The sequence below is a fragment of the Lentzea terrae genome, assembly GCF_003265345.1.
Lineage (GTDB): Bacteria > Actinomycetota > Actinomycetes > Mycobacteriales > Pseudonocardiaceae > Lentzea > Lentzea terrae.
Genome location: NZ_QFWW01000008.1, coordinates 88,570 through 203,912, shown reverse-complemented (window position 1 = coordinate 203,912; position 115,343 = coordinate 88,570). Strand labels below are relative to the sequence as shown.

Here is a 115,343-nt window from a genome sequence, read left to right as displayed (position 1 = left end):
AAGGATGCCGTCCATGGACGGTCTCCTGGACGAACCGGTGACGCTGCAGATGTCCGCACGAATCTGGGCGGGCATCGACGCCGGCGTCGACAACGTCGTGGCTCTTGCCGCTCAGAACGGTGACGAACAGGTCATGCACATCGGGCAGACCATCCGGCAGGCGGGCTGGGACCAGGTTCCGTGGGTGAACGGGGATTGGCCGCCCATGAACCAGATCATCGCCATCCGATTGACCCGCGCTCAATGGCGGTTCGCAGCCGATGAAGCCCGCAAGAGCATTGCCGTGTGCGAAGCACTCCACGACGACGAGTCGGCCCAGTTGAACCGAGACGCGCTCGCCGTCATCGAAGCTGCTGCTTTGTGACGAGTGCGCCAAGGCCGTCTACGGCACCACTGCGGCTGCCACGAGCCCCACGCCGATCGCACCGTGTCCGCTCGTGCCGATGAGTGAACACGGTCAGCCGGGAAAACCCGTTGTGAGTCGTTGGTGCGGCGTGCCAGGTTGATCGGCCACCGATCACCGGAGAGAACATGACGCCCGTGCCGCTGCCCACCCCGACGCTGCACACCACCCGCCTTCGCTTGCGTCCCTTCACCGACGCGGACGGGGACGCTCTCTTCGCCCTGCACAGCAACGCCCACGTGCTGCGCTACTGGGACTCGCCGCCCTGGAGCGAACGTGCACGCGCCGAGCGCTTCATCGCGGCGTGCCGGCAGATGGCGGACGAGGGCACCGGGGCGCGGCTGGCCATCGACCGTGCGACCGACGGAACGTTCATCGGCTGGTGCGGTCTGACCAGCTGGAACCCGGACTACCGCAGCGCATCGCTGGGTTACGTCCTCGACGACGCGGCGTGGGGCCACGGCTATGCGACGGAGGCCGCAGGCGCCGTGCTGCGGTGGGCGTATGACGCGCTGGACCTGAACCGCGTCCAGGCCGAGGCCGACACGCGCAACGCGGCATCTGCCCGCGTGCTGGAGAAGCTCGGGTTCGTACGTGAAGGGACGTTGCGGGAAGACTGCGTCGTGAACGGCGACGTATCGGATTCGTGGGTGTACGGGCTGATCAGGCGCGAGTGGCGGCCCTCAGCCGGAACGCTTGAGTTCAACCTGCACTGAAATTACTGTGAACGCAGGCAACGAAGACCACGCGAAGCGGCCGGTTCACAGGGTCGGCGGCAGGGCCAGCCACGGTTTGTCGCCGGCGTCGAACCCGGTTAGCTCGGCGATCTTCCCGTCGACGACGCGCAGGACCGCGATGGCGAACAGCCGGTGCTCCTGGTCGTCGGGGGCGCGGAGGTACAGCGCGGCGGCAGGCATGCGGTTGACCGTCGTGGCGACACCGCGCCAGTCGTCGTGGCCGCGTTGGAAGAGCCCACCGGAGACCCAGCCGTCCACCGCTTCCTGAGCCGTCATGTTCGCGGCGCCCAGCTCGGGCAGCATCGCGAAGCGCAGGTCGTCGCGCAGCAGGGACGTCAGCCCGGCGAGGTCGTTGCGCTCATGGGCCTCGATGTACGACTTCACCACGTCGCGCTCGTCGCTCGACAGCTCGTGGGTGGCGGGGCTCCGCCAGTCGAGGCGACGGTCGGGCAGCTGCTCGCGCATCGTCACGCGCGCCCGCTGCAGCGCGCTGGTCACCGATGCGACGGTCAGCTCCAGGGCGTCAGCGACCTTCGACGCCGGCCAGCCGTGGACGTCGCGCAGGATGAACACCGCCCGCTGCCGTGGCGGCAGGTGCTGGATGGCGACGATGAACGCCAGCTCGATCGTCTCCCGCGCCACCACCGACTCCTGCGGGTCCTCGGGGAGCATGCGGTCGGGGTACGGCTGCAGGTGCAGCACTTCGGACGCCACGGGGGTGGGCTTCTCCAGGAAGTCGAGGCAGACGTTCGTCGCGATCCGGTACAGCCAGGTCCGCAGTGCCGCGTGGCCCTTGAACGACTCCCGCTTGTGCCACGCTCGCAGGAACGTCTCCTGCGTCATGTCCTGGGCGTCCTCGTAGTTCGCGAGCATCCGGTAGCAGTGCACCTGCAGCTCACGCCGGTGGCGCTCCGTGATGAGCGCGAACTGCGCCGCATTGCCTGAGCGGGCCACCGCGATGAAGGCGGCCTCGTCGGCGCCGAGCGGTCTGGCGTCGGTCATGGTCGGCAATCCTTTCACCGGTGTGAGGGGGCTGCCAGAACTGACGACGTGGCGGAGGATTTCTGATCGGTTGCCCGCGAGGTTGATGTCCACGGGCTGTGGGAACACCTGAGGCACCTGATCGCCGACGGAAAGGCTGCTATGTCCGCACGGGACACCCGAAGGTCGTTCTCCGGGCGGGCGGTCCGTTGAGTGCCGCGCAGCTCGACATCAGCGTGTTGACGTGGGCGTTGACCGTCGGCTTCGTCGTGGTGCTGCTGGTCGCGGACCTGGTGGTGGCGGCCGCGCGCCCGCACCGCGTCGGTTTCGGCGAGGCGGCCGCGTGGTCGGTGTTCTACGTCGCGATCGCGGCCGGCTTCGGGGTCTGGTTCACGCTGCGCTACGGCACCCAGCCCGGCACCGAGTACTTCGTCGGCTACCTGGTCGAGAAGAGCCTGTCGGTCGACAACCTGTTCGTGTTCGTGATCATCATGACCACCTTCGCGGTACCGGAAGAACACCAGCACAAGGTGCTGACCTTCGGCATCGTGCTGGCACTGGTCATGCGCGCGATCTTCATCGCGCTCGGCGCCACGCTGCTGTCGCTGTTCTCCTTCGTGTTCCTGCTCTTCGGGCTGCTGCTGATCTACACGGCCGTGCAGCTGTACCGGCACCGCGACGAAGATCCCGACATCGAGGACAACGTCGTCGTCAAGACGTCGCGCCGCGTCCTGCCCGTCACGGACAACTACAGCGAGGGCGAGCTCGTCACCCACGCCGGCAACCGCCGCAAGGTGACGCCACTGTTCATCGTGCTCATCGCCATCGGCACGATCGACCTGCTGTTCGCGCTCGACTCCATTCCCGCGGTCTTCGGCATCACCGCGCAGCCCTACGTCGTCTTCGCCGCCAACGCCTTCGCCCTGCTCGGCCTGCGCGCCTTGTTCTTCCTGGTGCAGGGCCTGCTGGACCGGTTGGTGTACCTGTCCACCGGACTCGCGATCATCCTCGCCTTCATCGGCGTCAAGCTGATCCTGCACTGGGCCCACGAAGACCTCGACCAGCGCGTCCCCGAGGTCCCGACGCTGCTCAGCCTCGCGGTGATCGCCGTCGTGCTGCTGATCGTGACGGTGGCCAGCCTCGTCAAGACGAAACGCGATCCCACGGCCAAAGCGCACCCCGGTTCCCTGCGCGCCCGCCGAGCGAGGGCGGAGGAAGCCCGTGAGCACCGATGATTCCACCTCACGCACGCCGGGTAGCCGGTGACGTGCGAAGGAGGTAGCCCCCATGGCTCAGCTCGTTCGAGAACTGATGACCCCTGATCCGGTCGTGTTCTCCCCTGACACGCCAGTCCGCCGAGCAGCACAGGCGATGCGCGAACACGACATCGGCGACGTCCTCGTGGTGGACGGCGACCGGCTGTGCGGCATCGTCACCGACCGTGATCTGGTCGTCCGCGGACTGGCCGAACGCGACGACCTGTCCGACTGCTGCCTGCGCGACGTGTGCACCGACGACGTCGTCACCACGGCCCTCACCGACACGCTCGACACCGCGGTGGCGCGCATGCGCGAGCACGCCGTGCGCCGCATTCCCGTGGTGGACAAGGACAAGCTCGTCGGTGTGCTGTCGCTCGGCGACGCGGCCGTGGAGCAGGACCCGAACTCCGCACTCGGGCAGATCAGCGCCGCACCCGAGAACAGCTGAGGCGGTCGTGATGCCCGGCGACCGTGCGGTCGTGGTCGGGTTCGACGGCTCCGAGCAGGCGCGGCAGGCCACCCGGTGGGCAGCCCACGAGGCGTCGAGCCGAGGCTGCGGTCTGGTCATCGTGCACGCACTGCGCGGACCGGTGCCCGAGCTGGTGTACACGCCCATGTCCATGCCACTGCCCGAGGCCGTGAGCGACCAGGCGGTGCGCTCCCGCACCGAAAGCCGGCTGGCCGACCTGGCCGCCGAATGCGAGCGGCAGTGGTCCGATGTGGACGTTCGGACGTGCCTCGAGCACGGAAACCCCGCAGAGGTGCTGAGGCACGCCGGTCGCGACGCCGACCTGATCGTGGTCGGCTCGTCCGGACACTCCGGACTGGCTCGAGCCCTGCTCGGATCCGTCCCGGCAGATCTGGCCCGTTCCTGCGAACGTCCAGTCGTCGTCGTCCGCGACGATGCGACGCGCGACGGCCGCGTGGTGGTGGGAGTGGACGGATCGGAGACCGGCGCGAAGGCCATCGACTTCGCCTTCGAGTACGCCGCACGGCACCAACGCGACCTGCTCGCCGTGCACGCGTGGGCCGATCTGCCCGTTGACGCCCTCGCCCCGCTGCGGGAGTGGGACTACAACTGGAACCAGGTGCGCGGGGAGTCCGACGCGCTGATCGCCCGCTGCCTGGCCGGCCACCACGAGCGTCACCCGGACGTCCACGTCGAACGAGTCGTGTCCTTCGACGGACCGGCACACGCGTTGCTCGACGCGGCCAAGGATGCCGCATTGCTGGTGGTCGGCAGTCACGGCCGTGGCCTCCTCCGCCGGGCGCTGCTCGGCTCGGTCAGCCACGCCGTGCTCTACCAGGCGCCGTGCTCAGTCGCGGTGGTGCACCACGACGACTCTCAACAGCGATAGGTCAGCTCGGCCAGTCAGAATCGGATCAGCCGCCACTGCGTGCAGTCCACAGAGGACGGAGCGAACCTCGCCGGGCTCTGGCCACCCGCCGCCCACTCCTCACCGGTGAAGATGCCGAGGTTGGAGCGGTTGAACATGCCGAACCGCAGGTTGACCAGATTGGACAGATCTGCCTGAGGATCGGCGGCGCGAGCCAGCGGCGAGAGCCCGGTCAGCCCCGGCGGGACAGGCCTGATGTCGTCCCCGATGTCGCCGTTGACACTCCAGTCTGGTCAGGATCAGTTCACGGGGCGGGAGGTCCACCGCTGGTTCGTGCTGCCGGTGCAGGTCCACTGGATCAGCTTGGTCCCGCTGGCAGTGCTGGACGAGGGGACGTCAAGGCACTTGCCGCTGGCGCGGTTGACCAGTGACACGGTGGTCGCGTCAACAGTGCGCACGGTCCACTGCTGGTTGACGCCTCCGTGGCAGCGCCACTGCAGCACGCTCGCGCCGTTCGCGGCCGAACCGCCGGACACGTCCAGGCACGAGCCGGTGGCCCGGTTGATGACCTCGACGTGGCCACCCGGCTTCGCACGGAGCTGCCACTGCTGGGACTCCGCGGCCGACGGGGTCGCCTGCTGGACCGCTGATCCCGCCGTGTCCAGCCGCAAACCGCTGTGTTGTGCGGTGAACGTGGCGAACGGCCCCACACCGCCCGCGGTCTGCGTCACCGTGCGGATCGTGCCGTCGGGGTTGTGGAAGAGCCGGTCCATCACAACCGACCTCTTGTGGTTGCCGCCGCCCTCAAGGGCGTTCTTGTGGTACGCGACGTACCACTGGCCCTGGTACTGGAACAGCCCGGAGATTTGACGGCTCACAGCTCGCGTCAGCGGCAAGACTGTTAACGCTAACATCCCGCCGAACGCCGAATCCTCCACTGTGGACAGAAGGACTACCGGATCGTCCAGGTCACGGACACTCGTGCGCACAGCCGGCAACGGCAGGCCGTCCGGGTGAACTGATCGGATGGCATCATGGCCGCCATGTGCGCCTACGTCCTGGTAGCCGAAGACGAGCCGAGACAGGCCGAGCTGATCGGGCGCTTCCTCACTCGGGAGAACCACACGTTTCTGCTCGTCGGCGACGGACGCACGGCGCTCGACGAGATCAGGGGCCGGCGCCCGGACCTGCTGGTGCTGGACCTGATGCTGCCGGGTGTGGACGGGTGGGACGTCTGCCGGGCGGTCCGGGCCGAGGACGCCGACCTGCCGGTGCTGGTGATCAGCGCACGGGCGGAGGCCGACGACAAGCTGCTCGGGTTCGATCTCGGCGCGGACGACTACCTCGCCAAGCCGTACGACCCCCGTGAGCTGATGGCACGAGTACGGGCGTTGTTGCGCCGTTCCGGTGCGAAGAGCGCAGCAGCACGGCGAACGCTACGAGTCGGCGACCTGGAACTGGAGCCGATGCGGCACGAGGTGCGGGTCGCCGGTCGGCCGGTCGCCTGCACGCCGGCCGAGTTCCGCATCCTCGCGGTGCTGACCGCCGAGCCGGGGCGGGTGTTCAGCCGGGCCCAGCTGCTCGAGGACGGTTACGGGCTGGACGGGTTCATCACCGAGCGCACGATCGACGTGCACGTGCGCAACCTGCGGCGCAAGATCGAGGCCGACCCGGCTGCCCCGGCGTATCTGCTGACGGTCTACGGGGTCGGGTACAAGATCGCGGACCAGGGCGATCGTGACCAGTAGACCTCGCCGGCTGCGGTTGCTGTTGCTGGCGGGCACGGTGCTGGTGTCGGCGTGTTCGATCGCGGCGACGGCGTGGCTGTCGGTGCAGAGCACGACGCGGACGTTGCGGGCCGAGCAAGGTCGCGAGCAGGCAGGACTGGCCCGCGTCTACGACGCCGTGCTCGGACACGGGGCCACCCATCCGGACTGGTCGGGCAGCAAGCCGCTGATCGAGGACCTCAGTCGCGAGACCGGGTTGCACATCCGGCTCACCACGACGGAACGGACCCTCATCGGTGGCACGGCCGGCGCGGACGACCTGCAGGACGCCGGCCAGCCGGCCGCGGTGGTCGATCCGCTCAACGTCGACCTCGAGCTGAGACCGGACACTCCGCAGGACCGCATCGACCCGCGCGCCGTGGGTCCGTTCCTGCTCACCACCGAGCAACAGCAGGCGTCCCGAGCAGCAGCCGACGCGGACGCCGCCTGCGCACGTCGTCAGGGAGTCGCGGCCGAGGTCAGGACGAGCGCGAGCGGACGCTCGTACTCCGTGCCCGCAACGGACGGGTGCGTGTCGCTGGCGTTGCACAGGGCCGTTGACCAAAGTGCTCTCCGGCAGATCAACGAGCACGTGCGGGAGTGCCAGGCCGGCAACGGCGTGCCGTACAGCCCTGCGTATCTCGGCGCGGACGGTGTGCTGAAACTGGTGGCAGGCCCGAACACGCTGCCGGCGCACGAGAAGTGCCTGGACTCTGCGCGGCGCGCGGTGCTCGCGTCCCACGTGGCTCCCGCCGCGTTCCTGTTCGTCGGGCAACCGGCGGTCCGGCAGACCGTGGTGGGCCTGCCCGCCGCCGGGGTCGCGCAGATCGCACTGGCAGCGGCGCTGGTGCTGGTGTTCGCGATCGCCGTGAGCTTTCTGTTGGCAGGGCGGGTGTTGCGGCCGCTGACCGTGCTCACCGAGGCGGCCAGGCGGATGCGCGCGGGCGACCTGTCGGCGCGGGCGGAGGTCACGGCGCGCTGGGAGGTCGCCGAGGTCGCGGCGGCGTTCAACGACATGTCCGAGCACCTCGCGCGAGCGGAGACGTTGCGCAAGAACATGGTCAACGACCTGTCGCACGAGCTGCGCACGCCGTTGGGCACGATGCGCGGGTGGGTGGTCGCCGCGCAGGAGGGTGTCGCGGAGCTGGACGCCGACCTGCTGGACCTGTTGCTGCAGGAGACGCTGGTGTTGCAGCAGTTGGTCGAGGATTTGCAGGAGCTCGCAGCTGCCGACGCGGGTGCGCTGAACCTGCGTCCGGAACCGGTGGACGCCGCTGAACTGCTGGCCGGAGTCGCCGCCGCGCACCAGGTCGTCCTCGACGTGCCCGCCGGGGAGGAACTGCGGCTGACCGCGGACCCGGTGCGGCTGCGGCAGGTGGTGCGCAACCTCGTGGTCAACGCCGTGCAGCACACCCCCGCGGACGGGCGGGTCGTGGTCAGCGGCCGCATCCAGGGCGACGAGGTCGTGCTGACCGTCTCCGACACGGGGCACGGCATCGCGGCGGAGGACCTGCCGCACGTGTTCGACCGGTTCTGGCGGGCCGACCGGTCCCGTGCTCGCGTCACCGGCGGACGTGGCCTCGGCCTGGCGATCGCGAAGCACCACGTCCTCGCGCACCGAGGAACGATCAGCGCGACGAGTGAGGTGGGAGAAGGCACGACGTTCACCGTTCGGCTGCCCCGCGAAGGAACCTGAACATCATCTACCCGAGTTCTTAACACGGTGCCGCGATCTTGGCGGCCATGCGAACCCAGCGGCTCCCCCCGCCACCATCGGCGCTGCGCGGACGCATCGTCGTCGCAGCGGTCGCAATGGGCGCGTTCTCCACGGCGTTCGCGGGCCAGACCCTGCAGGCCGCCCAGCTCACGAACCGTGCGGACGGCGCAGCCACGTTCGACGGCGCAGGTGGCGACGGCGCCTCGGCCCCGCAGGTCCTCACGGTCTCCAGGAGAACGGCATCGGAAGGTGCCGCGGAAGCCGCCAAGCTCCTGCGCAGCCAGCAGCTCACGACGCGGCGCGAGGCCGCGGACGCCGAGCACAAGCGCCCGAAGTTCGCCCGCCCCACCGTCGGCGACTTCACCTCCACCTACGGCGCCCGCTGGGGCAAGGCGCACCTCGGCATCGACATCGCCGGCCCCGTCGGCACCCCGATCCTCGCCGCCGCCGACGGCGTCGTGAAGGACGCGGGCCCGATCTCCGGCTTCGGCCAATGGGTCCAGCTGACCCACGCCGACGGCACCATCACCGTCTACGGCCACGTGGACAGCTACAGCGTCCGCGCGGGCCAGCGGGTCCAGGCCGGTCAGCAGATCGCCCGCATGGGCAACCGCGGCCAGTCCACCGGCCCCCACCTCCACTTCGAGGTCTGGAGCCCTGGTGGCCAGAAAATCAACCCGCTCACCTGGCTCAACGACCGAGGCATCACCGTCTGAGTGCGCCAGGCACACGAAAAGGAGGACCGCGACGTGGTGTCGCACCCCTCACGCCGCGCCGTGCGCGGAGCGTTCGTCACAACGGCGGCAGTCGTCGCGGCCGTGCTCCCCACGACGCCGGGCAACGCACAGCCTTCCGCCGCCGACGCGCTCGCGAAGTACAACGAGCTGTCCGCGAAGGCCGCCCAGGTCAACCAGGACAAGCTGAAGGCGCAGGGCGACCTTGCCGCCAAGCAGAGCGAACTGGACAGGGCCAAGGGCGACCTGGCCACCGCGCAGCAGGCCGCGGAGTCCCTGCGGGGCCGGGTGGACCTCCTCACCGAGGTCACCTACTCGGGCGCGCGCTTCAACCAGATCTCCGCGCTGCTGGTGAGCGACTCGCAACAGGACTTCCTCAACCGCCTGTCGGCCATCAACATTCTCGCGGCCGACAACGCCGAGGCACTGCAGAAGCTCACCAACGCCGTCAACACCGCGGACGCCGCCGCCAAAACGGCAGACGAGGCGACCTCGGCGTCTCAGACGCTGCTCGCCGAGATCGACCAGAAGAGCGCCGACCTGCAGAAGCAGCTGGCCGAGGCCCGCACTCAGTACAACTCGCTGAGCGCCTCGACCAGGAACGCCCTCAAGAACGCCGGCGACATGTCGACGATCCAGGCCCCGCCGGGCACCGCCGGCAAGGCACTGCAGTTCGCACTCGACCAGCGTGGCGACCGGTACGTCCACGGCGCCAACGGCCCGGACGCCTGGGACTGCTCCTCGCTCATCCAGGCCGCCTACCGCTCCGCGAACGTGTCCATCGGCCGCACCAGCTACGACCAGGCCAAGGCGGGGCGCGCGGTCAGCCGCGGCGAGGTCAGGCCCGGCGACATCATCGTCTACTACTCCGGCCAGTCCCACGTGGCCATGGCGGTGGACAGCGTGCGCGCCGTGCACGCGTCGACCGAGGGGGTGCCGGTGAAGATCGCCGACATCGACTCGATCGGCCCGATCAGCGTGATCCGCCGCATCGCCGACTGAGTTGCGAACGGTCATGGCCACGGCAAGGGGAAGGCCACCGGTCGAGGCCCGGTGGCCTTCCCCTCGGCACTGCGGTCGCGGGTGGGCTAGTGGCGTGGCTCGCAATGTTGCCGGGGGAATTTGCGGTCAGACGGGCGCATCGTGGTGCCGCCCCCGCTTCCTCATCCTGGTTGGCTGTGGGAGTGGGGGCGGTGCCGCGAGGCGTCCTGCTGAGCGTGAATTACCTCGCCAACGTTGCGGGACACGCCACTAGCTCGTCACCTGAACCAGCGACCACTGCTGCTCGAGCCGGTTCTGGTCCGGCCACTGGATGACCTGCGCGCCGTCGGCGGTCGACCCGCCCGCGACGCTGAGCAGCTTGCCGCTGTGGCGGGCGCGGATCTTGTAGTAGGCGCCGACCGGTTCGAGCGTGAAGGCCTGGTCGGCCGCGGTGTTCTGCACCCACTGCGCGGCTCGTGCGCCGTCGTCGAGGCTCGCGCCGAAGATGGACACGGCCCGGCCGCTGTTGCGGTTGAGGAGCGTCCGGTGGCCGTAGCCGGTGTCCGTGACGTGCCAGTGCTGGTTGAAGCCGCCGTTGTCCGCCCACTGCACCAGGTTCGTGCCGTCGGCCAGGCTGTTCTGGAACGCGTCGAGCACCTTGCCGCTCTGCCGGTTGACCAGCTTGTAGTACGGCCCGGCGGAACGTCCGAAGTCGATGTCGGCGTGCCGGATGGTGCCGGCACCGGACAGGATCAGCACGCGGCCGGTGCGGGGGACGTAGGTCAGGTTGCGGAAGTAGCCGGACTGGATGGTGGTGAGCTGGCGCGTCCACGCACCGGTGCTGCTGCCGCTCGGGTTGACCCAGACGTCACCGCTGCCCGCCGCGTTGAACATCAGCCGGCCCTCGGGAAGCCGGACTACGACAGGGCTTCCTCCCCTGGAGAGCGTGGGAGATCCGGCGGTGACCGGAAGGGCGCTGATGTTGGTCCCGGCCGCGCCGCCGACGGAGAAGAAGTTCAGCGGGTTCGACGAGATCTTGTAGCGCACGTTGTCGCCGCCGCCGAAGTACTCGTAGGTCATCATCCACTGGCCGTCGGTGGTCTGCACGACGTTCGGCATGCCCGGACGTCCGCCGCCGATCTGGTTGACGCCGCCGACGCTCTGGTTGAGGCCGGCGACGTCCAGCACCGGAGCGCTCCACGGGCTGGAGGTGTTGCCGTTCCACGTCCGGTGCGCGATGACCTGCCCGTGGGAGTCACCCGCGGTGGCGTTGTCGGCGCGCATGGTCAGGACACCCGTTGAGGTGTCGTAGCCGGTGTAGTCGTTCTCGTCGGAGTAGTACGCCACGAGCTGGTTGTTGTACACCATCAGGTACGTCTCCCACACGGGATCGACCTGCCGGTACGTGTTGGCGTTCGCGATGCGCTGCCCGATGGCGCCCGCGCTGCCGCCCTGCCACCCGCCCGCCGTGACGATGTTGAGGAAGTTCCAGGACGCGCCCTGGTCCGTGCTGGAGTAGAGCGCGAGCGCCACGTCGCGACGGTCGCCGTCGTTGGTCGGCACCCAGTTGGGGTCCAAGGCTTTCTGTTCGGTGAAGTAGTGGTCCTCGCCCGTGACCAAAGTGGACAGGAGCAACGTGCCCGCGGTCAGGCTGCCCACGTTCTGCGGAAGAACGTAGAAGTACGGGGCACCCCAGTTGCTCGTGTACTTCGCGTACGCGGGGTTGCTCGACAGGTAGGCCGGCGCGCGCACGTCGGACAGCCACTGCCACGTCGTGCCGTCGTCGTCGCTGCGGTACACCGGGATCACCTGCCCGACCGCTGTTCCGGTCGGGCCGACGATCGCCCTCTCGAACCCGGCGACCAGGCGCCCGCTCGGCAGTGCGGCAGCCTTGGAGTAGATCACGCAGTTGCCCAGACCCTTGGTGCACTGGGCGTTGGCCCGAAGCTGGTACAGCGTCTGGGGTGTCGGGCTGACGGCCTGGACGGAGGTGGCCGGGAACGTCAGCAGCGCCGCGCCCATCACAGCGGTCACGGCCCTGGCGAGCCACTTCTTCAAGTTCACGGACTGTCCTATCGGGAGAGTGGGCGACTGTGCCGGGGAGTGAGTCGGATCAGCGTCACCGACTCGCGCAGCGCGTGGATCGCCCCGATGGCGACTCGCACCACACCATGTTCACGTGAACATCGCCTATGTTCACGTGAACATGGCGCCGGTTCTCGCGGCTGCAGCCGCAGTTGCCAGGAGTCATGTTAACGTGAACATGCACGATGCTCACATCACGTCGTAGAGGCGTCAAGACCCGGTTACGTCAGAACGTCCAGTCGGAAGGCGGTACGGCGTTGGCAGCTCGAGACACCTCGCCACGAACACCGGAGCTCTCCGGGCGCAAGAAGCGCGGAGTCTCCATCGCCGACGTCGCACGGCTGGCCGGCGTTTCGTCGCAGACGGTGTCCCGGGTCTCCACCGGCCACCCCAGGGTGATCGCGTCCACCCGTGAGCGCGTCCTCGCCGCCATGGAAGAACTGGGCTACCGCCCCAACAACGCCGCGCGGGCGCTGAGACTCGGCGAGTTCCGCACCATCGGCGTCGTCCTGTTCACGTTGTCCACCACCGGAAACAGCCGCACGGTGGAAGCGATCGCCGACCACGCCGCCGCCGAGGGCTACGCGATCACCCTGATCCCCGTCGCGTCACCGACCCAGGACGACGTCCTCGGGGCGTTCACCCGGCTCGAAGAACTGGCCGTGGACGGCGTCATCGTGATCATGGAAGTGCACCTGCTGGACGCCGCCACGGTGACGTTGCCGCCCGGAGTGCAGGTGGTCGTGGTGGACTCCGACGCGGGCGACCGCTACGCGGTGGTCGACAGCGACCAGTTCGACGGGGCCGGGCAAGCAGTTCGCCACCTGCTGGACCTGGGACACCGCACGGTCTGGCACGTCGCCGGCCCCACCGGATCATTCGCCGCCGAACGCCGCGCCAACGCCTGGCGCACAACGCTGCAGGAGGCCGGCCGGCGCGTTCCCGCCGTCGAGCGCGGCGACTGGTCAGCCGAGTCGGGCTACCTCGCCGGCGTGCGACTGGCCGAACGAGCCCGATGCACCGCCGTGTTCGCCGCGAACGACCAGATGGCCCTGGGCGTGCTGCGAGCCTTCCACGAGCACGGTCGCGCCGTGCCCGGCGACGTGAGCGTGGTCGGGTTCGACGACATCCCGGACGCGGGTTGCTTCTACCCACCGTTGACCACCGTCCGCCAGGACTTCGCCGAGGTGGGCCGACGCTGCGTGGAACGCCTGCTCCGGCAGATCCGCCGCGAAGCGGTCGAACCCGGCATGGCCCTGGTGCCCACCCGGCTGGTCGTTCGGCACAGCACCGCACGACCTCGGTGACCTTCATCGTCGTGCGTCGGAGTACGACCGCAACGCGCGCAGGAAGTCGAGGTACCGGAACCCGGGCCAGTGCACGTCGCAGAAGTGCAGCTCCGCGAATGCCGCCTGCCACAACAGGAAACCGGACAGGCGCACCTCGCCGCTGGTGCGGATCACCAGGTCGGGATCGGGTTGCCCGGCCGTGTAGAGGTGCCGGGCGATGTCGTCCGGCGTGATGCTCGCCGCCAGTTCTTCCAGTCCTGGTCCGCTTTCCAGCAGCGAGCGCACCGCGTCCACGAGCTCGAACCGGCCGTCGTAACCCACGGCGATGGTCAGGTGGAACTCGGCGTCGCGGTCGCGGGTGTCCTCCACCGCGAGCTTCAAGGCGTGCCTGGTGGTGTCGGGCAGCAGGTCCACCCGGCCGGCGACGTGTGTCCGCCAGCGTTCGGACGCGACCGCTTGTGGCACCACGATTCGCTCGACGACCTCTTCCATCAGGAAGCACATCTCGGCGTTGGCGCGCTTCTTCAGGTTGTCCGCGGACGCGAGGTACACCGTCAGGCGAGGAATGCCGATGTCCTCGCACCAGCCCATGACGTTCTTCAGGTGCTCGCCGCCGCGCTGGTGCCCTGAACTCGCGTTCTCCAGCCCCACCTGCCTGGCCCAGCGCCGGTTGCCGTCCATGATCACGGCGAGGTGCCTGGGCAGTGTCGCGTTCTTCAGCTTGGCGCGGAGGCGGCGGGCGTAGATATCCTGCAGAGCCGCACGCATGATCTTCACGAAGCCGACGCTAACACCGGCAACGGTCTCCCCCGGCGGAGAACGGGGCACGTTCACAGCTTCTCCACATCTCGCGGGCGACGCTGTTAGCGTGCGTCCGTTCACTCGAGAACTGGAGCGCTCCGCCATGAAGTACACCGTCTCGATGGAGATCGCCCTGCCGCGGGAGAGGGTGGCTCAGTTGCTCGCCGACCCGGAACACCTGCCGAAGTGGTTGCGGGGCCTGGTGCTGCACGAGCCGCTGAGCGGGGAGCACGGGCAGGTCGGCACGAAGTCGCGAGTCGTGCTGCAGATGGGGCAGCAGAAGTTCGAGGGCATCGAGACCATCACGCGCCGGGAACCGGTGGAGCTGCACGGGATCCCGAGTGAGAGCGTCGTCCTCTTCGAACGCGAGATCGTCGGCGAAGGCATGCGGAGCACCGCGCGCGAACGCCTGACCGAAGCCGGCCCCGAGACGACGCTCTGGGTGAGCGAGAACGAGTACCGGTTCAGCGGCTTGCTGATGCGGCTGGTGGGGCTCTTGATGCCCGGCGCGTTTCGCAAGCAGTCGCTGCAGCACATGCAGGATTTCAAGGCGTTCGCCGAGCACGGAACGGACGTCCGCGAGGCGAAGGGCTGAACCGCGACTACGCTCGGAACTCCGGTCAGCACAGGGATCCGAGGGAGCTACCGACGTGGTCGAGACGCACGACATCGTTCGCCCGCCTGCTGAGCTCAGTGCAGCCCTTGCGGCTATTGGCAGCGCAACGGCCAGCGCCGAGCTCAGCCGCATGGGCATCCGCAGCGCGTTCATCCGCGGCCCGGTTTCGGTGACCCCCGGCGTGCGCGTGGCCGGCCCGGCGCTGACGCTGCAGTTCTTGCCCAAGCGGGAGGATCTGTACCCCGTCGACGAGTACGCCGAGCCGGAGAAGCAGTTGCACCGGCACGTCATGTACCACGCTCAGCCCGGCGACATGATCGTCGTGGATGCGCGTGGGGACATGAGCAGCGGCGTGTTCGGCGAGATGATGCTGACCTACTTCAAGGGTCGCGGTGGTGCCGGTGTGGTGATCGACGGGTGTTTGCGCGACATCGGTGAGGCCAAGAAGCTCGGGCTCGGGTTGTGGATTCGTGGTGCCACGCCGAACTTCCACGCCCAGACCGACATCGTGCCGGTTGCCGTCAACGTGCCGGTGGCGTGCGGTGGCACGCTGGTCGAGCCGGGCGACATCGTGGTGGCGGACGACGACGGGGCGGTCGTGGTGCCGGCCAAGCTCGCGCCCGCGCTCATCGCGGTCGCTCAGGAGCACGCGGAGTGGGAGGAGTTCTCCCGGATCCGGCTGGCCGAGGGTGGCGACCTGCGGTTGTACTACCCGCTGTCGGAACAGGCGCGGCCCGAGTACGAGAAGTGGCGCGCCGAACAGGGACGCGCCTGATCAGCTCCACAGGCGGTCGTGGCTCGACTCGCCGTCCCAGTGCGTCGTCTCGGCGAAGAACACCGGGTCGCGCGGGTCGAGCAGACGGCTGATCAGATCCTCGTCGAGCGAGCCGAAACCCAGCCCTGGCGTGTCCGGCACCTTGATGTGGCCGTTCTGGATCAACGGGCGGGGCAGGTCGGTGACGAGGTCGCTCCAGAACTCCACGTCGGCTGCGTGGTGTTCTAGTGCGAGGAAGTTCTCGGTGGCTGCGGCCAGGTGCACGCACGCCATTGTCGCGATGGGCGACGCCGCCAGGTGCAGCGCCATCGGGATGCCGCGGTCCTGCGCGTAGTCGCCGAGCCGCTTGGTCTCCGCGATCCCGCCCGCCGTCGCCGGGTCGGGGTGCACGACGCGGATGGCGCCCGCGTCGAGCAGCGGCCGGAAACCGTCGAGCAGGTAGATGTCCTCCCCCGTGCACGTCGGGACGGCGACGGCCTCGGTGAGCTGGCGCCACTGGTCGGTCAGCTGCCACGGGATGAGGTCTTCGATCCAGGCCAGGGTGAACGGTTCCAGCGCGCGGCCGATCCGGATGCAGGAGTCGAGCGCGATGTGACCGAAGTGGTCGGCGGCGAGCGCGATGTCGTAGCCGACCACGGACCGGACGGTGTCCACATAGGACGCCAGGTGGTCCACGCCCTTCGCGGTGACCTGGATGCCGGTGAACGGGTGCATCGTCGTCAGGTTCGCGCGGGCACCGGGCGGCGCGATCAGCGCGCTCGGCACGTCCCACAGCAGGTCGATGCCCACGTCCATCTTCAGCATCGTGTACCCGCGCTGCTTGCGGTCCAGCAAGCGGGCGCCCATCGCGTGCGGGTCCGGCAGTGACGGGGTGTCCGCGTAGCAACGGACCTCGTCGCGGAACCGGCCCCCGATCAGCGCGTACGCCGGTACTCCGTAGGCCTTGCCGGCGAGGTCCATCAGCGCCATCTCCACGCCGGAGACCCCGCCGCCCTGACGGCCGTGGTGCCCGAACTGCTTGATCTTGCGGAAGATCTTGTCGACGTTGCAGGGGTTCTCCCCCACCAGGCGGCTCTTGAGCATCAGCGCGTAGGTGGCACTGGCCTGGTCGCGCACCTCCCCGTACCCGGCCAGGCCCTGGTTCGTGTCGATCCTGATGATCGACGAGCGGAACGGCACACCGTCCACATTGGCCACCCGCAGGTCGGTGATGCGCAGGTCGCCGGGCCGGGACGCCGTCGGGACGTGTTCCTCCGTGACCACGGGGATCATCCCTTCACGGCCCCCGCGGTGAGGCCCTCGGTCAGGAACCGCTGCCCGAACGCGTACATGACCACGACCGGGATGCTGATCAGCAGCGACGCCGCGGCCAGCTGCCCCTGCGGCACGACGTCACCGAAGATCATCGACTGCATGCCGACGGGCAGCGTCTTGTAGTCGTCCTTGGTGATGAACACGAAGGCGAACAAGAACTCGTTCCACGCGTTGGTGAGCGTGAACAGCGCCACCGCGAGCAGGCCCGGTTTCGCCAGCGGGAGCACGATCCGCAGGAACGCCCCGAACCGCGTGCAGCCGTCGACCAGCGCGGCCTCCTCGAGGTCGGCCGGGATCGACTTGAAGTAGCCGACGAGCAGCCACGTCGCGAACGGCAGCGTGAACGTGGGGTAAGCGAGCACGAGCGACCACAAGGAGTCGTTGAGCCCGATCCCGCTCATCATCTGGTACAGCGGGATGAACAGCAGCGCGCCCGGCATCACGTAGGTGAGCAGGATCGTCACCGTGAAGCTCTCCGAACCCCGGAACTTCAACCGTGCCAACGCGTAGCCGGCCAGTGCCGCGCAGACCAGTGCGATCACGGTGGACGCCAGCGACACCAGGATCGTGTTGACGTACCAGGTGCCGAACGTGCCGGTGAACAGGTTGGTGAACTGCTCGGTGGTCCACGGGGTCGGCCAGAGGTCGTCGGTGCGCGACACGATCTGGGCGTCGGACTTGAAGGCCGTGACCGTCATCCAGTACAGCGGGGCGAGCACGAAGCCCAGCAGGCCCACGAGCGCGATCCCGGTGCCGCCGCCACTGACCAGGCGCGCGGCCAGCCGGTTGCCCCGTGCGGCGAGCACGGAGACCAACCGTCCCACTGCAGCCGCAAGCAGCACGAACACGCCCAGCACGAACGCGGCCTTCCACACGATGTGCGGCGACGCCCAGACCAGCACGAGGATCGAGGCCACGACGATCACCCACGGCAGGGCCCTGCGCTGCGCGGGAGTGAGTCGCCTGCGCCCCAGATCGCTCGCGCCCGGCTGGTCGCCGCGGCGCATCATCCGCACGAGGATCACCACGAGGACGCCGATGATCGGCATCATCACCAGCGTGACCGCGGCACCCGCGCCCAGCTGCAGCTGCAGGATGGCCTTCGAGTAGGCCACCATCACGTACGGGGCGGTGGCGTCCCCCGGTCCGCCCTGGGTCATCAGCCAGATCAGGTCGAAGTTGTTGAACGTCCAGATCGACGACAGCAGCACCGTCACGATCATGATGTTGCGCAGGCCCGGCAGCGTGATGTGCACGAAGCGCTGCCACGGCGACGCACCGTCCACAATGGCCGCTTCGTAGAGACTGCCGTCGATGGCCTTGAGCCCGGCGAGGAACGTCACGGTGAAGAACGGGATGCCCTTCCAGACGTTGACCAGGATGACCGCCGGCATCGCGAGCGCGGGATCGGACAGCCACTCCGCGGGCCATCTGTCGACGAGCCCGATCGTGGCGAGAAAAGGGCCGATCCCGGAATCGGTGAGCAGAACGTTGACGCTGCCGAAGATCGGGTCGAACAACGACCGCCAGGTGAAGGCCGTGACGACCGTCGGCACCACCCACGGCAGCAGGATCACCCCGGCGATGATCGCCCGGCCGCGGCGCATGTGGTGCAGCATCAACGCCGCGATGAGGCCGAGGGTCACCTTGAAGATCTCGGCGTACGCGGTGAAGACGAACGAGTTGAGCACACCCTTGTGGAACACGCCGTCGTCGAGGAGGGCGGTGTAGTTGTCCAGCCCGACGAAGACCGTCTCCGCACCGTGGCGTTCCGTGGCGCTGGTGAGGACCGAGCTGACGATCGGGATCAGGATCAGGCCCGCGACCAGCACCAGCGTCGGCCCGATGAACACCGCTGCGAGACGCCAGTCGCGCCCGAGCAGCCGCTGCGACGTGGAGAGCGAGGAGGACGAGCTCGGCGCCGGACGAGCCGGCGCCGGTCGCGTGCGCAGGTCGGTCACTGCTTGTAGCCCTGCTGCTCGAAGACCTGGACCATCCGGGCGTGGGTCGAGGCGACGGCCTCGGCCGGTTTGGTGCCCTGGATGACCGACTGCATCATGTCGGTCAGCAGATAGGCGGCGGTGGCGGCCTGGTCGCCGGGGCTCGGGGCCTGGGGGAACGAGTAGCCGGTCTTCGTGGTCAGCGGAAGCCGCGTGCGGGTCTGCTCCCGCAGCGCGGGGAAGGCCGGGTCACCGCTGGTGTAGTACGGGTCGGAGTCCCACACCTTGTCCCATGAGGGGTTGACCAGGCACGGTGCTTCCTTCGCGACACCGAGCAGCGCGCTCCCGCCGGCCATGAACTTCGCCACCAGCTTGGCGAGGTCGGGGTTCTTCGCCCCCTTGAACACGACGAACGAGTTGGACTCGCCGAACGCGAGCGGCTTGTCGATCGCCGGTCCGGTGGCGCCGTTGAACGGGTGCGTGTTGGCGTAGACCGGGTTCTTCTTCGTCTTCGAGTCGGCGTACACGCTGAACTGGTTGAGCGTGAGCCCCAGGATCTGAGCCAGCCAGTTCTCGTTGTTGCTCGAGTCGGTCCAGCTGCCGATCCCAGGGGGCAGCATCGGCGCGTACTTCGGGTTCGTGTAGATGTCGCCGATGAACGTGACGGCGGCGACCGTCTCCGGCGAGTTGAACACCACCTTTGTGCCGGTGTTGTCCGCGATCGCCCCGCCGTAGGTGTTGATGACGTTCCCGATGAAGCCGTTGGCGTCGCCGGAGCGGTTCACCGTGAGGCCCCAGCCGAAGCGCCGCTTCGCCGGGTCGGAGACCTCCAACGCGTTGTCCCGCAGCTCCTCCCACGTGTAGTGGGGCTTGAGCGGGAGACCCTTCTCCGTGTACCAGTCCTTGCGCAGGTACATCGCGGACGCGATGAAGTGGTAGGGGATCGCGAACCAGCGCCCGCCGAACACGCAGTAGGTGCTCGCCTCCGTCGCCGGTTCCCCGTAGAGCTTGCGCATCTCGTCGACCACGTCGGTGACGTCGGTGAGGGCGCCGAGGTTGTGGAGCTGGCCGACGAACCGCCGATCGCTCACGAAGGCGAGATCGCGGTTGGTGCCCGCCTTCACCTCGGCGTCCATCTTCGCGACCATGTCGCCCGCGTCGCCGGACACCAGGTCGTTGCGGATCGTGGTGCCGGTGGCCTGGGCGAACACCTGCAGCGACCGGTCCAGCGCCTTGTTGGCGGCCTCCGAGTACAGCTTCTGCGAGAGCATCCCCGCCGACCCACCGCGCAGTGCGGCCGCCTGGTCGAGCAGTGCCTGGGGCACCTGGACGTCGACCTGCGGCGCGGGTGCTGGACCACCCCCGCACCCGGCGAGACCGAGCACGCCCAGCGCGCTCACGCCGAGGAACGTGCGCCTTGATAAGTCCGTTTTCTCTTCCATGAGCACTCCTCTCGCGTCCGGCCGAGCGGACGCTTGCCGACGGGCGACGTTGCAACCGGCGGGACAGCGGGGCTCGCTGCCGGGTCGTGCATGCGGAGAAGGACGTCGTGCGCTAGCGACGCCGAGCGGCCCGCTTGGTCTGCTTCCCCTTCTCAGCGACGAGCGTGGAGTAGTTGTTGCTCAGGTGCCTGCGCATTGCCGCGCGGGCGCCTGCCGGGTCGCGCGCCACAAGCGCGTCGTAGATCTCCGTGTGCTCGGCGGTGGCGCGGCACAGCCCGGCCGGCGCCTCGTTGGTGATGCGTCTGCTGGCCGTGCCGAGCCAGCGGGCGGAGTACATGATCCGGTCGAGGATGCGGTTGTCGGCCGCCCGGCAGATCTCCATGTGGAACTCGTGGTCGACCTCGAGGTAGGCGTTGGGATCCCCTTCCAACGCCGACATGCGGTCGATCTCGTCTCTGAGCCGGTGCAGCGTCTCGTCGGTCATGCCGGCGGCGGCCATCGCGGCGAGCTCGGGCTCGAGCAGCACGCGCATCTGGTGCAGCTCTTGCAGCAGCTCGCCGACGATCTCCGCGGGCAGCCACTCGATCAGCAAGGGGCTCAGGTAGTCCCACTCGGCGCGGGGGCGCACCACCACCCGGCGGCCCTGTGCGACGTCGACGATGTCGAGCGAGGCGAGGATCTTGAGCGTCTCCCGCGCCACCACCCGGGACACCCCGAACTCGCGCGAGATCTCGAGCTCCGACGGAGCCCGGCCGTCCTCGATCTCGCCACTGACGATGCGCCGGGTCAGGTGTGCCGCCACCTGAACCGGAAGGGTCCGGACCTTGACAGCGTCCGGAGACTCTTGTCCCCTTTGCATGTCATCAGCTTATAGGACAAGTTGGACCTCGCGACAGTCTCTCAGGTGCACATCCCAGCGGCGGGAGAGCAAATGCGGATTGTGAACGTCACGACGGCAGTGGTGGCCTACCACGGTGAGGCCACCCTGGTGCGGATCGACACGGACGAGGGCCTCAGCGGGTTCGGCGAGGCCAACCCCGACGCCGGCGCGGGCGCCGTCGTCGGAATGATCGAGTTCCTGACTCCCCTGTTGCTCGGCGAGGACCCGCGCAACGTCGAGCGGTGCTGGGAGAAGCTGCGGCGCAACAAGGTTTTCGCGGGCCCGCAGGGCGGAGTGTTCGTGATCGCCCTGTCCGGGATCGAGCTCGCGCTGTGGGACCTCGCGGGCAAGGCCGCCGGCCAGCCGGTCCACCGGTTGCTCGGTGGCAAGTTCCGCGACCGGATCCGCCTCTACGCCGACTGCGGCGACGGCGACGACCCGGCCGGGTCGATCTCCGGGTGCGTCGACCGGGCCCAGCGGATGGTCGCCGAAGGCTTCACCGCCATCAAGTTCGACGTCGACAACCTCAACCACCCGGCCAAGTTCGACGCCTTCAACCACACGGTCAACGCCGCCGAGCTGCGGTCGATGATCGAGCGCGTGGCGGCCGTCCGGGAGGCGATCGGACCGGACGTCGACCTGGCCATCGACCTGCACGCCCGCTACGACGTGCCGAGCGCCTGCCGGATCGCGTGGGAGCTCGAGCCGTTCCACCTGATGTGGCTCGAGGAACCGCTGCCGGCGGAGAACGTCGACGCGCTGGTGCGGGTGCGCGAACAGACCCGCACACCGATCTGCGCGGGCGAGAACCTCTACCTGCGCTGGGGATTCCGCGAACTGCTCGAACGCGGCGCCGTGGACGTCATCGAGCCGGACGTGCCGAAGTGCGGCGGGCTCGCCGAGGCCAAGAAGATCGCCAACCTCGCCGAGCTGCACTACATCCCCTTCGCACCGCACCTGGTGTCCACGCCACTGGGCACGATGGCCACGTCGCACCAGTGCGCGGCGATCCCCAACTTCTTCGTCCAGGAATGGCATGCCCTGGAGGAACGCGCCGTGTGGGACAGCTACGTCCACGCGCCTGACGGAAGCGGCTCGATCGTGAAGGACGGCTACATCACGCTGCCCGACACTCCCGGCATCGGCGTGGAGCTCGACATGGACGGCGTGCGGGCGCACGCCGTCGCGGGATACGGAGTTTTCGAGTAGTCGTCACCGGGTGGCGTAGGGGTCCTGGCCGAGCAGGTGGACCTTGAACCCCTCGCCGACGCCGGGCTCCGGCGTGCCGTTCCAGTCCTTGATGAGCACGGCTCCGGTGCTGCAGCCCCACGGGTTCCAGGTCCACGCGAGGTAGCTCAGGTGGTGCGCGTCGGCCCAGTTCACCAAGCGCTGCATGTAGTCGAAGCCGCAGTTGTCCTGGCCGAACTCGCCGAGCACGACCGGGACCTGCTGCGCCAGTGGGGCGATCTGGCTGTCCCAGCAGGTTTCACTGGCGCAGGCGTTGAAGCTGTAGGCGTGCCAGGACGCCGCGATGTTGTTCAACGGGTCGGATGGCTTGTGCGCCAGCCATTCCCGCATGTCGTTGGCCCACTCCAGGCCGCCCAGCATGAGGATGTTGGTCGCACCGGTGGCCCGCACCGCGTCGACCAGGTCCTGCATGCCGGCGGTCTCGTAGGGCAGGCCGGTGCAGGTGCCCCCGTCCCGCCAGCACTGCCAGCCCAGGGTCTTGTTCCAGTCGCTGGCGATCTCCGGGTACGGCTCGTTGAACAGGTCGAAGACGACGGCGTCGTTGCCCTTGAACGCGGTGGCGACGCCGGCCCAGAACTGCGGCGCGTACCGCGCGTCCGGCATCGGCTTCTGGCACACCGCGTGCTCGTCCTTGCAGTGCCAGTCCGGCCCGTTCGAGTAGGCGCCCCAGGTCCAGTGCAGGTCGAGGATCACGTTGATGCCGTTGCCCACCAACAGATCCACGTAGTCCTTGACGGCCTGCTGGTAGGTGGCGCCACCTGGTGAGCCGTGGACGCCCAGCCAGCACTCCTCGTTCAACGGGATCCGCACCGCGTGGATGTTCCAGGTCTTCATCGCGTTCACCGACGCCTGGTCCACGGGACCGCCGTCCCACATGCCCTTGCCCTGCACGCAGGCGAACTCGCCGCTGGAACGACTCACCCCCAGCAACCGGTACGGCTCGCCCTGCGCCGTGACGATCCTGTTGCCGGAGACGCGCAACGCCGGTGCGGGACCGTCGCCCGGGGCGGTGCCGGTGCACTCGGCACCGTTGACGGCGAAGTCCGCAGGCTTGGCGTTGCTGCCGCTGTAGGAGAAGTTCGCCCCGGTGCTGACGCTGCCACCCGCCGGGACGGAGCTGTTCCAGCTCATGCTGGTGACGGTGATCTGCTTGCCCGACTGGGACCAGTTGCCGCTCCAGCCGTGTTGCAAGGTCTGGTCGCCGGCGTAGCTGTAGGTCAGCGTCCAGCCGTCGACCGCAGCCGAACCGACGTTCGAGATGGTCACGCCGGCGCCGAACCCGCTGCCCCAGTCGTTGGTCGTGTAGTCGACCCGGCACGCGAACGGGGCGTTCGACTCACTCGCCGCTGCCGTCAGGACCGTGCAGGCGACGGACGCCGCGGCAGCCAAGGCGGCGAGCGCGGTGCGGCGTTTCCTGGTTCCTCGCAACATCAGCACTCCTTTGTGCAGGCGATGTTCAGCCGCCGGCGCGCCTCCGGAGGTGGTCACGGTGCGCCCGCCTGGGAGCGCTCCCAGGCCGACCGTAGCGAAGATGGCGCGACACGTGAAGACTCCACGACTCACTTCGCCTGGAAGCCGCCGTCGATGTTCAGGATCGCGCCGGCGACGAACGACGACTGGTCGGACAGCAGCCAGTGGATGCCCGCGGCGATCTCCCGCGGCTGCCTCATGCGGGCAATCGGGTGCATGTCGACGATGGTCTCCTCGTCGTACTGACCGAGCGAGATGGCGCGGGCGATGATGTCGGTCTTGATCGCGCCGGGGGCCACCGCGTTCACCCGGACGCCACGCGAGGAGTACTCGAGTCCGGCGGTCTTGGTCAGGCCGACCACGGCGTGCTTGGTGGCCGCGTACGGGCCGCTGTGCGGAATGCCGTTCAGCCCGGCGATGGAGGCGAGGTTGACGATGGCGCCACCGCGTCCGCTCGCGAGCATCTCCCTGATCTCCCGCTGCAGACACAGGAACAGGCCCCCATCACGTTCGTCGAGAGCATCTCCTGGAACTTCACCGGATCCGCGTCGACGATCGAGGCGGTCTCGTGGGCGAGGCCGGCGTTGTTGACCGCGTAGTCCAGGCGGCCGTACTCGCGCTGCCACCGTTCGCGGTGAGCTCCGTGACCGCGTCCCCGCCGGCGCGCAGCAGTTCGCCGCGACCGTGCTGATGATGCCGGGAACCGTCTGGACGCACGCAGTTCCCTCCGAGGCGACGCGCTTGCCTGTGCGCGTGATCCGGAGCTGGCGCCCCTCCTCAGCGGCCTGCTGATGTCAGCGGCCGGCCACGCCCCGGCCTGACAGACAGCCGGCGCCCTCACCCGATGACGGTGAGGGCGCCGGCCGGTGTCACGCGATCAGCGTTGCAGCGTCAGCACTCCCGGCCGGTACGGCAGCAGGCCGTACTCGACGCCGTCGGAGCTGGGGCTGCGACCCTGGTACAGCAGCTGCAGGTTGCACGGGTCGATCGTCTTGGTCTGATCGGGGTTGCTGCGGATCAGGTCGCCGTGGCTGATGTCGTTGGTCCACGTGGCGCCGCTGTTCGCCTTGCCGGCGAACGGGTTGCTCTCGGTCGCCGCCTGCGGGGTCCACGACCCGTTCAGGCTGCTGGACGTGAACGAGCGGAAGAAGCGCCCGTTGCGCCCCATCGCCTCGACGATCATGAGGTACTGGTTCTGGCCCTGGACCTTGTAGACCTCGACGCCCTCGAACAGGTTCGCCTGCGTGTCGCTCATGATCTCGGTCCAGGCCGAGCCGAAGCTGCCGGGGAAGTTCCCGATCGGCATGCTGGCGCGGTAGATCTTGCCGTTGTCGCCGGCGAAGAAGAGGTACATGTTCGTACCGTCACCGATGATCGTCTGGTCGATCGGGCCCGTGCCGGAGTTCGGGATGCGTCCGGTGAAGAGCGTCTGGACCGCGGACCACCCGTTCGCGTTGGTGGGGTCGGTCGACGTCCGGTAGCTGAAGGTGGTCGGGCCCCACTGGTAGGTCAGCACCCAGATGTTCTTCGGGGCGAAGTAGAACAGCGTGGGAGCGACGGTGCCGGAGTTCATCTTGTTCTGACTGGCCGAACCCATGTCGGACCAGTTCGTGAACGTCCCGAAGTTCATCGAGCCCCAGCTCGTGCCCGTGTCGTGCGTCGTCGCGTAGACCAGGTGCTTGCCGTTGTACATGACGTGGGTGAAGTCCTTGAGCGAGACCCATCCCTGCCTCGGCTGCGCCAGCGGGCCGGTCGACGACCAGCGGTAGGTCGACGGAAGGCTGCACGTGCCCGGCGGGTTGCTCGTCGTGGTGGTGGGACCTGTCCCGCCGCCGACTCGGACGAGCTGCCACTGCTGGTTCGCGCCGCCCCAGTCGCTGTACTGGACGACGTTGCCGCCGTCCGCGGTCGAGGCGCCCTGGACCTCGACGGCCTTGTTGCTGTTGCGGTTGATCAGACGCACGTGGCCGCCGTCGGAGTCGGCGAGGCGGAACTGCTGGTTGGTGCCGTTGGCGTCGGACCACTGGACGATGTTGCCGCCGTCCGCCGTCGAGAAGTTGTAGACGTCGAGGACCTTGCCCGACAGCCGGGACTTCAGCCGGTAGTAGCCGCCGCCGGAGTCGACGAACTGCCACTGCTGCTGGTTGCCGTCGTTGCGCGTCCACTGGGTGATGCGTGCGCCATCGTTCGTGGCGAGGTTGTAGACGTCCAGCGCCTTGCCGCTGTTGCGGTTGACCAACACGTACCAGGCGGTGGTGTCGACGGTCGCGGCCGACACGGGCGCCGCGTTGAACGCCGCCACCAGCCCGCCGAGCAGGACGGCGACGGCGGCGGTGACAGCGGCCAGGCGACGCCTTCGGGCTCCGGAAACGGGGGTGGGCGGATGGTGGCCTGATCCGGCCATTGGCCTACTCCTCTTCGTCGAGGTGGGACAAACCGCGGCACGGGCAACGTCCGAATGACCGCTTGCGCCGAGTGGTCCATCGCGCGCCCTCTGGACGAACAGCGTTTATGTCAGCCATTCGCACATAGCAAAACTGTGGAGGACGATCTCGGTTCGGTCAAGACGCGTGAAGACCGCACTGGACTGCTAAAAGAAAAGAGAATTCTTTAGCTCGTGCACTGCGGTCAGACGCCGCGTGACCAGGTCCGACCTTGCGCCGCACGCGCAGTCCCCGAGCACCTGTTCGCGATTCGACGCGCCTCCCGGGTTTTGTTCGACGACCTTTTCCCGCATTCGACCAGCAAGCGACCGGTGTCAGCGAAAAGGGAATCGAACGGAGACGTGATCCAGACCACAACCGCGTCGCGCAGTAGCGGACATCCACCGTCCTAGAAGGACGGAAAAGTAGCGCTTGCCCACCGGAAATCCGCTTCTGACCAGGAGAAACATCATGTCCGTCAGCACCGCGCCGCACCTCAACTTCCGCGGCGACGCCCGCCAGGCGCTCGAGTTCTACCAGAAGGCCTCCGGCGGAGACCTGGCCGTCATCACCTACCGGGACATGGGCGACGTCGAGAACCCGGACGAGGCCGACCAGGTCGTGTGGGGCCAGGTCCGCGGCGCCAACGGCTTCCACGTCATGGCCTACGACGTTCCCTCCGCCAGGCCCTTCAGCCGCGGCGACGACCCGTTCTTCGTGTCGCTGCGGGGCGACTCCGCCGACGAGATCTCCGCGCTGTGGGAGAAGCTGGCCGACGACGCCACCGTCATCGTCCCGCTGGCCCCCTCTCCCTGGGCGCCGCTGTACGGCATGCTCAAGGACCGCTTCGGCATCACGTGGGTGCTCGACATCGCGGCCGAGTACAACCCCGCCTGACCGGAAAAGCCCGTTCGTCGTGCCTGGCGCGACGAACGGGCTTCTCAGGTCGCGGACTCGCGGTAGCGGCGCGCGAGCCGCAGAGCGGCGTTGCGCAGCTCCACCGGGCCGACGATGTGGACGGCGGCGTCGAACCGGCCCAGCGAGGCCGCGAGGCCGATCCACGACCAGGACCCGGCGACGATCCGGCACCGGTCGTCACCGAGGGGCTCGACGACGCCGTCCCCCGCGAACGGCGCCACCTCGGCGGCCGGCAGGTCGATCACGGCCTCCCCCTGGCACGGCCAGGCGTCCCGGCCGCCCGCGGCTCCTTTGAACTTGGCGTTGACGAACGCGGCGACGTCACCACCGGGGAGTTCGCGCGGGGTGAACCGGGGGCCGGTGGGCGTTTTCGGCGTCATGCGGTCGGCTCGGAAGATCCGCCAGTCGTCGTGGTCGAGGTCCCAGCAGACCAGGTACCAGCGCCCGGCACGGTTGATCAGGTGATGCGGTTCGACGCGGCGGGGTGGTCTGAAGCCGGTTCCTCGCACGTCGTTCTCGTAGTCGAACCGCAGCACCTCGCGGGCCCGCACGGCGGCGCTGAGTGCCAGCAACACCGCGCTGTCGACCTTCTCCGCCGGACGTTGGGCGCTGCGTTCGACGACGGTCACCTGCACCGCGTCGATGCGGTGCCGCAACCGGGCAGGCATCACCTGGCGCATCGTGGCCAGCGCACGGGTGGCGGCGTCGCCGATGTCCGCGCCGGAGCCCGCCGCGAGCTGCAACGCCACCGTGACCGCCACCGCCTGGTCGTCGTCGAACAGCAGCGGTGGCACCTCGGTGCCGGCTTCGAGCCGGTAGCCGCCGTCCGGTCCTTTCACGGCCACCACGGGATAACCGAGCTCGCGCAACCGGTCGATGTCGCGGCGCACCGTGCGGGGCGTGACCTTGAGCCGTTCGGCGAGCAGCTGGCCCGGCCAGTCCCGGCGCGCCTGCAGCAAGGACAGCAGGGACAGCAACCGGCCCGATGCCTGAGTCATGGCAGTCACCTTCTCACCGACGCGCGACCGCGAAACGGTTGCACGACAACGGTGTCGCCGTCGGCGATCCAGTTGATCGAGCCCAATGCGCTGAGAACAGTCATGTCCGCTCTTCCTTCGACGACAACGGCCCGGTGCCGTGTCCTACTTTCGCGACCGAAGAGGACACGGCCGGTCCGCTACTTCACGACGATCCGGTGGCCTGGGTCACACCGCGCGCGCTGAGATTTGGCCACTTGGGCGACCACCCGGCGCCGCAAGAGACTGCTGGGTATGAGCAACTGTCGAAGATCAGTGGTGCCCGCTCTCCTCGCGACGGCGGGTTTGACGCTCTGGCCGATCGGCACCGCCTCCGCGCAGCCACCGCAGACGTGCAACGGGCTGTCCGCGACGCAGGTCGGGACGAACGGCAACGACGTGCTGTTCGGCACCAATGGTCCGGACGTGTTCGTCACGCTCGGCGGCGACGACGTCGTGTTCGGTCTCAACGGGAACGACACGGCCTGCCTGGGGGCCGGTGCCGACGAGTTCTTCGGTGGCAACGGAAACGACTGGGCCAGCGGAGAAACCGGTGCCGACACCCTCAACGGCGAAGCGGGCAACGACGTGCTGCTCGGCGGCGAGGGGCCGGATCGCCTCGACGGCGCGGCCGGCAACGACACCCTCAACGGTGGCGCGGCCGCTGACACCATCGAGGCCGGGGCCGGCGACGACGTGGTCAACGCGGGTGCGGGTGCGGACTCGGTGAGTGGTGGTGAAGGCGCCGACACGCTCAACGGGCAGAACGGCGCGGACCGGATCAACGGCGACAACGGCAACGACCGCCTCAACGGTGGTGCGGGCGTCGACGACCTCGATGGCGGCGCCGGCAACGACATCGTCAACGGTGACGCGGGCAACGACACCCTCACCGACCCGTCCGGGCTGGACGTCGGCGACGGTGGTGCCGGGCCGGCCGACCGGTGCGACTCGCGCTTCGAGTCGCTGTCCAACTGCGAGATCATCTTCTGACGGGTCCACTGTGGACGCAGGATTCAGACCAGACCGTTCGACTGGGCGTAGAGAGCGGCCTGGGTGCGGTCGCGGAGCCCGAGCCTGGTGAGGATGCGGGAGATGTGGTTCTTCACCGTGCCCTCGGACAGGTACAGGCGCTCGGCGATCTCCCGGTTGGTGGCACCGGCCGCGACCAGCCGCAGCACCTCGACCTCGCGCACGGTCAGCGGTTCGGGGTGGCGGTCGGACCGGGAGAGCACCGCGGTCAGGCGAGCCGCGGCGGCGGGGTCGAACTGGGCCACGCCGACCGCGGCGAGCTTGACCGCCGCCGCGAGTTCCTGCGACGGCAGGTCCTTGAGCAGGTAGCCGGTGGCGCCCGCGCGCAGCGAGCGCACCACGTAGTCCTCGTCGTCGAAGGTGGTCAGCATGACCACGCGGCACGTCGGCGCGTGCCTGCGCAGCAACGCCACGGCCTCCACGCCGTCGATGCCCGGCATCCGGACGTCCATCAGCACCACGTCCGGGGTCAGCGCCACCGCCTGCTCCACCGCTTCGCGACCGTCGGCCGCGGTGCCGACGACCTCGATGCCGGGCTGCAGGCCCAGCAACGACGCGATGCCCTCGCGGATCAGCCGCTGGTCGTCGACGACCAGCACGCGGGTCACACCGTCCTCGCCGCGGGGATCGTCACGGTCAGCCTCGTGCCGGACGAGGAGCTGGCGAGGTCGACCCGACCGCCGGACAGCGCCACCCGCTCGCGCATGCCGAGCAGCCCGAACCCCTCGGCCGCCGCTCCCATGCCACGTCCGTCGTCGGCCACGGTCAGCCGTGCGTTTTCGCTGTCGAGGTCGACCGCGACGGCGATGTGCGTGGCGCCGGCGTGTCGGCGCGAGTTGGTGATGCCCTCCTGCGCCGCCCGGTACAGCGCGTGCAGGGCGCCGGTGCCGTGGCCGTCGGGCGAGCCGCTGACCGTCAGGGTGACGTCGTTCTTGCCCGCCACCAGTTCGTCGAGGGCGGCGAGCAGGTGGAACGAGCGCAGCGACCGCACCGACTCGCGCACCTCGCCGAGCGCACGTCGCGCGGACCGTTCGGCGTCGAGGACGGCGGCCTTCGCGGTGGCGGGTTCACGGTCGTGGAAAGAGGAGGCCTTCTCCAGCTGCACCACGATCGCCGTCAGGTGATGGCCGAGGTCGTCGTGCAGGTCCCTCGCCACCCTCGCCCGTTCCGCCGCCGCCGACAGCTCCGCCACGGTGCGATGCGACTCCTGCAGTCGGATCCGCCCGTCGCGTTCGCGCACCGCCACCGCGGCCATCGTGATCGTGAGCACCAACCCCACGGTGAGCATCACCAGGTCCGACACCCGCTCCACGTGCGCGTACCAGTCCGGGACGCTCACCGCGGCCGCCGCCAGGCACACCGCGGCCAGTCCGATGGCAACGGCCTGCCCGAACGCGAAGTACGCGGTGAACGGCACGAGCACCAGCAAGATCCGCGCGAGCCCGGAACCTTCCACATAGGCCAGTCCCACGTACAGGGCGGCCCGCAGTGCCAGCAGTCCAGCCGCCACCGGCTTCGGCGTGCGCACCGGGTAGCGGCGGAACTCGGCGAGGTCCACCGCCACGAGCACCACCAGCCCGCCGATCAGCAGCGGCAGCCTGGTGGTGCCGAGCCCGGAGATCGCGGCGTAGATCCCCGCGACGAGCACCGCGACGCACAACACCGGTGAGACCCAGAACGCCGGCCGCGAGGTGTGCATGCCGCTCAGGCTACGGAACGCGCCGGCCACACCGATGCGGACAGCCACACCAGCACCGCCGCGCAGACGACGTGCAGCAGCGCGGACCAGGGCGTGTCCGGCAGCGCCGCGAACACCGCGAGCAGCGTGAAGCTGATCCCGTACCCCCACGCCGGCACCGCGGGGAACACCTTCGCGCGCACCATCGACGCCCCGAACACCGCCGTGCCGAGCACGAACACCAGCGACACCACCTTCAGCACCACCTTCGTCAGCGGCGCCACCTGGTCCGGCTGCTGGAAGAAGATCACCACGTTCAACGCGAACGCCACGCCGGTGAACAACCCCAGCCCGATCAGGTTCGCCGCGAACGCGAACGCCCCGAACCGGCCGGACGCATGCGCCTGATGCCCGTGGAAGGCCAGCACCGCCGGCGCCCCGAACGCCGTCCCCAGCCCGATCACGAGGCTCGTCAGCGCGGTCTCACCGGTGAACGCCTCGACGGCGCCCGGCACCCCGATCGACAGGGCGAGGACGACTCCGCACACCGCACCGAACCTCGGCAAGAAGATCTTGTTGTCCGTCACGCCGCCGACGGTATTTTCGCGCTCGTCGTGCTCCGAAGTACCGACCGGCCACTTCGGCGGCCAGAGGTCATGGTGGTGGGGGTGCCCATCGGCACATGACCACGACCTTCCGATCACGACTTCCGGGACCAAGGTCCTGACCGGGAAGCGACGTTCCTACCTGAGCTCACCCGCAGCTGATCACGCAAGCTCGAGATGCGACGCCCGATTCCCCGCCCATCACAAGGAGTTCTTGTGCTTTCCGCTGCTTCAGCTGCCGTAGTGCGCGCGACCCTGCCCGTTGTCCGCGACCACGCCGCCGAGATCACCGCCGAGTTCTACCCGTCGATGTTCGCCGCGCACCCGGAGCTGCTGAACCTGTTCAACCAGGGCAACCAGGCCAGCGGCAAGCAGCAGGTCGCACTGGCCGCGGCGGTCGTCGCCTACGCCCAGCACCTGCTCGACGGCATCCCGTTCGGCCCGATCGCCGAACGCATCGCCCACAAGCACGTCTCGCTCGGCGTGCGTCCCGACCAGTACCCGATCGTCGGCAGGCACCTCATCGCTGCCGTCGCCACCGTCCTCGGAGACGCCGTCACACCCGAGATCGCCGCCGCCTGGGAGGAGGTCTACTGGCTGTTCGCGGTCTCCCTGATCGCCGCGGAAGCCCGCCTGTTCCAGCAGGCGGGTGTCACGCCCGACACGATCTGGCGGCCTTGGCGGGTGGCCAAGCGCGACGACGAGGCGGTCGACACGGTGTCCTTCACCCTGCTGCCCGACGACGGTGGACCGGTTCCAGTGTTCGCGCCCGGTCAGTACGTCTCCGTCGCGGTCGACCTCCCCGGCGGACATCGGCAGCCGCGCCAGTACTCGCTGTCGCACGGGCCCGGCCGCGGCGAGCTGCGCATCACCGTGCGGCGAGTGCGCGGGTTGGACGGCGCGCCGGACGGTGCGGTGTCGAACTTCCTGCACGACCACGTGCACGCCGACGACACCTTGCTCGTCGGTCCGCCGGCCGGCGAGGTCACGCTGGTGCCCGACGACCGGCCGGTGGTGCTGATCAGTGCGGGCATCGGCATCACGCCGATGTTGTCGATGCTCGACCACCTCGCCGCCGCACAGCCGGAACGCCAGGTCGTCGCCGTGCACGCCGAGCTCTCGGCGGACCGGCACGCACACCGCGCGGAGTGCGACCGCCTCGCCGGCTGCCGGCAGCTGACCTGGTACGAGAACGGCGACGAAGGCGGGCAGGCCGGTCGCGTCGACGTGGACGCGATCCCGGTGCCCGCCAACGCGATCGCGTACCTCTGCGGCCCGATCGCCTTCATGCGCGACGTGCGTGCCGGACTTCTGCGTCGTGGGATGCACGCCGACGACATCCGGTACGAGGTGTTCGGCCCCGGCATGCTCGGGCGGTGAGCTCAGCGGTCGGTCGTGGACTCGCGCAGGAACGCCAGCACCGCCGCCACCCTGCGGTGCACCGGTTCGTCCGAGAGACCGAGCTTGCTGAAGATCGCGTTGACGTGCTTCTCCACGGTCGAGCAGGACAGGCGCAGCGCCTGCTCGATGCCGGCGTTCGTCTTGCCCTGCGCCATTTCCCTGAGCACGTCGAGCTCACGGGTGGTGAGCACGGCGAGCGGTGAACTGGTGGTCCTCGTGCGCCGGCTGACGAGTGCCTCCACCACGACGGGGTCGATGACGGATCCGCCGTTCGCGACCTCGCGCAGGGCCCGGACGAGGTCCTCGAGGTCGCCCAGGCGGTCCTTCAGCAGGTAGGCCAGGCCCGTCGTGCCGTTGCGGAGCAGCGCCAGGGCGTAGCTCTCGTCGGTGTGTTGCGACAGCACGGCGACGCCGATGTGGGGGTGCTCCGCGCGGATGGCGTGCGCGGCCTCGATGCCCTCCATGTGGTGGCCGGGTGGCATGCGGATGTCGGTCAGCACCGCCTGGGGACTGAGCCTGCGGACCGCGTCGCGCAGCTCGTCGGCGTTGCCCACGGCGGCGAGCACGGCGACCTCGCCGGAGTCCTCCAGCAGGCGCCGAGTTCCTTCGCGGACCAGGTAGTTGTCCTCGGCGATCACCACGCGCAGCCGGTCAGCCATGGGCCGCTCCCAGCGGTAGGTCCGCGTGCACCCTCGCACCGGCGCCCGGCGCACCCGACACCGTCAGGTTGCCGCCCAGTGCCTCGACTCGGTCGCGGAGGTTGGTCAGGCCCTGGCCGGTGCCGCTGCCCAGGCCGACCCCCTCGTCCCGCACGTCGACCTCCAGGTGGCCGTTCGAGACGGACAGCCCGACCAGTGCGTTCGTGGCCGCCGAGTGCTTGACGACGTTGGTCAGCGCCTCGCAGACGACGAAGTACGCGGCGCCTTCGACGTCGGCGCCCAGGCGGCGTTCGCGCAGGCCGGGTGATGCCTGCACGGTCACGTCCAGCGGCAGCCGGTCGGTCCTCGCCTCCACCGCGGCGACCAGGCCGCGGTCGCTGAGCACCGGCGGGTGGATGCCGTGGGCCAGTTCGCGCAGGTCTGCCAGGAGCTCCCTGGCGTCGTTCTGCAGCTCGTCCAGCACGGCGTCCGCGGTGCGCTCGCCCCGGCCGAGCTGGTTGCGGGCCAGGCGCATCTTCATGATCAGCGCGACGATCTGCTGCTGTGCGCCGTCGTGGAGGTCCTGCTCGATGCGGCGGCGCTCGGTGTCCTGCGCGGTGATGATCCTGGTGCGCGACCGGGCCAGTTCGTCGACCTGTTCGGCGAGCCTGGCGGTGAGCTGGACGTTGGCGATCGCCGTGGCGGCCTGGCCGGCGAGGGTCGCGAGGAGCTCGCGGTCGGCCGCCGGGTACCCGCCCTCCTTCTGGCCGCACTCGATCCGGCCGATCGTCTCGCCGGCGCGTTCCAACGGCACCGTCAGCGCGGGTTCACCGGCCGGTCGTCCCGCGACCGCGTGCGCGCTGGGCAGCGTCACCCGCACCCAGTCCGCCGCCAGTCCTTCGTGGACGGTGTCGGCGAGGCGCGGCAACAGGTCCGCGAGCTCGACGGTCTGCTCCAGGCCGGCGCCGAACCTGGCGACCAGCTCGTAGCGGTTCACCCGCTCGCCGAACACCAGCCGGTCGGCCAGCTTCTCCAGCCGTCTGCGCACCGGCTGGAACGCCGCCGCCGCGGCGATCGTCAGCACGACCGCCACCTCGACCGGGATCTGGTCGCCGAGCGCGAGTCCCGGCGCCGCGCTCAGTCCCATGTAGACGGCCGCGATGCCGAGCGACAGCAGACCGAACGTCACCGAGCGGCGAATGGCGAGGTCGATGTCGTACAGCCGGTGCCGGACCACCCCGATGACGACGCTCACCGGCACCATCGCCAGCAGCACGACCGACGCGCCGCGCAGCAGCTGCAGCCAGACCGGGTTCTGCGGAAAGCGGTCCTGCACCGTCGCAAGCACCCCGAACGCGACGATCAGCCCGACGGTCACGTACAACATCAGCCGCATCCGCGCGCGCAGCTCGGCGTCCGCCTGGACGAACCGCACGAACAGCAGGCTGACCAGCGCGGCGGCGCCGAAGTAGCCGACGTACAGGCTCTCCACCGGGCCGCCGAGCGGGGTCAGCCAGGACACCGCGAACGGGCTGGGCACCAGCGGCGGCGGGTTGATCAGGAACACGTCGATCACGAGATGCGGCCTGGTCAGCAGCAACAGCACGGGCACCGCGAGGTGCAGCCACACCGCGCCGAGCACGCGGCGTTGCCACGGCCGCTCGACCACGCCGTCCGGGAACGACGCGAGCAGCAACACGCCCGCGATCAGCGCCAGCACGCCCGAGTACTGGTAGACGAGGTTGGCCGGCCAGAACCAGCCGCCGGGACCGTACGCCTCGAACGCCTGCCGGATCGGGATCTCGATGCCCGCGTTGACCGCCAGCGCCGTGCTCATCAGCAGCATCCGGCGGGCCTGCGGGTGATCCGGACGCCGCCGCGTCAGCCAGACCGCCACCCCGTACATCGGCGCGACACCCAGCAGCACCCACCCCAGCCCGCCGAGCGCGCCGTGCGCGCCGGTCGCCAGGAACAGCCGGGTGCCCACGGCAGCCGCCAGCCCGGCACCGCCGACGACGGTGCCGGTGATCCACGCGATCCGGGGCCAGGTGGGCACATCGGAATTGTGTGCGCGGCCCGATCCGGGCGCCACGGGGAAAACCGCACAGTCACCCTGCGGAAAACCCCACCCCGATTGTGCGGGTTACCGCGATCCGCCCGCCGCGCCAGGTGCCGAAGATCGGTGTGGCACGAAAGGAGCCGTCACCTTGAACCCCCTGCCCTGCAACCTCACCGGGCAACCGCACATCGGGATCCAGATCGGAGTGCTGTGATGACCACGACCACAACCAATACCACCCGGAACTGGGCACTCGCGGCCGGTCTCGCCGGCCTGGCAGCCGACGTCCTGCTGGTGCTCTTCTTCGCGATCGACCAACCGTGGCGGCCGGGGCCGCACGGCACGGGGTGGCTCGGCCCCGCGAACGACGTGGTGTTCGCCGCGCAGTGCGCCGCGCTGATACCGGTGGCACTCGCATTGCGGCGCGGCGCCGTGCTCGGTGTGCCGGCGATGGCCGCCATCGTGGTGCTGCAGCTGTTGTTGCTCACCGGCGTGCTGCCGTTCGCGGTGCAGGTGTACTTCGTGACGGCCGGCATCGCGATCGTCATGGGCTGGCTGCTCGTGGTCAGCACACGGGTCGGTCTGCCGCGCCCGGCCGCCCGGCTGGGCACCGTCCTGGCCGTCACCTGGTTCGCGGGCCTGGTCCTGGTGCTGGCGTCGTTGCCGATGTCCGGCGCGGCGCGATGGGTCCTGCTCGGACCGGGTCTCGTCGTGGGCCTCGTCGGCTTCCTCGGCTTCGGGGCGTGGCCGCTGTGCCTGGTCAAGCCGTCCGAGGAGGAGAGATGATCGTCGAGGACGCCCCCGCGGTGGCACCCGTCGGACCGCGCAAGACGCTGAGCTGGTTGCGGGTCATCGCCGTGCTGCACTCGCTGTGCGCGGTCGCTCAGCCCGCGCTGGCCGGTCTGTACCTCAGCGGCGTGGTCGACGCGCGGTTCATCCACGGCCGCAACGGCGACGCGGTCATCGCGTTCGGGTTGTTCCAGCTGATCGCCGCGATCGTCTACGTGTGGCGCGGCAGGGGCCACCGGTGGCCGTTGTGGACGGCGATCGCGCTCTTCCTCGCGGAGAACGTGCAGATGCCGCTCGGCATCGAAGGCGTGGTGGCGCTGCACATCCCGCTCGGCGTGTCCATCATCGCCGCGCAAGTTCTGTTCACCGTGTGGTTGTTCCGTGCGACGGCGTACCGGCGGCGGCCATGAACATCAGCAGACGCGGATTCCTCGGAGCGCTGGGCATCACCGCGCTCGGCGCGACGAGCTTCGCCAACGCACTGCTGCCGGCCGGCCACACCGCTGAGTTGCTGCGCAGCCGGGTGCGCCTGCCGCAGCCGTTCACCGTGCCGCTGCCGGTGCCGCCGCTCGCCAGACAGGTGGCGCCGGACCACTACGAGATCGTGCAGCGGCACGCGTCCGTGGAGATCCTGCCGGGGCTGCGCACGCAGGTGCTGTCCTACGACGGCACGTACCCCGGCCCGACCGTGGTGAGCCGCCGCGGACGCACGACCACCGTGACGCACCGCAACGAGCTCGACGTGCCGACCGTCGTGCACCTGCACGGCGGGCACACGCCGGCGGACAGCGACGGCTACCCGACCGACCTGCTGCTCCCCGTGTCGGGCTGGACGCCGACCGGCCACGCCATGCACGGCGCGCTGGCCCACGGCAGCCGCGACCACGTCTTCCCGTGCGACCAGCCGGCCGCGACGCTGTGGTACCACGACCACCGGATGGACTTCACCGGGCCGCAGGTCTACCGCGGTCTCGCCGGCTTCCACCTCGTGCACGACGACGAGGAGGACGCGTTGCCGCTGCCCAAGGGCGACCGGGACATCCCGCTGATGATCGCCGACCGCGCGTTCGACGAGGACGGCTCGCTGCTCTACCCGTCGCGCGGGCCGGAGGTTCCCGGTGTCACCGACGACTACATGGAGGGCGTCCTGGGTGACGTGATCCTGGTCAACGGCAAGCCGTGGCCGGTGCTGGAGGTCGACGCCGCGCGCTACCGGCTGCGGATCCTCAACGCCTCCAACGCCCGCCGCTACCGCCTCACCGGGTTGCCGGTCACGCAGATCGGCTCGGACGGCGGCCTGCTCGAACGACCGGTCCCCCACACCGAGCTCCTGATCGCTCCCGGCGAGAGGTTCGACGTAGTCGCCGACTTCTCCGACCTGGCACCCGGCGCCGAGGTGATCGTCCACAACGGACTCGGCAGCGGCCCCACCGCCGTGGTCATGAAGTTCCGGGTGACCAGGCGGGTGCGCGACGACAGCAGGGTGCCGCAGGTGCTCACCAGGTTCGAGACACCGGATCCCGCGCGTGCGGTGCGCACTCGCGACTGGCGGTTCAGCCGGGGCCGGTTGGGCGAGGGGCACGGCTGGCTGATCAACGGCAAAGCGTTCGACCCGCATCGCGCCGACGCCGCGATCCGCCTGGGAGAGCTGGAGATCTGGCGGTTCAGCAGCGACCTGCACCACCCGGTGCACGTGCACCTCGACCCCTTCCAGGTGGTGTCGCGCGACGGCGCCGCACCGGGCCCCTACGACGCGGGCCGGAAGGACACGGTGCAGCTCGGTTCGGTGGACTACGTCGAGGTCGCCGTCCGGTTCACCGACTACGCCGGCAGGTTCATGCTGCACTGCCACGCGCTGGAGCACGAGGACATGGCGATGATGGCCGCGTTCGACACCCGCTAGCGGAGTCGCCCGTCACGCGACGCGGCGCCCGGTGCCGATCAAGGTGGTGGCGTCGAGCTCTGTCAGACCCGCATCTCGCAGTGACGTCAGGTAGGTGGTCCGCACGGCCTCCACCGCGTCCGCGGGCACCTTCGTCAACGCCCCGCGGAAACCGGACCCGACGATCACCAGCCACGCCACTTCCGGTGTCATCGTCAACGTCATCTCGTGCACGGTCACGTCGACGTCCGCCAGACCGCGCTCGGTCAACCACTCCGCGTAGGTGTCCGCCTGGTTGATGCGGTCGATCAGGTGCTCCGGACGTGGTGCCGGCACCGGCGTGTTCGTGACCTCGGCGATGGCGAGGCCGAGGTGGCGGCCGGCCGCGACCATCGACTCGCCGCGCCAGATGGTGAACACCACTCGCCCACCGGGCCGGGCCAGGCTGATCAGGTGGTCGGTGCCCGCGGTCATGTCGGGGAAGAAGAAGATCCCGAGGGCCGACTGCACCACGTCATAGCTCTCCGCCTGCCAGGTGGTCACGTCCGCGTGGTGGGTGTGCAGCTGAGGCAGGTCCGACAGCCGCCGCAACCCGTCGACCATCGGGCCGGACATGTCGACGGCGTCGACATGTCCGTTCGGGCCGACGAGCTCGGCCGCCGGAATCGCCGAGGCACCGGTGCCGCAGCAGGCGTCGAGAACGCGCTCGCCAGGCTTCGGATCGGCGACAGCGACCGCCCTCGTGGCGATCGGGCCCCACAGATGACGGCCCAGCGCGGTGAAGTCCGCTGCCGCCGCGTCGAACGCGCCGCGGATCTCGGTCTGCCGGTCCTCAGCCATGAACTCCTCGTTTCGTTCCCGTGCGACGATCACTGCACGCTCCAGGGTGCACGCTCCTCGACGTCTGCCGCACGGATTCGCGACACTGCCCGGTCAGAGGGCTCCGGCCGGTCGGCGCCCGTCGGTCAGCGCCTCGACCTGCTCGGCGGTGAACGGCGGGTGCAGCAGGTCGAGGCGCAACCCGTGGCAGCGGAACATGTCCGCGATGTAGTGCATCCGGTCCGGCAGGTCGGCCCAGTCGCGGGCGGCCGTGTCGAGCAGGCTGTCCGGGGTCGGGTCGACGATCTCGAGCAACGCGAGCAGTTCCGGGTCGACCAGCTCCACGAGCTCCGGCGGGAAGGTCGCGGGCAGGTCGTCGCTCAGGTCCAGCACCTCACCGCCGGGCAGCGCCAAGGTCATCAGGTGCTTGGTGACCGCCCTCCGGACCAGCGTCCGTGCCTGGTCGGCCAGCTGCTGGGCGGCGACGCGGACAGCGGACCGCCTGCCGAGCACGGTCAGCCAGGCCAGGCGCAGCCACCTGACCACCCGGTTGCCCGGCAGGAACAGGTCGAACAGGCGGCGTTCGAGTGCGCCGGGATCCACCACGGGTGCCTGCAGCGCGGCGGCGATCTCCGGTTGCAACCGCGTCTGCTCGTGCAGGCCGACCTCGATGTTGGCCAGCAGCAGGAGCTCGGCCCGCTGCTTCGGGTCGCTCGTGGTCATCGCGCGGTGATACCGGGTGAAGGCCTGCCGGAGGTAGCGCTGCCCCTCCGGCGGTTCACCGGATCTCAGCCCGTCGCAGAACTCCGCGATGCGCCGCTCGTCGCCGGAGCCCGCGTCGTGGGCGAACACGGCGAGAAAGCGCGCGAACTCTCGCGCGATCTCCTCGAAGACCTTGAGATTGCCTCGTGCCGACGCTGCGCTCACGTCGTCGAGACGTGCGGTCGTCACCACCGCTCGACGCACCATCTCGTGCACCCGGTCCACCTCGTGCTGCGGAACGGCCCGCCGCAGGCTGCGGACCACCAGGCCGATCCCGGTGGCCGCTTCGGGCGAGGACTTCAGCAGGCGCTCCACGGTGCGCGACAGGTCCTCCTGCCGAATGGTCTGCCCGACCTGTTTGGACGCCCACACCGCGAAGGTGCACCAGTTCGCGGCGCCTCCGGTGCGGGCGGCCAGCGCGCGCGACAGCTGGTGGTAGCAGTGGGTGATCTGCAGGTTGCGGACGACGGGGTCGGGGTGTGCCGCGATCCGGTCGACGTCGGCGACGACCGGCGGGATGCCGTCGCTCAGGTCGTGCACGTCCGCACTGGTCCGACTCATGAGGCCGACCTCTCTCTTCCAGAGCTCACACCTCTTGGTCGTCCCTGGCACGATGAACGTGACGTGCGTCGAGCGTCACACTCCGACGTCTAGGGACGCAGGCTGTCCTCGGCCCGCTCCGCCGCGGCGATCACGGCCTGACGGTCCGCTGCGGTGAACCGGCCGTGTGCCTGCCACTGTGCCGCCACGGTTCGCACTTGCCGGACGAAGCGGCTGTGGCTGGAGAACGGGGCTGCCTGCCAGACGCGGTCGAGGAACGACAGACCCTCCTCGTCCACCTTCTCGTTCGACACCCCGGAGTCGGCCGATCCGAAGACCACAGCCGGCTCCGACCTCCGGAAGTACACGTGGTGCGCGTCGTCGATGCCGATGTAGAGCGGGCGCAACGTGTGGCCGTGCGTGCTGAAGAAGTTCGGCTGTGCCAGTGGGCGGACGACCGCGCCGAGGTCGCCGTCGAGTTTGAGGTGCCGGTAGAACGAGAACGTCCGCCACGTCCGGGAGCCGTGCAAGGCCGGCAGCACCAGCGGTCCGTAGCAGAGGCTCTGCACCGACGGATCGTCGAGCGCGCGCTCGATCCGCAGGCTGAACGGCAGCGAGACCTCGATCCGGTCTCCTGACGACCAGACCCGTTTCAGGCTGAGATACGTGCCGGGGCGGGCCTGCACGTCCTGGCGAACGCCGTTGATCCTGACCGCGAAGCCTTTCGTCGCCCAGCCCGGCACCCGGAGCTTGATCTCCAGCCGGCCGCGTCCGGTCACGGTCAGCGTGCTGCGCTGCTCGCGGGGGAAGTCGGTGTGCTGGGTGACGGTGAAACCGTTCCACCGCAAGGTCGACGCGAGGTAGAGGTTGACGTGGAGGGTGTCGCCTGCGGCCGACCGGAAGTAGATCGAGTCCTGGTACTTGGTGTGGTTCTCCAACCCGGTGCCGCCGCAGCAGGTGCCGAGGTTGCCGAACCCTCTGGTGGCACCGGGATGTGCCGGCAGGAAGTAGGTCACCAACGGCTCGGCGGCGCTGTCCGCGTCCTGCCGGGAGCCCAGGACGTGGTTCAGCAGACCGCGTTCGTAGTAGTCCACGTAGGCCGGGTCCGGGTCGTGGCAGAACAGGTTCCTGGTCAGCTTCAGGAGGTTGTAGGTGGAGCAGGTCTCGCCGCCACCGCTGTCCGGCTCGGTCTCGGGTCGCGTCTGGTACGTCAGCGAACCCGCTATGTCGCCGCGCGGCTGGAACAGCTCGGCGTTGGTGTTCTGCGGGTAGCCCTCGCCCGCCGCGTACTGGCCGCCGGCCGAGCCGTGGCTGAACATCCGGTGCGGCACGACCATGTGCCAGAAGTTCTCCGCCGCCGTGAAGTACTCGCGGGCGCCGGGGTCCTGTTCGAAGATGCGCAGGTAGCCGATGAACTGCGGCACGTGCTGGTTGACGTGGATGCCGCGCAGCACGTCGCGGTTCTCCACGACAGCCGGGAACACCGTGCGGCGGTTGTCGAAGCACTTGGCGGTCGCCAGGTAGCGGGCCTTGCGGGCCGGGTCCGGTTCGAGGGCCGCCAGGTCGGCCATGACCTCGTTCATCCCGCCGTACTCGCCGGCGATGTGCAGCGACCACATCCGGTTCAGCCGCTCACGCTCTACTGTGGACAGTCGGCTGTGCACCCAGTCGCCCACCTTTCGGGCGATCCGCAGTGCCCGTTCGCTGCCGGCCAGGTGGTAGGCGTCGAGCAGGCCGCGAGCGATCTTGTGCAGGGTGTAGTACGGCGCCCAGATGCCGGCGCCGCTGTAGTTCGTGAACTCCTCCAGCCGGATGAACTGGGCCTCGGTGTACGCCGAGAGGAATCCGGGATGACGCCGCCCGTCGGTGGCGCCGAAGAACTCGGCGTGGTTGCCGCGCCCGGAGGAGTCCTCCAGGCGCGGACCGGGAGCTTCGTCGAACCGGTACCACGCCACCAGGTCGTCGGTGCCCACCGCTGCGGCGTTCTGGGCCACGGCGGCCATCTCCGCGCCGGTGAGCGCGCGGCGGAAGAGCTGGAACTCGTCGATCGTGGCGTTCAGGAACTTGATGTTGGCCTGCGGGAACTGCGCCCGGCCGAGCCAGTTGGCGGTGGTGTCGCCCAGATCCGCCGGCCCCAGCGTGAGCGTGCCCGTACCGGCGGGCGCTCCGTCGACGTAGAGGGTGCCGACGTTGCCCGCTTTGGTGATCGCGAGGTGCGTCCACCGGCCGGCGACCAGTTGCGTGGAGGTGTCGATGCGCTGCTCGCCCGCAGCGCCGCTGGTAGTGATCGCGAAGCGCGGGCCGCCGTTCGAGGTGTGCGCGGTGAGGTACATCCGGACCTGCGCGTCGGCTGCGCTGTCGCCGGGCCGGCCGAAGTCGAAGATCCGCGCGTCGGCGTCGCGGACCGCGAGGTTGATCCAGGTGGCGACGGTGAAGTCGGTGAGCCCCTTGGTGATTCCGGCAGGCAGCGCGACGTGGTCCGCGTCGCCGGTGACGTGTCCGTTCGGGGTGCCGGTCAACCGCACGGCGGTGCCCGTCCGGCCGGACACCCTGGGAGTCGGCCTGCGCGCGGCCGCGGCCAGCGCGTCCTGGCACTCCCCCAACGCGGTGACGAGGTAGTCGAGCTTGTCCCGGTAGATCCGCTCTCCGGTCGACGCATAAGCCTGCGCCAACAACGTGAGGAAGTGGCCGGTGTAATGGCCGCGCAGGTTGCCGTCCGGGGTCTCCCAGCTGCCGATCGGTTCGGCGCCCTTGTGGTCGAGCCCCGCGTTCACCCGAAAACTGCGCAGCATCCGGTCCGGGCCCCGGCGGTCGTCGCGCACACCGTCGACGACGCTCGGCCCGTACTCGCGCGCGAAGTGCAGCAGCCGGTCGCGCTTCTCCCGGAACACGCTGTGGCCGAGAGTCACCTGATCCAGCTCGAACGGCCGCACGACCCAGCTTCGCGGAACGGGGAGACCCTGCGGTGCCACCGGATCAGCATGCGCCGTGCCGGGGATCGCGGGAAGTGCCGCGGCCAGAGCGCCCAGCTGCAGGGCCTTGCGCCGCGAGAAGTCCTTGTGCATCAAGCGCACCACCATTCACATGTGCCGGATGACGGGCAGTGATTGCGACGTTACTGACCGAAAGGGTTTCGTGAGGTTGCGTTGCGGGCCTGCCCCACCGATGCGCCGGCCCGTGATCGCCTGCATGATCTGCGTCATGCGCAGCTCACTGTTCAACCACCAGGAACGGTCCGTCGAGCCGGGAAGCTTCCAACTGCAGAACGACCGCATGCTGAAGGTGGACCTCACCGGCAGCGGCGGCTTCTTCTTCGCGAAGCAGGGATCGATGGTCGCCTACCAGGGCGACGTCGACTTCGCCTACGAAGGCGCAGGCGGCCTCGGCAAGCTGTTCAAGAAGGCCTTCACCGGTGAAGGCATGTCGCTGATGAAGGTGTCGGGCACCGGAGACGTCTTCCTCGCCCAGGACGCGGACGAGATCTTCGTGCTGTACCTGGAGAACGAGGGCGTCACCGTGAACGGCAAGAACGTCCTCGCCTTCGACAGCACGCTCAAGTGGGACATCAACCGCACCGAAGGCGCGTCGATGCTCAGCGGCGGCCTGTTCAACACCACGTTCACCGGCACCGGAGCGCTGGCCGTCACCGCCTACGGCACGCCGGTCGTGCTGAACGTGGACGTGCCTACGTTCGTCGACATGCAGTCCGCCGTGCTGTGGTCCACCTCGCTGCACTCCTCGATCCGCAAGACGGCCAAGCTCGGTGCGGTCATCGGACGTGGCTCCGGTGAGGCGTACCAGCTCGCGCTCTCGGGTCAGGGCATCGTCGTCGTGCAGGCGTCGGAAGGTCACCCCGTGCCGACTGCGCAGTGATCCTCGGGCTCGGCGTCCTGCTGGTCCGGCACGGTGCGGACCAGCAGGGCCTCGGCTGTTCGCGGGCAGCGCGTTCCGCCGGTCAGGTGCACCATGGTGCAGTGAACGAGGTCGACCAGTGGTTCCTCGACAAGGCGCACCCGCTCGACGAGCTGATGCGTCAGGTTCGCGCCGTCATTCTGGACGCGGACAGTCGCGTTGCCGAGTCCATCAAGTGGCAGACGCCGACGTTCTCCTTCCACGGCAACATCGTGAGCTTCAACCCGGCCAAGAACTTCGTCAGCCTCCTGTTCCACCGCGGCGCCGAGATCCCCGGCGACCACCCGCGCCTCGAAGGCGACGGAAAGCTGACCCGCACGATGCGCTTCCGCTCCTCCGCCGAACTGGAGGCCGGGCGGGCCGAACTGGCAGCCGTCATCCGGGCCTGGTGCGACTGGAAAGCCTGACCTAGCGGTACTCGGGGTTCTCGAAGTCGTATCGGCAACCAGCGTCCCAGCCCGAGCGCTGGTTGCCGTGCGCGGGAATCCCGCCCGCGTCCTTGAGCATCCTGGCCAGGTGCAGCAGGTTCCACGTCATGAACGTGGTGTTGCGGTTGGTGAAGTCGTTCTCCGGCCCGCCCGATCCCGGGTCCAGATAGGACGGTCCCGGCCCGGCCTCGCCGATCCAGCCCGCGTCGGCCTGCGGCGGGATGGTGTAGCCGAGGTGCTGCAGGCTGTAGAGGACGTTCATGGCGCAGTGCTTGACGCCGTCCTCGTTTCCGGTGATCAGGCACCCGCCGACCCGGCCGTAGTAGGCGTACTGCCCGGCGTCGTTGAGCAGGTGCGAACACGCGTAGAGGCGCTCGATCACCTGCTTGGTGACGGAACTGTTGTCTCCCAGCCAGATCGGGCCGGCGATCACCAGGATGTCGGACGCCATGACGCGGTCGTAGATGGCCGGCCAGGCGTCGGTCGCCCAGCCGTGCTCTCTCATGTCCGGCCACACGCCGATCGCGATGTCGTGGTCGATCGCGCGCACCACCTCGACCCGCACGCCCTGCTTTTCCATGATCGCGCGGCTGAGGTCCACCAGGCCCTCGGTGTTGCTGCGTTCGGGCGAACGCTTCAGCGTGCAGTTGACGAACATCGCCTTGAGATCGCTGTAGCCGGTCATGTGAAACGCTCCTTCACCGCGGGTCCCTTCGACCAAGGACATGGTGGGAGACGCCGGCGTGACGCGCAGGGCGAGCGCCTGAGCAGCGGGTTCGCGCAACCTGAACACTTTCGGCGCGCGTTGGCAAAGACGGGGTGCAAGGGCGAAGCGACAACCGAGGAGCTTCATGTCGTCAGACGCGGAACTGATCGGCAGATCGCTGCGCGGAGACACCAATGCCTTCGTGGAAGTGATCAGCCGGCACGAGACGGCGATCGGGAACTACCTCGCACGCAGAGTGGGACGTCAGGCCGCCGAGGACGTGCTCGGCGACGTGTGGGTGGCGGCCTACGAGTCCCGGGCGACGTACGACCGCTCGTATCCCGAAGCCAGGCCATGGCTGTACGGAGTCGCGCTGAACAGGTTGCGGCGGCACTGGCGGTCCGAACCGGCCGAGGAGCCGGCGCCGGACCTGTCCGGGGTGGCGAGCGACTGGGACCCCTGGCCGGCGGTGGACGCCCGCGTGGACACGCAGGCGTTGCTGCGCAGGGCCCTGGCCCGGCTGAAACCGGAGGAGCGGGAGGTCCTGGGCCTGGTGGCCTGGGAGGACCTGACCGTCGCGGAGGCCGGGCGGGTGCTCGACATCCCCGCCGGCACGGCTCGCCGCCTGTTGCACCAGGCGCGCAAGGCGTTGCGAGAGGCCCCGGAAGTGGCCGCGCTGCTGCAAGTCCCGACGACGTGAGAAGACGACTCATGGATGAAATGGATCTGATGAAGAAGCTGAGTGATGTGCCGTCCCCGAGTCCTGAGGCCTACGACCGGGCTCGCACGGCGTTGCAGACGGCGATGGCGGAGCCCGTGAACGAAGTCGTGCGGCCGAAGCAGTGGTTTTCCTGGCCCAGGGCGGGTTTCGCCGCCGCGGGTGCGGCGGCGGTCGCCGTGGCCGTGGTGATGGGCATGACGGGCGGCAGCGGGCCGAGCGCCCCCTCCCCGCAGGCGGCCCCGCCGGTGGCCGAGTCGCCCCAGGTGGTCGACTCACCGCTGGTGAAGCTCGCCTCCCAGGTCAAGGCGGGCGGCGCGCAGCCAGGAGACGCGTCGCTGATCATCAACACGAAGTTCGACAAGAACAACACGCCGCACCAGTACTACACGATCTACACCGACCAGGGCCGGATCTTCACCGGCGACTCGGTGCAGAACCTGGCGGCCACGGTGGCCAAGGGCAACGCCGAGCCCGCTTCGCCGTACCACGCGAACGTGATGGCGGCGGCCCGCGAAGCCGCGAACGGCGACGTGGAGAAGGCCAGGATCGCGATGATCACCGCGGCCCACAACGTCACGGGACTCGGCCTGAGCGACGCCGAGGCGGACAAGGCCTGGGCCGACGCCCAGGCGCGGATCGCGGAGGACTTCCGCAAGATGGGCAAGCCGGTGCCCCCTGCCAAGCCGCGTCCGACGGGCAAGGACCTGGAGAACTTCCGCAACAACCACCTGTGGAGCAACGCCACGTCCGCGCTGTTCGTCGGTGCCGCCAACGCTGAGGTCCGCGCGGGTGTGCTGAAGCTGATCGCGACCATCAAGGAGGCGGCCGTCGGCGAGACCCAGATCGACGGTCAGCGCGCGCTGACCATCTCCGCCGGCCCCGAGATCCAGGGCGGCAGCTCGTCCTCGGTGCTCGCCATCAACGCCGACAACGGCCTGCCCATGCGCGATGAGATCACCCCGGTCGGCGAACAGCGTCCGAAGTGGGTGGTGAACTACAAGTCGTCCCGCGTGACCCTCGCCGACGTGGCGGCGGGCAAGATCTGATCCTTCCCCCGCTGAACCGCCTGTGGTCCTGCCGCAGGCGGTTCACGCTTTACACGGTGTCGGCGACGTCGTCCGTGACGCCGAGGCCGAGGTGCTCGATGTGGTAGACCGCCTCGTCGAGCAGCATCGCGACGTGGTTGTCGTACAGGCTGTAGACGATGCTGCGGCCCTGGCGCGTGCCGGTCACCAGGCCGAGCGCCCGCAGCAGCCGGAGCTGGTGCGACACCGCGGACTGCTCCATCTCCACGGCCTCCGCGAGCTCGCCCACCGAGCACGAGCCGTGCCGGAGCCGGGTCAGAATCCGCAGGCGGCTCGGCGTCGCGAGCGCCTGGAGGGTGGCCGCCACCGTCGCCGCCGACTCGGCGTCCAGCTGCGCGGGCGGCGTGCTCCGCCCCTCTACCCCGTGACCCATGGACACATCCTACTCAGTGAACACATGAAGACCTCTTCAGATGTCCATGTATGGTGCACCCGTGACTTCGACGCTCCTCATCGACGCCCCGCACCGCCCGACCACGCCCCGACGACCATCACCGTTCGCCCTCACCGAGGTCCGCTGGGCAGCCGCGGCCACCGTCCTGTTCGCACTCGGCCTCGCCGCCAAGTTCGCGGGCACGCCACCGTGGACGTGGTGGACGTTGCTGCTGGCCTGCTACGTCGCGGGCGGCTGGGAACCCGCGCTCGCCGGCTTCCAGGCGCTGCGCGAGCGCACGCTCGACGTCGATCTCCTGATGATCGTCGCCGCGATCGGCGCGGCCGCGATCGGTCAGGTCGTGGACGGCGGACTGCTGATCGTCATCTTCGCGACGTCCGGGGCCCTGGAAGCCGTGCTCACCCAACGGACGGCGGACTCGGTCCGAGGCCTGCTCGATCTCACCCCGCAGCGCGCCACGTTGCTGTTGGCGGACGGCGGCGAACGGGAGGTCGACGCGGCCGCGCTGCAGGTCGGTGACGAGATCCTGGTGCGGCCGGGCGAACGGATCAGCGCGGACGGCGAGGTGGCCGACGGGCGCAGCGAGGCCGACCAGGCCTCGATCACCGGTGAGTCGATGCCGGCGCCCAAGGCACCTGGTTCCGAGGTCTTCGCCGGTTCGCTCAACGGCACCGGCGTGCTGCGCGTGCGGGTCACCCGCGCGGCGCACGAGACCGTGATCGCCCGCATCGTCAAAATGGTCGAACAGGCGTCCGCCACCAAGGCGAAGACACAGCTGTTCATCGAGAAGATCGAACAGCGCTACTCGGTCGGAGTCGTGGCCGTGACGCTCGCCTTGTTCGCGGTGCCGCTGTTGTTCGGTGCGGCGCTGGAGCCGACGTTGCTGCGCGCCATGACGTTCATGATCGTCGCTTCACCGTGCGCGCTCGTGCTGGCCACCATGCCGCCACTGCTGGCGGCGATCGCCAACGCCGGCAAGCGCGGTGTGCTGGTGAAGTCCGCGGTGGCGATGGAACAGCTCGGCACCGTCAGCACGGTGGCGTTCGACAAGACCGGCACCCTCACCGAGGGCACGCCGCAGGTCGTCCGCGTCACCACCGGCGAGCGCGAAGACGACGTGCTCGTGCTGGCCGCGTCGGCCGAGCAGTTCAGCGAGCACCCGCTCGGCCGCGCCATCGTCGCGGAGGCCAGGACCCGCGGGCTCGCACTGCAGCCGGCCACCGACTTCGCCGCCACGCCGGGCGTCGGCGTGACCGCACTCGTCGGCAGCCAACGAATTTCGGTGCGCAGGCACGACTCCGGCCAGCACGACGACACCGCCGTCCTCGTCACGGCCGGCGAACGCGAGATCGGCGTCATCGAGCTGACCGACCAGCTGCGCCCGTCCAGTGCGGCCGCCGTCCAGCGCCTGACCGAGCTCACCGGACGGAGTCCCGCACTGCTGACCGGCGACAACCACGCTGCGGGACAACGCGTCGCCGACTCGGTCGGCATCATCGACGTGCGCGCGGAACTGCTGCCCCAGGACAAGGTCCAAGCGGTTCAGGAGCTGCCCGGCCAGGTGCTCTTCGTCGGCGACGGCGTGAACGACGCTCCCGCACTCGCCACGGCGCACGCGGGAATCGCGTTGGGACGCAAGGGATCCGCCCTCACCGTGGACACCGCCGACGCCGTCGTGGTCGGCGACGACCTGACCGTGGTGCCGGCCGTCGTGGCCCTGGCCCGGCGCGCTCGCCGGGTCGTGCTCGCCAACCTCACGATCGCGGGCACCGTCATCGTGGTGCTCTCCGCGTGGGACCTGTTCGGCACGCTGCCGCTGCCCCTCGGCGTCGCGGGCCACGAGGGATCCACGGTCCTGGTCGCGCTCAACGGGATGCGGCTGCTGAGCAGGCGGGCTTGGGAGGCCTAGGGCCCGTCCTCAAAGCCAGAGGGTGAGGGTGGCCAGGTCGATCATGGCTTGGTAGGACAGGGCGGTCTTGTCGTAGCGGGTGGCGATCGCGCGGAACTGCTTGAGCCGGTTGGAGCAGCGTTCGACGACGTTGCGGTGCTTGTAGATCACCGGGTCGAAGGCGGGTGGACGGCCGCCCGCCTGGCCGCGGCGAGCCCGGTTGTCGCGCTGGTCGCGGCGTTCGGGGATGGTGGCTCGAATACCGCGCCGACGCAGATGGACGCGAATGGCGCGAGTGGAATAACCCTTGTCCGCGATCACCCGGTCCGGCCGCGTCGCGGGCCTGCTTTGTCCGGGTCGTTGGAATCGGACACGGGACAGCACAGTCTCGAACATGGTGCAGTCGTTGACGTTGCCACCCGTCAGGGCGACCGCCAGCGGACGACCATGACCGTCACACGCGAGATGAATCTTGGTCGAAGGTCCTCCGCGTGACCGGCCGATAGCATGATCATCTGGTTCGGTCTGCCCGCCACACGACCCGCTCGCCCCCTGTGTGGGAACTCCGGCGGCGGGCACCAGCCGCGTGCTGATGGGCACGCACGATGCTGGAATCGACCGACACCTCACGGTCCAGCTCGTCGATCGCTTCCGCGATTACCCGCACCTTCGTCACCAACATGGTCAGGGTGCCGTTGCGTGACCAGCGCCAGAACCGGTTGTAAACCGTCTTCCACGGCCCGTACCGCTCCGGCAGGTCCCGCCACGACACCCCGGTCTTGGCCTTGAACAACATCCCGTTGATCACACGCCGGTCGTCCACCCGAGGACGACCATTCGCCCCCGACGGCGGCAACAACGGCTCCACCACACGCCACTGCTCGTCAGTCAGCTCATGCCTGCGCACCACGACCCAAGATCAAAGCAGATCAGCCACGCTGCCTTTGAGGACAGGGCCTAGCGCGGCCAGCGTTCGTGGTGGTCGTCGATGCGGAACTCGTGGGCGTGCCGGTAGACGCCGCCCGCGAGCACCGCGTCGTGCAGGTGGTCGTGTCCGGCCTGGAGGTCGCAGTGCTCGTGCTCGACCACCGCCGGGTCGTGCCGCGGCCACAACCGGACCGCGGTCAGCGCGCCCGCGGCCGTGATCACGCCGAGCACGAGGAACGCCGTCGTCGGCCCGGCCGCGGTCGCGACCCAGCCGGCCAGCGGGTAGCAGAGCAGCCAGCAGGCGTGCGACAGCGCGAAGTCGGCGGCGAACAACGCGGGCCGGTCGGCGGACTGCGCGGACCGGCGCAGCAGCCGGGCGCCGGGGGTCAACGCGAAGGAGCATCCGGCGCCGATCACCGCCCACAGCACCAGGAGCGCCGGCCAGTGGTCTCCGCCGAACGTGGCACCGATGAGCAGTGCCGCGAGCAAGGCGAGCACCGCGCGCAGCACCACGTCCCGGTCGGAGACGCGGTCGAGGAGCCTGGGCAGCAGCAACGCGGCGGCCAGGGAGCCGACACCGTTGAACGCCAGCGCGACAGCGACGTCGGTGGCGCTGCGGTCGAGCACGTCGCGGACGAGCACAACGGTGTTCACGAGCACCATCGAGCCGGCCGCGGCAGCCGCGAGGTGCACGGCGAGCAGACCGCGCAGCCGTGGCGTGGCGAGGTAGATCCGGATGCCTCTGGTCGTTGCGGCGTAACGACTTTCCCGGCGGGTCACCAGTTCGGGTCGCGGCACGACGGCTGAGCCGACGAGCAGTGCGGAACCGACGAACCCGATCGCCGTGCCCAGGAACAGGTTGCTGGAGCTCGTGAGCACCAGCAAAGCAGCGGCCAGCGCCGGACTCAGCAGGCCCTCGATGTCGTAGGCCATCCTCGAGAGCGTGACGGCGCGGGTGTACTCGCGTTCGTCCGGCAGCACGTCCGGGATCGCCGCCTGGAAGATCGGCGTGAACGCCGCCGACGCCGCCTGCAGCACGAAGATCAGGACGTAGACCTGCCAGACCTGGTCCACCCACGGCAGCGCGACCGCCACCCCTGCGCGCACGAGATCGAGCATGATCAGGACCGCGCGCCGCGGCAACGCACCGAGCAGGGCCGCCGCGACCGGCGCGACGCTGACGTAGGCGACCATCTTGATCGCCAGCGCCGTACCGAGCACGGCGCCCGCGTGCGCACCGGCGATGTCGTAGGCCAGCAGTCCCAGCGCGACGGTCGCCAGACCGGTACCCGTGAGGGCTACGACGTGTGCGCCGAACAGGTGGCGGTACGTGCGATTGCGCAGGACGGCGAGCATGCGTGGCACTATATGTGCTCATGTACGCACGCGACGACGTTGCAACAACGGATCACTGGCAACAGCTACCTTCTGGCACGCACGTCGAGGCGGCCGTCGACGGGTTCCGGATGCTGGCCGACCCGACGCGTTTTCGCATGTTGTGGCTGCTGTGCGGCGGCGAGTACGACGTGACGACGCTGGCCGCGGAGGTCGGCATCGCGCGTCCGGCGGTCTCGCAACATTTGGCGAAACTGCGTCTGACCGGACTGGTCACGGTGCGCCGGGACGGCCGGCGCGCGCTCTACGAGGCACGGGGCGGGCACGTCCGGCGACTGCTGTTCGAGGCCGTGAACGCCGCCGACCACCACCTCACCGGCAAGCCCGACCACGACTGACGGGGAGCTGACAGCGATGGACCAGCGAGGGCGCAACTTCACCCGGATCGTGGCGGCCGTGGCCGTCGCGGCGATCGTGCTGACGCTGCTTTACACGGCGGTGGCGAGCTTCTGATCGACCGTCCCCGGGAGGCGGTAGATCTTTGAAAACGGTAATGATTACCATGTTCCTCAGTCGGCCGCGGGAGTCGCGGCCGAGGAGGGGGACATGTGGCTCACCTGTTGATGATCGAGAGCTGGGTCGGCGCAATGAGCTCGTTGCTGCCCAGGGCGATCAACGAGTCAGGGCACCGCTTCACCTTCATCACCCGCGACCTGCACCACTACCTGCGCGCGGCCCCCGCGCACCCGCATCCGTTGCTGGCCGCGGAGAACGTGCTCACCGCCGAGACCAACGACGTGCCCGCCCTGCTCGACCACGTCGAGCGCCTGCACGCGGTGCTGCGCTTCGACGGCGTGATCTCGTCGTGCGACTACTACCTCCCGACCGCCGCACGACTGGCCGCGCACCTCGGCCTGCCCGGTCCCGATCCGGACGCGGTGGAACGGGCCTGCCGCAAGGACCTCACCCGCACCACGCTCGGCGAGGCCGGTGTGCCCGGTCCGCGCTTCGCCCTCGCCGACGACTGGCCGGCGCTCGCCAAGGCGGCCGCTGACCTGGGTTACCCGCTGGTGGTGAAGCCGGTCGACCTGTGCGCGGGCATGTACGTGCGCAAGGTGGCCGACGAGGCGGGGCTGCGCGAGGCGTTCGGCGCGATCGAGGCGTTCCCGGTCAACGCCCGCAACCAGCCCAGGGTGCGAACGGTGCTGGTGGAGGAGCTGCTGACCGGGCCGGAGGTGAGCGTCGAGACCGTCACCGTGGACGGCACCACGCACGTCGTCGGCGTGACCGACAAGAGCATCGCGGGCGATCCGTGGTTCGTGGAGAGCGGGCACATGTTCCCCGCCGACCTGCCCACCGCCGCGGCGGAAGCGGTCGCCGTCGCCGCGATCGAGGCGCTGGGCCTGGACCGCGGCGTCGCGCACACCGAGGTCAAGCTGACCCCGGACGGCCCGAAGCTCGTCGAGGTCAACCCGCGTCCCGCCGGCAACCAGATCACCGAGCTGGTCCGCCGCGTCACCGGCGTCGACCTGCCCGCCGCGTACGCACAGCTGGCCGCAGGGGAACGACCGGAGCTCCGCCCGGCGGACACCGGTGTCCGCAGCGCCGCGATCTCGTTCCTGCTGCCGCCGCGCTCCGGCCAGGTGTCCGCTGTGCGCGGCGCCGAGACGCTCTCCTCCGCACCTGACGTCGTCGACTGGACGGTCAAGCAGCCCGGCCACCGCGCGGGTGAGCCGACCAGCAACAACAGCTACCTCGGCCACGTCGTGGTGACCGACTCGGCCGGTCTCGGTGCTCGTGCGCGGGCCGAGCAGCTCGTGGGCGGTCTGTCCGTCGAGTACGCCGAGGAGTCCGCGTGACCCTCGCCGATCTCGTCGCACAAGTTCGCAGCAGTGCGTTGGGGCCCGATCCGGCGACGTGCTCGGTGAGCGTCGGGTTCACCACCAGGCAGGGCGCCCGGCACGCCACGCGCGGGCAGTCCTACCGCAACACCGTGGTCAGCCTCCGCGTGGAGGAGGCCGTCGGCTCGTGCGCGGTCGAGGACATCACCGACGGCGAGGTGCACGACTGCGTCGGCGCGTCGGTGCTCGAGCTGCTCGACCACCCGTCCCCCGCCATCCGCACCGCCGCGCTGGACGCCTACCTGGCGCACGTCCGGCCGCACCACCTGTCCGCCACCAAGTCGATCACCGTCGGGCCCGGCAGCTCGCTGGCCAAGTCGATGGCCCGCGCACAGGCCGTGGTGGACCTGCTAGACCCGGCGCCGGGCGACCACGTGCTGGTGGTCGGCGTGGTCAACTCGCTGCTGCACCACCTGCGCTCGCGCGGTGCGACCTATGTGGCGTGCGACCTCAAGGGCGGCCGGACCGAGTGGGACGAGCCGATCGTGACCGAGGCGGCTCTGGACGACTGCGACCTCGTCCTCGCATCGGGGATGACGGTCGGCAACGGCACGTTCGAGCCACTGCTGTCGCGCGCGGTCGCGGCAGGCGCTCCGATGGTGCTGTTCGCGCAAACCGCCGCCGCGATCCTGCCGTGGTTCATCGGGAGCGGCGTGCGAGCCGTGTCCGCTGAGCCCTACCCGTTCTTCTGGCTCGACGGCGGCCCCACGACGATCCACCACCACACGGAGCGTCCGTCGTGATGATCCCGCGACAGAACCGGCACCTGCTCGGGCTGCTCGGCCAGAGCCCGGTCGCCCGCATCGACACGCCACTCCCCCACCGGCACAACGGGTTCTGGGCCAAGCTCGAATGCCTGAGCGCCGGTGGCATGAAGGCCAGGCCGGCCGTGTCCATGCTGCGCGCCGCACGCGACCGCGGCGAGCTGCGTCCCGGCGCGGTCGTCGTGGAGTCGACCAGCGGCACCCTCGGTCTCGGGCTCGCGTTCGCCGGCCAGGTCTTCGGCCACCCGGTGGTCCTGGTGGTGGACAGCGAACTCGAGCCGTCGATGCGCACCATGCTGCGCGCGCACGGGGCCCGGCTGGAGGTGGTCGACCGGCCGCATCCGGTGGGCGGCTGGCAACAGGCACGCCTGGACCGGCTGCAGGCCGTGCTGCGCTCGTACCCCGACGCCTACTGGCCTGATCAGTACAACAACCCCGACAATCCGCGCGGCTACGTCGGACTCGCGCGGGAGCTCGTCGAGCAGCTCGACCAGGTCGACGTGCTGGTCTGCAGCGTGGGCACCGGCGGGCACAGCGCCGGTGTCGTCCAGGAGCTGCGCCGGTACTGGCCCGGCGTGCGGCTGATCGGCGTGGACACCGTCGGCTCCACGATCTTCGGCCAGCCCGCGCGTGTTCGGGTGATGCGCGGGCTGGGCAGCAGCATCCACCCCCGCAACGTCGACTACCCGTCGTTCGACGAGGTGCACTGGCTCGGCCCGGTCGAGGTGGTGGACGCCTGCCGCCGGCTCGCCCGCGACACCTTCGTCACCGGCGGCTGGAGCAGCGGCGCCGTCGCTCTGGTCGCCGCGTGGGCAGCCAGGATCGAGCCGGGCGCGGTGGTGGCGACGATCTTCCCGGACGGCCCGCACCGCTACCTCGGCACGATCTTCGACGACGACTTCTGCACCGCGCGCGGCCTGCTCGGCCGGGCCGCCGACCGCCCGGTGGAGATCGGCGACCCGCTCCGCGTCGAGGCGACGGGCTGGTCGCGCTGCCGCACGGTCGTTGCGCCGCTGGTGCTCGCATGAAGGTTTCCTGGGAGGTCTACGGCCTCGAACTCGGCACACCGCTGCGCATCTCCCGGTCGGTGATGTCGCGGCGCGACGCGGTGCGGGTCGTCGTGGAGCACGACGGGCTGCGTGGGCATGGGGAGGTGGTGACCAGCACCTACTACGGGCTCGACGTTTCGGCGATCACGTCGTGGCTTTCGCGGCTGCTCCCCGTCCTCGTCGGCTCCCCGTCGGTCGCGCTCGACGCGCTGCACGCTGAAGGTGGTGTGCCGTCAGGGGTACGGGCTGCGGTCGACGCTGCGTTGCACGACCTGCTCGCCCTTTCACGCGACGCACCGGTGCACGCCCTCACCGGAATCCCGGTGTGGCAGGACGTTCCGACCGCTTACACCATCGGCATCACCTCGCCGGAGGACGCTGCGGCTCAAGCCGGGGTGTTGGCCGGGCGCGGGTTCTCCGTGCTCAAGGTGAAGGCGGGGGCCGATCCGGACCGGGACGTCGCCGCCGCGGTCGCAGTCCGTGCCGCGGCGCCGGACGCCCGGCTGGTGCTCGACCCCAACGGCGGCTGGAGCCCGGACTCGACGGTGCGCGTGGTGGACCGGCTCACCGCCGCCGGTGTCGTGCTGGACGCGGTGGAGCAGCCGATCCCACCGGGCTCCCCGGACGCGCTGGGGTGGGTTCGCTCGCGCTGTCCCGCGCCGCTGATCGCCGACGAGGACGCCGCCACCGTCGCCGACGTGCGAAAACTCGCGGGTGCGGTGGACGGGGTCAACATCAAGCTCGCCAAGTGCGGAGGGCTGCGGCCGGCGATGGAGATCGTGTCGGCTGCGCGCGAGTGCGGGCTGGACGTGATGCTCGGTTGTCTGGTGGCCAGTTCGCTCGGGATCGCGCCCGCCGTTCACCTCGCCGGGCACGCGCGGTGGGTGGACCTGGACGGGCATCTGCTGCTGGCGCACGACCCGTGGGTGGGCATCGGCGGGGAGGACGGCACGCTGCGGCTGTCCGGGGAGCCGGGGCTGGGGGTGGTGCGGCGATGACCCGGTTCGCGCTGCCCGTGCGGTTGCTGCTGGTCAACCAGTTCGCCGTCAACACCGGCTTCTACCTGCTCATCCCCTACCTGGCCACCCACCTCGGCGGCCTGGGCATGTCCGCGGCCGTCATCGGCGTGGTGCTCGGCGTGCGGACGTTGAGCCAGCAGGGCCTGTTCCTGTTGGGCGGCACCGCGTCCGACCGGCTGGGTCCGCGGGCCACCATCCTCGCCGGCTGCGCGTTGCGGGCGGTGGGGTTCGGGTTGTTCGCGATCGGCGAGTCGTTCGCGGTCGTGCTGGCCGCGTCGGTCCTCAGTGGACTGGCGGGGGCGCTGTTCAACCCGGCGGTGCGCGCGTACATCGCGTTGGAGGCGGGCGAAGGGCGCGCGGAGGCGTTCGCGCGGTTCAACGTGTACGCCCAGGCTGGTGCGTTGTGCGGGCCGGTGCTCGGCAGCGTGTTGCTGTTGTGGGACTTCCGGGTTGCCGCGGTGGTGGCGGCTGGGATCTTCGCGGTGTTGACCATCGCGCAGGCCGTCGTGCTGCCCGCGCGGCCGGCCGCGCGCAAGGGCGGGTCGATCCTCGGGGATTGGCGCGAGTGCCTCACGAACCGGCGGTTCGTCGCGTTCACGTGTGTGCTCAGCGGGATTTTCGTGCTGCAGAACCAGCTTTACCTGTTGCTGCCGATCCAGGCGCAGCAGGCCACCGGGGCGAACGCGGTGGTCGCCGCGCTGTTCATCGTGTCCACGGTCGCGACGCTGCTGTTCCAGGTCCGCATCACGCGCTTGGTGGCGAACAGGAAACGCGGACCGGTGATTGCCGTGGGCATGGCCGTCATGGGTGCGGGCTTCGCGGCGCCGGCGTTGTGGTCCGGGCTCGTGCCGGTGCTCATCGCCACGCTCGCGCTCGCCACCGGCGTGATGATCGCGCATCCGCTGGTCTACGACCTGATTCCCTCGTTCGGCCCGGACAGCTTGGCGGGCACGCACTTCGGCGTGTTCTACCTGGGCTCCGGGTTGGCCGCCGCGCTCGGCAACACCGCGATCGGATGGGTGATCGGGTTCGGTGACCGGCTCGCGTCACTGATGTGTGTCGCGATCGGACTCACCAGCGCCGCGGGTGTGGCGTGGCTGCACTGCCGTGGGGCGCTCACGCCACGACAGCCGGAGGTCGCCCGATGAACCTGCTCACCGACAACCCTGAGCTGTACGAGCACCAGTTCCCCGACCCCGAGCACGGAGCCGCGCGATTCGTGCACGACATCATCACGAGGTTCGACACCACGGGACGGGATCTGCTCGACATCGGCTGCGGCACCGGCCGGGACGCGGGATGGTTGGCCCGCAACGGTTATCGCGTCGCCGGGGTGGACAGCTCCGCGAACATGCTGAAGCACGTGCGCGAGCACCACCCGGAAGTCGACGTGACACAGGCCGACATGCGGGAGTTCGACCTCGGCCGCAGCTTCGACGTCATCACGTGTCTGGACAGCGCGATGCTGTACTGCCACACCAACGCCGACCTCGAAGCGTTCCTGGGTCGCTGCCGCGCACACCTCCAGCCGGGCGGTCTGCTCATAGCCGAGATGCGCAACGGCGCGTTCTTCCTCGGCAACACCGAACTCCTCGACGGCGTGCGCACCCGTTCGGTCACGTGGCGAGGCACCGAGTACACGTCGCACACCGAACTGTGGATCGACCACGCCGCACAACTCCTGCGCCGCAAGCGAACCTGGGAGTGGGCAGGAATCGAGAAACCGCTCGTGCAACGGTCGGCGTGGCGACTGCTGTTCCCCCAGGAACTGCGCCACCTGCTCGACCGAGCCGGGTTCGAGGTGCTCGCGCTGTTCGACGCACCCGGCCCGCGCACCGACCAGCCCTGGACCGCCGACGCCCCGCTGAGCGGCGCGCTGTCCGGCGACCGCCTCCACCTCGTGGCCCGCCGAAGCGGGCACCCCCGAAAGGAACCAGCATGCCCCTGAACCGCCGCGGTTTCCTCGGCCTCACCACCGGCCTCACGGTCGTCACCCTCGCCGGCTGCGGCAGCGGGGCCGCGCCGGCGTCTGCCCCGCGCACCGGCGGCAGGCTCAGAGCCGCGTTCGCCGGTGGTGGCGCCAAGGAGGTCCTCGACCCGCACCTGGCCAACCTGTTCGTCGAAGCCGCCCGGTCCAAGGCGATGTTCGACAAGCTCGCGGACCTCGGCACAGACGTCTCCCCGCAGCCGCGGCTGGCCGAGAAGTGGGAGCCGAACGCGGACCTGACGAGGTGGCGGATCACCTTGCGCCAGGCCAAGTTCCACGACGGCAAGCCCGTCAGAGCCCAGGACGTGCTCGCCAGCTACGCGCGCATCCTCGACCCGAACCGCGCGTTCCGGGCCAAGTCGAGCCTCGCGCTGATCGACCTGCCGAACAGCCGCGCGGTCGACGACCGCACCGTGGAGTTCGCCCTGAAGCGGCCCTTCGGCGAGTTCCCCAACGCCCTCGCCGCGTTCGGCGCCTACATCGTGCCCGAGGGCGCGGAGGACTTCACCAAGCCGGTCGGGTCCGGGGCGTTCAGCTTCGTGTCGTTCGAGCCGGGCAGGTCCGTGCTGCTCAAGCGCAACCCGGACTACTGGGAGGGTGCGCCGCTGCTGGACGAGCTGGAGTTCGTGATCGCCAACGAGGAGTCCGCGCGCACCAACGCGTTGCTGGGCGGTCAGGTCGAGTACGCGCACGACCTGACGCCCACCACCGCGCGCAGCCACGCCGCCGGCGACCGGATGACGATCCACCGCTCCCCCAACAGCGCCGTCCAGGCGTTCGCCATGAAGGTGGACCGGGCGCCGTTCGACAACCGCGACCTGCGCGAGGCGATGTTCCTGCTCGCCGACCGGCCCCAGCTGGTGGAGTCGGTGCTCGCGGGCAGCGGCCAGGTCGGCAACGACCTGTTCGGCAAGGACTACCAGCACTACGCGAGCGACCTTCCCCAACGACAGCGCGACCTGGACAAGGCCAAGTTCCTGATCCGCAAGGCCGGCGCCGAGGGCCTGACGGTCAAGCTCGACACCTCCACGGCGGCGGCCGGCATGGTCGAGGCCGCCACCGTGTTCGCCGACCAGGCCAAGGGTTCCGGCCTGACGATCGAGGTCGTGCAGGGCAACAAGGACAGCTACTGGGCGGACACGCTCAAGAACGGCTCCCTGTCGAGCTTCCGCTCCGGCGCCATGCCCATCGAGACCCACATCGCGCAACGCCTGCTCAAGGGGTCGGGCACCAACGTCACCAAGTGGGCCCGGCCGGAGTTCGACGCGCTGTACGAGAAGGCGGTGTCCACTTCGGACCAAAGCGCGCGAAATGATGCCTACCGCGAGATGCAGCGGGTGCTGCACGCCGAGGGCGGCTACCTGATGTGGGGCTTCGCCGACTGGATCGTGGGTGCGAAGCCGAACGTCGGCGGCATCTCCACCGCACCGGCCAACACGCTGGACTGGGCCCGCTTCGACAAGGTGTGGCTGGGGTGACGCTGGCGTCCTACACGGTCCGGCGAGCCGCGCTCGGGCTGGTGCAGGTGCTCGCCGTGGTCACCCTCGTGTTCTTCCTCGTCGAAGCACTGCCGGGGGACGCGGCGGTGGCCTTGGCCGGCGACAACCCCGACCCCGCGCGGATCGCCCAGATCCGCGCGGCCATGGGCCTCGACCGGCCGACGCTGGAGCGGTACGCGGAGTGGCTCCTCGGTTTGCCGCAGCTGGACTTCGGCGTGTCGCTGGTGTCGGGCCGGCCGGTCGCCGACTTCCTGTTCGGTGGAATCGGACCGACCGTCGCACTGGCGGCGCTGACCCTGGCGCTGCTGGTCCCGATCTCGGTGCTGGTCGGCGTCCTGGCCGCGGTGCGCGAGGGCAGCCTGCTGGACCGGGCGCTGACGTCGGTCAGCGTGGCGCTGCACTCGATCCCCGAGTTCGCGCTCGCCGTGGTGCTGATCGCGGTGTTCGGCGTGCAGCTGGCCTGGCTGCCGCCGACCGCGGTCGGCGCGGACCTGTTCGCCCAGCCCGCGGTGCTGGTGCTGCCGCTGGTGGTGCTGCTCGCCCGGCCGATCTGCTCGATCAGCCGGCTGGTGCGCGCGGGCATGGTGGACGCGCTGGCGTCGGACTACGTGCGGCACGCCCGCCGGCTGGGGATCGGTGAGACGCGGGTGCGGTTCGCCCACGCCCTGCCGAACGCGCTGGCGCCGGCGGTGCAGCAGGTCGCGCGGACCACGGACTGGTTGCTGGGCGGCGTGATCGTCGTCGAGGCCGTGTTCGTGATCCCCGGCCTCGGCACCGTCCTGGTCGACTCCGTGGCTGCCCGCGACCTTCCGGTGGTGCAGGGCCTGGCCGTGGTCTTCGCCGTCACCACGGTGGCCGTGAACCTGCTGGCGGACCTGGTGGCGTTCCGGCTCGCACCGCGCGCGGAGGTGGTCGCGTGAAGCGCGCGGGCATCGGCGGGCTGCTGATCGCGGTGCCGCTGGCGTTGGCACTGCTGGGACCGCTGTTCGTGCCGGACGAACAGAAGCGTGGCGCTCCGTTCATGCCGCAGGGCTTGTTGGGCACCGACTTCGTGGGACGCGACGCCTGGTACCAGGTGCTCGCGGGCGGCCAGACGGTGGTGCTCGTGGCGTTGCTCGCCACCGTGCTGTCCTATCTGGCCGGTGTCCCGTACGGCGTCCTCGCGGCCACGACCCGGCTGCGGCTGGTCGACGAGGTGCTGATGCGGCCGCTGGACGTGCTGTTGGCGGTGCCGTCGTTGCTGGTGCTGATCCTCGTGGCCGCCATCGCAGGGCCAGGCCTCGCGGTGCTCGTCGGCGTGGTCACGCTCGTCAACTTCCCCGACGTCGCCCGCCTCTCGCGGGCGACGGCACTCGAGATCTCCGGACGGCCCGCGTTGGAGGCGATGCGCATGCAGGGCGAGTCGTGGTGGCAGACTTCGATCGTCTACACAGGACGGTCGATGCTGCGCACACTCGCCGCCGACGTGGGCGTCCGGCTCACGTCGGCGCTGTACCTGGTGGCATCGGCCAGTTTCCTCGGTGTCGGTGTACGGCCCGACGCCGCCGACTGGGCCGTGATGGTGGACCGCAACCGAGGAGGGTTGTTCCTGCAACCGTTGACCGTAGTGGTGCCGGCACTGCTGATCGTCGCGTTGTCCGTCGGGCTGAACCTGGTGTTCGACCGCGCGCTGCGGAAGGTGCGCACATGACCCCCGTCGTGCACGTCGAAGACCTGTGTGCCGAGGCAGGCGGACAGGTCCTGCTCGACCGCGTCAGCTTCGCGCTGTCCGCCGGCCGCGTGCTCGCGCTGGTCGGCGCCTCGGGCAGCGGCAAGACCACCACCGGCCTCGCCCTGCTCGGCGAACACGGTTCCGGCGTCGACGTGAGCGGACGCGTAGAGGTGCACGGACGCGTCGGGTTCGTGCCGCAGCAACCCGCCTCCGCGCTGAACCCGGTGCGTCGCATGGGCGCCGTGTTCCGCGAGATCGCCGCACTGCACGAAGGTGATCCCGCAGAGTTGGTGGCGACGGCGCTGCGCCGGGCGCGAGTTCCTGCCGATCTGCTGCGCCGCTACCCGCACCAGCTCTCCGGCGGCCAGCAGCAGCGGGTCGTGCTCGCCCAGGCGCTGGTGGGCGACCCGGCGGTGCTGGTGGCCGACGAACCCACCACCGGGCAGGACGCCCTGACCCGCGCCGAGGTCGTGGACGAGCTCAGCGCCGTGGTCGCGCAGGGCGTGGCGCTGGTGCTGCTGACGCACGACGTCGAGGTGGTGCGGGCGCTCGCCGACGAGATCGTGGTGCTGCGCGCGGGTCGCGTCGTCGAAGCCGGCCCCGCGCACGAGCTCCTGACCAATCCCCGCGAGGACTACACCCGCGCGTTGCTCGACGCCGCGCCGCAGGTGTTCGCCGACGTCCCCGAGCGGGCGCCTCGCCTGCGGGCGCGCGGCCTGACCGCGCGGTACCGCAACGCCACCGTCCTGCACGACGTGGACCTCGACGTCGGCGAACGGCTGGCGATCGTCGGCCGGTCCGGCAGCGGCAAGACCACCCTCGGCCGGTGCCTGGCGGGTCTGCACCAGCAGGCCACCGGCGAGGTGCTCCTGCACGACCGGGCGCTCGCCCGGTCGCTGCGCCGCCGGCCGCGGGCCGCACTCGCCGCCGTGCAATACGTGTTCCAGGACGCGCGGGGCTCGTTCGACGAACACCGCTCCGTGCTCGACCAGGTCGCCAGGACCGCGGTGCGGCTGCGTGGAGTGCGGACCGCCGAGGCACGTGCCGCGGCACTCGCCGCGCTGGGCAGGGTCGGCCTGGGCGAGGAGACGGTCCTCCGGCGGCCGCGCGGCCTGTCCGGCGGCGAGCTGCAACGGGCCGCGCTGGTGCGTGCGTTGCTGGCCGAACCCGAAGTGCTCGTGTGCGACGAGATCACCTCGGGCCTGGACGCGGTGACCCGCGCCGACTTGCTCGACCTGCTCGCGAGCGTGCCGTGCGCGCTCGTGCTGATCAGCCACGACCTCGACGTCGTGGCCCGCCTCGCCGACCAGGTGGTCGTGCTCCACGAGGGCCGCGTCGCCGTGCACGGCCCCGTCGCGACCACCCTGGACGGCGCGAAAGAGAGGATGAAGTGAACAAGCACCACCCAACGGGGTCCTACGACGTGCGGCCGGCGACTCCCGCCGACCTGCCAGGAGCCCGCAGCGTCATGCTGGACACCTTCTACCGCGAGTTCGGCCACGGCTACCGCCCCCAGTGGCACACCGACGTGATCGACCTGGCCGGCACCTACCTCGACACCCCGCGGCACGCGCTGTTCGTCGCGGTCTGCGGCGACGAGGTCGTGGGCACCACGGCCGTGCGCGCCCAGGGACCCGCGAGCCCGCCCCATCCCGCCTGGCTCGCCGAGCGGTACTCCGGTGACCGGACAGCGCAGCTCTTCCGCGTGTACGTCCGGGCCGAGCACCGGCGTCGCGGCCTGGCGCGCGCACTCGTCGACGCCGCGGTCCGGTTCATCGCCGAAACTCCCGGCTACGAACAGATCTACCTGCACACCGACACCCGAGTGGCCGGTGCGGAGGGGTTCTGGCGTTCGGTCGCGGTCGAGGTCTGCGACGCCCGTGACGGCGACCCGGACCGCAACCAGACCGTCCACTTCGAAATCCCCGTTCCCGCCCTCGCCAGGACGACGTGACGCCGGTCCACTGTGTACAGATGACACACCCGAACGAGTGACTGGCGAATCGACGCCGTAACGGCCGGTCCACGCTCGACGACCCCGTGTAGAAGGCCCTCCACGCGGGAGGCTGCATGACGGGCACCAACTGGCTGGAGATCCAGAATCGCCTGCTGGCCTCCTACGAGGAAGTCCGGCAGGAGCTGGAGCGCATCCCCGGGGTCGTCGAGGTCGGGGTCGGCTTGCGCCGCCGGGCAGGCGCGCTCGTCGACGAGGCCGTCTACGTCGTGTCGGTGCGCCGCAAGCTGCCGCCCGAGCAGGTTCCGCGCGGCGAGCTCGTCCCGTCCGAATCCGCGGCGTACCGACGGAGGTCGAGGAGCAAGGCCGAGACCGAACGCCTCTTGGCACTGCTGCCGGACGTCCGCGACCGGCTGATCGGCATCCCCGGCGTCACGAAGGTGGCGGTCGGTGTGCGGGAACGCGGTGGCGAGCTCACCGACGAGTTCGTGTTCCGGGTGCACGTCGAGCAGAAGCTCCCGGCCGACGAGGTTCCGGCCGACCAGATGGTCCCCGCGGAGGTGGCGGGCGTGCCGACCGACGTGGTGGTCCGGCGGCGGCCGGTGCCCGAGATCGGCTTCGGCGACGAGGACGACTGGACCTCCTACTCCCCCAAGGTGGGCGGCAGCCGGCTGGGCGCCGAGGTCGCCGGCGGCACCGGCACGCTCGGCTGCTTCTGCGAGCGCACCTCCGACGGCAAGGTCGTCTTCCTCAGCAACTGGCACGTCCTCATCGATCCCGGCGGGGCCAACGGGGACGGGGTCGGCCATCCGAAGTGGTGGAAGAGCTGCTGCTGCACCACCGGCAAGATCGGTGAGGTCGTCGACTTCGACGAGGATCTCGACTGCGCGATCGGCCTGCTGGACAGCGGGTCACCTACGCGCCGAAGATCCGCAGGATCAAGCGGGCGGACGGCACCACCGAGCTCGAGGGCCGGATCGAGGGTTCCGCCGCGCCCGTCGCCGACGACGAGGTGTGGAAGGTGGGCGCCCGCACCGGGTTGACCAGGGGCACCATCACCGACATCGATCCGGAGGAGATCGAGGTGACGCCGCTGGCCGCGTTCCCCCGCATGAGCAACAAGGGCGACTCCGGCTCGGTCTACGTCAGCCTGGCCAGCGGCAACGTGTGCGGCCTGCACCGCGCGGGCGACGCGCCTGGACCGGCACCTGGACTCCGCGGGCCCAGTCCCAACCGAGGATGGTCTCGACTGCGAGTTCTGGAAGGAGCGACTGAAGGACTTCAGCCAGCGCATGAGCGGAGACGGAGACGGCGTTCACGTTCCGGCCGGCTGGTCAAGAGGTCGTCGACGAGATCAGTACCAACTTGGACCGTCAAAGACCCGTCAGCACCGCAGCCCAAGGCGGTCAGCCCGCATTCAGGAGGCTCAGGAGGGCAGTTCGCCGCTTGCTCAACGGCTGACACCGGAATTGCACGAGTGACGCGAATGTGCTGACCGACGAGGTGTCGAGTCCGCTCGATCCGCCGAGTTGATGCTCGTTCCGGACGTGGTGCTGGAAGATTCAAGGCATGTCTGCCATGCACTCGCTCACGCTGGTCGCGCGCAGCGGACCCGACCACCCGAGCGCCCGCCACGTCGCCGTTGTGAGGGAGCGTGTCTGAGCACGTGTTTCCGACCGTCACCCAGTTCGCCAGCGCCGACCTGGTCGAAGCCATCGTCTACCGGGGCCACGACCCGGCGGAGGACGCCGGCTGGAGGGAGTCCGGCGCTCCGGACCTCGCCACCTACGCGCGCTGGTGCGGGCACATCTGCGGGATGGCCTGTCTGCGCATGGCGCTGCTGAGCCGTGATGGTCAGGCGCCGTCCCTCTTCGACCTCCTCGACGGCGCGCGCAAGTACGGCGCGTACACCGAAGAGGGGCGGGACATCCGGGGCCTCATCTACGCGCCCTTCGCCGAGTACGTCAGGTCTGAACACGGACTGACCGCTGAGGTGCACGGTCGCCTCCAGACCGACGAGCTCGTCGGGCTGCTGGACGCCGGACGCATCGTGATGGCTTCCGTCCACAAGGAGATCCGGCGTCCTGACCGGGCTGCTCCGGGACAGGGCGGTCATCTCGTGCTCGTCACCGGCCACGCGGCCGGCACGCTCAGCTTCCGCAACCCCTCCGGGCACACCGCCGAGACCCGTGACGCCCGGCTTCCCGTTGCGCTCTTCGCCGGCTTCTACGGGCAGCGCGGCGTCTCGATCACCTGGTAGGGCTCAGTTCGTGTTCAGGATCGGCTACGAGCCGGCAGGCAGCTCGGGAAGGCCCGGATCGTAGAGGCTGTGGTGGGCGGGACACACCCAGGCGATGTCACCAGAAGGCGTGTGCACTCGCCGCAAGTCGCCGAACCCGCTCACCGGGTCGAGGGTGAGGAGCAGTGACCGCAGCGTCCGCAAGCCCGCGCCTTCGGCCTTCGTCATGCCCTGCGGCATGGAGGTGGTGGACTCGCCCTGGCTCTGCGGCAGCTTGTCGGCGAGCGTCTTCGTGAGCTCGATGTCCGCCTTGACCAGGTCGAGCTCGTCCTTGGTCAACGTGGTGGCGTAGCCGGCGCCGGCCACCGGAACCACGAACCGGAGCATCGAGGCGATGAACCGCACGTACGGGCCGACGGTGGTGATCCATTCCTTGGTGGGCTTGAAGTCGTACGTCGCGTCGGCCCAGGGGTGCTCGTGTCCCGACTCCTCGCACCACAACGTGATCTTGTAGTGCAGGCGGGTGGACATCGCGTGCACGACCGCTCGCCGGTCGGCCGGCGCGATCGTGAAGAGGCGAGGGCAGTCCGTCACCTCCGTGCTGAGCATGCGCAACGCGACTCGGAGGTGGCGCTGCGTCTCCGCCTCGAAGACCCGCTGGTGCCTGGCCTCCACAGTCATCGAGTTCTCCATGCGGCTCAGCTGTTCTCGTTGCTGCACCAGGGCTCGTTCGACGTTGCGCACCATGACCTCGAGCGAGCCGGTCGGCTGGGACAGACCGGAGATCAGCTCTTCCACGTCGCTCCACGACGCGCACGACGTGCAGATGATCCGGCGTTCCCTGCGCTGTCGGAACTTGACCAGCGCGCGGTACGGGAAGACGCCCACGCACCGCGTGCCGTCGCTCTCCGTTTTCCCGCACGGCACGAGGAACTCGTAGGTCAAGCCCTTCCACCGGTGGTGGATCAGGTCTTCGACGCCGTCCTTCAGCACGTGGAAGAAGTATTCGGGCGCCGGGCCGAACACGGTCAGCCGGAGGTCTCGGTCGTTGGGCATGAGCTCGAACAGAGCCTCTGCGTCGTGCTCCTCGTGGCGCAGCACGACGCCGCGTCGCCAGTGCTTGCCGACGGAGAACCGGTGATTGCGCACGGTCAGCCAGGCGATCAGGCCCGGCGCTTCCTCCCCGGTCCGGCAGATCGCCCGGATCACCCGACGGCGCGGCTCGACGTCGACCGCCTTGTCCTGCCAGATGTGCGTTGGCCGCTCGTACGGCACGAGCTGCGCGACCAGGCTCGCCCTCGAGTCCGGCAGCCGGTAGGAGACGTCGAACTTCTCCATCAACCGCAGGAACTACGGGTGGAACTCGGACGGGTAGAGCGGCCTTCCGCCCGGCGACCAGACGGTGCTCAGCCGGTCGTGCGGCAGTTCGCCCGCGTTCTCGCGGGTGAAGTCGTCCTCCAGCACGTATCCGATGGCTTTGGTGAGCCATTCCGGTCGCAACACCACGAGGTCCCGCAGACCGTCGTCGTCCGCGTAGTTGATGATGTGGCCGAGGTCGTGCATCAGCCCGGCGAGGGTCGCGGTGCTGTCCTCGGACAGTCCGTGCGACGCGCTCACCCGTTCGAAGGCCAGCCGGGTGATGTGCGACTCCTCATTTGCGAGCACCTCGTCACGGGCCAGCCGCCAGCTGTTGTTCAGCAACTCCCCCATCTGCGGCAGGCCGGCCGCGTGGCGGGCGATCGCCGCGCGCAGTTCGGCGATGCCCTCGCCGGTTTGGCTGTCCACCCGGAAGTAGTCGACGACGAGCTGGGGGAACTTGGACTTGAGATGGCCGAAGTCGAACTCGGCACGCCGTTCGCTCGCGTGCGTCGCGACGACGATCAACCTCGCCTGGTCGGCCACCCGCAGCCTGATCCGCCGGCACCACGACTCGACCCCGTTCTCGAGCTGGCCCTCCCGCGGCTTCCACACGCACAGGTACAGGGCTCGCCGGGAGAAGAAGAACTGGTGCGTGATCCGGTAGACCTCCTGGCCCCCGAAGTCCCAGGTGTTGAGGGTCATGCGAGCGTTGAGCTCGGGATGCGGCAGGTCGAGCGTGCCGATCTCGATGCCGTGCGTGGTAGGCCGGTTGTGCACGAACTCGTCCTCACGCAGCGCCGCGACGAGCGAGGACTTCCCGACGCCTCCCTCGCCGACCAGCAACACCTTCGCCTCGTACTGAGGTGCGCTGTCCTCCAGACTGCGGAGGTAGTTGAGCAGCGCCGGAACGCCGCGGGCGAGCAAGGTCGAGTACGGCTCGACCAGCGGATTTCCGTTGAGACGTAACAGAACTCCTGGCGGCAGGTACCCCAGTTCCCTGGGCAACCTGGTCAGCCGATTGCCCGACAGGTCCAGCTCGCGGAGGCTGCTGAGCTTGCCGATGTCCGCCGGCACCTCGGTCAACGCGTTGAACTCGAGCCGCAACGTCTCGAGGTTGCGCAGCGTCCCGATCTCAGCGGGCAACGCGCGGAGTTTGTTGTGCGAGAGGTCGAGCACCCGCAGCAGTCGCAGCTTGCTGATGTTGGGGGACACCTGGGACATGTCGTTGTATTCGAGCAGGAGCTGCTCGAGCTCGCGCAGCTGGCACAGGTCGTCGGTCAACATCAGCAGCTCGTTGTTGGCGGCGTCGAGAGTCCGCAGCTGACGCAGCCGGCCGATCCGGGCGGGCAGGGCGGTCAACAGGTTGCCGCTGACGTCGAGCTCCTCCAACGCGCCGAGCCCACCGAGCCCGGCAGGCAGTTCGTCCAGGTCGTTGTCGGAGACGTTGAGGTAGCGCAGGTTCGCCAGCTTCTGGATGTCCGCGGGCAACCTGGAGATCTTGTTCTGGGCGACGTTCAACGCCGTGAGCTGGGCCAGGTTCGTCAGCGACGCGGGCAACTCGGTGAGGTCGTTGTCGCTCACGTCCAGACACTCCAGCGCCAGGAGCTCCCCCACCTGACCAGGGAGCTCCTTCAACGCGTTGTTGTACACGTCGAGGTTGACGATGTCGCTGTGCAGATGACGTCGAGGATCGAGCTCGCTGATGCCGACGTAGGCGAGATCGATCGTCGGCTTTCTGCCCTCGATCGCGAGCAGCGCCTGCCGGTACTTCTGGTCGCCGGTCAGCACGTTCCGCTCGGGCAGGTAGTCCGCCGGCAAGACCGCCTCCTCTGTTTGGAGGCATTCGATCGTAGTGCGCGGCTCCTCCCGGTTTAAGACGCTTCGACCGGAGGTCGATCAACTGTCCTGGTTTTGTCAGGTTTTGGTGTCGGCGGCGTCGAACCAGTTCAGCGTTCGGCGCCACACCTCCGTCGCCGCGTGCGGGTTGAACCGGGCGCCCGTGTCGTTGAAGAAGGCGTGATCAGCCTCGGTGAAGGTGAGGAGCTCGTACTTCAGCCGCGCCGCCTCCAGCGCTGCCTTGGCCGCCGGGCGGGTTGCGTTGACTCGGGCGTCCAGGCCGCCGTAGACACCGAGCACGGCGGCGCGGGAGCCGGCGAAGGTGCCGCCTTCCGGGAACGGGCCGTAGTAGGCGGCGCCCGCGGCCAGGCGTGGCTCGTTCGAGGTGAGCAGGCGCCACACCATGTTGCCGCCGAAGCAGTAGCCGACCGCGCACAGCTTCTTGCCGCGCACGCGCCGTTTGAGCTCGGTCAGGGCGGCCTTCATGTCCGCCACGAAACGGTCCGGCGGGATCCGCGACAGCGCGGCCGCCACTTCGGCCTCGCCGGGGAACGAGCCGGTGCCGCCCTCCTCGGACAGCAGGTCGAGTGCGAGGGCTGAGTAGCCGCTGGCGGCGAACCGGCCGGCCACCGTGCGGATGTGGTCGTTCAGGCCGCGGTTCTCGTGGATGACCAGCAGGCCGCCACGGGGTTTGGCCGCAGGCGCCCAGGCGGCCATCAGTGGCACGCGGGGGCCTGGGAAGGTGATCGACTCCCGTGGGACGGGAGCCCAGCTCGTTTCGGACGAGGAACGCTTGCCGCTTTCCGGTTCGGCTGCCGCCGTGCCCGCGGACAGCAAGCCGGCCGCGGCCGCACCGGTCACGCCGAGCAGGCCCAGGCGGCGGAGCGCTTCCCTTCGGTTGATGATGCCGTCAGCCAGGTCTTCCGCGACTTCTTCTGCGAGATACCGCTGAATCTCCGTCATGGCCGCTCCCAGCAGAGTGGTATCGGACGAGCCTAGACCTCTGTGGAGATCGACTGGCCGAACCTGAAGGCACCGACAGGGTCGTGAGCCCGCTTGACTTCGCGCAGCCGTGCGGCGTTGGTGCCGTAGTAGGCGTGCTCCCAGTCGGGCAGGTCCGGATCGGGGTAGTTGGGATAGACGTGCCCGCTGCCGTGGGGATGCGTCAGCGCCCAGCTCGACGTGGCCCACCGGCTCGCGGCCCGGCGTTGCTCGTCGGTGGCGCGGCGGCCGGTCAGCACCGCGTGCCTGATCATGAAGCGGGCCTCGCGGTGCACGAACGCGGTGGCGTTGCGAGGAACCCGGCCGATCGCACCGCGCCACGGGACGAGCTCCAGCTCCCGGTGCTGGCCCTCGACCCGCTCGTGCACGAGGCCTGCGACGAGTGCGGCGATGGTGTCTTGGGGCAGCGGGTGGTCGAAGAACTCGGACTTGGTCACGCGGAGGCCGGGCCGGTCGCCCGGCGGCGGTGGGTCGAACGGGACCTCGGTGGCGGGCAGACCGGCATAGGTGTGGTGGCAGGCGGCGGCTCGGCCGGTCAGCGGGGTCAGCGAGGTCTCCGCACCGGGGATGCGATCGGTGAAAGCGGCGAGCTCAGCCACGTCCCCGACGACGACGCCGAAGACCGTCACCGAAGGCGGTTCGTCGAGCGAGTCCGGCACCGTCAGCGCGACCTCGGCGTTGACCTCGTCCGCGGCGTCAGGTGCCCACTGCTGCCACGCCTCGATCACGGCTGCTGCCTGGTGGTACGGCCACCGGACGCAGAACGAGACCAGCGCGGGCGCCGGTCGGGTGCGCAGCACGGCTGAGGTGACCGCGCCGAAGTTGCCACCGCCCGCGCCGCGCAGCGCCCAGAAGAGGTCAGGCTCGTGGTCGGCATCCGTCCGCACGGTCCGGCCGTCGGCCAGCACGACTTCGGCGGCCAGCAGGTGGTCGGCGCCGAGCCCGTAGAACCGGCTGAGCACACCGTATCCGCCGCCGAGCAGCGCGCCGGTCACGCCGACCGTCGGGCACCAGCCGCACGGCACCACCCGGTCGTGGTCGGCCAGGCGCCGCGCCAGACCGCCGACCAGGACACCAGGGCCGATCGTCACGGTCCCGGCACCCACGGCGATCGAGGTGAGCCCGCCGAGATCGATCAGCAGACCGCGGGTGGACGAGTGGCCGGCGAAGCTGTGGCCGCCGCCGCGCAACGCGAAGGGCAATCCGCAGGACCGCGCGAACGTGATCGCCTCGGCCACGTCGGCCGGGTCGGCGCAGCGCACGACGGCTTCGGGGAGCACCTCGTCGAGACCCCGGACGAACGCCGTGCGCGCCGACGAGTAGCCGGGTTCTCCTGGCAGCACGAGCCGGCCGTGCAGGCCGCGGGCCAGGCTCTGCAAGGCCGTCACGTGGTCGCGCCGGTGTACAGGTCGCCCAGCAGCACCAGCCAGCCGCGCAAACCGCGGACCAGCCCCTTCAACTCGGCCGTCACGTGGTCGCGCCGGTGTACATCTCGACCTGCAGCCCGTACAGCTGCGCGTACCGGCCCCCCGCCGCGAGCAGTTCGTCGTGCGTGCCCCGTTCGACCAGGCTGCCCTCGTGCAGCAGGTAGATCTGGTCGGCGTTGCGCACGCTGGCCAGCCGGTGCGTGATCAGCACGACCGTGCGGCTGCCCGCGAGTTGCCGCAACGACTCGTACACCGCGTATTCGGCCTTGGCGTCCAGCGGGGCGGTGGGCTCGTCCCAGATGACCAGCGGCGCGTCCCGGAACAGTCCGCGTGCGACGGCCAGGCGTTGCCACTGCCCGCCGGACAGCTCGTGGCCGTCGCGGAAGTACTTGGACAGCAACGTTTCCCAGCCACGAGGCAGCCCCTCGACCACCTCCGTGGCACGCGCCGAGTCGGCCGCGGAACGTAACGCCGCGTCGCCGGGATCGACACGGCGGTGGCGGCCCACCCGGACGTTGGTCCTGGCGTCGTGCGGCCACCGGACCGGGTCCTGCAGCACCACGACCACCTGGTCGGCCACGTCGAGCTCGGCGACGTCGCGGTCGTCCCAGCACACCTGGCCGCTGCTCGGCCGGTACAGGCCGGCGATGACCTTCGCCAGAGTGGTCTTGCCGGAGCCGTTCTCCCCCACCAGCGCGATGATCTGTCCTTTGTGGAGGGTTAGGCTGACGTCTCGGACGGCGTCCACAGCAGCGCCCGGATAGCGGAAACCGACGTCGTGCAACGTGATCCGGTTCGGGGGTCCCGCGACGGCACCAGCCGAACGACGACGTTCTCCTGCCGCACGAAGAAAAGACTGGTAGTCGCTGACGTAGAGGCTCTGCTCGAACAACTCGTTGCAGGCGCGCACCAGCTGACCGAGCGCCAACGAAGACGTCCGGATCGCGATCACCGCCGTGCCCGCGACCGCCAGGGGAATCCAGCCGGCGTACAACAACAATCCCAGCGCCACGAACGTGAGAGCGGTGGCCACCCCGGCACACGCCCGGCCGGCGATCCCGGTCCTGGCCTGGGCGAGCCCAACGGAAACCTCGTGGTCCCGCAACACATCCGCGACCTGCCGGTACTCGCCGAGCACGAACGGCTCGGCCTGGCAGGCCCTGATCTCGGCCGCCGGTTCGCGTTCGGTGGCCAGGTCCGAGATCATCCGCAGCCTGCGGTTCAACGTCACCAGGCGGGTCATGCCCTCGTAGCCCAGCCGGGCGGAGCGGAAGACCGCCCAGCCCTCCGGCAGCAGGCTGACCAGCAGCACGGGCAACAGCACCGGATGCAGCACACCGATGATGCCGGCGGCGCCCACGACGGCGAAGACCGCGCCGAGCAACGCGACCACATTGCTGGTGGCCTGTTCCAGGTAGAACAGGCCGCGGTCACGAGCCCGGTGCATGCGGTCGTAGAAGCGGTCGTCGTCGAACGCGATCAGCTCGGCGTGCAGGCTCGCGTCGAACAACCGCTCCTCGGCCACCCGGCGCACCCCTGGCACCACCCGCGCGGTGGCCAGCGCGACGCCCGCGTCCATGGCGGCCCGAGCCGAGTAGGCAAAGATCACCAGCAGCAACGACGGCACGGCCGCGAGCACCCGCTGCGCTGTCGGCCCCGCGGTCAGCAGTTCCTCGAGCACGCCGGTGGTCGCCAGCAACCCGAACGCCCCGGTGACGCCGGACGCGACCTGCAGCACGGCGATCACCGCGGCGGAGCGGGGCGCCGCCTGCCAGATCACCTCCACGACCGGCCTGCCCGCCGCGGGAAAACGGCGCAGCAGCTGCCAGAACGAGAGCGGCCTACCGGTGTCGTCGAGCCGCCAGTACGGGGACGCCAGCGCCTCGGTCATCGCCGGATCGGTCCAGGATCAGGCAGTAGAACGCTGGGCAGCGTGCAGTCCGGATGCATCCGCAGGAGCTGGTAGGCCACTCCGCCGAGCCCCGGCAGCAGGCCGGGCGAGAACGCCTCCCTGGCCATGCCGCTGATCGGGCCGTGCTCCTCCAGGCTGCTGAGCACGTGACCGTCCAGCGTCACCCGGTCCACGGGTCCCACCCCGGCGCCCAAAGCAGAGTCGACGACCTCCCACACGCCGAGATCTCCGTGGCAGAGCGTGTGGTTCCAGCCCAGGCCCGACTCCCAGCACGCTTCGGCCGCGCGCCGCAGCACGTCCCTCCAACGCCCTTCGCCGTTCTGCAGCAGATCGGCGGCGGCGACACCGATGCCGCCCGCACCGTGGCACCAGGCCGACGCGGCCATGCCCGGCGAACGCAGGTCCCGCCAGCCGCGCAAAGCCGGGTCGTAGAGCGACTCCTCGTAGGTGAACGCGGCTTCCGCGCCACGCCGGTGCGCGGCGTCGCCGGTGACCGCGGCGAGCCGGGCGAGTGCCCAGCCCATCCCGGTCACCCCGTGGGCGAACCCGCCGATCCCTTCCGGGAACGCGGCGGTCGGCCAGCAGCCCTCAGATGTGGCCGCGCCGATCAACCGGTCCCCGATCTGAGCCGCGAGGACCGTCCACCGGTGGTCGGCCTCGGCGAGCCGCAGCAGAGGCACCACCGCGCCCGCCATCCCGTGCAGCACGTCGAACGACTCGTCGACCCGCACACCGGCGGCGACCTGTCCGGCGAGTGCCGACGCTCGCTCGAGTCCCCCGGCCACCCCGATCCGGTGCAGCAGCAGCCATCCCCAGATCTGCGACCCGAGCCCGATGTAACCGCCGGGCGGCTCGGGACGCATGGCCGGCTCGCCTGCGTGCTCCCGCGCGATCTGGTCCTCGCCGAGCCGCATCGTGTACACCACGGCGGCGAGCAGGGAGTCGAGGCCTGAGACCTCGTCCGCCCGGTCGGCGTTCATCTCGACGATGTACGCGGCGAGGAGAACCGCCATCCCGGAGAGCCCGCCGTAGAGGTCAGGCCCGAGCGGCGTGACCGCCCATCCGGTTGGGTTGAGCACCGGCGCGATCCAGGTGACGGACCCGTCGTCGGCCCGCAGAGCGTGGTCCCGCACTGCGCGAACGATGTCCGCCGCCTGGGTGCGCCGACGGCGGTCGAGGTCGTCCGTGCGCACGGCGGTGGCGAGCAGGCGGCGGTCGTCCGGCAGCCAGCCCTCGTTCAGGTAGGCGCTCACCAACGCGGCCTCTGCCACCTGCCGGTCGAGCGCGAAATCGTTGCCGCGCCACCGGTGCAGCGCGTCGGCGACGAGATCCAGCGGTTCGCCCCAGGTGGTGCCGCCAGGCCCGGTCAGCACACCGTCGCGCGGTGTCGTGGCGAAGAACGGCACGTCGCCGGCGAGCAGGTCCGCGATCTCCGCGTCGATCACCGCCGGGTCACCGGGCGCACCCGGCGCGGTCTCCGCCTGCTTGGCGAGCAACCCGGCGGCGCGCTGCCGGGCGGCCTGCTCGCCGTGCAACGAGGTCGGGTGCCAGAGCATCCGGCCCAGCTCGGCGTAGGTCTCGGTGGCACGGGCCACGATCCGCACCGGGCAGTCGGCAAATCCGGCCAGCAACGGTTCCAGCCGGCCTTCGCGATCCATCTCCAGCAACCGCTCGGTCAGCTCGGTGAAGCCGTCGTAGATCCGTTGCCAGTGCTTGCCGAGCATCGGCTCGGCGCTGGGATGGTTGGCGGCCAACGCGATCGGGGCCTGCACCAGTTCCACCCTGGCGAGGTCCGTGCCGCCGCCGACGACCATCGGGACGGGCGCGGACGGCTGCTGGCCCGGCAACGAACCGATCGCGGACGAGTCGACGCCGCGCCAGCCGAGCGCGAGGCCTCGGCCGGGCAACAGGCCGGTCCGCAGCACGGTGCCGCCGACGAGACTGACGGCGCGGTCGACGGCGAGCCCGTAGCCGGACGGCTTGCCGAGCTCGTGCACGGGAGTGAACAGGGTTTCGCAGTCCACGACAACAGGAACCGGGCCGGCCGCGATCAGGTTCTCCGCGTGCAGGTCGCTGCCGCCGAGCAGGCGCATGACCGCGAGCCAGTGGCCCATCCCCCGGTAGAACGCGCGCAGCTCCTCGTCGCCGGAGCAGTAGCGGTGTTCGACGTGTGCGGCCCACCCGTAGCCGTCCCGCAGCAGCACATCGGGAACGCGGATCCGGCTGGCCGCGGGCTCGTCGGACAACAGCGCGCGCAACAGCCGGCCGAGCACCGCGTCGACTTCGACCGACCTCGGCTTGTAGACGACTCGACCGGCCGTGCAGCGCAGGACAGCCACGGTCTGCCCACCGCGGTGGCTGTCGCCCGCGCCGAACTCGACGGCGGTGAGCGTGCCGGGTGCCTTGCCGAGCAACGCGGCGAGCGAGGCCCGGTCCGCGCTGAACCGGTGGGCCAGCTGAACAGCCGCGGCGCAGCGGTTGCCGACCACCGTCGACAACCGCTGCCGCAGCTGCGGATAGTGCTCGTCCAGCCCGTCCCAGAACCGGCTGTCGCTCGCCCCGGCCAGCCACTGCGCGAACCGGGCCGCCGGATCCGCCGCGGTGAGCGCACCGGTGATCCGCGCGGCGTTCAGCTCGAGCACCAGCACGCGGCAAACCTTGCGGTACACGGCTTCCCGCACCGTGACCGAGGCCGCCGTGTGCACGACGTCCCGCTCCTCGTCGGCCAGCCCCGGCACCGCGCGGAGCTCGGCCGCGAGGCCTGCCAGGGCGGGCGCGACCAGGGGATCGAGCGCTGGGCCGAACTCACCTGCCAGTTCGTCGGGAAAAGCCGGACGCGGTTCATCGTTCCGCAGCATGGCCGCTGAAGCTCCTTTGTGGGCTACCGACTCAGCAGCACTGCCGTCCCTGCGAATAGGTGCAGACCGTGCCGCACTTGCCGGAGTGGCCGGTCATGGTGAGCTCGTGCTCGGCGTACTCGCCGCTGGGGAACAGCGGTCCGGCCGGGCCGTCCACGTCACCCGTGCGCCAGCCGGCGACGATGTCCTGAGCACGTTCCTTCATGAGCGTGGGCATCCTGCACTCCTTCACGAATAGTTCGGTTGACGCCGAATGCGGTCAGCATCCGTACGGCCGTTGCAGTTCGGTTGCAGAACCGGTCCGGAGGATCGAGAGGTGCAGGTCGCGGGTCTGCGGAGCCGGATCGATGCCCAGCTCGTCGGTCAGTTCGGCGCGCAACCGCTGGTAGGCGAGCACCGCGCGGGCCGGCTCGCCCACCGCCGCGTGCGCCTCCATCAGCACGCGGTAGGCCGCCTCGTCCAGCGGGTCCGCCGCGATCGCGATCTCCGCCACGGCCCGCGCCCGTTCGGGATCACCGGTGCGCAGCGCGCTTTCCGCCGCCACGTGCCACGCGCGGCGCACCAGTTCGGCGTGCCAGCGCCGCGCCTGCTCGGCCCACTCCCCCGCCGGGTGGTCCGTCAGCACCTGCGCCCCGCCGACCAGCCCCAGCGCCCGATCCGCGGCAACGCGTCCGTCCGCCGGCTCGCCCGCACGCAGCGCCAGCTCCGCCTCGGTGAGCAACGACTCCGCGTCGTGGACGTCGACCCGCACCGCGTCACCCAGCCGGTAGCCGGAACCGGCGCCCACGACCACCTCCTGCCCGAACCCGGCCCGCAGGCGACTCACCAGGGTGGCCACGCCCGCGACGGGGCGGCGTGGCGGACGATCACCCCACAGCGCGTCGGCGAGGACGTTCACCGTCACCCACTGACCGCACCGCAGTCCCAGCACCGCCAGCAACGTGCGCGCCTTGCGGCTGCCGATCTGGGCCGCGACCCGCGTCTCGCCCGCCCGGCACATGACCGTCTCCCCGACCAGCCGCAGGCACCAGCCCCGCCTCCCGCGATCCATCCGGTCAGGATCGCGGGCGGCGATTCGGAAACTCTTCGGGATCTGTTGCATCCGCAGGCAGGGCCAGCAAACGCTCCGCTCGTGCCGCCTGCCCGGCGCGGTGCTGGGCGCGGTACAGCGCGAGCGCCTGCCCCCACACCTCCCGTGCCGCCTCGTCCTGCCCGACGACGCGGTACGTCTCACCGAGGTGCTCGAGCGTGCAGGCCTCGGCGTAGACGTCGCCGCACTCGCGCCGCAGGATCAGCGCCTGGTGGTAGTGGTGCAGCGCCTCCTGGTGCCGCCCGGTGCAGTGCGCGATGTATCCCAGGCTGTTCAACGCCTCCGCTTCGCCTTCACGGTGGCCGTGCTCCCGGTGCACGGCCAACGCCATGGCGCAGCGGACCCGTCCGAGCTCGTGGTGACCCAGACGAGCCAGACACCACCCGGCCGTCTCCAGTGCGTTCGCGGTCCACACCGAGTTGTCGAACAACCGGGAAAGCCGCACGAGCCTCGCGGCGTGCAGCCACGCCCCGAGGTGGTCGTCCTGCACGTCCCGGATCCACGCGAGCAGCTGGTGCGCGCGGGCCTCCCCGAAGAGGTCACCGCACCGCGAGCTCAGCGCCAGCGCCTGGTTCAGGTGGTCCTCGGCCGCGGTGTGGTCACTCGCCTGGCCGTACGCCTGGCCCAGCTGCCGATGCGCGTGCGCCTGCAGCATCGGGACGCCGAGCCGGTCGGCGGCCACGAGACCGGCCTGCCAGCAGGCGAAGTGGTCCTCCAGGTGCCCGCGGCGCAGGTGGAAGATCGTCAACGCCCACGCCACCTGCCAGACGACCGCGTCCCACGAGTGCTCCAGCGCGAGACGCTGAACGGCACGCAGGCCGGCGTTGTTGGCCTCGAACCACGCCAGCGCGGCCGCGCGGTCCGGCAGCTCCAGCGGCACGCTGCCGGGTGCGGGCGGGTCCAGGTCGATCGGTGGCCGGTGCGGGTACAGCAGATCGGCCGCGCGACACGCCGTGTGCAGGTGGAAGTCGACCAACCGCCGCAGCGCCGCGTCGCGGTCCGCGCTCGGCTGGTCCCGCAGCGCGCGGTCGATCGCGTACAGGCGCACCAAGTCGTGCATGCGATAGCGGCCGGGCCGGTGTTCGAGCACGAGATGAGCGTCGGTCAGCGCACGCAGGAGCACCGCCGTGGCGGGTGCCGGCCTCGCGACGAGACCGGCCGCGGCCGCCAGTTCGACGTCCGGGCCGGGTGCGAGACCGAGCAGCCCGAACATCGTCGCCGCGCGCTCGTCCAGGGCCTCGTAGGACGACGAGAACACCGCCCGCAGGTTCGCCGACAGCTCACCGGCGTCCAGCGCGTCCAGCCCGGCGTCCCTGAGCTCCTCTGCCAGCACCGACAACGGGAAGTGCGGCCGGGCCGCGGCGCGCGCCGCGACGATGCTCAGGGCCAGGGGCAGGCCGTCGCAGTGCTTCAGCAGCTCGGTGACGGCCTCCGGCTGCTGACCGGTGGGCAGTTGCGCGGTGAGCAGTTGCCGGGCCTCGTCGTCGGCCAGCAGGTCGAGCGTCATCAGCCGGGCGCCGAAGGCCGCGCGCAGACCGGACAGCTGCCGGCGGCCGGTGACCAGCACCGTCACCGACGGCGACCCCGGCAGCAGTGGGGTCACCTGCTCGGTGTCACGGGCGTTGTCCAGCACGACCAGCATTCGCCTGCCCGCCACCGTGCTCCGGTAGAGCGCGGCCTGCGCGTCGGGATCGGCGGGGACGGTCGCGGGGTCCACGCCGAGCGCGTGCAGGAAGCCCCGCACGACCGCCGGCCACGGCACCGGTTGCCCCGTCGGCTCGAACCCGCGCAGGTTCACGTACAGCTGCCCGTCCGGGAACCGTTCGGCGTTGTCGTGCGCCCACCGCAGCGCCAGCCAGGTCTTGCCGACACCGCCGACGCCGCCGATCACCGAGATCATCAAGGTCGCCGGGTCACCGTGCGCATGGCCGAGCTCGTCGAGCTCGGCCGCACGACCGACGAATGCGCCCGGCGGAACGGGCAGCTGCTGCGGAACGGGCTGCCGGGAGGGTGCCACCGCGACGGTGAGGTCGGCGCTCAGCGCCCGCAGGTGCAGCCGCTGCAACGCCGGACTCGGATCGGCGCCCAGCTCCTCGGCCAGTCGCGCGCGAATCCGCTGGTAGTGGTCGAGCGCCTCGGCCTGCCGCCCGCAGTGGTACAGGGCGAGCATCAGCTGCGCCGCCAGCCGTTCGTCCAGCGGATGTGCCTCCGACCAGCGTTGCAGCCTGGGCAGCAACTCGGTGTGCCCGCCGAGGCGCAGCTGCACGTCGGTGCGGTCGAGCTCGGCCGCGAACCACTCGGCCTCGACCGTTGCCCGCATCCCGTTGAGCCACGGCGTGTTCAGGCTGCCGAACGGGTTGCCGCGCCACAGTCCGCAAGCCTCGTCGAAGAGCGCGGCGCGCGCGTGGTCGTCCTCGTTCGCCCGCGCTCGTCGTACCAGGGCGCGGAACCGGTGCAGGTCCACGGCCATCGGGTCGACCTCGAGCAGGTAACCGCGCGACTGCTGGGTGATGCGGGCCTCGTCGCCGAGAACCGCGCGCAGCCTGCTCACATAGCCGTACAGCGCGTTGCGCGGCCGGCGTGGCAACCGGTCTCCCCAGACGCGGTCGATCAGCCGCTCCACCGACACCACCCGCGCCGGCTCGGCCAGCAACGCCACCAGCACGCACCGCTGCCGGGAGTGGCCCACGTCCACCAGCTGCTCGCCGACGTGCACCTCGACGTCGCCGAGCAGCCGGATCTCCGCCGTCATGATGCCCTCATCGCGGAGCTGCTGAGCAGGCACTTCAAGGTTTTCCGAAGCTTTCCGGATGGTCCGCGGCTCACGGTCTGGTCGTGGCGCCGCCGCGCCTCCGGGGGGAGGACCTGACCTTCCCCTGCCGTGGATAGGGAGAGGTCCCATGAAGAAGATCGTTGTGCGCAAGCCCGGCACGGTCCGGCTGACCGCGCCTGCCGTGTACTGCTACTGCAGCTGCTGCTGCACGGTCCAGCCGAACTAGTGCCGTAACCGCCTACCTTCGCCGCGTCTTTCAGCGCCCAGCAGGGCGCCTCGCGGCACCGGCCCCGCGCCCACAGCCAACCAGGATGAGGACGCGGGGCCGGCACCACGATCCACCCGTCTGAACGCCGAAATACGGGGCAAAGGCAGGCGGTCACGGCACTAGCCAGTCGCAGACCCGCGGGTGCGGCACCACCGCACCCGCGGGAGACGAGTCCCGGGGTGGTCCATGGCAGTGCAGCTCGCCTTCCACGATCTGTCCTATGTAGACGACGGGGACGAGGTGGTAGTCGGCAGGCGCGACATCGACTCGTACGGCGTCTTCCCGCCGGACGGAGCGGCGCTTGTGCGCAAGCTGGCGAACGGGATGGAGCCGGCGGCCGCAGCGGCCTGGTACCAGGACACGTACGGCACGGCGGTCGACATGACCGACCTGATCGACACGCTGCGAGAGCTCCGGCTGCTGCGGGAGCACGACGAGCCGGACCCGCGTCCGGTGCGCTGGCAGCGGCTGGGCCGGTGGCTGTTCTCCCCCGCCGCGTGGGTGGTGTACGCATGCCTTGTTGTCGTCGCAATCGCCGTTTGCGTAGCACGACCGGGCCTGATTCCACATCGCGGCAACATCTTCTTCACCGACTACCTGGTCGTCATCGAGGTGACGCTGCTGCTCGGCCAGGTTCCGCTGACCCTGCTGCACGAGTGGTTCCACGTCATGGCCGGACGGCGGCTGGGCCTGCGGTCGAAGGTCGGGCTCGGCTGGCGCATGTACTTCGTCGTGTTCGAGACGTCGCTGGACGGCCTCGTGTCGGTGCCCCGGCGGTCGCGCTACCTGCCGATGCTGGCGGGCATGCTCATGGACCTGCTGGTGATGTCCGCGCTGACGGTGCTGGCGTACCTCACGTGGGACTCGCTGCTCGCCAAGGTGTGCCTGGCGTTCGCGTTCACCACGTTCCTGCGCATCACCTGGCAGTTCTACTTCTTCCTGCGCACCGACGTGTACTACCTCGTCACGACGGTGCTGGGCTGCGTCGACCTGCAGACCACGACGCGGGAGATGCTCCGCAACCGGGTCAACGCCGTCCTGGGCCGCCCGCTGACCAGCGAGGCCCACTGGCACCCCCGCGACCGCGCGGTGGCTCGGTGGTACCTCCCGCTGCACGTCGCGGGCTACGCGTTCATGATCGCGTTGCTCGTCACCGTGCTGCTGCCCATGACCTGGCAGTTCCTCGGCAACGCCGGGCACACGCTGCTCTCCGACGACGTGCCGCCGGCCAGGGTCGCCGACGCCGCGATCGTCCTCACCACCGCGGTCGCCCAGTTCGCACTCGCCGGATACCTGGCACTGCGGGCACGGCGGAACCGCGCCACATCAGCTCAGGAGGAGTCATGAACCGGATCTTCGTGGACGCGCACGCACGGTTGCGCGGACCGTACACCGCAGGTGGTGCGCTCCTGCGCTCATTGGTGCCGGATGCCCTGCGCGTCGCACCGGAGCTCGTCGCGCGCCACGACATCGAGATCCTCGCGATGGCGCCGGAGCTGCGCGCGGTGCTGACGTGCACCAGGGAGAACCTGACCTCCACCGCGTCGCTCGACGAGCGCACCCGGTACTACCCCATGAACTACACCTGGCGGCTCGCCCAGGGCGTGGCCGACTTCCTCATCGAGTACCTGCCGATGACCGGTGAGCCGACCACGCTCGTCGTCGACCACGCCGACGACGCCGATGCGACGGACAAGTTGCTGCTCTCCACGCTGCAACGCCGCGTCGACCCCGCTGTGCTGACTGTCGTGGCAGGCACGGACCTTTCAGTGCCGCACGACAATCGGACTCCCGCTGAGCGGTACGTCGCGTCCGAATGCCTCAGCGAAGACCCCGCCGAACGGGCCGCGTACGAGGAGCTGTCCGCGTCCGACCGTGCCGCGCTGCACGACGCCCGTGCCGACGAGCTGCTGGCCCGCAACGAGTTCTCCCTGACCCTGGGTGCGATCCCCTACCACCGCGAACGCGGAGCCGATCCGCGCGGCGCGGGCGCAGACGAGTTGTTCGCCGCGCTCACCCACTGCGGTCTGATGGGCTTCTACGACGCCGTGCGCGACCTGGGGAACCGCTGCCTGGCCCTGCTCGACTGGGCCACGCAGGTGGAGCGCTGCTGGATCGTCACCATGAAGATCAGCCTGGCGCACACCATGACCGACCAGCCGGAGCTGGCCGCGGAGGCCTACGAACAGGCCTGTGCCGCGAGCGCGGATCCCAGCGTGCACCTGCAGGCCGCCTACGGCCGCGCGATGCTCTACACCCGTTTCTACGAGCAGGGCCAACGCGATCACCAACAGGCGAAGGCGCACATCAACACGGCCATCGCCATCGCCTCGCTGTCACCGGGAAAGGCGAGGCGCGCCTACAACGTCACGTTCCAGGAGAACGGCCTGGCACTGATCGAGATGCACCTCGGCGACCTCGACGAGTCGCTGCGCCTGGTCACGGCGGGCCTGGACCGCATGAACACCGAGCTGGAGCCCGGCACCGAGATGCTGCACCGCTCGGTGCTCATGTCGAACCGGGCCCAGCTGCTCACCAGGATGCGCCGCACCGAGGAGGCCGAGGCGGCCTGGGCTGAGGTGATCGCCGTCGACCCGAACCACTCCGAGTACTACTTCGAACGCGCGGGCCTGTACCGCCGGCTCGGCAGGTACAACGAGGCGATGGCCGACTACGCGACGGCGATCAGACTGGCCCCGCCCTATCCGGAACCGCACTACAACAGGGCGGACCTGGCCCAGGAGCTCGGTGAACTCGACCTGGCCGAGGCCGAGTTCACCCGCGTGCTCGACCTCGACCCCGAGTTCGTCGACGCCTACGTCAACCGCGCGAGCCTGCGGTACGAGCGCGGCGACGCCGAGGGCGCCGCGGCCGACGTCTCGGCCGGCCTCGCCGTGGATCCCGACCAGCCGCACCTGCACTGCCTGCGCGGCCTCCTGGCGTCCGACACCGGAAACGCCGACGACGCCAGGGAGTCCTTCGAGACCGCGCTGCGTTTGGACCCTCAGCTGACCGGCGCGCTCGTCAACCTCGGGGTGCTCGCCTACGAGAGCGACGACCGCGCGCTGGCCGTCGAGTACTTCGACCGGGCACTGGAGATCGACGACGACCCGGACGTGCGGGCCAACCGCGAACTGGCTCTCGCAGCCGGCTCTTCGTGACTACTTGGCCCAGGGCTCGTTCGTCCACGGCAGCGTGTAGCGGCCGTTGGCGAGCTCGCGCGCACGGTTCAACGCGTCCTCTCTGGTGGCGTTGGGGTTGTTGGCGAACCAGTCCCTCCAGCCGTCGTTGTACTTCTCCTTGTTGTGGATCTGGCTGTGCGTCTTGTCGTCCACCCAGGTGCACCACTTGGGGTCGGACGTGTCGATGCGGAACCGGTCTCCGGCGAACTCCTTGTGCAGCTCGGCCGGGAAGGGGTGGTGTGCGTGGTAGTCCCGGCCGTCGTTCGGCGGCGGCCCGTGGATGGCCTCGCACTGCTCGCGGTAGTTGCGGCCGCGCTCGTAGTCCTGTTTGAACCGCTTCTCCAGCTCTTTGCGCTGTTCCATGTCCCGTTTGAGGAGCTCGCGCTCACGCTCGAGGAACTCCTTCTCGTTGCGCTGCTGGAGAGTCTTCTGCGGGGGATCGAAAACGGTGGGCTGCTTGGACTTCCGCGGTTTGCCCGGTGGAGGATTGGCCGGTGGTGGATTGGCTGGTGGCGGGGTCGTCGGCGGCGGGTTGGTTGGCGGCGGCTTGGTTGGTGGCGGGTTCGGTGGCGGCGGAGTGGTCGGCAGGTTCGTCGTCGGCGGCTTGGCCGGTGCCTGCGGCCCGGAACGGCCACCCCCGCCGCCACCACCGCAGACGTCGTCGAACGGGTTGAGCGTGTACACCTCGCCTGGTATGGGCTTCTGCCAGAGCGGCCCGCAGTTCATCGCCAGCCGAACTGGCTGCGCACCGGCCGAAGCGACCGCCGTGTCCCCACCGCCGCCCAGCAACGACTCGACGTTGCTCATCGACTGCCGCACCTCGTCCTCGACACGGACGATCGGCGCGCGGTAGGCGTCGATCATGCTGGAGGCCTGCGCCAGCACGTTCGGCGTGACGCCGCCCTCGACCGCCGACGCCGTCCGGACGTACGAGACCAGCCGCTGGACCAGGTCCGCGAGCCGATCTGCGGCAGTGCGCCGGGCATCGGCGACCACCTGCCCCATGTTGTCCGCGAGCGTGCCGACCATCGACGACAACGAAGCCGTCTCCTGCAACGCACCGGTGACTTCGGAGGCCCGGTTCCGATAGCCGGTACCGGAATCCGCCCGCCACCCGGCGGTGTCGGACGCGGCGATGCTGCCGAGGCGCTGCCCGACCTGCCCGACGGACTCGCCCACCCGCCGCCAGGTGTCGGCGAACGACTGGATCGCTTCGGCGTTGCCGGCCAACCGGTCCACCACGTCCTGCAGTTCCTGGACCTGTCCCGCGAGCGCGCCGAGCCCGGCCGAGCCGAGCTGGTCGATCGGCCGCGTGGCCGCACCGAGCCCGCCCATGCCCCCGCTCGCGGCGAGACCGCCCGCGACCCAGCCACAACCGGTGACGGCATCGCACACACCAGACGTCCTCATCGGAGCCCACTTCCCGCCGTGCGAATCCCGTCAACCGACTCGCCTTCCCGCCGGTCGAACTCCGCGGCCGACGCCCGCACCTTCGCCGCCTCCGCCTCCAGGCACTCGACGGCCAGCCGCAGCGTCGCCATCCCGGCCTCCGCCAACTCACCGAGCAGCGCGGCGAACGGCCGGCCGGTCTGCCCGTACGCGTCGCCGGTGATGTTCTGCCCACCGGCCAGCTCCACTGTGGACCGGAGCTCGTCGGACAGCCTGACCACGTTGATCGAGTGCGCGGTCAGCGCCGTCGTGTCCACTTCGAACGAATCGCTCATCAGATCCCGTCCTCCATGACGCTCTGCCCGTCCCAGTCGTCATCCACGCGGTCCGGCACCCGCTGTCTGCGCGGCTGCCACGCGGCCCGCGGAGCCGGTTCGGGAAACCGCTTTCTCGCGTCGGCCACGACGAGCTCCGCGGCGGGGTCGTTCGGCCCGACCGTCTCGAACAGGGCTCGCCCCAACAGGTCCGGGATCCGCGCCTGCGCCCGCGCCAGGCACTCCATGACCTGCGCCGCCACCGCACCGTCGCGGAGCACCAGACCGGTCAGCACACCGGAGGCCGCCACCGTGACCCGCACCGTCCCGTCTCTGGACGACTCGGTCACCGACAACCGCGCGATCCTGTCGTTGAGCTCGTCCCACTTCGCACTTCCAGCCACAACGCCTCCCTCGTAGGCGGGAAAACCGCAGCAGCTGGCACACGCATCGCAGGCGGTCCCAGTTCAGCCGAAGATGCGTTGGTCGCGCGAAATGGTCCGCCTGCCGGATCGACGGCTCGGCTGCAGGTTGGCAACGACCGCCTCCTGACGGCTAACGCCGGACGCGCGGATCGCGACTACGGGTTACCCGCGCCGCCACGCGGGCGATCGAACCCGGAAGGGGACTCCGCCATGCCCTTCTACAAGACCAATACGTGCGAGGAAACTGCTCAAGTCACCTTGGAGACCGCTGGTCCTAAGACGTTCCGGATCAAGGAGCCGTTCTGGTACCAGTATCCCGAGGGCTTCTCCAAGACCTACCGCAATGGTGACGTAGGCGTGGAGATCAGTGCTCACGAGGGAGAAACGACGACTGACCTTGCCTCGGTGCCCTCTTTCCTGCAGGGCGTGCTCGCGAGCTATGGACCGCATTTGCTTCCAGCTCTGCTGCACGACCAGCGGTGTGAGGAGATCCGAGCGAAGAAGAGGAAGGGAGAGAAGGGCCTCTTCCTGAAGCGCAGCACGGCCGACTACGAGTTCCGCAAGGCGCTGGCCGATGTCGGCGTCGGCCCGGTGCGGCGGCGCGTGTTCTGGGCGGGTGTGGCGCTGGGCAAGTACTTCAGTTACGGACCGCACCGGTGCCTTCTGCTCTTGTTGCACCTCAGCATCGGCATAGCTGCGCTGGCCGGGCTGGCGCTGACCGCGTTCGGAGTCCACTGGCTCGGCTTGGACACACTCTGGTTCGGCGTGCTGGGATTCGCACTCGTCGTATCGGCCTTTTGGGGGCGCGACTGGAGCTTGCCAATGATCGGTATTCTCGCCGGCCCGCTCCTGATCTCGGTGATTCTCTTCACCTACGCCGTGATGTTCGTCGTCTTCTTCTGGGACGGAGCCAGGCAGACCCCTGCGGCGATCAGAAAGGCTCGCGCGTGGATCAAGAAACTCTGGGAAGGGGCAGCCCGCAAGGTGAGAGGAACGTCAGGGCCAGCCACAGAAGCGGCCTAGTTGCCGGCGGGTGGCCGGGCACGCAGCCCGGCCACCCGAGAACAGGACTTGTCAGCCCTTCTTCACAATGCCGGGCATCGCCTTCTCAGCCAACCGGATGTCGGTGAACACGTCCGAGCAGTCACCGTCGTTGAAGTTGCCGCCACCGCTGATGATGCCCTTCGCGACGATCTTCCCGCCGCTGACCGTGTAGGTCGGGCCGCCGGAGTCGCCACGCCCGGTGCAGGTGCCGCCCTTCTTGCCCAGGGTCACGTTGCGCGCCATCTCGCCGTCGACGTACCGGATGTTGGTCTTGGCGTCCCAGACCTTCCAGCCGCACAGCTCGCCCTTGGTGGTGCCGCCCGTGCAGTACTTGTCGCCCTTCTTCGGCGCCCTGCTGGCGACTCCCTTGACCTTCCGATAGGTGCTCGAGTCCGGCCCGCCGACGTACATCTTGCCCGCGGTCTTCCAGCTGCCGTTCATCTTCACCAGCGCGAGGTCACCGCTGTAGTACGACACACCGCTCATCTTGGTCGAGCCGGTGGTGTTGTTCCAGTTGTCCTTGACGACCTTGCCGACCTTCTGGCTGCCGTAGCGCGGCATCCGCACGTCGCTGTTGGCACTCGTGCAGTGCCCGGCGGTGAGGAAGTAGCTCTCGCCCTCGTGCGTCCAGGAGAACCCGACCGTGCAGGTGCCCGCGTTGGTGTTGGTGGTGGAACCGCCGAAGAACGGGTTGGCGTCGTTGTCCCGGCTGACCTGCTTCTGCAAGAACGTGTTCGGAGCGAGGTGCACCGCGACCTTGTCGGCGCCGTACTTGCTCGCCAGCACCGTACGGGTCTCCTCGGTGAGCGCCGAGGCACGCACCACCACGCGGTTGCGCTCGGCGTCCACGGACGCGGCGTACAGGTTCTGCACACCGGGCACGTCGGACTCCAGCACCGCGTCCTTCACGGCGTCGAGGTCGGCCAGGCTGTACTTGGCCTTCGGCGTGCTCGGGTAGAAGAGCTTCGGGATGACGACCGCCTGCGCGGCTTCCGGCTCGGCCGCTGCGGTCTCGGACGCCGGTTCCTCGGTCTTGCCGGTCTCGAGGCCGTCCTGGTTCGCGTCGTCGTTCCCGTTGTCCACAGTGGACGGATCAACGCCGATGCTGCCTGCCGCGTAGGCGGTCTTCGTCGAGTCGGCGCCGGTGCGCACGCCCGCGACGATCCGGCCGGTGGCTCGGTCGACGTAAGGAGGCGCGAGGTCCGCCGGGTCCGCCTCGGCACGCGCCTCCGCCGCCTCCAGGGCCTGCGCCACGTCGTCGGCGAGCTGGTCCGGCAACTCGGGCGCCGCGGTGAACACCTCAACTGCCGTGGCGGTGGCCGGCCGGTCGCCGGTCACGTCGGTGCTCGCCACAACCGGCTGCCCGGCAGCGAGCACCGCCGCCGCCAAGCAACCGACGGCGATCACGCGGGTCAGGATTCGACGCTTGTGTCTGTTCAAAGAAAAACCCCCATGCAACGAACGACCACAGCGGAAAGCCGTGGCCTACAGGGGAGGAAACGCCGATCAGGCGAGGCCGGGTTGTCACGTCTGGCCGCCCAGACGGTGTGCTGATGATCACATCCGACCCGCCGGTGATTCGGTTTGCCTATTGGGCCGAATGCGATGGAACCGCACGTCGGGGTCAGGCGTCATGGCCGCCATGGGAGAGATGTTCCACGTCGTGCCAGATGAGCTGCGCGGCTACAGCGGGCTCCTCGAACGTCAGGCCGAGCACTTCCTGGCGATCCGGGAGCACGCGATCGTCAAGGGTGGGGACACGGCCGGGTTCACCGGGCTGCTGTCGCTGCTCGACCCCGTCGTGACCGGGGTCGCGCAGCTCTACGGCGAGACGCTCGACGCCGCCAACAAGAAGATGAGCCAGGACGCCGAGTCGTTGGTCAAGTCGGCCCGCGCCTACGAGAAGGCGGACGAGATCGGGGTCTGCCTGATCGACACCGCGGGCGGCAAGGCGGAGCCCCCGTCCTGGCTGGGGCGGTTCCTGGGGGTGGGTGAATGAGCGGCGGAGTGTGCAACGGCTACCAGGACATTGAAGATCCGAATGTCGCGCTGCGGGCCGCGCCCACCGACCGGCCCGGCCGGCAGACCGTCAAGGAGCTGATCGAGGCGGCCGGCTGGAAGATCCAGGGCGTCAACTGGATCTACCAGAAGGTCACCGGCGACGACCTGGTGCGCGATCTGGTCATGCCGCTGGCGGGCGACTTCGAGAAGATCGACGCGAACGCCGCGGCGTGGGACCGGGTCGCCAAGGCGCTCGACAACGTGCGGCACAACGTGCACAACGGCATCGAGGAACTCTCGCCGCACTGGAACGGCGGCGCCGCCCAGAGCTTCGAGAACCGCATGCGCCGCACGTGGACCACGGCGATCGAGTGGGACTCCCAGGTCGCGAAGTTCATCGGCGACCGCTTCAAGAACATGGCGAGCTCCTGCCGGTCGGCCGCGAAGCTCGCGCTGACGTTGCTCGACAAGATCTGCGACAAGCTGATGAAGGCCGCGATGACCTCGTGGATCCCGCTCGTCGGCTGGGGCCGCGCCGTGTGGATGGTCTACGACGTGGTCCAGATCGTCGACCAGGTGCGCAAGCTCATCCTGTCCATGCAGACGCTCATCGAGGGCGTCAAGAGCATGATCGACGGCCTCAAGCTGATGGGCACCGCACTGGCCAGGATCCCCGACGTGCGCGACGTCAACGACTTCTTCGACGTGGTCGACACGTGGCAGGACGGCACCGAGAAGCTGAGCGACGGCTCGTCCGCCGCGGTCAGCGGCGCGTGGGGCGCGGCCAAGGGCGCATACAAGGCGAACAGCGCGCATGACAAGGCGTTGAAGTTCGAGCGCGAGTAGGAACAGACCACTTCAGTTCAGGCGGTGAGAAAATGACGTTCCCGTACGACAGCGCTCGCCAGCAGTTGCAGGCGTGGCAACAAGATCTCGACGCCAGGGGCGCGCGGCTGGAACAGGTCGCCCAGCAGGCGGCCAGGGTGCAGACCCGCGGCGGCGACCTCTCCCCCGCGGACATCGCCGAGATCGAGAAGTTCGCCCGCTCCAAGGACGCGCCGAACGCGCTGAAGGACCTGCAGCGCAAGGTCGACTCGGGCCAGCTGTCCTGGCGGGACATCTCGTCCGGCCAGGCCGTCAACGATCCCGATGTGCAACGCGCGATGCAGACCAGCATGCCGTCGCTGAAGCGGGCGTACACGGCGATCAAGGAGGGCCAGAACCTCGACGAGATCATCGCCGCGGGTCAGCAGCGCACCAGAAAGTCGCGCGGCGACTTCGACGACGACATGCCGAGCGACTTCACCGAAGACGCCTTCTAGGGCTGCGTGGGGATCCGCCGCCTCGGATCCCCACGCAGGGCGGCCTCTCACCTCACCGTGATGTTGGAGTTGCCGCTGCTCCGGTATCCCTCGGTCGCGAGGACCATGTAGTAGCTGAAGTTGCCCAGCCGCATGCCGGCCCGGTTCCACGCGTCGAAGTGGTTGCCGGTGGTGATGGATCCGCCGGTCCGCTTCTGCTGCCGGACGCTCCAGAACTGCGGGAAGGTCTTGTTGCCTTCGACGGACGGCGCGTTGTACCGCATCGTCTGGTAGATGTCGTACGTGCCGCCGTCGCTGGTGACGGTGCCCTTGTAGGTGCCGGTGGGCCGATAAGTGCCCCAGTTGTCGACGATGTAGTACTCGACGAGCGGGTTCGACGTCCATCCGTACAGCGTCAGATACGCGTTGCCGGACGGGTTGAAGCTGCCGGAGTAGTTCACGGTCCGCCGGGAACCGTTGCTCCAGCCCTTGCCGCCGACGAAGTTGCCGACATTGCTCCACGAGGTGCTGTAGTTGCCGCCGGAGCCGAACTCCATGCAAACCCTGCCGCCACCATCAGTCCAGAACGAATAGTAGTAGCCACCGTGGTTGCCCGTCTGGCTGGAACACGTCGCCGCGATACCCACGTCAGCGCCGGCCACACCTGGCGTCAATGCGATGACCAGCGCCATGCAGGCGCTGCGGACGAGCAGGGCGGCACGGCCGCGTTTGCGGCTCGACGGTCGAGAACTGGTTTCGGACATGTGCGGGACTCCTCGTCATCGAGGTCGGCACGGCAGCAGATCAGGGCGATTCGAGCCCTGAGAGGCAATGGTCATCCGGTCGGCGACGCTAGCAGCGCCGTGGCGACGCAGTAATGCCGCCAACAATTTTCGACAAATTTTCGAAAATGGTCCGATCGACCTGGGGCCCCGCTAAAAGATTTAGCGGCTCATGTCCGTCAGCGCGGCACGTGCCGCGGAGATGTCGTCGAGCGCCACCACCTCGCGTCCGCCGGCCAGCACCAGGTCGTTGTCCGACGCGGCGGCGAGCATCGCGCGCTTCTCGGCCAGCGACTTCGCCTGCCGGACCACCCCTTTCGAGTCGACGCGGACGAGCGTGACCGAGGCGTCCGTCCAGTGGAACTGCCCGGCACTGCTCAACCTCTGGACACCGTCCAGGCTGAACCGGGTGAATCTCGGCATGTCCGTCACCCTCCAGGAGTGCTCACGGAATTGGTCTACACCAATGATACGCGCAGGGGTAAGGGGCCAGTTCGGGACTGGCCCCTCCGCGTTCACCTCCGTTGACGTAAACCGAACCCATGGAACACAAGAGAAGGCGACTGCGGTGGTTCGCGGCCTTGCTGCTCGTGGCACTCACCGCAGCACCCTCCTCCGCCGATCCACCGCGCCCAGCCACACCGTCCGAACAGGACAGAACTGTCACGCTGGTCACCGGTGACCAGGTGGTGGAGCGCAGAATCCCCGGTGGCCGCACCGTCTACCTGCCGCAGCCGGGACGCGGGCGCGACGGGATCCGGTTCCTGCAGCACGAGGTTCCCGGCCACCACTACGTCATTCCGGCCGACGCGGCAACGCTCGTGGCGGCAGGAAGACTCGACGAACAACTCTTCGACGTGCCGCAGCTCCTGGCCGAGGGCAACGACACCGAACTGCGGCTGGTGGTGCAGCACGACGAACGGGTCGCAGCGTTCGGGTCCGCGCGGAGGCTCGCGAGCCTGCCGGGTTCCGCGGTGCAGGTGCCCAAAACACAGGCGGCGTCCACCTGGTCGAAGCTGACCGCTCCGAGCGTCCGCAAGATCTGGCTCGACCGCAAGGTCCAGGTCTCGCTGCGCGACAGCATGCCGCAGATCGGCATGCCCGCGGCGTGGTCGGCCGGGTACAGCGGCAAGGGGATCAAGGTCGCGGTGCTGGACACCGGTGTCGACGCGGGACATCCCGACCTCGCGGGCGCGGTCGTGGCCGAGCGCGACTTCACCGGCAGCACCAGCGGCGCGTCCGACCGGTACGGCCACGGCACCCACGTGTCCTCGATCATCCGCGGCACCGGAACCGCGTCGGGCGACCACTTCCGCGGTGGTGCGCCCGCGACGTCGTTGCTGTCCGGCAAAGTGCTGGACGACTGGGGTTCCGGTTACCTGTCCTGGGTCGTCGCCGGCATGGAATGGGCGACCGAGAACGGCGCGCGGATCGTCAACCTCAGCCTCGGCACCGGTGCCCCCAGCGCGGGCGACGACGTCATGTCGGTCGCCGTCGACCGGCTCACGAAGCAGACGGGCGCGTTGTTCGTCGTGGCGGCGGGCAACAATCCCGCGGTGCTCGGCTCGCCTGCCGCCGCGCGGGAGGCGCTCACCGTCGGCGCGGTGACGAAGCAGGACGACGTCGCACGGTTCTCCGCTCGGGGTCCACGTGCGTTCGACAGCCTGCTCAAGCCCGAGATCACCGCACCCGGCGTCGACATCACCGCGGCGCGGGCGAAGGACACCGGGATGGGCACGCCCGTCGACGACCGCTACACCACGGCTTCCGGCACGTCGATGGCGGCACCGCACGTCGCCGCGGCCGCGGCGGTGCTCGCCGAGAGCCGCCCCGGCTGGCGGGCACCGGAGCTGAAGGCCGCGCTCATGAGCACCGCCAAGGTGTTGCCGGGAGAGACCGTGTACGCCCAGGGCGCCGGGCGGATCGACGTGGCGAGGCTCGTCCGGCAGCACCTCCACGCGAGCCCGGGCGGAGTGAGTTTCGGCCAGGTGTACGACCAGAACCTGAGCCAGGTCGTCACGATCCACAACACCGGTCAGGTACCGACGCCCCTCCGCCTCTCCACGGACGTGCGTGACAGCGCCGGGAATCCTGCGAGGGCTGGCATGTTCAGCACCGACGTCGACGAGGTGACCGTGCCGGCCGCGGGCACGGTCCAGGTCACCGTGCGGGCTGCCATCCACGTGTCCGCATCGTCCGGCAACTACAGCGGATGGCTGGTCGGGACGAACGGCCAGGACGTCGTGCGGGTACCGATCGCGCTGTCCAAGGACGCCGTGCCGCACCACGCCATCGATCTGGTGACGCTCGACAGCGCGGGAAAACCCTTCACCGGCTACCCCATCTGCGTCAGCCTCGAGACCGGCGAACGCTGCCGGTTCGTCCAGCGCGACGACGGCAGGCTCTCCGCACGGGTTCCGGCAGGCCGGCATCTGCTCGCCACCAACGTCTTCGAACCAGGAGCACGGCCCGACAGCTGGCAGGTCTCCGCGATCGTGCGGGTCGTCTCGATCGGCCAGGACGGCGCGTTCGTCCTCGACGCGCGGACCGCACGCCCGGCACAGGTCACCGTGGACCGCCCCGACAGCACCGATCTGGGCGGCACGCTCACCGTCGCGTGCGACACCCCTGCCGGCAAAGCGATGTTCAGCGCTTCGGCCGCGCGCCTGGCCGACCTCCGCATCGCACCGGCGAAGGACGACACCGGTTCGCAGTGCCGCAACACGGTCGGCACGGTCGTGGTGTCCGAAAAGGACTCCTCGTGGAGCTATCACCTGGTGTTCCCCTCCACCGGTCACATCCCCGAGCCGAGGTGGTCGGTGCACGACGACCAGCTCACCGCCGTCGAGACCAGGAACGCCTCCCAGGGCGAGGTGCCGCAGCACGTCGTCAAGACGGTCTCGGCCATCTCCGACGGGTGGTTCGTCGTCCCGTGGAACTCTCTCAGGACTCCATTGCCCAGCGTGCGCACCGAGTACCGCTCGCCCGGACCGTGGACCTGGCAGACCTACTTCAACGTCTACACCGACGACAGCGAAACCTTCGTGTCGCAGCAGATCGCCAGCAGCAGCTACCCGGCGGCCGGACGGGTCTCCGAACGCTGGAACGCCGCGGTGTTCGGCCCGAGCCTCGCGCCGGTGGACAGCGCGGCGTACCGCTTCGGCAACACCGTCCTCTTCCAGATCCCGTTGTACGGCGACCAGTCGCCCGGCCACTCGGGCTACCTGCCCGGCATGACCGGCACCGTGTCGTTGTTCCGCGACCACGACCTCATCGGACCGGGCTCCATCCCGTTCGGCAACGTCAGTGCCTGGGCTCAGTTGCCGGCCGAACCGGGCAGGTACCGGCTCGTCGCCGACGCCGAGCAGTCGGCCGCGGGCACGCCGTTGTCGCCGCGGATCCACGCCGAGTGGACGTTCCACTCAAGCCGGGTCGACGACACCACGTCGATCTCGCTGCCGCTGCAAGTGATCCGGTTCGCGCCACCGGTCGACGAGCGCAACGCCGCGCCGGCCGGGCAGGAGTTCCGCGTGCCGCTGACGGTGCAACGGATCACGGGTGCCCAACCGGCCGCGCTGATGGGGATCTCCGTCTTCGCCTCCTACGACGAAGGAACCACGTGGTTCCCCGTGCAGTTGCTGCCCACCGAGTCCGGGTGGGACGCGGTGCTGCACCACCCGCCGAACGCTCGCACGGTGTCGTTGCGCGCCACCGCCACCGACGCCGGCGACAACTCGGTGCAGCAGACGATCCTGCGCGCTTACGAGCTCAGGTGACCCGAAACCGATCAGCCGGAAAGATATGATCTCTGCTTCGCGCGGCGCATCGGGGGCTGGCATGGCACTGACCGACGAGGCCATCACGAAGATCCGGGCCATGATCCGGTCCGGTGAGCTGCCTCCCGGTGCGCGCCTGCCACCCGAACCCCAGCTGGCCGCCCAGATCGGGTTGTCCCGCAGCGGTGTGCGCGAAGCGGTCAAGGTCCTGGAGGCGGCGCGCGTGCTCGACGTGCGCCGCGGTGACGGCACGTACGTCACCAGCCTCGGGCCGCGGCTGCTGCTCGAAGGAGTCGGCCTCGCGGTGGAACTGCTGCGCGACGACACCATGCTGGAAGTCGTGGAGGTGCGGCGACTGCTGGAACCGATGGCCACCGGGCTGGCCGCGATCCGCATGTCGTCGGCGGACCTCGACGCCCTGGGCAAGATCCTCGAGGACATGCGGGCCGCTCAGGGTGACGCCGAACTGCTCATGCAGTACGACACCGCCTTCCACCGGACCGTGGTCGCCGCGACCGGCAACGAGACGCTGGCTTCCCTGCTGGAGGGGTTGTCCACCCGGACCGTCCGGGCACGGGTGTGGCGCGGCCTCATCGAGGGCAACGCCGCGCACATCACCCTCGCCGAGCACGAGGCGATCTACCGCGCACTGCTCTCGCGCGACCAGCTGCTCGCGCAGTCCACCGCCATGGTGCACGTCAACACCTCGGAAGCGTGGCTGCGCGCGATGCTGTCGAACGACAGCCGGAAGTCCGGAATGGACAGTTGAGCCCTCCTCGGTTTCGCGAGGAGACACAGTCCACTCGAACGGCCTATACATCGGATGAATCCCGTTCGCCGCAATTCGGCCACAAGGCAGAGCTGATCGTCGAACGACCGAGGTCAGCATGTCGATGCGACGCCGTCCAGCTACATAACCGCTGGTAACTAAGGGGATTCTCGGCTGGTTCACCTCCGACATCGACCCGCACGCGATTGTTGACGGTTCAGGTTTCCTGCCCTTAACGTCAGATGTCTCGGGTGTTGCGGCTGTCGCGCCGATCGGGAGGAACCTCATGCCACCAGTCCCCCGCAACCGTCGTTCGTTCCTCACCGCCTTGGGCGTGACCGGCGCGGCGACAGCGCTGTCCGGCACGTTCGACGTGGTGCGGCGCGTCCCCGCCGGTGCCACGATTCCCGGACCGGCCCACTACGACCCGACCTGGGCGTCGGTCGACCAGCACCCGCCGGCGCCGGAGTGGTTCCAGGACGCGAAGTTCGGGATCTACTTCCACTGGGGAGTGTTCAGCGTCCCGGCCTACGACAACGAGTGGTACCCGCGCAACATGTACCTCGCCGGTTCCAACGCGAACACTCACCACAAGAGCGTGTTCGGTGAACCGGCTGCCTGGCCGTACCACAACTTCATCGACGGGGCGCGGGACAAGAACGGCAACTTCCACCAGTTCGCCCCGAAGCTGCGGTCGGCGGGCGGCAACTTCGACCCCGTCGAGTGGGCGCAGCTGTTCGCCGACGCCGGCGCGAAGTTCGCGGGGCCGGTCGCCGAGCACCACGACGGCTACTCGATGTGGAACAGCGCCGTCAACGAGTGGAACTCCGTCGCGCGGGGACCTCGGCTGGACCTGGTGCGGCTGCACGCGGACGCGATCCGGGCCAAGGGCATGAAGCTCATGGTGGCGATGCACCACGCGTACAACTTCACCGGCTTCTACGAGCACGCGCCCATGCAGTCCAGCACCACCTTGCGGAAGCTCTACGGGCAGCTCGGCTCGGCCGCGGAGAACCAGCTCTGGTACGACAAGCTCAAGGAAGTCGTCGACGTCTTCCAGCCCGACATCCTGTGGCAGGACTTCAACCTGTCCGCTGTGGACGAAGGGCAACGGCTCAAGTTCCTGGCGTACTACTACAACAAAGCCGTGGCATGGGACAAGGAAGTCGTCGCCACCTACAAGGACGGCTTCAACAACAAGGGCCAGGTCTTCGACTTCGAGCGCGGCGGCCCAGCCGACATCCAGCACCCGTACTGGCTGACCGACGACAGCATCTCCAGCTCGAGCTGGTGCTACACCGTCGGAATCGGGTACTACTCGCTCAACGCCATGCTGCACTCGCTGATCGACCGGGTCAGCAAGAACGGCAACATGGTCCTCAACATCGCGCCGATGGCGGACGGCACCATCCCGGGTGAGCAGCGCTCGATCCTGCTGGGCATGGGCGACTACCTCAAGCGCTTCGGCGAGTCGATCTACGCCACCCGTGCCTGGACGGCGTACGGCGAAGGGCCGACCAAGATGGGCGGCGGTTCCTTCACCACGCCGCGGGCCGGGACCAACACGGACATCCGCTTCACCCGCAACAAGGCCGGCACGGTTCTCTACGCCACCGTGCTCGGCTGGCCGGGCAGCACCCTGAACATCACCACGCTGACCACGGCGCGGATCAACCTCGGCACGCTGGCCTCGGTGCAGCTGCTCGGCCCCACCGCGGGCACCTACACGAACCTGCCGAACCGCACGCAGGACAGCTCCGGCCTGCACATCTCCATGCCGTCCGCCGGCGCACCGTTCGCGGCGGCCGCGTACGTGGTGAAGCTGACCTTCTCCGGCCAAATTCCTGCGCTGGGCGCGGCACCGCTGCCGACCGGCTGGGCCCGGATCACCAACGCGACCAGCAACCTGGCCCTCGACGGCGGCGGCACCGTCGCGGCGGGGTCGATCGTGAAGCAGTGGACCTGGGACGGCAGCCCGAACCTCCAGTGGCAGCTGGTCGACGCAGGCGGCGGCTACTACCGGCTCGTCAACCGCACCAACGGCATGGTGGCCGACAGCGCGGGAGCCACGGCCAACGGTGCGAGCGCTGTGCAGAACACCTGGAACGGCAGCGTCAACCAGCAGTGGCGGCTCAACCACGTCGGCAACGGCCGCTACCAGATCATCAACCGGGGCACCGGAACCGCGCTGGACGGCGCCGGCAACACGACCTCGGGGTCCACGGTGGTCTTGTGGACTCCCAACGGCAGCACCAACAACCACTGGACGATCTCGGCCGTCTGACCGAGTTGAAGGAGAATCACCGTGGATTCGATGGGGCAGGTCACACCGAGAAAGCGGCGCAGCCGTTGGACGTCCGCGCTGAGCACCGCGCTCGCGACCGTCCTCGTGGGCGCCGCGGCAGTCGCGGTCAACACCAGCGCGGCGTCGGCGGCGACCGTCGACACCAACGCGTGGTACGTGTTGGTCAACCGCAACAGCGGCAAGGCGATGGACGTCGCCAGTTCTTCGTCCGCGGACGGTGCGGCGATCCACCAGTGGTCCCGGCACGACGGGGCCAACCAGCAGTGGCAGTTCGTGGACTCCGGCGGCGGCTACTACCGGTTGAAGTCGAAGAGCTCCGGCAAGGTCCTCGAGGTCGGCAGCTGGTCCACCGCGGACGGCGGGAAGGTCCAGCAGTGGACCGATCACAACGGCACCAACCAGCAGTTCCGGCTCGCGGACTCCGACGGCGGACACGTCAGGTTGCTCAACCGCAACAGCGGTAAGGCCGTCGAGGTGACCGGCCTGTCGACCGCGGACGGGGCGGCGGTCGTGCAGTACGGCGACTGGAACGGCGCCAACCAGCAGTGGCAGCTCGTCCGCGTGGGCGACAGCTCGTCGTGCTCGCTGCCGTCGACGTACCGCTGGTCGTCGACCGGCCCGCTGGCGAACCCGAAGTCGGACTGGATCTCGCTCAAGGACTTCACCACCGTTGTCCACAACGGCAAGCACCTGGTCTACGGATCTACGGTCGACAAGACCGGCCAGCACTACGGCTCGATGAACTTCGGGACGTTCACCAACTGGTCGGACATGGCCACGGCGCCGCAGAACACGATGAACATCGGCACCGTCGCGCCCACGCTGCTGTACTTCGCCCCGAAGAACATCTGGGTGCTCGCCTACCAGTGGGGTCCCACCACGTTCAGCTACCGGACCACCAGCGACCCCACCAACGCCAACGGGTGGTCCGCGCCGCAGGAGCTCTTCTCCGGCAACATCCCCGGCGGTGGCGCCCTCGACCAGACGCTGATCGCCGACGGCTCGAACATGTACATGTTCTTCGCCGGTGACAACGGAAACATCTACCGCGCCAGCATGCCGATCGGGAACTTCCCCGGCAGCTTCGGCACGTCCTACACCACGATCATGACCGACACGCGGGAGAAGCTCTTCGAAGCGGTCGAGGTCTACAAGGTCAAGGACCAGAACCAGTACCTCATGCTCGTCGAGGCGATGGGCACCAACGGGCGCTACTTCCGCTCGTTCACCGCCACCAGCCTGGGCGGCTCGTGGACCGAGCAGGCCGGCACCGAGAGCAACCCCTTCGCCGGCAAGGCCAACAGCGGCGCCACGTGGAGCAACGACATCAGCCACGGCGATCTCGTGCGCACCAACCCCGACCAGACCAAGACCATCGACCCCTGCAACCTGCAGCTGCTGTACCAGGGGCTGCCACCGGGCTCGGGCGGTCCGTACAACTCGCTGCCCTGGCGGCCGGCCGTGCTGACGCTCCAGCGCTGATCGTCTGACAGAGGACCCTCGCCGGCCGGGTGATCTTGTGCGCCCGGTCGGCGCAAGGGCTTCCATTTTCCGGAAACCACGCTACGAGGACGGCGGTGGTCTCGGTCACTCTGTGGCTTCCCCACCACGGAGAAGGAGTAGCCGATGACCGGCTTCCCGCGCGACCAGTGGTACGTCGCCGCGTACGGTTCGGAGATCGAGCACGAGCTGTTCACCCGGACCGTCTGCGGCGAGCCGATCCTGTTCTGGCGCACCCGCGACGGAGCCGTCACGGCCATGCCCGACCGTTGCGTGCACCGGAGGTTTCCGTTGTCGCAGCCGCCTTCGCGGCTCGTCGACGACCAGGTCGTGTGCGGTTACCACGGCTTCACCTACGACTCCGGCGGCAAGTGCGTCGCCGTGCCGGGACAGGCCCGGATCCCGCGCACCGCACGGCTTTTGCCGTATCCGGTGGTGGAACAGGACTCGTTCGTGTGGGTCTTCATCGGCGACCCGGCCAACGCGGACGCGACGCGGATCCCGCGGGCGCCGTGGCTCGTCGCACCGGACTACACGACGGTTTGCGGCATGGAACCGTTGAACGCCAGGTACGAGCTGCTCGTCGACAACCTGCTGGACCTCTCGCACGAGACGTACCTGCACGGCGGTTACATCGGCACGCCGGAGGTCGCCGCGACCCCGATCACGACCGAGGTCGACGAGGACGCCGGCATCGTCTACGTGTCACGACACATGGACGACGCGGAATGCCCGCCGTTCTACTCGAAGTCCACCGGTCTGCAGGGCAGGATCGCGCGCTGGCAGGACATCGAGTACACGCCGCCGTGTCTGTACAAACTGCACAGCCGCATCGCGCCGGTCGGGTCCGTGCCCAACCCCGACGGCTCCGACCCGGACGCGTTCCACGTCGAGGTCGTGTATGCGATCACGCCGGAGACCGAGAACACGACCCACGACTTCTGGGCCGTGGCGCGGGACTTCGCGCTCGGCGACGAGGAGGTCTCGGCGTTCCTCGCGGAGAACAACCGCACGGTCGTCATGCAGGACGTCGTGGCGCTGAACGTGCTGGAGCAGGTCATCGCGAACGAACCCGACGGCTACCAGGAACTGTCGGTCAACATCGACACCGGTGGACTCGCCGCGCGGCGGATGCTCAAGCGGCTGCGGGAGAAGGCATGAACGTGCTCACCGGCAACCGGGTGTTCCGCATCCACTGGGTGCTGGGCACCGACCGGCTCCGCGCGGTGTGCCACTGCGACGCCGAGCGCGAGTTCGAGGACCCGGTCGAGCTGTGGGAGTGGCTGCTCGACCACCCCGTGGGGCACACGCCATGAAACTCTTGCTGGAGAACAAGGAGACGGTCGCCGACGGCGTGGTGCTGCTGACGCTGCGGCATCCGGACGGCGACGCGCTGCCGGCCTGGACGCCGGGTGCCCACGTCGACCTGGTGCTCACCGACGGCCTGGTCCGCCAGTACTCGCTGTGCGGTGCACCGGACTCCACGACGTGGCAGGTCGCGGTCCTGCGCGAGCCCGACGGACGCGGTGGTTCGCAGCACGTCCACGACGTGCTCGCCGCGGGCGGGCTGATCGAGGTGACCGGGCCGCGCAACCACTTCGAACTCGTCGAGGCGAAGCGCTACCTGTTCATCGCGGGCGGCATCGGCATCACGCCGATCCTGCCGATGATCGCTCAAGCGGACCGGACCGGTCACGACTGGCGGCTGGTCTACGGCGGCAGGACGCGCTCGTCCATGGCGTTCCGCGACGAGCTGGAGCGCCTCGGCCACGTCGAGATCCGCCCGCAGGACGAGTACGGCCTGCTGGACCTGGAAACGCTGCTGGGCGAACCAGAAGAAGGCACCGCGGTGTACTGCTGCGGGCCGGAACCGCTGCTGGCCGCCGTCGAGCAGCAGTGCGCGGCGTGGCCGAAAGGCACCCTCCACGTGGAACGGTTCGCGCCGAAAGCCGATGCGGCGCGAGGACCCCGGCACGAGTTCGAGGTCGAGCTGGCGCAGTCGGGGACCGTGCTGCGGGTGCCGCCAGACCAGTCGGTGCTCGCGGTCGTCGAGCAGGCGGGCGTGGCCGTGCTCTCGTCGTGCCAGGAAGGCACCTGCGGCACCTGCGAGACGATCGTGCTCGACGGCGAGCCCGATCACCGCGACTCCGTGCTCACCGCGGAGGAACAGGAGTGCGGCGACGCGATGATGATCTGCGTGTCACGGTCGCGCTCACCCCGCCTGGTGCTCGACCTCTAAGAAACACTTGACAGTTCAACAACGCAGACCCATGCTTTCTATATCAGGATTCCTTATATTCGTGAACCTGATACCGACGCGCTCGACGAGGAGCTGAACCATGCGTGGTCACTAGGAGCCGGCGAGAGCGGCACGGCACCGGTTGAGCAGGTCGTGCAGCGCGGTTCGCTCGCCCTTGTCGAGCTTGCTCACCATCCGCTCCTCGATCGCCGCGATCTCGGCGGCGTGCTCGTCGAGGAACGTCCTGCCCTTGTCCGTGAGGCTGATCAGCAACCTCCTGCCGTGCGCGGGGTCCTGCTCGCGGACGATCAGCTCCCGCCGCTCCAGCGCGGCGACCATGTCGGTCATCGTCTGCGCCGTCACGAACGAGTTCCGCGCCAGCTCCGCTGACGTGAGGCCGTCGCGACCGGCCAGCACCGTCAGCGCGGTGTACTGCAGGGTCGTCACGCCGGCGGGGCGCAGCACCTCGTCCATCAGCGCGCGCACCGCGAGCTCCACCTGCTTGACCTCGTACATCAGCGACGGACGCAAGCGCCTCACCTTCCCCATCTTCGCTCCCCTCTTCCCCCGAAGCCTGTCACAGGAAGGCAAATTCCAATGACCACAGTCGACGAACGGCCGACCGCAACGCTGCGCCGCCCCGACGTCAAGCCTGGCAGGTTGTTCATCGGGGGCGAGTGGCGGGAGTCGGAGGAAGGCGGCCGGTTCAACGTCGTCGACCCGTCCACGGGAGCCGTGGTGACGTCCGTCGCCAGGGCCGGGACGGCGGACGTGAACGACGCGGTGGACGCGGCTCGTGCCGCGTTGGAGGGGTGGGCGGCGACACCGGGCAGGCACCGCGCCCGCATCCTGAACCGCGTTGCCGACATCGTGCGGACCAGGGCGGACGAACTCGTTGCGGTGGAGAGCCTCGACGTCGGCAAGCCGGTCTCGTTGTGCCGCCCGGTCGACGTGGAGACGACCGCGGAGCAGTACGAGTACTACGCGGCCCTGGCGCAGAGCATCGACGGGGCCACGCGGCAGATCCCCATTCCCGCGCACGCCTACACCCGCCGCGAGCCGGTCGGGGTGGTCGCCGCGATCACGCCGTTCAACTTCCCGCTGATCCTGTCGAGCTCGAAGATCGCCCCGGCACTGGCTGCCGGCTGCACGGTCGTGCACAAGCCGGCCGAGGACACGCCGCTCAGCGCGTTGCTGATGGCCGAGATCCTCGCCGAGGCCGGTGTGCCCGCGGGCGTGGTCAACGTGGTGACCGGGTACGGCAGCGAGATCGGCGAGCACCTGCTCCGCCACCCCGGCGTCGACAAGGTGGCCTTCACCGGGTCGACGGCCGTCGGCAGGCACGCGGCGAGCGTGGCGGGCGCCCAGCTCAAGCCGGTGACGATGGAGCTCGGCGGCAACGCGGCGCACATCATCTTCGAGGACGCCGACCTGGAGAAGGCGATCGGCGCCGCCATCAAGGGATTCGTGTTCAACACCGGCCAGTTCTGCATGGGCGGCCCCCGGCTGCTCGTCGCGGCGCCGTTGTACGACGCCGTCGTCGAGGCGCTCGCCGACGCCGTGCCGCACGTGCCGCTCGGCGACCCGTTCGACCCGGTGACCGTGATCGGCCCGATGGCCGGCGAACGTCATCTGTCCAAAGTGGAAGGGTATGTCGCGCAGGCGAAGGCGGCCGGTGCTCGGATCGTCGCGGGCGGGCAGCGTGCCGACCGCGACGGGTTCTTCTTCAACCCCACGGTGATCGCGGACCTGCCGGACAACTCCCCCGTCGTGCAGGAGGAGATCTTCGGGCCGGTGCTGACCGTGCAGCGGTTCGACACGGAGGACGAGGCGGTCGCCATGGCCAACGGCACCCCCTACGGCCTCGCCGCCGGCCTGCAGACCGAGAACCTCGCCCGCGCGCACCGGGTGGCCGCCCGGCTGCAGGCGGGCATCGTCTGGGTCAACGACTGGGCGATGCTCGACCCGGCGATCCCGTTCGGCGGAGTCAAGGACTCCGGTTACGGCCGCGAGTACGGCCCGGAGGCGCTCGCCGCCTACACCCGCACCAAGTCCGTCGTCATCTCCCTGGCCTGAGGGGAAAAACCATGTCCATCACAACGACGGCCGCCGTGGTCGAGTCCGCCGGCTCCGGGTTCACCCTCTCCGAGGTGACGCTGGACGACCTGCGCCCGGAGGAGATCCGCGTCCGCGTCACCGCCGCCGGCATCTGCCACACCGACCTCGGCGTCGCGGGCGGGCACCTGCCGTTCCCGCTGCCCGGCGTGCTCGGCCACGAGGGTGCCGGGATCGTCGAGGAGGTCGGTGCCGCGGTCACCAAGGTCGCGGCTGGCGACCGGGTGCTGCTGAGCTACACCTCCTGCGGCCGCTGCCCGAACTGCCGCGAAGGCCACCCGGCCTACTGCGACACCTGGCTGCCGTCGAACCTCATCGGCGGCGAACGAGCCGACGGGACGTCGCCGATCTCTCGCGACGGCGTCCCGCTCGGCGGTCACTTCTTCGGGCAGTCGAGCTTCGCCCACCACGCCGTCGTGGACGAACGCAGCGTCGTGAAGGCCCCCGCCGACGCACCGCTCGACCTGCTCGCCCCGCTCGGCTGCGGGGTCATGACCGGCGCCGGCGCGGTCTGGCACGCACTCGCCCCGCGACCCGGCGCCACCCTCCTCGTCACGGGGGCCGGCGCGGTCGGCCTCTCCGCGGTCATGGCGGCCCGGCTCACCCCGGCCACCCGGATCATCGCCGTCGACCGCGTGGCGAAGCGCCTGGAGCTGGCCACCGAGCTGGGCGCCACCGACACGATCGACACCACCGTGAGCGATCTCGGCGAGGCCGTCGCGAAGCTGACATCGGGTCGCGGCGTCGACGGCGTCGTGGAGACCACCGGCAACGCCGACGTGCTCGGCGTGGCGATCTCCTCGCTCGCGACCCGCGGCACGGCGGTGATCGTCGGCGCGCCCGCGTTCGGCACCCAGGTGCCGGTCAACGTGAACTTCATGCTGCCCGGCCGCCGGATCGTCGGACTCACCATGGGCGACGCCGAAACCCAGTCGCTGATCCCGGTGCTCGTCGACCTCGTCGCGGCGGGCAGACTGCCGATCGACCGGCTGATCACCCACTACGAGTTCGGGGAGATCCAGCAGGCGGTCGACGACGCGGTGGCCGGCGTGACGATCAAGCCAGTGCTGCGGCTCGGGTGAGGTGACGATGACCGGACCGGCCAACCCCGGCGTCGGCAGCTGGCCGGCCCGCAGAGCGCGCATCTCCCCGCACCGCACCGCTTTGGTGCAGGCGGACCGCACGCTGACCTACGCGTCGCTCGCACACCGGGTCGACCGGCTGGCAGCCGTGCTGGCCGGGCTCGGTGTGCGGCGCGGCGACCGGGTCGCCTACCTCGGCGTCAACGACATCAGCGTGTTCGAGACGTTGTTCGCGACCGCGCTGTGCGGGGCGATCTTCGTGCCGCTGAACTACCGGCTGTCCGGCGCCGAGATCGGCTACATGCTCGCCGACAGCGGCGCATCCCTGCTCGTGCACAGCGCCGACGCCGACGAGCTGGTCGCGTCAGCCGGCCCGTTGCCGCCCGTGCTGCGGACCGCGGACTTCGACCTGCCGAGCGTTCTTGAGCCGTTTGCCACCGAGGTGTCGCTCGACGACCCGTGCGTGCTGCTCTACACCTCGGGCACGACGGGCAAGCCGAAGGCCGCGGTGCTGACGCACGGCAACCTGACCTGGAACACGGTCAACCAGCTCGCCCACTTCGACGTCCTGAGCACCGACCGGGCGTTGTGCATCGCGCCGTTGTTCCACTGCGTCGGCCTGGGCCAGATCACGCTGCCGACGTTGTTCAAGGGCGGCAGCGTCGAACCGGTCGCGCGGTTCGATCCAGGGGCGATCCTCGCGCGCATCGCATCGGCGCAGATCACCAGTTTCTCCGCTGTGCCAACGATGTTGCAGATGATGTGCCAGGACCCGGCCTGGGACACCACCGATCTCAGCTCGTTGACGTGCGTGCTCTACGGCGGTTCACCGGTGCAGGAACGCGTCGCGCGGGCGTGGCTCGACCGCGGCGTCCGGCTGCTGCAGGGCTACGGCATGACCGAGGCCTCCCCCGGCGTGTCGATGGGCACCCACGACGGCACGCCGGACCACCCGGTGTCGGCCGGTGTCCCGCACTTCTTCACGGATGTCGCGGCACTCGGCTTGGACGACCGCGTCACGCCCCTCGGCGCGGAACCGGCCGAGCTGCTCGTCCGCGGCCCGAACGTGTTCGCCGGCTACTGGAACCGTCCACAGGAGACGCGCGCCGGCTTCGTCGGCTCGGAGTGGTTCCGCACCGGCGACGTCGTGCGGGCCGACGACGGCTGGCTGCACGTGGTGGATCGGGTGAAGGACCTGTTCATCTCCGGCGGCGAGAACGTCTACCCCGCCGAGGTCGAGGCCGTCGTGGTGCAGCTCGACGAGGTCGAGTCGTGCGCGGTGGTCGGTGTGGCCGACGAGCGGTGGGGCGAGGTCGGGGTCGGCTACGTCGTGGTTCGCGGTGAGCTCGACGAGAGTGCGTTGCGGGCGCACCTGGAGGCGAACCTGGCCCGCTACAAGGTGCCGAAGCACCTGGTGTTCGTGGATGCCTTGCCGCGCAACGCCACCGGCAAGGTCCGGCGGGTGGAGCTGCGTGCCCGAGCCGCCGAAACCTTCGCACCGAGCTGACGTCTCAACCGAAGCCTCAGTCGTCCACAATGGATTCGAGCACGTCCGTGGCCAGCTCCCCTGCCTGCCGCGCCCATCCGCCCCGCAACGCGCGGAACCGTTCCATCGCGCGGGTCCCCGGCCACCCCTCCGGCAGCAACACAGCCGGCAACACCGGATCCCGCCGAATCAGCTGCAACCACTCCGCACCCAGCAGCACCCGCCGGGACAACTCGTCGAGCTGCTCGAACGCGCCGTCCGCCCAGCGCACCAGGAAGTCCGAATAGCCCGCGGCGATCGCCGGCAGGTCCCAGGCCTCGGCGGCGATCCGCGCTGGGTCGGTCCACCGGAACGCCTCCGCCCGGAACACCTCGGCGCGGTCGAGCAGGTCGAGCTCCGCCAGCGTCGCCGAGACGTCCGCCGCCGACGTCGACACCCACAGCCCGCTGCGCAGCGGGCCGAACCCGAACCAGCCGAGGCGGGTGCGCAGGGCGTGCCGGTCCGCGCGCCTGCTCTCCGGCACCGAGAACGACAGCAGCGTCCACCGGCCGTCCCAGTGCTGGTCGACGATGTCGCCGTCGAGCTTGCGCTGGCCGTCGCGGAGCACCTCGGTGCCGTGCTCGGTCAGCGCGAGGAACGCCTGGCGGCCGCGGCGCACCGTGCGCAGCAGGCCGCGGCGGCCCATCCGGCTCAGGGCCGTCCTGGTGGCGTGTTCGCCGATGCAGAGCCGGCCCAGCGCGGTGACGACACCACCCGTCGACACGGCCACGCCCCGATCGAGCACGTGGTCGCCGAACAGGGCGAGCGCGGCGGTTTCCGGGCGCACCGCGGATGCGGCCGCGCCACCGTCCGGCGGAGTCGGAACTGCTGACATCAGCCCATTATTCGTCGAATGACTCGCCACGTCATTCGTCAAAAGATTGACGGCCGTCAGAGATCTGAATACCTTCGGGGGCCCGGAATCCCTGAACCGGAGGTCGATGATGACCGCGCGCAAAACCTTCCTGACACTCGTCAGCGCATTGATCACCCTGGTCGGCGTCGTGCTCGCGCCGCAGGCTTCCGCCGCGTCACTGGTGGAGGTGACCAGCTTCGGCAACAACCCCGGCCGGATGCGGATGCACGTCTACGTCCCGGACGCTCGCCCTGCCCAGCCCGCGATCGTGGTCGCGATGCACGGCTGCGGCGGCTCCGGTCCCGGCTTCTACTCCGGCAGCGAGTTCGCCTCGCTCGCCAACCGCCACGGGTTCATCGTCATCTACCCGAGCGCGCAACAGCAGGCCGGGTTCGGCAAGTGCTTCGACACCTGGTCCGCCGAGGCGAAACGGCGGGGCGGCGGCAGTGATCCCGTTTCGATCGTCTCGATGGTGACCTACGTCCAGCAGCGCTACAGCGGTGACCCGAACCGCGTCTACGCCACCGGATCGTCGTCCGGCGGCATGATGACCCAGCACATGCTCGCCCTCTACCCCGACGTGTTCAAAGCGGGTGCGGCGTTCATGGGCGTGCCCTTCAACTGCTTCGCCAACGCGGCCGACTTCCCGCCGCCCGGCAGCAAGTGCACCAACGGAAGCATGAACCGCACCCCGCAGCAGTGGGGTGACGCCGTCCGGCAGGCCTACCCCGGCTACACCGGCCAGCGCCCGCGCATGCAGTTGTGGCACGGCACCAACGACACGCTCGTGCCCTACTCCCTGCTGCAGGAGTCGATCGAGCAGTGGACCAACGTGTTCGGGCTGAGCCAGACGCCGACGTCCACCGACACCCCGCGCCCCAACTGGAACCGGCGCCGCTACGCCGACAAGGTCGAGGCGTACAGCATCCAGGGCGCCGGTCACAGCCTGCCGTCGGCCGGGATGGCGGCGGTCGCACTGCAGTTCTTCGGCATCTCCAGCTGATCAGTCGTGAGTGGTTTCCGTTGCGGCGGCGGCGGAAACCACTCGCCCCTAGATCAGCTTCCAGGCACCTTCCAGCGCGAGCCGGATGATCTGCTCCATCTCGTCGAAGTGGGACTGGTCGCAGATCAACGGCGGTGAGAGCTGGACGACCGGTTCCGCGCGGTCGTCGGCACGGCAGTACAGACCGTTGTCGAACAAGGTGCTGGACACGTACCCCTTGAGGATCCGCTCGGACTCCTCCGCGGTGAAGCTCGTCTTGGCGTCCTTGTCCTTGACCAGTTCGATGCCGTAGAAGAAGCCCGTGCCGCGGACGTCGCCGACGATCGGCAGGTCTCGCAGCTTGTCCAAGGTGGACTTGAAAGCGTCCTGTTCGGACAGCACGTGCTGGTAGATGCCATCGCGCTCGATCAGGTCGAGGTTCGCGAGCGCCACCGCGCACGACACGGGGTGCCCGCCGTAGGTCGAGCCGTGCATGAAGATCGTGCCGTCCTGGCGGAACGGTTCCATCAGCCTCTCGTCCAGGATCACGGCACCGAGCGGGGCGTAGCCGGACGTGAGCCCCTTGGCGGTGGTGATCATGTCGGGCTGGTAGCCGAACCGCTGGGCGCCGAACGTGTGGCCGAGCCGGCCGATGGCGCACACCACCTCGTCCGAAACCAGCAGCACGTCGTGGCGGTCGCAGATCTCGCGGACGCGCTGGAAGTAGCCGGGCGGCGGCGGGAAGCAGCCGCCGGTGTTCTGCACCGGTTCGAGGAACACGGCCGCCACGGTGTCCGCGCCCTCGAACAGGATGGCCTGCTCGATCTGGTCCGCGGCCCACCGGCCGAACGCCTCGTAGTCGTCGGCGTGCTCCGGCGCGCGGTAGAAGTTGGTGTTGGGCACCCGGATCGTGCTGGGCACCAGCGGTTCGAAGTCCTTCTTCAGCGCGGGCAGCCCGGTGATCGACAGGGCGCCCTGCGAGGTGCCGTGGTAGGCGAGCGACCGGCTGATGACCTTGTGCTTGGTCGGCTTGCCGGTGAGCTTGAAGTAGTTCTTGGCGAGCTTCCACGCCGTTTCGACGGACTCGCCGCCGCTGACGGTGAAGAAGACCCGGTTGAGATCGCCCGGCGCGTCGGCGACCAGGCGCTCGGCCAGCTCGATCGCCCGCGGGTGGGCGGCCGACCACAGCGGGAAGTAGGCGAGCTCCCGCGTCTGCCTGGCCGCGGCCTCGGCGAGTTCCTCGCGGCCGTGGCCGACCTGCACGGCGAACAGGCCGGCGAGCCCGTCGAGGTACCGCCTGCCCTCGGTGTCCCAGACGTACGCGCCTTCTCCGCGCGCGATGACGGGCAGACCGTGGTCGTCGGCAGCGGAGTGGCGCGTGAAGTGCAACCAGAGATTGTCAAGCGGCATGCCTACGTTTATCGCACACGGAACGCGCGATAGCAAGCGAATCAGTAGCTGATGGCCGAACAGGCGACGAAATCCGCAGTCAGCGAGTGCCCCACTGGTACGACTGCTTGCGCAGCGACAGGTAGACGAGGACCTCGGTGTCGGCCACGCCCGGCAACGTGCGCACGCGACGAGAGATCAGGTCGAGCAGAGCGGCGTCGTCTTCACACACGACCTCGCACAGCACGTCGAAGCGACCAGCACAGATCACGACATACGCGACCTCGTCGATCTCGGCGAGCGCGTCGGCCACCGGCTCGATCGGCCCCTGCACGTTGACCGCCACGAGCGCCTGGCGGAACAGCCCGACCTGGAGCGGATCGGTGACCGCGACGATCTGGATGACACCGGCGTCCGACAGGCGCTGCACCCGCTGGCGCACCGCCGCCTCGGACAGCCCCACCGCCTTGCCGATCGTCGCGTACGCCCGCCGGCCGTCCTGCTGGAGCTGCTCGATGATCGCCTTGGAGACGTCGTCGATGATCAGCTGGTTGCGGTCGTCCGCGGGGCTCGTCCTCTTCACGCGCACAGTTTTACATCGCGAGATCACCAGCACGCTCCAGACACGACGCCGACGACGGATCCGGTCACACCAATCGCCATATGACTACGGATACGGTAGCTTGAAGGCATTCAATCGACTGATTCGGTTGTCGACATGCCCGCTGACCAAGGAGAAGCACCGTGAGCGACAAGCTGGAACTGCGCAACTTCGTCGGCGGCGAGCACACCGGCACGGTCGAGGACCACCGCGCGGACCTGATCGACCCCGCGAGCGGTGCGGCGTTCGGGAGCGCCCCGGTCTCCGGTGCCGAGGACGTCGACCGCGCCTGCCGGGTCGCCGCCAGGGCGTTCGAGACCTGGGGCGAGTCGACGCCCGCGCAACGGCAGCGCGCGTTGCTGGCGTTCGCCGACCTGGTGGAGGAGCACGCCGACGAGCTCGTGCGGGCCGAGAGCCGCAACACGGGCAAGCCCGTCGGACTCACGGCGAGCGAGGAACTGCCTACCGCGGTGGATCACCTGAGGTTCTTCGCGGGTGCCGCGCGCGTGCTGGAGGGCAAGGCCGCGAGCGAGTACCTGCCCGGCCACACCAGCTTCGTGCGGCGCGAGCCGATCGGCGTCGTCGGTCAGGTCACTCCGTGGAACTACCCGCTGCTGATGGCCGTCTGGAAGATCGCCCCCGCGCTCGCGGCCGGCAACACGATCGTGCTCAAGCCGTCCGACACGACCCCGGTGAGCACGTTGCGACTGGCCGAGCTCGCGGCCGAGGTCCTGCCCGCCGGGGTGTTCAACGTCGTGTGCGGCGGCCCGGAGACCGGGCGTGCCCTGGTGGAGCACGAGATCCCGCAGCTCGTGGCGATCACCGGCTCGGTGCGGGCGGGCAGCGCCGTGGCGACGTCGGCGGCGCGCGACCTCAAACGAGTGCACCTCGAGCTCGGCGGCAAGGCCCCGGTCGTCGTGTTCGACGACGCCGACGTGGAAGCCGCGGCCGCCGGGATCGCCACGGCGGGCTACTTCAACGCCGGGCAGGACTGCACGGCTGCCACCCGCGTGCTCGTGAGTCCGCGCGTCCACGACGACTTCGTGGCCGCACTCACCGAACAGGCCAAGCGCACGACCACAACCTTCGAGAAGGGCGCCGAGGACCCGGACGCATTGGTGCCGCCGGTGAACAACGCACGACAGCTCGCCCACGTCACCGGGTTCCTCGACCGCGCACCCGACCACGCCGAGATCACCGCGGGCGGCCGCCGCCAGGGCGACCGGGGTTTCTTCGTCGAGCCCACCGTCGTCACCGGACTGCGCCAGGACGACGAGATGGTGCAGCGCGAGATCTTCGGCCCGGTCATCACCGTGCAGCGGTTCGCCGACGAGGACCAGGCCGTCGCGTGGGCCAACGGCGTCGACTACGGCCTGGCGTCCAGCGTGTGGACCCGTGACTTCGGCCGCGCCATGCGGATGAGCAAGCGGCTGGACTTCGGCTGCGTCTGGATCAACACGCACATCCCGCTGGTCGCCGAGATGCCGCACGGTGGTTTCAAGCACTCCGGCTACGGCAAGGACCTCTCGATGTACGGGTTCGAGGAATACACGCGCGTCAAGCACGTCATGGCCAACATCGAGTCCTAAGTGGAGGAACCGCATGTCCCGCTACGGCGCCCAGTTCGGACCGGACGTCACCTTCCTGGGCGTCGAGCGGTGCAGCCTCGACGCCCCGGCGAGCTTCGCCGGGGCGGACGTCGTCGTCCTCGGCGCGCCCTTCGACGGCGGCACCTCCCACCGGCCGGGCACCCGCTTCGGCCCGCAGGCCATCCGCACCACCGACTACCTCCCGCACGACGGGTCGCGCCCCAGCCTCGCGCTGCGCACCGACGGCCTGCGGGACCTGCGCGTGCTCGACGCCGGCGACGTCGAGATGTACTCCGGTGACATCACGACCGCACTGGCCGCGCTGGAGCGCGCGGTCGAGACCGTGACCCGGTCCGGCGCGATTCCGGTCATCCTCGGCGGCGACCACTCCATCGCCTTCGCCGACGCCAAGGGCATCGCCAACGTCATCGGGCACGGCCGGATCTCCATGCTGCACTTCGACGCGCACGCCGACACCGGCGACATCGAGTTCGGCTCGCTGTGGGGACACGGCCAGCCGATGCGCAGGCTGATCGAGTCGGGGGCGTTGCGCGGAGACCGGTTCCTGCAGATCGGGTTGCGCGGCTACTGGCCCCCACCGTCGACATTGGACTGGATGGCCGCGCAACGCATGCGGTCCTACGAGATGACCGAGATCGGGCATCGCGGCCTGGACACCTGCCTGACCGAGGCGTTCGGCATCGCTGTCGACGAGTGCGAAGGCGTGTTCCTGTCCGTCGACATCGACGTGTGCGACCCCGGCCACGCACCCGGCACCGGCACGCCCGAACCGGGCGGGCTCTCCGCGCGCCAGCTGCTCGACTCGGTCCGCCGGATCTGCCTGGAGCTGCCGGTGGTCGGCATCGACGTCGTCGAGGTGAGCCCGCCGTACGACCACGCCGACATCACCGCCGCGCTGGCCAACCGCGTTGTCCTGGAAGCGTTGTCGGCCATCGCCCGCCGCCGCCAAGACGCCTCCACGGGCACCAGCTGGGATCCCTCACTCCCCCTGCTCGCCGACCGCCCCACCGAGCCCTGACCCGCTTTCGCGCGTGATGAAGGGCGCATCCATCCACCTCAAGTGGATAAATGCGCCCTTCATCGAATTTCAGCAGGCGAGGGTCCTCGGCCCGCCGTTCGTCGTGTTTCAGCGGGCTAGGGCTGACTCTGGTGCGTCGGCGGCGCGGTGCACGATCGTGCCGTCTACCGCTGTCAGCAGGATCGGGGCGTCGGCCAGTTCGTCGGGATCGGCGCGCAACGGGTCGACGGTGAACGCGGTGAAGTCGGCCCGACCGCCCACCGCGATCCGGCCGCCACCGGGTTCGCCCGCGGCGAGCGCGGCGTGCGATGTATAGCCCTCCAGCGCCATGCGAGCGGTCAGTCCCTGCGTCGGCCCCACGGGCGGCACGCCGGGCTCGAGCGCAGGTCGGCGCAGCATCGCCTCGGCGAGGCCGTGACGGGCGTCGAACGGCGCGACCGGCCAGTCCGAGCCGAGCACGACCGGCACGCCGGCGTCGCGCAGGTCGCGGCACCGCCAGGCGCGGTCCGCCCGTTCCGTGCCCAGGCGCGCGGACCAGTTGTCGCTGTGGTCGGCCTTGGTGAAGTGGCTGCAGTGCGTGGGTTGCATGCTCGCCACCACGCCCTGCCGGACGAACCGGTCGATCAGCGCACCCGGCAGGGTCTCGATGTGCTCGACGCGGTGCGGCACCGAAGCGGACCGCGTCAGTCCGTCGAGCGCGTCCAGGACGTGGCGGACGGCGGCGTCGCCGATGGCGTGGGTGGCGGTCGGGACGCCGGCCGCAGCGAGCGCGCGCAGGGCCGCCGTGTAGTCGTCGACGTCCGGCCAGAACGCGGCCGTCGACTCCCCCAGCGCGTCGGGCTGCTCCAGCCAGGCGGTGCCGTTGTCGATCGTGCCGTCGAGCATGAACTTGACCGCGCCGACGTGCCAGCGACGGCCACCGCGGCCCTGCAAGGCGATCAGTTCCGCGAGGCCGTCCGCGTCCACGCCGGGATCGCACCAAGGGGCGAACCGCAGTCGCAACGGCAGGTCGCCGAGCTCCTCGGCGGCGGTGAGGACCTCCTCGCTGTCGCCGAGCAGGTCCATGACATGACCGCCGGTGAGGCCGGTTGCTGCCATCCCGCGCAGCAGTTCGTGCAGCCGAACAGCGCGCGCGGCCACCGGCTCGACCGGGACGTGGGCGAGCACGAGTTCCATCGCCGCCGACTCGAGCAGCAACCCGGTCGGGCGACCGTCGGGGCCGCAGACCACGGTGGAGCGCTGGGCGAACTCCCTGGGCCCGTCAACGCCGGCGATCCGCAACGCGGCCGACGTCACCACGGCCGAGTGCGCGTCGAAGAGACGGACGAACGCGGGCCTGCCACCCACCGCGTCCTCGATCAGGCTGCTGTCCAACGGCCCGAACACGTTCGGGTCGAGTCCCCACGCCTGCACCCAGGCGTCCGGCGCCCGCGAAACGGCGGCCTCCGCGAGCAGCCGACGCACCTCCTCCGGTGACCGCGCGCCCGACAGGTCGACGTCGGCGGCCAGGCTCAGCCCGGCCACCGGGTGGCAGTGGCCGTCGACCAGGCCCGGCGTCAGCACGGCCCGGCCGAGGTCGACGACCTCGGTGCCGGGACCGCGCCAGTCCCGCACGTCGTGCCTGGTTCCGACCGCGCTGATCACCCCACCGCGGACCGCCACCGCCTCCACCGGGCGGGCGCCGACGGTCAGCGTGTGCACCGTGTGGACGGTGTCGGCGCAGAGGATGAGGTCCGCCTTCACGCAGCAACCTCCTGAACGGTCGAGCCCTTGCCCACGCGCGCATAGGTCTCCGGCCGCCGGGTGCGCAGCCAGACCGCGAGCACGCCACCCACCAGCAGGGTCGCCGGGACGAGGCCGACCAGCACGACGTTGACGCTCGCCGGCGCGTTGGTGAGCAGCGCGACGTTGCTGATCAGGATGTAGGTCGCCCCGGCCAGCAGCACGGCGGACGCGACCGCCGCGGTCAACGCCACCGGTGTGCTCGCGGCCTTGTTGCGCCGCAGGAAGTACACCGCGCAGGAGATCGCGGTCAGCGCCTGCAACACCACGATGCCGACGACACCGGGAGTGTTGACCCACAGCAGGAGGCCGGTGATCGGGTCTGCTCCGGCGAGCGCGAACCCGCCGATCACGACCACCGCGAGCACGGTCTGCACGACGCTCGCGCGGAAGGGCGACCCGTGCCGCGGGTGGACCTCGCCGATCCACGCGGGCAGCACGCCGTCCTGGGCGAGTGCGTGGGTGTAGCGGGTGATCGCGTTGTGGAACGCGATCTGCGAGGCGTACACGCTGGAGATCACGAGCAGGCGCATCAGCGTGGCCGCCCACGGTCCGACGTAGGTCTCGGTGGCCGCGAAGAACAGCCCGGCGACGTTCTCGGACGCCGCGCCGACGACCTTGTCGCTGCCGAACCCGACCACCACCGACCACACGATGACGCAGTAGAACAACGCCATGAACCCGACGGCGAAGTAGGTCGCACGGGGAATGGTGCGGGACGGGTCGCGAGCTTCCCTGCGGTACAGCGCGGTGGACTCGAAGCCCATGAACGCCGCGAAGGCGAAGGCGAGCACCGCGCCCATGCCGGGGTTGAAGGCCGCGGCCGGGGTGAACGACGCACCGTCCACACCGGACGCACCGCCGCTGGTGAAGATCCCGACGGCCATCAGCACGAGGATCCCGGACTCGAGGATCAGCAGGACGCCGAGCACCTTGGCGCCGACGTCGATGCCCATCCAGGCGATCATCAGCACC

The 115,343-nt window shown here is 69.6% G+C and carries 102 protein-coding genes and 1 pseudogene (1 of these 103 running past the window's edge); 57 read left to right on the top strand and 46 right to left on the bottom strand.

Annotated features, from left to right (window positions below; translation table 11 throughout):
• Positions 1–13 precede the first annotated feature (13 nt).
• Together DI276_RS15265 and DI276_RS15260 are read left to right on the top strand one after the other, a co-directional pair.
• Positions 14–364: a hypothetical protein gene (locus DI276_RS15265; RefSeq protein ID WP_112263999.1), complete on the top strand. Its 351-nt coding sequence runs from the start codon at positions 14–16 to the stop codon at positions 362–364.
• 167 nt (positions 365–531) lie between these two features.
• Positions 532–1,119, top strand: coding sequence for a GNAT family N-acetyltransferase (locus DI276_RS15260; RefSeq protein WP_112263998.1), 588 nt, complete (start codon positions 532–534; stop codon positions 1,117–1,119).
• Between the two features lie 45 nt (positions 1,120–1,164).
• On the opposite strand, the gene DI276_RS15255 is transcribed toward DI276_RS15260, so the two are convergent.
• Positions 1,165–2,142: an RNA polymerase subunit sigma-70 gene (locus DI276_RS15255; RefSeq protein WP_112263997.1), complete on the bottom strand. Its 978-nt coding sequence runs from the start codon at positions 2,140–2,142 to the stop codon at positions 1,165–1,167.
• A gap of 188 nt (positions 2,143–2,330) precedes the next feature.
• Between DI276_RS15255 and DI276_RS15250 the strand changes: the two genes are divergently transcribed.
• The 3 genes from DI276_RS15250 to DI276_RS15240 are packed head-to-tail and all read left to right on the top strand — an operon-like array spanning position 2,331 to position 4,738.
• Positions 2,331–3,356, top strand: a complete 1,026-nt coding sequence (locus DI276_RS15250; RefSeq protein WP_112263996.1) for a TerC/Alx family metal homeostasis membrane protein — start codon at positions 2,331–2,333, stop codon at positions 3,354–3,356.
• Between the two features lie 52 nt (positions 3,357–3,408).
• Entirely contained in the window at positions 3,409–3,828 is a 420-nt protein-coding gene (locus DI276_RS15245; protein ID WP_112263995.1) for a CBS domain-containing protein, read from the top strand.
• 10 nt (positions 3,829–3,838) lie between these two features.
• A complete protein-coding gene (locus DI276_RS15240) occupies positions 3,839–4,738 on the top strand; it encodes a universal stress protein (RefSeq protein WP_157984718.1) in 900 nt (299 codons plus the stop codon).
• A 14-nt stretch (positions 4,739–4,752) separates the two neighbouring features.
• On the opposite strand, the gene DI276_RS52975 is transcribed toward DI276_RS15240, so the two are convergent.
• Positions 4,753–4,875, bottom strand: a complete 123-nt coding sequence (locus tag DI276_RS52975) for a hypothetical protein (RefSeq protein ID WP_269814261.1) — start codon at positions 4,873–4,875, stop codon at positions 4,753–4,755.
• Positions 4,876–5,016: 141 nt separating this feature from the next.
• Positions 5,017–5,595 carry an RICIN domain-containing protein gene (locus DI276_RS15235; RefSeq protein ID WP_157984717.1) on the bottom strand — a complete coding sequence of 193 codons (579 nt, stop codon included), beginning with the start codon at positions 5,593–5,595 and terminating at the stop codon, positions 5,017–5,019.
• A 165-nt stretch (positions 5,596–5,760) separates the two neighbouring features.
• Between DI276_RS15235 and DI276_RS15230 the strand changes: the two genes are divergently transcribed.
• Genes DI276_RS15230 through DI276_RS15215 form a run of 4 tightly spaced genes read left to right on the top strand, consistent with a single transcriptional unit; the run spans position 5,761 to position 9,936 of the window.
• On the top strand, positions 5,761–6,465 hold the full coding sequence (locus DI276_RS15230) for a response regulator transcription factor (RefSeq protein WP_112264251.1): 705 nt from the start codon (positions 5,761–5,763) through the stop codon (positions 6,463–6,465).
• Positions 6,455–8,179, top strand: coding sequence for a sensor histidine kinase (locus tag DI276_RS15225; RefSeq protein ID WP_112263992.1), 1,725 nt, complete (start codon positions 6,455–6,457; stop codon positions 8,177–8,179). Before DI276_RS15230 ends, DI276_RS15225 begins: the two co-directional genes overlap by 11 nt.
• A gap of 47 nt (positions 8,180–8,226) precedes the next feature.
• Positions 8,227–8,916 carry a M23 family metallopeptidase gene (locus DI276_RS15220; protein WP_112263991.1) on the top strand — a complete coding sequence of 230 codons (690 nt, stop codon included), beginning with the start codon at positions 8,227–8,229 and terminating at the stop codon, positions 8,914–8,916.
• Entirely contained in the window at positions 8,917–9,936 is a 1,020-nt protein-coding gene (locus tag DI276_RS15215; protein ID WP_232836670.1) for a C40 family peptidase, read from the top strand.
• A gap of 249 nt (positions 9,937–10,185) precedes the next feature.
• On the opposite strand, the gene DI276_RS15210 is transcribed toward DI276_RS15215, so the two are convergent.
• Positions 10,186–11,979 (bottom strand): RICIN domain-containing protein, encoded by a 1,794-nt coding sequence (locus tag DI276_RS15210; RefSeq protein ID WP_198680647.1) that lies wholly within the window; start codon positions 11,977–11,979, stop codon positions 10,186–10,188.
• A 278-nt stretch (positions 11,980–12,257) separates the two neighbouring features.
• On the opposite strand from DI276_RS15210, the gene DI276_RS15205 reads away from it, so the two are divergent.
• On the top strand, positions 12,258–13,307 hold the full coding sequence (locus DI276_RS15205) for a LacI family DNA-binding transcriptional regulator (RefSeq protein WP_232836669.1): 1,050 nt from the start codon (positions 12,258–12,260) through the stop codon (positions 13,305–13,307).
• 3 nt (positions 13,308–13,310) lie between these two features.
• Here DI276_RS15205 and uppS read toward each other — a convergent pair whose 3' ends face one another.
• Positions 13,311–14,057: a polyprenyl diphosphate synthase gene (gene uppS / locus DI276_RS15200; RefSeq protein WP_112264248.1), complete on the bottom strand. Its 747-nt coding sequence runs from the start codon at positions 14,055–14,057 to the stop codon at positions 13,311–13,313.
• Positions 14,058–14,157: 100 nt separating this feature from the next.
• On the opposite strand from uppS, the gene DI276_RS15195 reads away from it, so the two are divergent.
• Together DI276_RS15195 and DI276_RS15190 are read left to right on the top strand one after the other, a co-directional pair.
• Entirely contained in the window at positions 14,158–14,685 is a 528-nt protein-coding gene (locus tag DI276_RS15195) for an SRPBCC family protein (protein ID WP_232836668.1), read from the top strand.
• A 55-nt stretch (positions 14,686–14,740) separates the two neighbouring features.
• Positions 14,741–15,481, top strand: coding sequence for a ribonuclease activity regulator RraA (locus DI276_RS15190; protein ID WP_112263988.1), 741 nt, complete (start codon positions 14,741–14,743; stop codon positions 15,479–15,481).
• Here the strand turns inward: DI276_RS15190 and DI276_RS15185 are convergent, their stop codons facing one another.
• The 4 genes from DI276_RS15185 to DI276_RS15170 all read right to left on the bottom strand — a co-directional run bounded on the left by DI276_RS15185 (position 15,482) and on the right by DI276_RS15170 (position 21,036).
• Entirely contained in the window at positions 15,482–16,753 is a 1,272-nt protein-coding gene (locus tag DI276_RS15185; protein ID WP_112263987.1) for a mandelate racemase/muconate lactonizing enzyme family protein, read from the bottom strand. It lies immediately after the preceding gene.
• Complete coding sequence (locus DI276_RS15180; RefSeq protein ID WP_112263986.1) at positions 16,750–18,756, bottom strand: ABC transporter permease; 2,007 nt, start codon at positions 18,754–18,756, stop codon at positions 16,750–16,752. The genes DI276_RS15185 and DI276_RS15180 overlap by 4 nt, the downstream gene beginning before the upstream one ends.
• Positions 18,753–20,177, bottom strand: a complete 1,425-nt coding sequence (locus DI276_RS15175; RefSeq protein ID WP_112263985.1) for an extracellular solute-binding protein — start codon at positions 20,175–20,177, stop codon at positions 18,753–18,755. Before DI276_RS15175 ends, DI276_RS15180 begins: the two co-directional genes overlap by 4 nt.
• A gap of 112 nt (positions 20,178–20,289) precedes the next feature.
• The gene (locus DI276_RS15170) at positions 20,290–21,036 is read right to left on the bottom strand and encodes a FadR/GntR family transcriptional regulator (RefSeq protein WP_112263984.1); all 747 of its coding nucleotides are present in this window, start codon (positions 21,034–21,036) and stop codon (positions 20,290–20,292) included.
• Between the two features lie 72 nt (positions 21,037–21,108).
• On the opposite strand from DI276_RS15170, the gene DI276_RS15165 reads away from it, so the two are divergent.
• Positions 21,109–22,266, top strand: coding sequence for a mandelate racemase/muconate lactonizing enzyme family protein (locus DI276_RS15165; RefSeq protein ID WP_112263983.1), 1,158 nt, complete (start codon positions 21,109–21,111; stop codon positions 22,264–22,266).
• A 3-nt stretch (positions 22,267–22,269) separates the two neighbouring features.
• Here the strand turns inward: DI276_RS15165 and DI276_RS15160 are convergent, their stop codons facing one another.
• From DI276_RS15160 to DI276_RS15150, 3 genes are all read right to left on the bottom strand, one after another.
• Positions 22,270–23,736 carry a cellulase family glycosylhydrolase gene (locus tag DI276_RS15160; protein WP_112264247.1) on the bottom strand — a complete coding sequence of 489 codons (1,467 nt, stop codon included), beginning with the start codon at positions 23,734–23,736 and terminating at the stop codon, positions 22,270–22,272.
• 128 nt (positions 23,737–23,864) lie between these two features.
• Positions 23,865–24,401: an SDR family oxidoreductase gene (locus DI276_RS50865; protein WP_269814259.1), complete on the bottom strand. Its 537-nt coding sequence runs from the start codon at positions 24,399–24,401 to the stop codon at positions 23,865–23,867.
• A gap of 251 nt (positions 24,402–24,652) precedes the next feature.
• Positions 24,653–26,179: a non-reducing end alpha-L-arabinofuranosidase family hydrolase gene (locus DI276_RS15150; protein WP_112263982.1), complete on the bottom strand. Its 1,527-nt coding sequence runs from the start codon at positions 26,177–26,179 to the stop codon at positions 24,653–24,655.
• Between the two features lie 490 nt (positions 26,180–26,669).
• On the opposite strand from DI276_RS15150, the gene DI276_RS15145 reads away from it, so the two are divergent.
• On the top strand, positions 26,670–27,095 hold the full coding sequence (locus DI276_RS15145; protein WP_112263981.1) for a VOC family protein: 426 nt from the start codon (positions 26,670–26,672) through the stop codon (positions 27,093–27,095).
• A 44-nt stretch (positions 27,096–27,139) separates the two neighbouring features.
• On the opposite strand, the gene DI276_RS15140 is transcribed toward DI276_RS15145, so the two are convergent.
• Positions 27,140–28,114, bottom strand: a complete 975-nt coding sequence (locus DI276_RS15140; protein ID WP_112263980.1) for a helix-turn-helix transcriptional regulator — start codon at positions 28,112–28,114, stop codon at positions 27,140–27,142.
• Positions 28,115–28,411: 297 nt separating this feature from the next.
• Here DI276_RS15140 and DI276_RS15135 point away from each other — a divergent pair, with 297 nt between their 5' ends.
• Positions 28,412–29,125, top strand: a complete 714-nt coding sequence (locus DI276_RS15135; RefSeq protein ID WP_232836667.1) for a calcium-binding protein — start codon at positions 28,412–28,414, stop codon at positions 29,123–29,125.
• Between the two features lie 23 nt (positions 29,126–29,148).
• On the opposite strand, the gene DI276_RS15130 is transcribed toward DI276_RS15135, so the two are convergent.
• Genes DI276_RS15130 through DI276_RS15120 form a run of 3 tightly spaced genes read right to left on the bottom strand, consistent with a single transcriptional unit; the run spans position 29,149 to position 31,429 of the window.
• On the bottom strand, positions 29,149–29,772 hold the full coding sequence (locus tag DI276_RS15130; RefSeq protein ID WP_112263978.1) for a response regulator: 624 nt from the start codon (positions 29,770–29,772) through the stop codon (positions 29,149–29,151).
• Positions 29,769–30,863, bottom strand: a complete 1,095-nt coding sequence (locus DI276_RS15125; protein ID WP_112264246.1) for a sensor histidine kinase — start codon at positions 30,861–30,863, stop codon at positions 29,769–29,771. Before DI276_RS15125 ends, DI276_RS15130 begins: the two co-directional genes overlap by 4 nt.
• A 5-nt stretch (positions 30,864–30,868) precedes the next feature.
• The gene (locus DI276_RS15120) at positions 30,869–31,429 is read right to left on the bottom strand and encodes a hypothetical protein (protein WP_112263977.1); all 561 of its coding nucleotides are present in this window, start codon (positions 31,427–31,429) and stop codon (positions 30,869–30,871) included.
• 234 nt (positions 31,430–31,663) lie between these two features.
• Here DI276_RS15120 and DI276_RS15115 point away from each other — a divergent pair, with 234 nt between their 5' ends.
• On the top strand, positions 31,664–32,827 hold the full coding sequence (locus DI276_RS15115) for a globin domain-containing protein (RefSeq protein WP_112263976.1): 1,164 nt from the start codon (positions 31,664–31,666) through the stop codon (positions 32,825–32,827).
• A 2-nt stretch (positions 32,828–32,829) separates the two neighbouring features.
• Here the strand turns inward: DI276_RS15115 and DI276_RS15110 are convergent, their stop codons facing one another.
• Complete coding sequence (locus tag DI276_RS15110) at positions 32,830–33,507, bottom strand: response regulator transcription factor (RefSeq protein ID WP_112264245.1); 678 nt, start codon at positions 33,505–33,507, stop codon at positions 32,830–32,832.
• Positions 33,500–35,542 carry a sensor histidine kinase gene (locus tag DI276_RS15105; protein WP_112263975.1) on the bottom strand — a complete coding sequence of 681 codons (2,043 nt, stop codon included), beginning with the start codon at positions 35,540–35,542 and terminating at the stop codon, positions 33,500–33,502. Before DI276_RS15105 ends, DI276_RS15110 begins: the two co-directional genes overlap by 8 nt.
• 216 nt (positions 35,543–35,758) lie before the next feature.
• Here DI276_RS15105 and DI276_RS15100 point away from each other — a divergent pair, with 216 nt between their 5' ends.
• Genes DI276_RS15100 through DI276_RS15090 form a run of 3 tightly spaced genes read left to right on the top strand, consistent with a single transcriptional unit; the run spans position 35,759 to position 38,237 of the window.
• Complete coding sequence (locus DI276_RS15100; RefSeq protein ID WP_112263974.1) at positions 35,759–36,331, top strand: hypothetical protein; 573 nt, start codon at positions 35,759–35,761, stop codon at positions 36,329–36,331.
• On the top strand, positions 36,328–36,744 hold the full coding sequence (locus DI276_RS15095) for a hypothetical protein (RefSeq protein ID WP_112263973.1): 417 nt from the start codon (positions 36,328–36,330) through the stop codon (positions 36,742–36,744). Before DI276_RS15100 ends, DI276_RS15095 begins: the two co-directional genes overlap by 4 nt.
• On the top strand, positions 36,741–38,237 hold the full coding sequence (locus tag DI276_RS15090) for a multicopper oxidase family protein (RefSeq protein WP_112263972.1): 1,497 nt from the start codon (positions 36,741–36,743) through the stop codon (positions 38,235–38,237). The genes DI276_RS15095 and DI276_RS15090 overlap by 4 nt, the downstream gene beginning before the upstream one ends.
• A 12-nt stretch (positions 38,238–38,249) precedes the next feature.
• Here the strand turns inward: DI276_RS15090 and DI276_RS15085 are convergent, their stop codons facing one another.
• The 3 genes from DI276_RS15085 to DI276_RS15075 form a co-directional block, all read right to left on the bottom strand.
• Entirely contained in the window at positions 38,250–39,056 is an 807-nt protein-coding gene (locus DI276_RS15085; protein WP_112264244.1) for a class I SAM-dependent methyltransferase, read from the bottom strand.
• 93 nt (positions 39,057–39,149) lie between these two features.
• Entirely contained in the window at positions 39,150–40,358 is a 1,209-nt protein-coding gene (locus tag DI276_RS15080) for a hypothetical protein (protein WP_112263971.1), read from the bottom strand.
• A gap of 89 nt (positions 40,359–40,447) precedes the next feature.
• Entirely contained in the window at positions 40,448–43,402 is a 2,955-nt protein-coding gene (locus DI276_RS15075; RefSeq protein WP_198680644.1) for a beta-L-arabinofuranosidase domain-containing protein, read from the bottom strand.
• Positions 43,403–43,538: 136 nt separating this feature from the next.
• On the opposite strand from DI276_RS15075, the gene DI276_RS15070 reads away from it, so the two are divergent.
• Together DI276_RS15070 and DI276_RS15065 are read left to right on the top strand one after the other, a co-directional pair.
• The gene (locus DI276_RS15070) at positions 43,539–44,210 is read left to right on the top strand and encodes an AIM24 family protein (protein WP_112264243.1); all 672 of its coding nucleotides are present in this window, start codon (positions 43,539–43,541) and stop codon (positions 44,208–44,210) included.
• Between the two features lie 101 nt (positions 44,211–44,311).
• Positions 44,312–44,656 (top strand): DUF1801 domain-containing protein, encoded by a 345-nt coding sequence (locus DI276_RS15065; protein WP_157984716.1) that lies wholly within the window; start codon positions 44,312–44,314, stop codon positions 44,654–44,656.
• A gap of 1 nt (position 44,657) precedes the next feature.
• Here the strand turns inward: DI276_RS15065 and DI276_RS15060 are convergent, their stop codons facing one another.
• Positions 44,658–45,362, bottom strand: a complete 705-nt coding sequence (locus tag DI276_RS15060; protein WP_112263968.1) for a flavodoxin family protein — start codon at positions 45,360–45,362, stop codon at positions 44,658–44,660.
• Positions 45,363–45,528: 166 nt separating this feature from the next.
• Here DI276_RS15060 and DI276_RS15055 point away from each other — a divergent pair, with 166 nt between their 5' ends.
• Positions 45,529–46,083 (top strand): RNA polymerase sigma factor, encoded by a 555-nt coding sequence (locus DI276_RS15055; protein ID WP_112263967.1) that lies wholly within the window; start codon positions 45,529–45,531, stop codon positions 46,081–46,083.
• Between the two features lie 11 nt (positions 46,084–46,094).
• Complete coding sequence (locus tag DI276_RS15050) at positions 46,095–47,150, top strand: hypothetical protein (protein ID WP_232836666.1); 1,056 nt, start codon at positions 46,095–46,097, stop codon at positions 47,148–47,150.
• A 49-nt stretch (positions 47,151–47,199) separates the two neighbouring features.
• Here the strand turns inward: DI276_RS15050 and DI276_RS15045 are convergent, their stop codons facing one another.
• Positions 47,200–47,562, bottom strand: coding sequence for an ArsR/SmtB family transcription factor (locus DI276_RS15045; RefSeq protein WP_112263965.1), 363 nt, complete (start codon positions 47,560–47,562; stop codon positions 47,200–47,202).
• A gap of 61 nt (positions 47,563–47,623) precedes the next feature.
• Here DI276_RS15045 and DI276_RS15040 point away from each other — a divergent pair, with 61 nt between their 5' ends.
• Positions 47,624–49,492 (top strand): heavy metal translocating P-type ATPase, encoded by a 1,869-nt coding sequence (locus tag DI276_RS15040; protein WP_456298520.1) that lies wholly within the window; start codon positions 47,624–47,626, stop codon positions 49,490–49,492.
• Between the two features lie 9 nt (positions 49,493–49,501).
• On the opposite strand, the pseudogene DI276_RS15035 reads toward DI276_RS15040, so the two are convergent.
• Together DI276_RS15035 and DI276_RS15030 are read right to left on the bottom strand one after the other, a co-directional pair.
• Positions 49,502–50,378, bottom strand: a pseudogene (locus DI276_RS15035) (IS5 family transposase).
• Between the two features lie 50 nt (positions 50,379–50,428).
• Entirely contained in the window at positions 50,429–51,754 is a 1,326-nt protein-coding gene (locus DI276_RS15030) for an MFS transporter (protein ID WP_112263963.1), read from the bottom strand.
• Between the two features lie 20 nt (positions 51,755–51,774).
• On the opposite strand from DI276_RS15030, the gene DI276_RS15025 reads away from it, so the two are divergent.
• The 14 genes from DI276_RS15025 (at position 51,775) to DI276_RS14960 (ending at position 65,877) form a co-directional block, all read left to right on the top strand.
• Positions 51,775–52,131, top strand: coding sequence for an ArsR/SmtB family transcription factor (locus DI276_RS15025; RefSeq protein WP_112263962.1), 357 nt, complete (start codon positions 51,775–51,777; stop codon positions 52,129–52,131).
• A gap of 210 nt (positions 52,132–52,341) precedes the next feature.
• Positions 52,342–53,592: an ATP-grasp domain-containing protein gene (locus DI276_RS15020; protein ID WP_112263961.1), complete on the top strand. Its 1,251-nt coding sequence runs from the start codon at positions 52,342–52,344 to the stop codon at positions 53,590–53,592.
• The gene (locus DI276_RS15015; protein WP_112263960.1) at positions 53,589–54,377 is read left to right on the top strand and encodes a Rossmann-like domain-containing protein; all 789 of its coding nucleotides are present in this window, start codon (positions 53,589–53,591) and stop codon (positions 54,375–54,377) included. The genes DI276_RS15020 and DI276_RS15015 overlap by 4 nt, the downstream gene beginning before the upstream one ends.
• The gene (locus tag DI276_RS15010) at positions 54,377–55,426 is read left to right on the top strand and encodes a PLP-dependent cysteine synthase family protein (protein WP_112263959.1); all 1,050 of its coding nucleotides are present in this window, start codon (positions 54,377–54,379) and stop codon (positions 55,424–55,426) included. Before DI276_RS15015 ends, DI276_RS15010 begins: the two co-directional genes overlap by 1 nt.
• Positions 55,423–56,445: a dipeptide epimerase gene (locus DI276_RS15005; RefSeq protein ID WP_112263958.1), complete on the top strand. Its 1,023-nt coding sequence runs from the start codon at positions 55,423–55,425 to the stop codon at positions 56,443–56,445. Before DI276_RS15010 ends, DI276_RS15005 begins: the two co-directional genes overlap by 4 nt.
• The gene (locus DI276_RS15000) at positions 56,442–57,614 is read left to right on the top strand and encodes an MFS transporter (RefSeq protein ID WP_112263957.1); all 1,173 of its coding nucleotides are present in this window, start codon (positions 56,442–56,444) and stop codon (positions 57,612–57,614) included. The genes DI276_RS15005 and DI276_RS15000 overlap by 4 nt, the downstream gene beginning before the upstream one ends.
• Positions 57,611–58,414 carry a class I SAM-dependent methyltransferase gene (locus tag DI276_RS14995; protein WP_112263956.1) on the top strand — a complete coding sequence of 268 codons (804 nt, stop codon included), beginning with the start codon at positions 57,611–57,613 and terminating at the stop codon, positions 58,412–58,414. The genes DI276_RS15000 and DI276_RS14995 overlap by 4 nt, the downstream gene beginning before the upstream one ends.
• A complete protein-coding gene (locus DI276_RS14990; RefSeq protein ID WP_112263955.1) occupies positions 58,405–59,931 on the top strand; it encodes an ABC transporter substrate-binding protein in 1,527 nt (508 codons plus the stop codon). Before DI276_RS14995 ends, DI276_RS14990 begins: the two co-directional genes overlap by 10 nt.
• Entirely contained in the window at positions 59,928–60,872 is a 945-nt protein-coding gene (locus DI276_RS14985) for an ABC transporter permease (protein ID WP_198680643.1), read from the top strand. Before DI276_RS14990 ends, DI276_RS14985 begins: the two co-directional genes overlap by 4 nt.
• Positions 60,869–61,642: an ABC transporter permease gene (locus DI276_RS14980; protein ID WP_232836665.1), complete on the top strand. Its 774-nt coding sequence runs from the start codon at positions 60,869–60,871 to the stop codon at positions 61,640–61,642. The genes DI276_RS14985 and DI276_RS14980 overlap by 4 nt, the downstream gene beginning before the upstream one ends.
• A complete protein-coding gene (locus DI276_RS52970; protein WP_112263953.1) occupies positions 61,639–63,057 on the top strand; it encodes an ABC transporter ATP-binding protein in 1,419 nt (472 codons plus the stop codon). The genes DI276_RS14980 and DI276_RS52970 overlap by 4 nt, the downstream gene beginning before the upstream one ends.
• The gene (locus DI276_RS14970; RefSeq protein ID WP_232836664.1) at positions 63,054–63,617 is read left to right on the top strand and encodes a GNAT family N-acetyltransferase; all 564 of its coding nucleotides are present in this window, start codon (positions 63,054–63,056) and stop codon (positions 63,615–63,617) included. The genes DI276_RS52970 and DI276_RS14970 overlap by 4 nt, the downstream gene beginning before the upstream one ends.
• Positions 63,618–63,733: 116 nt before the next feature.
• A complete protein-coding gene (locus tag DI276_RS14965; protein WP_112263952.1) occupies positions 63,734–64,660 on the top strand; it encodes a hypothetical protein in 927 nt (308 codons plus the stop codon).
• Between the two features lie 611 nt (positions 64,661–65,271).
• A complete protein-coding gene (locus DI276_RS14960; protein ID WP_112263951.1) occupies positions 65,272–65,877 on the top strand; it encodes a C39 family peptidase in 606 nt (201 codons plus the stop codon).
• Between the two features lie 24 nt (positions 65,878–65,901).
• On the opposite strand, the gene DI276_RS53600 is transcribed toward DI276_RS14960, so the two are convergent.
• The 9 genes from DI276_RS53600 to DI276_RS14915 all read right to left on the bottom strand — a co-directional run bounded on the left by DI276_RS53600 (position 65,902) and on the right by DI276_RS14915 (position 80,092).
• On the bottom strand, positions 65,902–67,194 hold the full coding sequence (locus DI276_RS53600) for a COR domain-containing protein (RefSeq protein ID WP_112263950.1): 1,293 nt from the start codon (positions 67,192–67,194) through the stop codon (positions 65,902–65,904).
• A gap of 12 nt (positions 67,195–67,206) precedes the next feature.
• Positions 67,207–69,033 carry a leucine-rich repeat domain-containing protein gene (locus DI276_RS53595; RefSeq protein WP_112263949.1) on the bottom strand — a complete coding sequence of 609 codons (1,827 nt, stop codon included), beginning with the start codon at positions 69,031–69,033 and terminating at the stop codon, positions 67,207–67,209.
• Positions 69,034–69,129: 96 nt separating this feature from the next.
• A complete protein-coding gene (locus tag DI276_RS14945; protein WP_112263948.1) occupies positions 69,130–70,014 on the bottom strand; it encodes a dienelactone hydrolase family protein in 885 nt (294 codons plus the stop codon).
• Positions 70,015–70,046: 32 nt separating this feature from the next.
• A complete protein-coding gene (locus DI276_RS14940; RefSeq protein ID WP_112263947.1) occupies positions 70,047–71,441 on the bottom strand; it encodes an FAD-binding oxidoreductase in 1,395 nt (464 codons plus the stop codon).
• Positions 71,442–71,520: 79 nt separating this feature from the next.
• Positions 71,521–73,371, bottom strand: coding sequence for an ABC transporter ATP-binding protein (locus tag DI276_RS14935; protein WP_112263946.1), 1,851 nt, complete (start codon positions 73,369–73,371; stop codon positions 71,521–71,523).
• Complete coding sequence (locus DI276_RS14930; protein WP_112263945.1) at positions 73,368–76,250, bottom strand: type 2 lanthipeptide synthetase LanM family protein; 2,883 nt, start codon at positions 76,248–76,250, stop codon at positions 73,368–73,370. Before DI276_RS14930 ends, DI276_RS14935 begins: the two co-directional genes overlap by 4 nt.
• Before the next feature lie 31 nt (positions 76,251–76,281).
• Positions 76,282–76,467, bottom strand: coding sequence for a DUF6229 family protein (locus DI276_RS14925; protein WP_112263944.1), 186 nt, complete (start codon positions 76,465–76,467; stop codon positions 76,282–76,284).
• A 42-nt stretch (positions 76,468–76,509) separates the two neighbouring features.
• Positions 76,510–77,301, bottom strand: a complete 792-nt coding sequence (locus tag DI276_RS14920; protein WP_157984715.1) for an AfsR/SARP family transcriptional regulator — start codon at positions 77,299–77,301, stop codon at positions 76,510–76,512.
• Between the two features lie 4 nt (positions 77,302–77,305).
• Entirely contained in the window at positions 77,306–80,092 is a 2,787-nt protein-coding gene (locus tag DI276_RS14915; RefSeq protein ID WP_112263942.1) for an AfsR/SARP family transcriptional regulator, read from the bottom strand.
• A gap of 475 nt (positions 80,093–80,567) precedes the next feature.
• Here DI276_RS14915 and DI276_RS14910 point away from each other — a divergent pair, with 475 nt between their 5' ends.
• Complete coding sequence (locus DI276_RS14910) at positions 80,568–81,728, top strand: hypothetical protein (protein ID WP_112263941.1); 1,161 nt, start codon at positions 80,568–80,570, stop codon at positions 81,726–81,728.
• A complete protein-coding gene (locus DI276_RS14905; RefSeq protein WP_112263940.1) occupies positions 81,725–83,542 on the top strand; it encodes a tetratricopeptide repeat protein in 1,818 nt (605 codons plus the stop codon). Before DI276_RS14910 ends, DI276_RS14905 begins: the two co-directional genes overlap by 4 nt.
• On the opposite strand, the gene DI276_RS14900 is transcribed toward DI276_RS14905, so the two are convergent.
• The 3 genes from DI276_RS14900 to DI276_RS14890 are packed head-to-tail and all read right to left on the bottom strand — an operon-like array spanning position 83,543 to position 85,670.
• Positions 83,543–84,973: a WXG100 family type VII secretion target gene (locus DI276_RS14900; protein ID WP_157984714.1), complete on the bottom strand. Its 1,431-nt coding sequence runs from the start codon at positions 84,971–84,973 to the stop codon at positions 83,543–83,545.
• Positions 84,970–85,287, bottom strand: coding sequence for a type VII secretion target (locus tag DI276_RS14895; RefSeq protein WP_112263938.1), 318 nt, complete (start codon positions 85,285–85,287; stop codon positions 84,970–84,972). The genes DI276_RS14900 and DI276_RS14895 overlap by 4 nt, the downstream gene beginning before the upstream one ends.
• Positions 85,287–85,670 (bottom strand): YbaB/EbfC family nucleoid-associated protein, encoded by a 384-nt coding sequence (locus tag DI276_RS14890; RefSeq protein ID WP_112263937.1) that lies wholly within the window; start codon positions 85,668–85,670, stop codon positions 85,287–85,289. The genes DI276_RS14895 and DI276_RS14890 overlap by 1 nt, the downstream gene beginning before the upstream one ends.
• A gap of 231 nt (positions 85,671–85,901) precedes the next feature.
• Here DI276_RS14890 and DI276_RS14885 point away from each other — a divergent pair, with 231 nt between their 5' ends.
• Positions 85,902–86,714: a DUF1353 domain-containing protein gene (locus tag DI276_RS14885; protein ID WP_112263936.1), complete on the top strand. Its 813-nt coding sequence runs from the start codon at positions 85,902–85,904 to the stop codon at positions 86,712–86,714.
• A 51-nt stretch (positions 86,715–86,765) separates the two neighbouring features.
• Here DI276_RS14885 and DI276_RS14880 read toward each other — a convergent pair whose 3' ends face one another.
• Positions 86,766–88,142 (bottom strand): S1 family peptidase, encoded by a 1,377-nt coding sequence (locus DI276_RS14880; protein ID WP_112263935.1) that lies wholly within the window; start codon positions 88,140–88,142, stop codon positions 86,766–86,768.
• A 226-nt stretch (positions 88,143–88,368) separates the two neighbouring features.
• Here DI276_RS14880 and DI276_RS14875 point away from each other — a divergent pair, with 226 nt between their 5' ends.
• The 3 genes from DI276_RS14875 to DI276_RS14865 are packed head-to-tail and all read left to right on the top strand — an operon-like array spanning position 88,369 to position 90,058.
• Positions 88,369–88,734 carry a P-loop NTPase family protein gene (locus tag DI276_RS14875; RefSeq protein ID WP_198680642.1) on the top strand — a complete coding sequence of 122 codons (366 nt, stop codon included), beginning with the start codon at positions 88,369–88,371 and terminating at the stop codon, positions 88,732–88,734.
• The gene (locus DI276_RS14870) at positions 88,731–89,582 is read left to right on the top strand and encodes a WXG100 family type VII secretion target (protein ID WP_157984713.1); all 852 of its coding nucleotides are present in this window, start codon (positions 88,731–88,733) and stop codon (positions 89,580–89,582) included. The genes DI276_RS14875 and DI276_RS14870 overlap by 4 nt, the downstream gene beginning before the upstream one ends.
• Positions 89,583–89,614: 32 nt before the next feature.
• Positions 89,615–90,058, top strand: a complete 444-nt coding sequence (locus DI276_RS14865; RefSeq protein ID WP_112263933.1) for a hypothetical protein — start codon at positions 89,615–89,617, stop codon at positions 90,056–90,058.
• Positions 90,059–90,105: 47 nt separating this feature from the next.
• On the opposite strand, the gene DI276_RS14860 is transcribed toward DI276_RS14865, so the two are convergent.
• Both DI276_RS14860 and DI276_RS14855 read right to left on the bottom strand, forming a co-directional pair.
• Entirely contained in the window at positions 90,106–90,801 is a 696-nt protein-coding gene (locus tag DI276_RS14860; RefSeq protein WP_112263932.1) for a glycoside hydrolase family 11 protein, read from the bottom strand.
• 180 nt (positions 90,802–90,981) lie between these two features.
• A complete protein-coding gene (locus tag DI276_RS14855; RefSeq protein WP_112263931.1) occupies positions 90,982–91,242 on the bottom strand; it encodes a hypothetical protein in 261 nt (86 codons plus the stop codon).
• A 119-nt stretch (positions 91,243–91,361) separates the two neighbouring features.
• Between DI276_RS14855 and DI276_RS14850 the strand changes: the two genes are divergently transcribed.
• The 7 genes from DI276_RS14850 (at position 91,362) to DI276_RS14820 (ending at position 101,408) form a co-directional block, all read left to right on the top strand.
• On the top strand, positions 91,362–94,595 hold the full coding sequence (locus tag DI276_RS14850; protein WP_112263930.1) for a S8 family serine peptidase: 3,234 nt from the start codon (positions 91,362–91,364) through the stop codon (positions 94,593–94,595).
• A 61-nt stretch (positions 94,596–94,656) separates the two neighbouring features.
• On the top strand, positions 94,657–95,364 hold the full coding sequence (locus tag DI276_RS14845) for a FadR/GntR family transcriptional regulator (protein ID WP_112263929.1): 708 nt from the start codon (positions 94,657–94,659) through the stop codon (positions 95,362–95,364).
• 286 nt (positions 95,365–95,650) lie between these two features.
• A complete protein-coding gene (locus tag DI276_RS14840; RefSeq protein ID WP_112263928.1) occupies positions 95,651–97,648 on the top strand; it encodes an alpha-L-fucosidase in 1,998 nt (665 codons plus the stop codon).
• 30 nt (positions 97,649–97,678) lie between these two features.
• Positions 97,679–99,151 (top strand): non-reducing end alpha-L-arabinofuranosidase family hydrolase, encoded by a 1,473-nt coding sequence (locus DI276_RS14835; protein WP_112263927.1) that lies wholly within the window; start codon positions 97,679–97,681, stop codon positions 99,149–99,151.
• 144 nt (positions 99,152–99,295) lie between these two features.
• Positions 99,296–100,330, top strand: coding sequence for a Rieske 2Fe-2S domain-containing protein (locus tag DI276_RS14830; RefSeq protein ID WP_112263926.1), 1,035 nt, complete (start codon positions 99,296–99,298; stop codon positions 100,328–100,330).
• Positions 100,327–100,485, top strand: a complete 159-nt coding sequence (locus DI276_RS14825; protein ID WP_112263925.1) for a hypothetical protein — start codon at positions 100,327–100,329, stop codon at positions 100,483–100,485. The genes DI276_RS14830 and DI276_RS14825 overlap by 4 nt, the downstream gene beginning before the upstream one ends.
• The gene (locus tag DI276_RS14820; RefSeq protein WP_112263924.1) at positions 100,482–101,408 is read left to right on the top strand and encodes a PDR/VanB family oxidoreductase; all 927 of its coding nucleotides are present in this window, start codon (positions 100,482–100,484) and stop codon (positions 101,406–101,408) included. The genes DI276_RS14825 and DI276_RS14820 overlap by 4 nt, the downstream gene beginning before the upstream one ends.
• Positions 101,409–101,519: 111 nt before the next feature.
• Here the strand turns inward: DI276_RS14820 and DI276_RS14815 are convergent, their stop codons facing one another.
• Positions 101,520–101,957 (bottom strand): MarR family winged helix-turn-helix transcriptional regulator, encoded by a 438-nt coding sequence (locus DI276_RS14815; protein WP_112263923.1) that lies wholly within the window; start codon positions 101,955–101,957, stop codon positions 101,520–101,522.
• A 48-nt stretch (positions 101,958–102,005) separates the two neighbouring features.
• On the opposite strand from DI276_RS14815, the gene DI276_RS14810 reads away from it, so the two are divergent.
• From DI276_RS14810 to DI276_RS14800, 3 genes are read left to right on the top strand one after another with little or no spacing between them, the layout of a single operon-like run.
• Positions 102,006–103,484 (top strand): aldehyde dehydrogenase family protein, encoded by a 1,479-nt coding sequence (locus DI276_RS14810; protein ID WP_112263922.1) that lies wholly within the window; start codon positions 102,006–102,008, stop codon positions 103,482–103,484.
• Positions 103,485–103,495: 11 nt separating this feature from the next.
• Entirely contained in the window at positions 103,496–104,605 is a 1,110-nt protein-coding gene (locus DI276_RS14805) for an NAD(P)-dependent alcohol dehydrogenase (protein WP_112263921.1), read from the top strand.
• A 7-nt stretch (positions 104,606–104,612) separates the two neighbouring features.
• Positions 104,613–106,112: an acyl-CoA synthetase gene (locus DI276_RS14800; protein WP_112264240.1), complete on the top strand. Its 1,500-nt coding sequence runs from the start codon at positions 104,613–104,615 to the stop codon at positions 106,110–106,112.
• Between the two features lie 16 nt (positions 106,113–106,128).
• Here DI276_RS14800 and DI276_RS14795 read toward each other — a convergent pair whose 3' ends face one another.
• Entirely contained in the window at positions 106,129–106,965 is an 837-nt protein-coding gene (locus DI276_RS14795) for a PaaX family transcriptional regulator (protein ID WP_112263920.1), read from the bottom strand.
• A 109-nt stretch (positions 106,966–107,074) separates the two neighbouring features.
• Between DI276_RS14795 and DI276_RS14790 the strand changes: the two genes are divergently transcribed.
• Positions 107,075–107,989: an extracellular catalytic domain type 1 short-chain-length polyhydroxyalkanoate depolymerase gene (locus tag DI276_RS14790; RefSeq protein WP_232836663.1), complete on the top strand. Its 915-nt coding sequence runs from the start codon at positions 107,075–107,077 to the stop codon at positions 107,987–107,989.
• Positions 107,990–108,037: 48 nt separating this feature from the next.
• Here the strand turns inward: DI276_RS14790 and DI276_RS14785 are convergent, their stop codons facing one another.
• Both DI276_RS14785 and DI276_RS14780 read right to left on the bottom strand, forming a co-directional pair.
• Entirely contained in the window at positions 108,038–109,378 is a 1,341-nt protein-coding gene (locus tag DI276_RS14785) for an aspartate aminotransferase family protein (RefSeq protein ID WP_112263919.1), read from the bottom strand.
• 79 nt (positions 109,379–109,457) lie between these two features.
• Positions 109,458–109,940 carry an Lrp/AsnC family transcriptional regulator gene (locus tag DI276_RS14780; protein ID WP_198680641.1) on the bottom strand — a complete coding sequence of 161 codons (483 nt, stop codon included), beginning with the start codon at positions 109,938–109,940 and terminating at the stop codon, positions 109,458–109,460.
• 161 nt (positions 109,941–110,101) lie between these two features.
• Here DI276_RS14780 and DI276_RS14775 point away from each other — a divergent pair, with 161 nt between their 5' ends.
• Positions 110,102–111,547, top strand: a complete 1,446-nt coding sequence (locus DI276_RS14775; RefSeq protein WP_112263918.1) for a gamma-aminobutyraldehyde dehydrogenase — start codon at positions 110,102–110,104, stop codon at positions 111,545–111,547.
• Positions 111,548–111,560: 13 nt separating this feature from the next.
• Positions 111,561–112,586, top strand: a complete 1,026-nt coding sequence (locus tag DI276_RS14770) for an agmatinase family protein (protein ID WP_112263917.1) — start codon at positions 111,561–111,563, stop codon at positions 112,584–112,586.
• 108 nt (positions 112,587–112,694) lie between these two features.
• Here the strand turns inward: DI276_RS14770 and DI276_RS14765 are convergent, their stop codons facing one another.
• Both DI276_RS14765 and DI276_RS14760 read right to left on the bottom strand, forming a co-directional pair.
• Positions 112,695–114,329 carry an amidohydrolase gene (locus DI276_RS14765; RefSeq protein ID WP_112263916.1) on the bottom strand — a complete coding sequence of 545 codons (1,635 nt, stop codon included), beginning with the start codon at positions 114,327–114,329 and terminating at the stop codon, positions 112,695–112,697.
• Positions 114,326–115,343, bottom strand: the 3' portion of a protein-coding gene (locus DI276_RS14760) for an APC family permease (protein ID WP_112263915.1). It continues 455 nt past the right edge of the window; the window shows 1,018 of its 1,473 coding nt (coding positions 456–1,473); the start codon falls outside the window, past its right edge; the stop codon is at positions 114,326–114,328. Before DI276_RS14760 ends, DI276_RS14765 begins: the two co-directional genes overlap by 4 nt.

Coding starts and splice junctions, on each gene's coding strand:
- DI276_RS15265 (WP_112263999.1), top strand. CDS start 14: ATGGACGGTCTCCTGGACGAACCGGTGACGCTGCAGATGTCCGCACGA.
- DI276_RS15260 (WP_112263998.1), top strand. CDS start 532: ATGACGCCCGTGCCGCTGCCCACCCCGACGCTGCACACCACCCGCCTT.
- DI276_RS15255 (WP_112263997.1), bottom strand. CDS start 2,142: ATGACCGACGCCAGACCGCTCGGCGCCGACGAGGCCGCCTTCATCGCG.
- DI276_RS15245 (WP_112263995.1), top strand. CDS start 3,409: ATGGCTCAGCTCGTTCGAGAACTGATGACCCCTGATCCGGTCGTGTTC.
- DI276_RS15240 (WP_157984718.1), top strand. CDS start 3,839: ATGCCCGGCGACCGTGCGGTCGTGGTCGGGTTCGACGGCTCCGAGCAG.
- DI276_RS52975 (WP_269814261.1), bottom strand. CDS start 4,875: ATGTTCAACCGCTCCAACCTCGGCATCTTCACCGGTGAGGAGTGGGCG.
- DI276_RS15230 (WP_112264251.1), top strand. CDS start 5,761: ATGTGCGCCTACGTCCTGGTAGCCGAAGACGAGCCGAGACAGGCCGAG.
- DI276_RS15220 (WP_112263991.1), top strand. CDS start 8,227: ATGCGAACCCAGCGGCTCCCCCCGCCACCATCGGCGCTGCGCGGACGC.
- uppS (WP_112264248.1), bottom strand. CDS start 14,057: ATGCGTGCGGCTCTGCAGGATATCTACGCCCGCCGCCTCCGCGCCAAG.
- DI276_RS15185 (WP_112263987.1), bottom strand. CDS start 16,753: ATGATCCCCGTGGTCACGGAGGAACACGTCCCGACGGCGTCCCGGCCC.
- DI276_RS15175 (WP_112263985.1), bottom strand. CDS start 20,177: ATGGAAGAGAAAACGGACTTATCAAGGCGCACGTTCCTCGGCGTGAGC.
- DI276_RS15170 (WP_112263984.1), bottom strand. CDS start 21,036: ATGCAAAGGGGACAAGAGTCTCCGGACGCTGTCAAGGTCCGGACCCTT.
- DI276_RS15165 (WP_112263983.1), top strand. CDS start 21,109: ATGCGGATTGTGAACGTCACGACGGCAGTGGTGGCCTACCACGGTGAG.
- DI276_RS15160 (WP_112264247.1), bottom strand. CDS start 23,736: ATGTTGCGAGGAACCAGGAAACGCCGCACCGCGCTCGCCGCCTTGGCT.
- DI276_RS15150 (WP_112263982.1), bottom strand. CDS start 26,179: ATGGCCGGATCAGGCCACCATCCGCCCACCCCCGTTTCCGGAGCCCGA.
- DI276_RS15145 (WP_112263981.1), top strand. CDS start 26,670: ATGTCCGTCAGCACCGCGCCGCACCTCAACTTCCGCGGCGACGCCCGC.
- DI276_RS15140 (WP_112263980.1), bottom strand. CDS start 28,114: ATGACTCAGGCATCGGGCCGGTTGCTGTCCCTGCTGTCCTTGCTGCAG.
- DI276_RS15125 (WP_112264246.1), bottom strand. CDS start 30,863: ATGCACACCTCGCGGCCGGCGTTCTGGGTCTCACCGGTGTTGTGCGTC.
- DI276_RS15110 (WP_112264245.1), bottom strand. CDS start 33,507: ATGGCTGACCGGCTGCGCGTGGTGATCGCCGAGGACAACTACCTGGTC.
- DI276_RS15100 (WP_112263974.1), top strand. CDS start 35,759: ATGACCACGACCACAACCAATACCACCCGGAACTGGGCACTCGCGGCC.
- DI276_RS15095 (WP_112263973.1), top strand. CDS start 36,328: ATGATCGTCGAGGACGCCCCCGCGGTGGCACCCGTCGGACCGCGCAAG.
- DI276_RS15090 (WP_112263972.1), top strand. CDS start 36,741: ATGAACATCAGCAGACGCGGATTCCTCGGAGCGCTGGGCATCACCGCG.
- DI276_RS15085 (WP_112264244.1), bottom strand. CDS start 39,056: ATGGCTGAGGACCGGCAGACCGAGATCCGCGGCGCGTTCGACGCGGCG.
- DI276_RS15080 (WP_112263971.1), bottom strand. CDS start 40,358: ATGAGTCGGACCAGTGCGGACGTGCACGACCTGAGCGACGGCATCCCG.
- DI276_RS15075 (WP_198680644.1), bottom strand. CDS start 43,402: ATGCACAAGGACTTCTCGCGGCGCAAGGCCCTGCAGCTGGGCGCTCTG.
- DI276_RS15070 (WP_112264243.1), top strand. CDS start 43,539: ATGCGCAGCTCACTGTTCAACCACCAGGAACGGTCCGTCGAGCCGGGA.
- DI276_RS15060 (WP_112263968.1), bottom strand. CDS start 45,362: ATGACCGGCTACAGCGATCTCAAGGCGATGTTCGTCAACTGCACGCTG.
- DI276_RS15055 (WP_112263967.1), top strand. CDS start 45,529: ATGTCGTCAGACGCGGAACTGATCGGCAGATCGCTGCGCGGAGACACC.
- DI276_RS15050 (WP_232836666.1), top strand. CDS start 46,095: ATGGATGAAATGGATCTGATGAAGAAGCTGAGTGATGTGCCGTCCCCG.
- DI276_RS15045 (WP_112263965.1), bottom strand. CDS start 47,562: ATGGGTCACGGGGTAGAGGGGCGGAGCACGCCGCCCGCGCAGCTGGAC.
- DI276_RS15030 (WP_112263963.1), bottom strand. CDS start 51,754: ATGCTCGCCGTCCTGCGCAATCGCACGTACCGCCACCTGTTCGGCGCA.
- DI276_RS15025 (WP_112263962.1), top strand. CDS start 51,775: ATGTACGCACGCGACGACGTTGCAACAACGGATCACTGGCAACAGCTA.
- DI276_RS15010 (WP_112263959.1), top strand. CDS start 54,377: ATGATCCCGCGACAGAACCGGCACCTGCTCGGGCTGCTCGGCCAGAGC.
- DI276_RS15005 (WP_112263958.1), top strand. CDS start 55,423: ATGAAGGTTTCCTGGGAGGTCTACGGCCTCGAACTCGGCACACCGCTG.
- DI276_RS15000 (WP_112263957.1), top strand. CDS start 56,442: ATGACCCGGTTCGCGCTGCCCGTGCGGTTGCTGCTGGTCAACCAGTTC.
- DI276_RS14995 (WP_112263956.1), top strand. CDS start 57,611: ATGAACCTGCTCACCGACAACCCTGAGCTGTACGAGCACCAGTTCCCC.
- DI276_RS14990 (WP_112263955.1), top strand. CDS start 58,405: ATGCCCCTGAACCGCCGCGGTTTCCTCGGCCTCACCACCGGCCTCACG.
- DI276_RS52970 (WP_112263953.1), top strand. CDS start 61,639: ATGACCCCCGTCGTGCACGTCGAAGACCTGTGTGCCGAGGCAGGCGGA.
- DI276_RS14965 (WP_112263952.1), top strand. CDS start 63,734: ATGACGGGCACCAACTGGCTGGAGATCCAGAATCGCCTGCTGGCCTCC.
- DI276_RS53600 (WP_112263950.1), bottom strand. CDS start 67,194: ATGGAGAAGTTCGACGTCTCCTACCGGCTGCCGGACTCGAGGGCGAGC.
- DI276_RS14945 (WP_112263948.1), bottom strand. CDS start 70,014: ATGACGGAGATTCAGCGGTATCTCGCAGAAGAAGTCGCGGAAGACCTG.
- DI276_RS14935 (WP_112263946.1), bottom strand. CDS start 73,371: ATGACCGAGGCGCTGGCGTCCCCGTACTGGCGGCTCGACGACACCGGT.
- DI276_RS14930 (WP_112263945.1), bottom strand. CDS start 76,250: ATGCTGCGGAACGATGAACCGCGTCCGGCTTTTCCCGACGAACTGGCA.
- DI276_RS14925 (WP_112263944.1), bottom strand. CDS start 76,467: ATGCCCACGCTCATGAAGGAACGTGCTCAGGACATCGTCGCCGGCTGG.
- DI276_RS14920 (WP_157984715.1), bottom strand. CDS start 77,301: ATGGATCGCGGGAGGCGGGGCTGGTGCCTGCGGCTGGTCGGGGAGACG.
- DI276_RS14915 (WP_112263942.1), bottom strand. CDS start 80,092: ATGACGGCGGAGATCCGGCTGCTCGGCGACGTCGAGGTGCACGTCGGC.
- DI276_RS14910 (WP_112263941.1), top strand. CDS start 80,568: ATGGCAGTGCAGCTCGCCTTCCACGATCTGTCCTATGTAGACGACGGG.
- DI276_RS14905 (WP_112263940.1), top strand. CDS start 81,725: ATGAACCGGATCTTCGTGGACGCGCACGCACGGTTGCGCGGACCGTAC.
- DI276_RS14900 (WP_157984714.1), bottom strand. CDS start 84,973: ATGAGGACGTCTGGTGTGTGCGATGCCGTCACCGGTTGTGGCTGGGTC.
- DI276_RS14895 (WP_112263938.1), bottom strand. CDS start 85,287: ATGAGCGATTCGTTCGAAGTGGACACGACGGCGCTGACCGCGCACTCG.
- DI276_RS14885 (WP_112263936.1), top strand. CDS start 85,902: ATGCCCTTCTACAAGACCAATACGTGCGAGGAAACTGCTCAAGTCACC.
- DI276_RS14875 (WP_198680642.1), top strand. CDS start 88,369: ATGGCCGCCATGGGAGAGATGTTCCACGTCGTGCCAGATGAGCTGCGC.
- DI276_RS14870 (WP_157984713.1), top strand. CDS start 88,731: ATGAGCGGCGGAGTGTGCAACGGCTACCAGGACATTGAAGATCCGAAT.
- DI276_RS14865 (WP_112263933.1), top strand. CDS start 89,615: ATGACGTTCCCGTACGACAGCGCTCGCCAGCAGTTGCAGGCGTGGCAA.
- DI276_RS14860 (WP_112263932.1), bottom strand. CDS start 90,801: ATGTCCGAAACCAGTTCTCGACCGTCGAGCCGCAAACGCGGCCGTGCC.
- DI276_RS14855 (WP_112263931.1), bottom strand. CDS start 91,242: ATGCCGAGATTCACCCGGTTCAGCCTGGACGGTGTCCAGAGGTTGAGC.
- DI276_RS14850 (WP_112263930.1), top strand. CDS start 91,362: ATGGAACACAAGAGAAGGCGACTGCGGTGGTTCGCGGCCTTGCTGCTC.
- DI276_RS14845 (WP_112263929.1), top strand. CDS start 94,657: ATGGCACTGACCGACGAGGCCATCACGAAGATCCGGGCCATGATCCGG.
- DI276_RS14840 (WP_112263928.1), top strand. CDS start 95,651: ATGCCACCAGTCCCCCGCAACCGTCGTTCGTTCCTCACCGCCTTGGGC.
- DI276_RS14835 (WP_112263927.1), top strand. CDS start 97,679: ATGGGGCAGGTCACACCGAGAAAGCGGCGCAGCCGTTGGACGTCCGCG.
- DI276_RS14830 (WP_112263926.1), top strand. CDS start 99,296: ATGACCGGCTTCCCGCGCGACCAGTGGTACGTCGCCGCGTACGGTTCG.
- DI276_RS14825 (WP_112263925.1), top strand. CDS start 100,327: ATGAACGTGCTCACCGGCAACCGGGTGTTCCGCATCCACTGGGTGCTG.
- DI276_RS14820 (WP_112263924.1), top strand. CDS start 100,482: ATGAAACTCTTGCTGGAGAACAAGGAGACGGTCGCCGACGGCGTGGTG.
- DI276_RS14815 (WP_112263923.1), bottom strand. CDS start 101,957: ATGGGGAAGGTGAGGCGCTTGCGTCCGTCGCTGATGTACGAGGTCAAG.
- DI276_RS14810 (WP_112263922.1), top strand. CDS start 102,006: ATGACCACAGTCGACGAACGGCCGACCGCAACGCTGCGCCGCCCCGAC.
- DI276_RS14805 (WP_112263921.1), top strand. CDS start 103,496: ATGTCCATCACAACGACGGCCGCCGTGGTCGAGTCCGCCGGCTCCGGG.
- DI276_RS14800 (WP_112264240.1), top strand. CDS start 104,613: ATGACCGGACCGGCCAACCCCGGCGTCGGCAGCTGGCCGGCCCGCAGA.
- DI276_RS14795 (WP_112263920.1), bottom strand. CDS start 106,965: ATGTCAGCAGTTCCGACTCCGCCGGACGGTGGCGCGGCCGCATCCGCG.
- DI276_RS14790 (WP_232836663.1), top strand. CDS start 107,075: ATGACCGCGCGCAAAACCTTCCTGACACTCGTCAGCGCATTGATCACC.
- DI276_RS14785 (WP_112263919.1), bottom strand. CDS start 109,378: ATGCCGCTTGACAATCTCTGGTTGCACTTCACGCGCCACTCCGCTGCC.
- DI276_RS14770 (WP_112263917.1), top strand. CDS start 111,561: ATGTCCCGCTACGGCGCCCAGTTCGGACCGGACGTCACCTTCCTGGGC.